General features: G+C 69.1%; 98 protein-coding genes, 2 tRNA genes and 2 pseudogenes. 63 read left to right on the top strand and 39 right to left on the bottom strand.

Annotated elements, in window-relative coordinates; all coding sequences use genetic code 11:
* Positions 1-286: 286 nt before the first annotated feature.
* Positions 287-817, bottom strand: coding sequence for a hypothetical protein (locus tag ACFYRH_RS40235; protein ID WP_387786086.1), 531 nt, complete (start codon positions 815-817; stop codon positions 287-289).
* Between the two features lie 129 nt (positions 818-946).
* Complete coding sequence (gene pepN / locus ACFYRH_RS40230) at positions 947-3520, bottom strand: aminopeptidase N (protein WP_387786083.1); 2574 nt, start codon at positions 3518-3520, stop codon at positions 947-949.
* A gap of 111 nt (positions 3521-3631) precedes the next feature.
* Here pepN and ACFYRH_RS40225 point away from each other — a divergent pair, with 111 nt between their 5' ends.
* The 12 genes from ACFYRH_RS40225 to ACFYRH_RS40170 all read left to right on the top strand — a co-directional run bounded on the left by ACFYRH_RS40225 (position 3632) and on the right by ACFYRH_RS40170 (position 13109).
* Positions 3632-4246 (top strand): DsbA family protein, encoded by a 615-nt coding sequence (locus ACFYRH_RS40225; protein WP_387786082.1) that lies wholly within the window; start codon positions 3632-3634, stop codon positions 4244-4246.
* 66 nt (positions 4247-4312) lie between these two features.
* Positions 4313-5368 carry a hypothetical protein gene (locus ACFYRH_RS40220; RefSeq protein ID WP_387786079.1) on the top strand — a complete coding sequence of 352 codons (1056 nt, stop codon included), beginning with the start codon at positions 4313-4315 and terminating at the stop codon, positions 5366-5368.
* A gap of 10 nt (positions 5369-5378) precedes the next feature.
* Entirely contained in the window at positions 5379-5846 is a 468-nt protein-coding gene (locus tag ACFYRH_RS40215; RefSeq protein ID WP_387786077.1) for a ribose-5-phosphate isomerase, read from the top strand.
* A gap of 186 nt (positions 5847-6032) precedes the next feature.
* Positions 6033-6860 carry an Fpg/Nei family DNA glycosylase gene (locus ACFYRH_RS40210; protein WP_387786076.1) on the top strand — a complete coding sequence of 276 codons (828 nt, stop codon included), beginning with the start codon at positions 6033-6035 and terminating at the stop codon, positions 6858-6860.
* 63 nt (positions 6861-6923) lie between these two features.
* On the top strand, positions 6924-8024 hold the full coding sequence (locus tag ACFYRH_RS40205) for a PP2C family protein-serine/threonine phosphatase (protein WP_387786074.1): 1101 nt from the start codon (positions 6924-6926) through the stop codon (positions 8022-8024).
* Positions 8025-8130: 106 nt separating this feature from the next.
* Complete coding sequence (locus ACFYRH_RS40200) at positions 8131-9171, top strand: hypothetical protein (protein ID WP_387786071.1); 1041 nt, start codon at positions 8131-8133, stop codon at positions 9169-9171.
* Complete coding sequence (locus ACFYRH_RS40195; protein WP_387786070.1) at positions 9168-9881, top strand: sortase domain-bontaining protein; 714 nt, start codon at positions 9168-9170, stop codon at positions 9879-9881. The genes ACFYRH_RS40200 and ACFYRH_RS40195 overlap by 4 nt, the downstream gene beginning before the upstream one ends.
* An 11-nt stretch (positions 9882-9892) precedes the next feature.
* Positions 9893-10354: a hypothetical protein gene (locus ACFYRH_RS40190; protein ID WP_387786068.1), complete on the top strand. Its 462-nt coding sequence runs from the start codon at positions 9893-9895 to the stop codon at positions 10352-10354.
* 47 nt (positions 10355-10401) lie between these two features.
* Positions 10402-10836 (top strand): SRPBCC domain-containing protein, encoded by a 435-nt coding sequence (locus ACFYRH_RS40185; RefSeq protein WP_387786066.1) that lies wholly within the window; start codon positions 10402-10404, stop codon positions 10834-10836.
* A 60-nt stretch (positions 10837-10896) separates the two neighbouring features.
* Complete coding sequence (locus ACFYRH_RS40180; RefSeq protein WP_387786065.1) at positions 10897-11337, top strand: nitroreductase family deazaflavin-dependent oxidoreductase; 441 nt, start codon at positions 10897-10899, stop codon at positions 11335-11337.
* Between the two features lie 189 nt (positions 11338-11526).
* Positions 11527-12258, top strand: coding sequence for a CDP-alcohol phosphatidyltransferase family protein (locus tag ACFYRH_RS40175; protein ID WP_387786063.1), 732 nt, complete (start codon positions 11527-11529; stop codon positions 12256-12258).
* Positions 12258-13109, top strand: coding sequence for a hypothetical protein (locus ACFYRH_RS40170; RefSeq protein WP_387786061.1), 852 nt, complete (start codon positions 12258-12260; stop codon positions 13107-13109). Before ACFYRH_RS40175 ends, ACFYRH_RS40170 begins: the two co-directional genes overlap by 1 nt.
* Before the next feature lie 49 nt (positions 13110-13158).
* On the opposite strand, the gene ACFYRH_RS40165 is transcribed toward ACFYRH_RS40170, so the two are convergent.
* Positions 13159-14310, bottom strand: a complete 1152-nt coding sequence (locus ACFYRH_RS40165) for an AAA family ATPase (RefSeq protein WP_387786058.1) — start codon at positions 14308-14310, stop codon at positions 13159-13161.
* Positions 14311-14455: 145 nt separating this feature from the next.
* Between ACFYRH_RS40165 and ACFYRH_RS40160 the strand changes: the two genes are divergently transcribed.
* Both ACFYRH_RS40160 and ACFYRH_RS40155 read left to right on the top strand, forming a co-directional pair.
* Complete coding sequence (locus tag ACFYRH_RS40160; RefSeq protein WP_387786056.1) at positions 14456-15400, top strand: NAD-dependent epimerase/dehydratase family protein; 945 nt, start codon at positions 14456-14458, stop codon at positions 15398-15400.
* Positions 15400-16326 (top strand): RNA polymerase sigma-70 factor, encoded by a 927-nt coding sequence (locus ACFYRH_RS40155; protein ID WP_387786054.1) that lies wholly within the window; start codon positions 15400-15402, stop codon positions 16324-16326. The genes ACFYRH_RS40160 and ACFYRH_RS40155 overlap by 1 nt, the downstream gene beginning before the upstream one ends.
* 65 nt (positions 16327-16391) lie before the next feature.
* Here ACFYRH_RS40155 and ACFYRH_RS40150 read toward each other — a convergent pair whose 3' ends face one another.
* The 5 genes from ACFYRH_RS40150 to ACFYRH_RS40130 all read right to left on the bottom strand — a co-directional run bounded on the left by ACFYRH_RS40150 (position 16392) and on the right by ACFYRH_RS40130 (position 24384).
* Entirely contained in the window at positions 16392-18284 is a 1893-nt protein-coding gene (locus ACFYRH_RS40150; RefSeq protein ID WP_387786051.1) for an ABC transporter ATP-binding protein, read from the bottom strand.
* Positions 18281-19945 carry an ABC transporter ATP-binding protein gene (locus ACFYRH_RS40145; RefSeq protein WP_387786049.1) on the bottom strand — a complete coding sequence of 555 codons (1665 nt, stop codon included), beginning with the start codon at positions 19943-19945 and terminating at the stop codon, positions 18281-18283. The genes ACFYRH_RS40150 and ACFYRH_RS40145 overlap by 4 nt, the downstream gene beginning before the upstream one ends.
* A gap of 336 nt (positions 19946-20281) precedes the next feature.
* Positions 20282-21499, bottom strand: coding sequence for an MFS transporter (locus tag ACFYRH_RS40140; RefSeq protein WP_387786046.1), 1218 nt, complete (start codon positions 21497-21499; stop codon positions 20282-20284).
* Between the two features lie 64 nt (positions 21500-21563).
* Positions 21564-23330 (bottom strand): hypothetical protein, encoded by a 1767-nt coding sequence (locus ACFYRH_RS40135; RefSeq protein WP_387786044.1) that lies wholly within the window; start codon positions 23328-23330, stop codon positions 21564-21566.
* A complete protein-coding gene (locus tag ACFYRH_RS40130) occupies positions 23323-24384 on the bottom strand; it encodes an AAA family ATPase (RefSeq protein ID WP_387786043.1) in 1062 nt (353 codons plus the stop codon). The genes ACFYRH_RS40135 and ACFYRH_RS40130 overlap by 8 nt, the downstream gene beginning before the upstream one ends.
* Before the next feature lie 250 nt (positions 24385-24634).
* Here ACFYRH_RS40130 and ACFYRH_RS40125 point away from each other — a divergent pair, with 250 nt between their 5' ends.
* A complete protein-coding gene (locus ACFYRH_RS40125) occupies positions 24635-26392 on the top strand; it encodes a hypothetical protein (RefSeq protein ID WP_387786041.1) in 1758 nt (585 codons plus the stop codon).
* A gap of 12 nt (positions 26393-26404) precedes the next feature.
* Here ACFYRH_RS40125 and ACFYRH_RS40120 read toward each other — a convergent pair whose 3' ends face one another.
* On the bottom strand, positions 26405-27157 hold the full coding sequence (locus ACFYRH_RS40120; protein ID WP_387786038.1) for a phosphotransferase family protein: 753 nt from the start codon (positions 27155-27157) through the stop codon (positions 26405-26407).
* Between the two features lie 187 nt (positions 27158-27344).
* On the opposite strand from ACFYRH_RS40120, the gene ACFYRH_RS40115 reads away from it, so the two are divergent.
* Complete coding sequence (locus ACFYRH_RS40115) at positions 27345-27728, top strand: VOC family protein (RefSeq protein ID WP_387786037.1); 384 nt, start codon at positions 27345-27347, stop codon at positions 27726-27728.
* Between the two features lie 37 nt (positions 27729-27765).
* On the opposite strand, the gene ACFYRH_RS40110 is transcribed toward ACFYRH_RS40115, so the two are convergent.
* The 4 genes and pseudogenes from ACFYRH_RS40110 to ACFYRH_RS40095 all read right to left on the bottom strand — a co-directional run bounded on the left by ACFYRH_RS40110 (position 27766) and on the right by ACFYRH_RS40095 (position 28891).
* Positions 27766-28023, bottom strand: a complete 258-nt coding sequence (locus ACFYRH_RS40110) for a cupin domain-containing protein (protein WP_387786035.1) — start codon at positions 28021-28023, stop codon at positions 27766-27768.
* A 150-nt stretch (positions 28024-28173) separates the two neighbouring features.
* Positions 28174-28530, bottom strand: a complete 357-nt coding sequence (locus ACFYRH_RS40105; RefSeq protein ID WP_387786034.1) for a hypothetical protein — start codon at positions 28528-28530, stop codon at positions 28174-28176.
* A 116-nt stretch (positions 28531-28646) separates the two neighbouring features.
* Positions 28647-28781 (bottom strand): annotated as a pseudogene (locus ACFYRH_RS40100) (GntR family transcriptional regulator); the annotation flags it as partial.
* Between the two features lie 36 nt (positions 28782-28817).
* A tRNA-Gly gene (locus tag ACFYRH_RS40095) sits at positions 28818-28891 on the bottom strand.
* A gap of 107 nt (positions 28892-28998) precedes the next feature.
* On the opposite strand from ACFYRH_RS40095, the gene ACFYRH_RS40090 reads away from it, so the two are divergent.
* From ACFYRH_RS40090 to ACFYRH_RS40065, 6 genes are all read left to right on the top strand, one after another.
* Positions 28999-29071: transfer RNA gene (locus ACFYRH_RS40090), tRNA-Pro, on the top strand.
* A gap of 76 nt (positions 29072-29147) precedes the next feature.
* The gene (gene tig, locus ACFYRH_RS40085; protein WP_387786032.1) at positions 29148-30539 is read left to right on the top strand and encodes a trigger factor; all 1392 of its coding nucleotides are present in this window, start codon (positions 29148-29150) and stop codon (positions 30537-30539) included.
* 358 nt (positions 30540-30897) lie between these two features.
* Positions 30898-31521: a ClpP family protease gene (locus ACFYRH_RS40080; RefSeq protein WP_387786030.1), complete on the top strand. Its 624-nt coding sequence runs from the start codon at positions 30898-30900 to the stop codon at positions 31519-31521.
* Between the two features lie 29 nt (positions 31522-31550).
* A complete protein-coding gene (locus ACFYRH_RS40075; protein WP_387786028.1) occupies positions 31551-32162 on the top strand; it encodes an ATP-dependent Clp protease proteolytic subunit in 612 nt (203 codons plus the stop codon).
* Between the two features lie 209 nt (positions 32163-32371).
* Positions 32372-33670, top strand: a complete 1299-nt coding sequence (gene clpX / locus ACFYRH_RS40070) for an ATP-dependent Clp protease ATP-binding subunit ClpX (protein ID WP_387786025.1) — start codon at positions 32372-32374, stop codon at positions 33668-33670.
* 105 nt (positions 33671-33775) lie between these two features.
* Positions 33776-35374 carry an alpha/beta hydrolase gene (locus tag ACFYRH_RS40065; protein WP_387786023.1) on the top strand — a complete coding sequence of 533 codons (1599 nt, stop codon included), beginning with the start codon at positions 33776-33778 and terminating at the stop codon, positions 35372-35374.
* Here ACFYRH_RS40065 and ACFYRH_RS40060 read toward each other — a convergent pair.
* The 7 genes from ACFYRH_RS40060 to ACFYRH_RS40030 all read right to left on the bottom strand — a co-directional run bounded on the left by ACFYRH_RS40060 (position 35337) and on the right by ACFYRH_RS40030 (position 44134).
* Complete coding sequence (locus ACFYRH_RS40060; RefSeq protein ID WP_387786021.1) at positions 35337-36638, bottom strand: aspartate aminotransferase family protein; 1302 nt, start codon at positions 36636-36638, stop codon at positions 35337-35339. The two genes, ACFYRH_RS40065 and ACFYRH_RS40060, sit on opposite strands and share 38 nt — an antisense overlap.
* A gap of 17 nt (positions 36639-36655) precedes the next feature.
* On the bottom strand, positions 36656-38023 hold the full coding sequence (locus ACFYRH_RS40055) for a hypothetical protein (protein ID WP_387786020.1): 1368 nt from the start codon (positions 38021-38023) through the stop codon (positions 36656-36658).
* Entirely contained in the window at positions 38016-38816 is an 801-nt protein-coding gene (locus tag ACFYRH_RS40050) for an amidohydrolase family protein (protein WP_387786018.1), read from the bottom strand. The genes ACFYRH_RS40055 and ACFYRH_RS40050 overlap by 8 nt, the downstream gene beginning before the upstream one ends.
* The gene (locus tag ACFYRH_RS40045) at positions 38813-39586 is read right to left on the bottom strand and encodes an amidohydrolase family protein (protein ID WP_387786015.1); all 774 of its coding nucleotides are present in this window, start codon (positions 39584-39586) and stop codon (positions 38813-38815) included. The genes ACFYRH_RS40050 and ACFYRH_RS40045 overlap by 4 nt, the downstream gene beginning before the upstream one ends.
* Positions 39579-41696, bottom strand: coding sequence for a heparinase II/III family protein (locus ACFYRH_RS40040; RefSeq protein ID WP_387786013.1), 2118 nt, complete (start codon positions 41694-41696; stop codon positions 39579-39581). The genes ACFYRH_RS40045 and ACFYRH_RS40040 overlap by 8 nt, the downstream gene beginning before the upstream one ends.
* 76 nt (positions 41697-41772) lie before the next feature.
* Positions 41773-42828, bottom strand: a complete 1056-nt coding sequence (locus ACFYRH_RS40035) for a Gfo/Idh/MocA family protein (protein WP_387786011.1) — start codon at positions 42826-42828, stop codon at positions 41773-41775.
* Between the two features lies 1 nt (position 42829).
* Positions 42830-44134: an ABC transporter substrate-binding protein gene (locus ACFYRH_RS40030; RefSeq protein ID WP_387786008.1), complete on the bottom strand. Its 1305-nt coding sequence runs from the start codon at positions 44132-44134 to the stop codon at positions 42830-42832.
* A gap of 189 nt (positions 44135-44323) precedes the next feature.
* Here ACFYRH_RS40030 and ACFYRH_RS40025 point away from each other — a divergent pair, with 189 nt between their 5' ends.
* Genes ACFYRH_RS40025 through ACFYRH_RS40005 form a run of 5 tightly spaced genes read left to right on the top strand, consistent with a single transcriptional unit; the run spans position 44324 to position 49161 of the window.
* Entirely contained in the window at positions 44324-45205 is an 882-nt protein-coding gene (locus tag ACFYRH_RS40025) for a carbohydrate ABC transporter permease (RefSeq protein WP_387786006.1), read from the top strand.
* Entirely contained in the window at positions 45205-46053 is an 849-nt protein-coding gene (locus ACFYRH_RS40020; protein WP_387786005.1) for a carbohydrate ABC transporter permease, read from the top strand. The genes ACFYRH_RS40025 and ACFYRH_RS40020 overlap by 1 nt, the downstream gene beginning before the upstream one ends.
* A gap of 29 nt (positions 46054-46082) precedes the next feature.
* Complete coding sequence (locus ACFYRH_RS40015) at positions 46083-47597, top strand: hypothetical protein (protein ID WP_387786002.1); 1515 nt, start codon at positions 46083-46085, stop codon at positions 47595-47597.
* The gene (locus ACFYRH_RS40010) at positions 47594-48418 is read left to right on the top strand and encodes a fumarylacetoacetate hydrolase family protein (RefSeq protein WP_387786000.1); all 825 of its coding nucleotides are present in this window, start codon (positions 47594-47596) and stop codon (positions 48416-48418) included. Before ACFYRH_RS40015 ends, ACFYRH_RS40010 begins: the two co-directional genes overlap by 4 nt.
* The gene (locus ACFYRH_RS40005; protein ID WP_387785997.1) at positions 48418-49161 is read left to right on the top strand and encodes a sugar isomerase domain-containing protein; all 744 of its coding nucleotides are present in this window, start codon (positions 48418-48420) and stop codon (positions 49159-49161) included. The genes ACFYRH_RS40010 and ACFYRH_RS40005 overlap by 1 nt, the downstream gene beginning before the upstream one ends.
* Here ACFYRH_RS40005 and ACFYRH_RS40000 read toward each other — a convergent pair.
* Entirely contained in the window at positions 49158-50009 is an 852-nt protein-coding gene (locus ACFYRH_RS40000) for an SDR family oxidoreductase (RefSeq protein WP_387785995.1), read from the bottom strand. The two genes, ACFYRH_RS40005 and ACFYRH_RS40000, sit on opposite strands and share 4 nt — an antisense overlap.
* Positions 50010-50130: 121 nt before the next feature.
* Here ACFYRH_RS40000 and ACFYRH_RS39995 point away from each other — a divergent pair, with 121 nt between their 5' ends.
* Entirely contained in the window at positions 50131-51030 is a 900-nt protein-coding gene (locus ACFYRH_RS39995; protein WP_387785993.1) for an AraC family transcriptional regulator, read from the top strand.
* On the opposite strand, the gene ACFYRH_RS39990 is transcribed toward ACFYRH_RS39995, so the two are convergent.
* Positions 51003-52079 carry a LuxR C-terminal-related transcriptional regulator gene (locus ACFYRH_RS39990; protein WP_387785990.1) on the bottom strand — a complete coding sequence of 359 codons (1077 nt, stop codon included), beginning with the start codon at positions 52077-52079 and terminating at the stop codon, positions 51003-51005. The two genes, ACFYRH_RS39995 and ACFYRH_RS39990, sit on opposite strands and share 28 nt — an antisense overlap.
* A 121-nt stretch (positions 52080-52200) precedes the next feature.
* On the opposite strand from ACFYRH_RS39990, the gene ACFYRH_RS39985 reads away from it, so the two are divergent.
* From ACFYRH_RS39985 to ACFYRH_RS39970, 4 genes are all read left to right on the top strand, one after another.
* Positions 52201-52638, top strand: coding sequence for a cupin domain-containing protein (locus tag ACFYRH_RS39985; protein ID WP_387785988.1), 438 nt, complete (start codon positions 52201-52203; stop codon positions 52636-52638).
* Entirely contained in the window at positions 52635-53006 is a 372-nt protein-coding gene (locus ACFYRH_RS39980; protein ID WP_387785985.1) for a DUF1304 family protein, read from the top strand. Before ACFYRH_RS39985 ends, ACFYRH_RS39980 begins: the two co-directional genes overlap by 4 nt.
* A gap of 126 nt (positions 53007-53132) precedes the next feature.
* The gene (locus tag ACFYRH_RS39975) at positions 53133-54674 is read left to right on the top strand and encodes an alkaline phosphatase D family protein (protein ID WP_387785983.1); all 1542 of its coding nucleotides are present in this window, start codon (positions 53133-53135) and stop codon (positions 54672-54674) included.
* A gap of 2 nt (positions 54675-54676) precedes the next feature.
* Complete coding sequence (locus ACFYRH_RS39970) at positions 54677-55930, top strand: hypothetical protein (RefSeq protein ID WP_387785981.1); 1254 nt, start codon at positions 54677-54679, stop codon at positions 55928-55930.
* Between the two features lie 22 nt (positions 55931-55952).
* Here ACFYRH_RS39970 and ACFYRH_RS39965 read toward each other — a convergent pair whose 3' ends face one another.
* The gene (locus ACFYRH_RS39965) at positions 55953-56993 is read right to left on the bottom strand and encodes an SDR family oxidoreductase (protein ID WP_387785979.1); all 1041 of its coding nucleotides are present in this window, start codon (positions 56991-56993) and stop codon (positions 55953-55955) included.
* 84 nt (positions 56994-57077) lie between these two features.
* On the opposite strand from ACFYRH_RS39965, the gene ACFYRH_RS39960 reads away from it, so the two are divergent.
* Both ACFYRH_RS39960 and ACFYRH_RS39955 read left to right on the top strand, forming a co-directional pair.
* The gene (locus ACFYRH_RS39960; protein WP_387785978.1) at positions 57078-57605 is read left to right on the top strand and encodes a TetR/AcrR family transcriptional regulator; all 528 of its coding nucleotides are present in this window, start codon (positions 57078-57080) and stop codon (positions 57603-57605) included.
* 179 nt (positions 57606-57784) lie between these two features.
* Positions 57785-58297 carry a hypothetical protein gene (locus tag ACFYRH_RS39955; protein ID WP_387785976.1) on the top strand — a complete coding sequence of 171 codons (513 nt, stop codon included), beginning with the start codon at positions 57785-57787 and terminating at the stop codon, positions 58295-58297.
* Here ACFYRH_RS39955 and ACFYRH_RS39950 read toward each other — a convergent pair.
* From ACFYRH_RS39950 to ACFYRH_RS39935, 4 genes and pseudogenes are all read right to left on the bottom strand, one after another.
* Positions 58291-58821: a YbhB/YbcL family Raf kinase inhibitor-like protein gene (locus ACFYRH_RS39950; protein WP_387785973.1), complete on the bottom strand. Its 531-nt coding sequence runs from the start codon at positions 58819-58821 to the stop codon at positions 58291-58293. The two genes, ACFYRH_RS39955 and ACFYRH_RS39950, sit on opposite strands and share 7 nt — an antisense overlap.
* A gap of 25 nt (positions 58822-58846) precedes the next feature.
* Positions 58847-60139, bottom strand: a complete 1293-nt coding sequence (locus ACFYRH_RS39945; protein WP_387785971.1) for a phosphodiester glycosidase family protein — start codon at positions 60137-60139, stop codon at positions 58847-58849.
* Positions 60140-60215: 76 nt separating this feature from the next.
* Positions 60216-60338 carry a nitroreductase/quinone reductase family protein gene (locus tag ACFYRH_RS39940; RefSeq protein WP_387785968.1) on the bottom strand — a complete coding sequence of 41 codons (123 nt, stop codon included), beginning with the start codon at positions 60336-60338 and terminating at the stop codon, positions 60216-60218.
* A gap of 94 nt (positions 60339-60432) precedes the next feature.
* Positions 60433-60561, bottom strand: a pseudogene (locus ACFYRH_RS39935) (nitroreductase/quinone reductase family protein); the annotation flags it as partial.
* 143 nt (positions 60562-60704) lie between these two features.
* Between ACFYRH_RS39935 and ACFYRH_RS39930 the strand changes: the two are divergent.
* Together ACFYRH_RS39930 and ACFYRH_RS39925 are read left to right on the top strand one after the other, a co-directional pair.
* Positions 60705-60878 carry a hypothetical protein gene (locus ACFYRH_RS39930; protein WP_387785966.1) on the top strand — a complete coding sequence of 58 codons (174 nt, stop codon included), beginning with the start codon at positions 60705-60707 and terminating at the stop codon, positions 60876-60878.
* A gap of 69 nt (positions 60879-60947) precedes the next feature.
* Complete coding sequence (locus tag ACFYRH_RS39925; protein ID WP_387785964.1) at positions 60948-61874, top strand: AEC family transporter; 927 nt, start codon at positions 60948-60950, stop codon at positions 61872-61874.
* A gap of 119 nt (positions 61875-61993) precedes the next feature.
* Here the strand turns inward: ACFYRH_RS39925 and ACFYRH_RS39920 are convergent, their stop codons facing one another.
* Entirely contained in the window at positions 61994-62773 is a 780-nt protein-coding gene (locus tag ACFYRH_RS39920) for a hypothetical protein (protein ID WP_387785961.1), read from the bottom strand.
* Positions 62774-62949: 176 nt separating this feature from the next.
* The gene (gene valS, locus ACFYRH_RS39915; RefSeq protein WP_387785959.1) at positions 62950-65490 is read right to left on the bottom strand and encodes a valine--tRNA ligase; all 2541 of its coding nucleotides are present in this window, start codon (positions 65488-65490) and stop codon (positions 62950-62952) included.
* A 74-nt stretch (positions 65491-65564) separates the two neighbouring features.
* On the opposite strand from valS, the gene ACFYRH_RS39910 reads away from it, so the two are divergent.
* The 10 genes from ACFYRH_RS39910 to ACFYRH_RS39865 all read left to right on the top strand — a co-directional run bounded on the left by ACFYRH_RS39910 (position 65565) and on the right by ACFYRH_RS39865 (position 75159).
* Positions 65565-66941, top strand: a complete 1377-nt coding sequence (locus ACFYRH_RS39910; RefSeq protein WP_387785956.1) for a bifunctional folylpolyglutamate synthase/dihydrofolate synthase — start codon at positions 65565-65567, stop codon at positions 66939-66941.
* A complete protein-coding gene (locus ACFYRH_RS39905; protein WP_387785955.1) occupies positions 66938-67300 on the top strand; it encodes a DUF4233 domain-containing protein in 363 nt (120 codons plus the stop codon). Before ACFYRH_RS39910 ends, ACFYRH_RS39905 begins: the two co-directional genes overlap by 4 nt.
* 3 nt (positions 67301-67303) lie before the next feature.
* Positions 67304-67714, top strand: coding sequence for a nucleoside-diphosphate kinase (ndk, locus tag ACFYRH_RS39900; RefSeq protein ID WP_387785952.1), 411 nt, complete (start codon positions 67304-67306; stop codon positions 67712-67714).
* Between the two features lie 38 nt (positions 67715-67752).
* Positions 67753-68355: a CatB-related O-acetyltransferase gene (locus ACFYRH_RS39895; protein WP_387786090.1), complete on the top strand. Its 603-nt coding sequence runs from the start codon at positions 67753-67755 to the stop codon at positions 68353-68355.
* 228 nt (positions 68356-68583) lie between these two features.
* Complete coding sequence (locus tag ACFYRH_RS39890; protein WP_167219028.1) at positions 68584-69600, top strand: rod shape-determining protein; 1017 nt, start codon at positions 68584-68586, stop codon at positions 69598-69600.
* A gap of 9 nt (positions 69601-69609) precedes the next feature.
* Entirely contained in the window at positions 69610-70548 is a 939-nt protein-coding gene (mreC, locus tag ACFYRH_RS39885; protein WP_387785950.1) for a rod shape-determining protein MreC, read from the top strand.
* A gap of 1 nt (position 70549) precedes the next feature.
* Positions 70550-71083, top strand: a complete 534-nt coding sequence (mreD, locus tag ACFYRH_RS39880; protein WP_387785948.1) for a rod shape-determining protein MreD — start codon at positions 70550-70552, stop codon at positions 71081-71083.
* A gap of 25 nt (positions 71084-71108) precedes the next feature.
* Positions 71109-73163 (top strand): penicillin-binding protein 2, encoded by a 2055-nt coding sequence (gene mrdA / locus ACFYRH_RS39875; RefSeq protein WP_387785946.1) that lies wholly within the window; start codon positions 71109-71111, stop codon positions 73161-73163.
* A 22-nt stretch (positions 73164-73185) separates the two neighbouring features.
* Complete coding sequence (gene rodA, locus ACFYRH_RS39870) at positions 73186-74352, top strand: rod shape-determining protein RodA (protein WP_387785943.1); 1167 nt, start codon at positions 73186-73188, stop codon at positions 74350-74352.
* A gap of 81 nt (positions 74353-74433) precedes the next feature.
* Positions 74434-75159, top strand: coding sequence for a hypothetical protein (locus tag ACFYRH_RS39865; RefSeq protein WP_387785940.1), 726 nt, complete (start codon positions 74434-74436; stop codon positions 75157-75159).
* Between the two features lie 141 nt (positions 75160-75300).
* Here ACFYRH_RS39865 and ACFYRH_RS39860 read toward each other — a convergent pair whose 3' ends face one another.
* On the bottom strand, positions 75301-75711 hold the full coding sequence (locus ACFYRH_RS39860; protein WP_387785937.1) for a DUF2000 domain-containing protein: 411 nt from the start codon (positions 75709-75711) through the stop codon (positions 75301-75303).
* 79 nt (positions 75712-75790) lie between these two features.
* Between ACFYRH_RS39860 and ACFYRH_RS39855 the strand changes: the two genes are divergently transcribed.
* From ACFYRH_RS39855 to ACFYRH_RS39835, 5 genes are all read left to right on the top strand, one after another.
* Positions 75791-76246, top strand: coding sequence for an Lrp/AsnC family transcriptional regulator (locus ACFYRH_RS39855; protein ID WP_387785935.1), 456 nt, complete (start codon positions 75791-75793; stop codon positions 76244-76246).
* A gap of 10 nt (positions 76247-76256) precedes the next feature.
* The gene (locus ACFYRH_RS39850; RefSeq protein WP_387785934.1) at positions 76257-77000 is read left to right on the top strand and encodes an alpha/beta fold hydrolase; all 744 of its coding nucleotides are present in this window, start codon (positions 76257-76259) and stop codon (positions 76998-77000) included.
* 154 nt (positions 77001-77154) lie between these two features.
* Complete coding sequence (locus ACFYRH_RS39845; RefSeq protein WP_387785932.1) at positions 77155-77790, top strand: hypothetical protein; 636 nt, start codon at positions 77155-77157, stop codon at positions 77788-77790.
* Complete coding sequence (locus ACFYRH_RS39840) at positions 77787-78227, top strand: hypothetical protein (protein ID WP_387785930.1); 441 nt, start codon at positions 77787-77789, stop codon at positions 78225-78227. The genes ACFYRH_RS39845 and ACFYRH_RS39840 overlap by 4 nt, the downstream gene beginning before the upstream one ends.
* A gap of 36 nt (positions 78228-78263) precedes the next feature.
* Positions 78264-80195, top strand: coding sequence for a TIGR03960 family B12-binding radical SAM protein (locus tag ACFYRH_RS39835; RefSeq protein WP_387785928.1), 1932 nt, complete (start codon positions 78264-78266; stop codon positions 80193-80195).
* 79 nt (positions 80196-80274) lie between these two features.
* Here the strand turns inward: ACFYRH_RS39835 and ACFYRH_RS39830 are convergent, their stop codons facing one another.
* The 7 genes from ACFYRH_RS39830 to ACFYRH_RS39800 form a co-directional block, all read right to left on the bottom strand.
* Entirely contained in the window at positions 80275-80643 is a 369-nt protein-coding gene (locus ACFYRH_RS39830) for a hypothetical protein (protein ID WP_387785926.1), read from the bottom strand.
* A 46-nt stretch (positions 80644-80689) separates the two neighbouring features.
* The gene (locus ACFYRH_RS39825) at positions 80690-82024 is read right to left on the bottom strand and encodes an HAD-IA family hydrolase (protein WP_387785925.1); all 1335 of its coding nucleotides are present in this window, start codon (positions 82022-82024) and stop codon (positions 80690-80692) included.
* A gap of 5 nt (positions 82025-82029) precedes the next feature.
* Positions 82030-83355 carry a M20/M25/M40 family metallo-hydrolase gene (locus ACFYRH_RS39820; RefSeq protein ID WP_387785923.1) on the bottom strand — a complete coding sequence of 442 codons (1326 nt, stop codon included), beginning with the start codon at positions 83353-83355 and terminating at the stop codon, positions 82030-82032.
* On the bottom strand, positions 83352-83603 hold the full coding sequence (locus ACFYRH_RS39815) for a hypothetical protein (protein ID WP_387785922.1): 252 nt from the start codon (positions 83601-83603) through the stop codon (positions 83352-83354). Before ACFYRH_RS39815 ends, ACFYRH_RS39820 begins: the two co-directional genes overlap by 4 nt.
* Before the next feature lie 53 nt (positions 83604-83656).
* Positions 83657-86011, bottom strand: coding sequence for a M43 family zinc metalloprotease (locus tag ACFYRH_RS39810; protein ID WP_387785919.1), 2355 nt, complete (start codon positions 86009-86011; stop codon positions 83657-83659).
* A 261-nt stretch (positions 86012-86272) separates the two neighbouring features.
* Positions 86273-87232 (bottom strand): M56 family metallopeptidase, encoded by a 960-nt coding sequence (locus tag ACFYRH_RS39805; RefSeq protein ID WP_387785918.1) that lies wholly within the window; start codon positions 87230-87232, stop codon positions 86273-86275.
* Entirely contained in the window at positions 87229-87600 is a 372-nt protein-coding gene (locus ACFYRH_RS39800; protein WP_387785916.1) for a BlaI/MecI/CopY family transcriptional regulator, read from the bottom strand. Before ACFYRH_RS39800 ends, ACFYRH_RS39805 begins: the two co-directional genes overlap by 4 nt.
* Before the next feature lie 78 nt (positions 87601-87678).
* On the opposite strand from ACFYRH_RS39800, the gene ACFYRH_RS39795 reads away from it, so the two are divergent.
* The 5 genes from ACFYRH_RS39795 to ACFYRH_RS39775 all read left to right on the top strand — a co-directional run bounded on the left by ACFYRH_RS39795 (position 87679) and on the right by ACFYRH_RS39775 (position 90786).
* Entirely contained in the window at positions 87679-88263 is a 585-nt protein-coding gene (locus ACFYRH_RS39795; protein WP_387785914.1) for a phosphatase PAP2 family protein, read from the top strand.
* Positions 88264-88276: 13 nt separating this feature from the next.
* Positions 88277-88894, top strand: coding sequence for a DedA family protein (locus ACFYRH_RS39790; RefSeq protein WP_387785913.1), 618 nt, complete (start codon positions 88277-88279; stop codon positions 88892-88894).
* Positions 88891-89205, top strand: coding sequence for a hypothetical protein (locus tag ACFYRH_RS39785; RefSeq protein WP_387785911.1), 315 nt, complete (start codon positions 88891-88893; stop codon positions 89203-89205). The genes ACFYRH_RS39790 and ACFYRH_RS39785 overlap by 4 nt, the downstream gene beginning before the upstream one ends.
* A gap of 10 nt (positions 89206-89215) precedes the next feature.
* Positions 89216-89740: a hypothetical protein gene (locus ACFYRH_RS39780; RefSeq protein ID WP_387785908.1), complete on the top strand. Its 525-nt coding sequence runs from the start codon at positions 89216-89218 to the stop codon at positions 89738-89740.
* A 116-nt stretch (positions 89741-89856) separates the two neighbouring features.
* Positions 89857-90786 carry a GNAT family N-acetyltransferase gene (locus tag ACFYRH_RS39775; protein ID WP_387785904.1) on the top strand — a complete coding sequence of 310 codons (930 nt, stop codon included), beginning with the start codon at positions 89857-89859 and terminating at the stop codon, positions 90784-90786.
* A 120-nt stretch (positions 90787-90906) separates the two neighbouring features.
* Here the strand turns inward: ACFYRH_RS39775 and ACFYRH_RS39770 are convergent, their stop codons facing one another.
* Both ACFYRH_RS39770 and ACFYRH_RS39765 read right to left on the bottom strand, forming a co-directional pair.
* The gene (locus ACFYRH_RS39770) at positions 90907-91785 is read right to left on the bottom strand and encodes a prephenate dehydratase (protein ID WP_387785902.1); all 879 of its coding nucleotides are present in this window, start codon (positions 91783-91785) and stop codon (positions 90907-90909) included.
* Positions 91786-91824: 39 nt separating this feature from the next.
* Entirely contained in the window at positions 91825-92622 is a 798-nt protein-coding gene (locus tag ACFYRH_RS39765) for a lysophospholipid acyltransferase family protein (protein WP_387785900.1), read from the bottom strand.
* Positions 92623-92773: 151 nt separating this feature from the next.
* On the opposite strand from ACFYRH_RS39765, the gene ACFYRH_RS39760 reads away from it, so the two are divergent.
* The 7 genes from ACFYRH_RS39760 to rpmA all read left to right on the top strand — a co-directional run bounded on the left by ACFYRH_RS39760 (position 92774) and on the right by rpmA (position 102011).
* Positions 92774-95029, top strand: a complete 2256-nt coding sequence (locus ACFYRH_RS39760) for a M64 family metallopeptidase (protein WP_387785897.1) — start codon at positions 92774-92776, stop codon at positions 95027-95029.
* Between the two features lie 101 nt (positions 95030-95130).
* On the top strand, positions 95131-95631 hold the full coding sequence (locus tag ACFYRH_RS39755) for a DUF1772 domain-containing protein (RefSeq protein ID WP_387785894.1): 501 nt from the start codon (positions 95131-95133) through the stop codon (positions 95629-95631).
* A 56-nt stretch (positions 95632-95687) separates the two neighbouring features.
* Entirely contained in the window at positions 95688-96551 is an 864-nt protein-coding gene (locus tag ACFYRH_RS39750; protein WP_387785892.1) for a hypothetical protein, read from the top strand.
* Between the two features lie 91 nt (positions 96552-96642).
* Positions 96643-97470, top strand: coding sequence for a TIGR03936 family radical SAM-associated protein (locus tag ACFYRH_RS39745; protein WP_387785890.1), 828 nt, complete (start codon positions 96643-96645; stop codon positions 97468-97470).
* A 143-nt stretch (positions 97471-97613) separates the two neighbouring features.
* Entirely contained in the window at positions 97614-101276 is a 3663-nt protein-coding gene (locus tag ACFYRH_RS39740) for an Rne/Rng family ribonuclease (protein WP_387785888.1), read from the top strand.
* Positions 101277-101421: 145 nt separating this feature from the next.
* A complete protein-coding gene (rplU, locus tag ACFYRH_RS39735) occupies positions 101422-101739 on the top strand; it encodes a 50S ribosomal protein L21 (protein ID WP_387786088.1) in 318 nt (105 codons plus the stop codon).
* An 11-nt stretch (positions 101740-101750) separates the two neighbouring features.
* On the top strand, positions 101751-102011 hold the full coding sequence (gene rpmA, locus ACFYRH_RS39730; RefSeq protein WP_132152713.1) for a 50S ribosomal protein L27: 261 nt from the start codon (positions 101751-101753) through the stop codon (positions 102009-102011).
* The last annotated feature ends 162 nt before the right edge of the window (positions 102012-102173 follow it).

Below are 102173 nucleotides of genomic sequence, written 5' to 3'. Positions count from 1 at the left end.
CCGGCCAGGCACCCCGGCCAGGCACCCCGGCCAGGCACCCCGGCCAGGCACCCCGGCCAGGCACCCCGGCCAGGCACCCCGGCCAGGCATTCGAGGGGTTCACCCCTGGGGTTGTCCGTGAGCAGTTGGTATGCCGCGTGGGAACGGACCATTTCTGGGGTGAACCACCCAAACGGCGCCACGGCGCCACGGCGCCGCGACGGGGTGTGCAGAGGTGGCTGGGGTCATCGCTGGCGGGGACGGCGAGGGTCTGACAACCCGAAGGTTTCTTGACGCGGCGCCAGCACTAGGTACCCGACGGGATGCCGTCGTATCTCACCTTCGGGCGGGTGTCGAGGGCGTCGTCGAGCCAGGCGTCGATGTCGACGTCGCCGGTGAGGATGTGGGTGACGTAGGCCGCGCGCTCGTGGCTGAGGACCTCCAGTTCCCAGACACCGGGCGCGGCGCCGATCGGGGCCGGGCGGAGGTCGCCGACATCCATGCCGCTGAAGATGCTGAGGCGGGACTGGAAGTCGCGCGCCCAGCTCTGCACCACCAGGTAGAGGCCGTCCTCGCCGAGGTGCAGTACGACGACTCCGAGCCCGACCGCACCCATCGCGTCGTCGAACTCGAGCTGGCGGGTCGCCGTACCGCGGGCGATGTCGACCATGTTGTCGTCCCACTGCCGTCCGCGCGCGGTCACGACGTACGGCTTCACCAGGCGGTTGGGGAACCGCCACGGCATCAGCGGCGTGACGGGGCGGGGTCGGTACGCCTCTGCGAGTCCGGTCAGCGCAACAGCTGCCGCACCAGCCAAGGCGGGATCAGAGGCGGGCACCGACAAAGTCTTACCGCACGAGCAGGTCCAAATGCGACACCGCCGGCCTCAGATGAGACTGGCGGTGCCAGAGACCTTCTCAGAGACCTTCTCAGAGACCTTCTCAGGGCGCTTCTCAGGGCGCCTTTCTCAGGCGACGACGTCCGTCGCCTGCGCGGCGATCGCGCGGGTCAGGTCGGCCTGTGCCTCCGTGACGTACCGGAGCGTCGGAGCGTCGACGGACGACGACTCCGCGTCCAGCCAGCCGGTCAGCGCGTCCAGCGTGGACTGGTCGGCCAGGTGCCGCGGGGACAGGTACACCAGCACGTTCTCGCCCATCGACGAGCCGAGCCGGGTGTACACGTCCTTGGCAGCGCTGAGGTACTTCTCGACGTACGGCCGGAGCAGGTCTTCCTGACCGGGCTGCTGGAAGCCGAGGATGGTCCGGAACTGCGTCTCGTTCGGCGTGTCCTCGGACTCCACCGCGATCCGCCAGGCCTCTTCCTTCGCCTCGACGGTCGGCCGCGCCGCACGGGCCTGGGCGGCCCGCTCCTGCCCGGTGATCGTGGTGTCGCGGGTCAGCTCGTCGTCGATCTCGTCCGCGCCGATCCGGCCGAGCCGCGCCAGCGCGACGATCAGCGTCCAGCGCAGGTCGGTGTCGACGACGAGGCCCTCGGGCAGGTCGCGACCGTCCAGCCAACCGGCGAGCCGGTCGGCTCCTTCAGCGGAGAACACCGCCGAGCTGTAAGCCCGGACGAACGCCAGTTGGTGGTCGCTCCCCGGCTGAGCTTCGGCGACCAGACCGGCCAGCGCCTCCTCGAACCGTGCGCGTAGGGCGGGCCGGTTCTGCGGAGCGGCGTACTGGTTGATCGCGGTGCTCGCCTGGGCGAGCAACGAGCGGACACCGGTCAGGTCGGTCTCGGCCCGGATGCCGCGCAGCACGATGTCGACGTACTGGCTGGTCGGCATCTCGGCGTCGCGGGTCATGTCCCACGCGGAGCCCCAGGCGAGCGCCCTGGGCAGCGACTCGGTGAACTGGTCGATCGACTCCACCAGAGTCGCCCGGGAGCGCTCGTCCATCCGGATCTTCGCGTAGGTGAGGTCGTCGTCGTTCAGCAGCACCAGGTCCGGCTGGGTCGCGCCGGTCAGCTCGGGGAGCTCGGTGCGCGGTCCGTCGATGTCCACCTCGAACCGCTCGGTCCGGACCAGGCCGGCGTCGGTACGGCGGTACAGGCCGACCGCGAGCCGGTGCGGGCGCAGTACCGGGAACTTCTCGGTGGCGGTCTGCTCGATCGCGAACGACGTGAACGCGCCCTGCTCGTCGACGGCGAAGTCGGCGCGCAGCGTGTTCACCCCGGCGGTCCGCAGCCAGCGCTCGGTCCAGTCGTCCAGGTCGCGCCCGGACGCCTTCTCCAGCGGCTTCAGCAGGTCGGTGAGTTCGGTGTTGCCGAACGCGTGGTCGTGGAAGTACTCCTTCAGCGCGGTGATGAAGGTGTCCTCGCCGACGAACGCGACCAGCTGCCGCAGCGTCGACGCGCCCTTGGCGTAGGTGATGCCGTCGAAGTTCACCTCGACGGCGTGGAAGTCGATCATGTCGGCCGCGATCGGGTGCGTCGACGGCAGCTGGTCCTGCCGGTACGCCCAGTTCTTCCGGGCGTTGCAGAACGTCGTCCACGCGTCGGAGTACTTCGTCGTCGCGACCACCTGCGCCCAGTGGCTGGCCCACTCGGCGAACGACTCGTTCAGCCACAGGTCGTCCCACCAGGTCATCGTGACCAGGTCGCCGAACCACATGTGTGCCAGCTCGTGCAGCACGGTGTTGGCGCGGGCTTCCATCTCCGCGTGCGTCGTCCGGCTGCGGAACAGGTACTCGTCCCGCAGCGTGACGCAGCCCGCGTTCTCCATCGCACCCATGTTGTACTCCGGCACGAAGGCCTGGTCGTACTTGTGGAACGGGTACGGCGTACCGAACGCTTCCTCGAACAGCGCGAAGCCCTGCTTGGTGACCTCGAACAGGTCGTCGACGTCCAGCGCACCCTTCAGCGACGGACGGCAGAGCAGCGACAGCGGGTACGTCCCGTGCGGCCCCTCGTACACGTCGGTGACGACGTGGTACGGACCGGCGACCACAGCGGTGATGTACGTCGAGATGCGCTCGGTCGGCGGGAACTCCCAGCGGGCCAGCTCTTCGCCGCTCGCACCCTGGTACGGCGTCGGCTCGGGCGTCGGGGCGTTCGAGATCACGACCCAGCGGGCCGGTGCGGAGACGGTGAAGGTGAAGACGGCCTTGAGGTCGGGCTGCTCGAAGGTGGTGAACACCCGGCGGGCGTCCGGCACCTCGAACTGGGTGTAGAGGTAGGTCTCCTTGTCGGCCGGGTCGACCGAGCGGTGCAGCCCTTCACCGGTCCGCGAGTACAGGCAGTCGGCCACCACGGTCAGCTCGTTGCGCTCGGCCAGCCCGTCGAGCTGGATCCGGGCGCCGTCGTACACGGTGTCCGGGTCGAGGGCGACCCCGTTCAGCGTGACCGCGCGGACCTTGTCCGCGATCAGGTCGGCGAACGTGCTCGCGCCGGCCTCGGCGGCGAACGTGATGGTGGTGACCGACGGGTACGTCGGGGCTCCGGTCGGGGCGTTGGCCAGGTCGAGCTCGATCGCGTAACTCACGTCACTGACCACGCCCGCCCGGGAACGCGCCTCGTCGCGCGTCAGGTTGGTTCCAGGCATGTCGGCATCCTATGCACCTGGCTCACGCCTTGGATGCGGGTTTCCCCCCGACATTGGGTATTGGATACCGAGTCGGTATAACCGTTGTTTCAACTTTGTATGATGGTGAATATGACTGCCTCCGCAGATTTCTGGTTCGACCCGGCCTGCCCCTGGGCCTGGATGACGTCTCGCTGGATGCTCGAGGTCGAGCAGGTCCGGGATGTGAAGACGACCTGGCACGTGATGAGCCTCGCCGTCCTGAACGACGGCCGTGACGAGCTGAACGACGAGTACAAGAGTTTCCTGGCGAACGCCTGGGGTCCGGTCCGCGTGCTGATCGCGGCCGAGCAGGCGCACGGCAACGAGGTCCTGCTGCCGCTCTACACCGCGCTCGGCAACCGGATCCACGTCGGCGGCCGGGGGATCGGCGACGGTAAGGGTGACGTGGTCAAGGAGGCACTCGAAGAGGTCGGGCTGCCGGCGTCGCTGATCGAGGCGGCCGACACCGACCGGTACGACGACGCGCTGAAGAAGTCGCACCACGCCGGGATGGACCAGGTCGGCATGGAGGTCGGTACTCCGGTCATCTCGGTAGAGGGCACCGCGTTCTTCGGTCCGGTCGTGACGCCGGCCCCGAAGGGCGAGGCGGCCGGCAAGCTCTGGGACGGCGTCCGCCTGGTGGCCGGCACCGAGGGCTTCTTCGAGATCAAGCGCACCCGCGACCGCGGTCCGATCTTCGACTGACGATTCAGGGGTTGAACTGGAGCCGCCCGGACGGTGAAAGTTGCTCACTCAGGATTCCGTCCAGTGGTGAGTAGGTTCCAGATGACCTTGCGTGACGAACTGCCAACAGTTGGTGACCTCGTTGTTCCTCCAGGGGTGACCGCCGGTCTCGCGGTCTTCGATCGCCGGACCGGGCAGTTCGTGCAGCAACTGGACGCGGATCGGGCGTTCCGGTCCGCGTCCGTGGTGAAGCTGCTGATCGTCCTCGACTTCCTCTGGGACCGTGGCCCGGACCACGACGTACCGGACGCGGACCGCGAGCGGCTCGAGGTGATGCTGCGCAGCAGTGACGACGACGCGGCGAGCTACTACTGGGAGGAGCTCGGCGGCGCGGCCATCGTGGACCGCATGGCCGAGCGCCTCGGTCTGACCCACACGGCCGGTCCGCCGGCCACGCACCCGGGCTTCTGGGGGTACGTCGCGATCACCGCGGCCGACACGGTGCGGATCTACCGCTACGTGCTGGATCGGGCTCCGCTGCCGGTCCGCGAGTACGTGATGGATCTGCTGCACCGGCCGACCCGCTACGGCACGGACGGCTTCGACCAGTACTTCGGGATCGCGTCGGTGTTCGACGCGGATTTCAGCCTCAAGCAGGGCTGGTCCGGGTTCCACGGGTCCAGCGGCTACCAATCCGATCGCGCGAAGCCGGTCGCCGCGCTGGACCTCGTCAGCGACGCACTGCACACGACTGGAACGGTCGGAGTCGACGACCGGACGATCGTCGCCGTCTTCACGCTGCATCCGAGCGGAACGCAGTACGGGAAGGCGTACACGGACGTGACGCGGTTGACGCGGACGCTGACCGTGCCGGGTGCGGTGCGGAGTGCAGGCAGTTGGGTGATTACCACGGGGGAGGGCGTCCGGGTGCGGACGGCACCTAACACCTCCGGAGGGATCCTTGGGCACCTGCCGTCCGGCGTGGAGGTTCTGGTCAGCGGACAGGCACAGGGCGAGCTGATCGACGTACCGCCGCGGTCCAGCGACTGGTGGGCCTATCTGCCGAAGTACGGCGGCTACGTGACCAACGTGTACGTCGGATCGGGCGCACCCAAGCTCCCGGGCGTCCCGGTGTGTCAGTAGATTGCTCGCCATGCGAGTGCACATCGGCTCCGACCATGCCGGCTTCGAACTCAAGAACCACCTCGTGCAGCACCTGACTGCTGCCGGGCACGACGTCGTGGACCACGGTCCGGCGGTGTACGACGCCGTGGACGACTACCCGCCGTACTGCCTGCGCACCGGACAGGCGGTGGTCGACGAGCCCGGCAGTCTGGGCATCGTGATCGGTGGCTCCGGCAACGGTGAGCAGATCGCCGCCAACAAGGTGAAGGGGGTCCGGGCCGTGCTGGCCTGGAGCACCGACACCGCACGGCTCGGTCGCGAGCACAACAACGCCAACGTGATCAGCGTTGGCGCCCGGATGCACACCGAGGAGGAGGCCGCCGGTTTCGTCGACACGTTCCTGGCGACCGACTACTCCGGCGAGGAGCGGCACACCCGGCGGATCGAGATGCTGACCGACTACGAGTCGACCGGCGAGCTCCCGCCGCTGCCCTGACTTTCCTGAGCGTTCTGCGTGTCCTGGTGGTCGCTGTCCGGTTCGGGGAGAACCGGTCGGCGACCGGCGGGCCGGCGAGGCCGGGAGACGTCGCGAGCCCGCATACTGCGACCGACTCCGACCACAGCCGGCGTGGGCGGCGTGCTCCGCCCCTTGGAACCACCTGTCGTCCCCATATGAGGAATCATGCCTGAAGGTCACACCCTGCACCGGTTGGCGAACGACGTCTGGGACGCGTTCGGCGGCCGGCCGGTCCGGACGTCCAGTCCGCAGGGGCGGTTCGCCGAGGGCGCCGCACTGCTCGACGGCCACCTGCTGCGGCAGACCGAGGCGCACGGCAAACACTTCCTCGCCGACTTCGAGGGCGCGGGCTTCCTGCACATCCACCTCGGACTGATCGGCAAGATGGACATCAAGCCGGCCCCGGTACCCGAACCGGTCGGCCAGGTCCGGCTGCGGTTGCAGAACGCGACGGCGTACGCCGATCTGCGCGGGGCGACCGTGTGTGAGGTGATCACCGGCGAGGAACGCGACCAGTTGCTCGGCCGGCTCGGCCCGGACCCGTTGCGTGCCGACGCCGACCCCGAGCTCGCCTGGAAGCGCATCCACCGCAGCAAGCTGCCGATCGGGCAGCTGCTGATGAATCAGGACGTCCTGAGCGGCGTCGGGAACGTGTACCGGGCCGAGGTGTTGTTCCGGGCCAAGCTGAACCCGATGACGCCCGGCAACGTGGTGAAGAAGCGCGAGTGGCAGGGGATGTGGGACGACCTGCTGGAGCTGATGAAGTACGGCGTGGAGACCGGGCGGATCGACACGGTCGCCGACGACCACACCCCGGAGGCGATGGGCCGTGACCCGCGTCAGGACGACCACGGCGGTGAGGTCTACGTCTACCGGCGGCAAGGGCAGCGATGCTATGTGTGCCAATCGGTGATCCGGACCAAGATCCTGGCCGGCCGAAACCTCTTCTGGTGCCCCAAGTGCCAGCGGACCGGCCTCACTCGCAAGAGCTGACAGCTCTCAGTTGTGTTGCGAATTGATGCGTGGGCCGAGAGGTGCCGTTATCTTCTTCACACCATGAGTAAGAGCGGCGGTGTGGCGCTGGCACGACGCATCGGCCGCCGGGTCGAGGCGCTGGGCCGGCGTGCCCGGAAGTCGCACCGCGTCGCGTTCGTCGCACTGGCCGTGGTGCAGCTGGTCATCGCCATCGCGAGCCATGCGTGGATGACGCTGGTACCGACGTCGTTCCTGATCATCCCGCTGGTGGTCGGCGGCGTCCTGCTGCGGTTCGGCGAGCTGGTCGCGCTCACCGGGATCACCGCGGCCTTGGGCTCGTTCATCGTGCTGTCCCGTGGGCTGACGTCGCCGCGCGTGGGCTTCGTGCTGGTGCTCGTGATCGTCGGCTGGATCATGATCGCGAGTGCCAAGGTGCGCAGCCGGCTCGGTGTGGCCGGCACGCGCAGTGAGTCGATGCTGATGGAGCTGCGGGACACGCTGACAGCACAGGGGGAGCTGCCCAAACTGCCGGCCGGCTGGCGGGTGGAGGTGGCGATCCGGTCCGCCGGTGGGTCGTCGTTCTCCGGGGACTTCGTGGTGTCGACGGTGCACGACGACGTACTCGAGGTCGCGCTGGTCGACGTGTCCGGGAAGGGCATCGACGCCGGGACGCGGGCGCTGCTGCTGTCCGGTGCGTTCGGCGGGCTGCTGGGCGTCGTACCGGAGGAGGATTTCCTGCCGTCGGCGAACCGGTACATCCGGCGCCAGGACTGGGACGACGACTTCGCGACCGTGGTGCATGTCGCGATGGATCTGCGGAGCGGTGAGTTCGACGTACGGACGGCTGGGCATCCGCCGGCGATCCAGTTCGACGCGTGGTCGGGGCGGTGGCAGACGCGGGACGCGGACGGGCCGCTGCTCGGGTTGATGGAGGCGCCGGAGTTCGCACCGAACAGCGGGCAGCTGAAGCCCGGCGACGCACTCTTCCTGTACAGCGACGGCATGGTGGAGACGCCGCGGCGCGACATCGGCCGCGGCACCGACCGCCTCGCGGGACACGCGGAACGCCTGGTGGCACAGGGATTCCAGGGCGGCGCCGCGGAACTCGTCGCCGCCGCCGGCGGCCCGGGCGACGACTCGGCCATCGTCATCATCCACCGGATGGCGCACCCCCTGAGCTGAGCAGCGTCACGATCCGTGCACTCATCGTTACTGAACGACCTTGACTGCTGTGACGGAACCGAAATACTTCTCGAGGACTTTTTCTGCCCAGCGTTCTAGGACGGACATGACCCTCAAGGGTGTTCGCTCCAGGTCTGCGAGCCTCGTTGCCGCGGCCGGAGCTCTTTCACTGCTTCTCGGCGCCACCGCGTTGCTCGTGGCGCCATCGGCGAACGCCGACCAGACGACGGTGGCCGGTGGCCACGGCAACGGTCATGGCAACGGCAACGGTGACCCGGCCGGCAACAACGGCACCATCAAGATCGAAGGCGTGGAGCTGCAGAGCAACCAGCCTGACAACAACCCGCACCAGGGGTGCGCGTTCACCGTCGAGTTCTACAACTACGACAAGAACGACTCCTACAAGGCCACGGTGACGTTCGAGGACCAGAAGCCGACTGCCGACGCAGGTCTGGAGGTCGTGTCCGGCAACCTCACGCCGTTCATCGGCGAGGACGCGGCCGGCGGCGGCACCGACTTGGACGCGCGGGAGCAGTACACCCTGAAGTTCACCGGTCAGCCGCATCCGAAGCAGGGCTACCACGTGAAGCTCACGGTGAACGCGCCCGGCTCGATCGGCAACGACGTCAAGCACAAGGTGTTCTGGGTGGAGGGCTGCGACGCCACGCCGCCCACGCCGCCCACGACGCCGCCGACCACGACGGACACGCCTCCGGCGACCACGGACACGCCACCGGCCACGTCCGACACGCCACCCGCGACGACGGACACGCCTCCGGCCACCACGGACACACCACCGGCCACGACAAACACCCCGCCGGCAACGTCGACCACGTCTCCGGCCACGACATCGGCGAGCACCCCTGGGTACTCGACCGGTACGCCGTCGGACACTCCGGTGGCGACGGCCTCGACGCCGGCGTCCGACGTACCGGGTGAGTCGCAGTCGCCGACGGCCGGTGTGCCGACCGAGGTCGACGCCGGCTTCGGCGGACCCGGTGCCGCCAACTCGGTTGCCGGTAGCAACAGTCCGTTCGGGCTCGCGGGTGGCCTGCTGCTCGCGGCCGGTGGCCTGATGCTCGCGGTGCGGGCGCCGTGGCACTCCGGCGACGTGGGAAGCACAGCGCCTGACGTGGGTCCGGCATGAGCTCTGCTCGACGCCGCGGCCGCGCTGCTCCGTTTCGATGGAGTGGGGCGGTCGCGGTCGTGGGCGTCTGCGTTCTCGTCGCCGGCGCGTACCTGCAGTTCGGCGGCGGCCGTACTCGGCAACCGACGCCCTCCACCTCCCCAGTAGGTGCCCCAATAGGTGCCGCGGTGTCGCCGGGTGCGCGGGTCACCGCGGGCACGCCGAACGCCCGCACCGGTCAGCCGGGGCCGGCATCGGCCCAGTCGACTCCTTCGACCAGCCGTACGGCGGTGCGCGCGGGGCGCCCGACCGGGATCAGCATCCCGCAGTTGGGTGTGACAGCACCGGTGCTCGCGATCAAGGCGGTGCACGCCGCGCTGACTCCGCCGTCGGACCCCTCGACGGTCGGCTGGTGGTCGGCCGGCGCACAGCCCGGCGCCAGACACGGTTCAGCGGTCATCACCGGTCACACCGTCCACAACGGTGGCGGTGCGTTCGACGAGCTCGGCAAACTCGTCCCGGGGTCGGTCGTCCAGGTGACGACGGTGCATGGCCTGCTGCGCTACCGGGTCGGGACAGTGACGACGTACCGGAAGGCGACGCTGGCGAAGCGGGCCGCGCAGGTTTTCGACCAGACCGTCGCCGGGCGGCTCGTGCTGGTCACCTGTGAGGACTGGAACGGCCAGGTGTACCTGAGCAACGTGGTCGTGGTCGCCCTGGCGATGGCGTAACCTGCTCCGTCGTGACGATCGACGGGCTGGGCGACACCTTCGACGCCGAGGCGGATCGGGCGGCTCCGGACGTCTCGTTCGAGGAGCTCGTCGCGATGATGCCGGAGGCGTTGCGGGAGGTGTTCCCGCCGTACCGCTGGCAGCTGGCGAAGCTGTGGGAGCTCGACATCCGGGTCGAGCCGGTCGAGATCGCCGACCTGGTCTGGATGTTCGACCTGCCGCTGTGGCAACTGGAGGGCGAGCGGTTCAAGATCACCCCGCACCAGGTCGCGGAGACGCCGATGAACTTCCGCGCGCACTACCAGCGGGTGATGGACGCGGACCTGGACTTCCCGATCAACCTCGTGGCGTACCGCGGCCGGCTGGTGGTGCTGGACGGCATCCACCGCCTACTGAAGGCGCACTTCCTGCGCCGCCGCTGGATCGAGGCCACGATCGCCACCGCCACCCAACTGAAGTCCTGCGCTCCCTGACCGCGGCAGGTTGGCTCCAAGCGGTGTCGAGTTGGCAGGATGACCGCATGGACAGCGTGGAACGTGAGGTGTACGTCGAGGCTCGGCCGGAGGTGGTGTGGTCCGCGGTCACGCAACCGGATGTGTTCGCCCAGTGGTACGCGTTCGGTGGTGCGGAGATCGACCTGCGTCCCGGCGGACGGCTGGTGACGCGGTGGGACGAGCACGGTGAGTTCCGCGGATTCGTGGAGAAGGTGGAGCCGGGCCGCCGGTTCGCCTATCGTTCCGCCGTCGAGCCGGGCGTCGAACCCGCACCGGGCAACTCCACGGTCGTCGAGTTCACCCTGACCCCCGAGGCCGAGGGCACCCGGCTGCTCGTCGTCGAGTCCGGCTTCGACCGGCTGGACGCCACCCCCGAGCAACAGTCCGCCTACACCACCCGGTCCACCCAGGCCTGGGAAAACGCCCTCGTGGCCCTCACCGCCCTCGCCCCGACCCTCTGACCCGGCCGCGCGACGCGCCGTGGGTAGGGATGGTGATGTGTCACCATTATCATGGGTGATATGACAACCAACAACGACGAGTACGTGCCGAGCACCGCCGACTGGGTCCGGGAGCAGGTCGAGAAGGTCACCGCGGCCGGCACCACCGCCGCCGTGGACATCCAGGGCCTCCGGGTCGTGCTGATGACCATGCGCGGCGCCAAGTCCGGCAAGATCCGCAAGGTGCCGGTGATGCGCGTCGAGCACGACGGCGTGTACGCCGCGGTCGCGTCGCTCGGCGGCGCCCCCAAGAACCCGGTCTGGTACTACAACCTGAAGGCCGACCCGAAGGTCACTCTCCAGGACGGCGAGGTCACCAAGGAGTACGTCGCCCGCGAGGTCGAGGGTGCCGAGTACGACGAGTGGTGGGAGCGGTCGGTCGCCGCGTACCCGTCGTACGCCGAGTACCAGACCAAGACCACCCGGAAGATCCCGCTCTTCGTGCTGGAGCCGGTCAAGTAGGTCCCTGCACCCCAGCCGGCCCGTCCGGCTGGGCTACTAAGTCCGTGCAAAGATCCGGCGTGGATGACGGGCGGTGACCGGCCCGGGACCAGGCTTGTGAGACGCTGGCGACGGCCGGGTTCACCGTGACGCGGCCCGGCGCGTTGCGTCGCTTGAGTTCCGGGAGTTGTCCTGACCACACACGACGCGGTGCGGGAACCGTTCGTCGGGTCGACGCGGCTGCGTCTGGCCGGACTTGCACTGCATGCTTATACCGCGAGCGGAACGGTGCTCGCCTTGCTGATCGTGATCGCGGCGATCGACGGCGACGCCGTCCGGGCGCTCTGGCTCGGGCTGGCGGCCCTGGTGATCGACGGTACCGACGGGATGCTGGCGCGCCGGCTGCGGGTCAAGGAGACCATCCCGTGGTTCGACGGCGCGATGCTCGACAACATCGTCGACTACCTGACCTACGCGTTCGCCCCGATCGTGCTGCTCTGGACCGGCGGCTACCTGCCGTCCGGCACCTGGGGCGCGGTCCTCGGTGCGCTGCCGCTGCTTGCCTCCAGCTACCAGTTCTGCCGGGTCGACGCGAAGACCGAGGACCACTTCTTCCTCGGGTTCCCCAGCTACTGGAACGTGGTTGCGTTCTACATCATCGTGCTCGGCCTCAGCCCGGTCGTCACCGGCGTGCTGCTGGTCGCGTTCTCGGTGCTCGTCTTCATCCCGGTGAAGTACGTGTACCCGTCGCGGACCAAGGCGTTCCGCTCCCTGAACCTGCTGACCACCGCGATCTGGCTGGCGTCGTACGCCGTACTCCTGGCGCAGATGCCGAACCCGAACACGATCGTGGTGGTGATCTCGCTGGCCTACCTGGTGTACTACGGCGGGCTCAGCCTGTTCCTCACCTTCTGGGCGCCGCGCCGCAGGGTCGTCGCGTAGTGGTTCTCGGTCTGGGCGCGGCGCTCGGCGCCGCGGTGCTGTTCGGTGTCGCGGCGATCCTGCAGGCGGTCGGGTCCCGGAAGGTGCCGACGGAGTCGGAGCTCGACCCGCGGCGGCTCGGTGGGTTCGTCGCGGCGCTCCTGAAGCAGCCTGCGTTCCTCGGTGCCCTGGTGCTGAACCTGGCGGGCTTCGGGTTGCACTTCGTCGCGCTGCGGTTGCTGCCGCTGTACCTGGCGCAGGCCGGGATCGCGGTCAGCCTGGTCGTGACGGCGTTGCTCGCGACGCGGTTGATGTCGGACCAGCTCAGCGCTCTGGAGTGGTCCGCGGTCATCGGGGTCGTGGTCGGGCTCGGCCTCCTCGCAGTCTCGGCCGGTGACGCGGGCGACAGCGCACAGCATCACGGTCTGACCGTCGGCGTGATCGTGGGCCTGGTCGTCATCGCGACCCTGGGTGCGATCGCGAGCCGATCCCAGCACGGCGTCTCGACCGCCCTCCTCGGCATGCTCGCCGGTCTGGGGTACGCCGGGGTTGCCATCTCGGCGCGGTTGCTCCAGGACGGGTCGATCAGCGAGGTGCTGCACAGCCCGACCGCGTACACCCTGCCGATCAGCGGAGCGCTCGCGTTCCTCTTGTACTCGCTGGCTCTGCAGCGCGGTTCGGTGACGCTGGCAACCACTCCGATGATCGCCCTGCAAACCATCACTCCGGCCGCCGTCGGTGTCTTCGTCCTCGACGACGCCGTCCGCGCCGGCTGGTGGCCGGCCGCGATCATCGGCTTCCTGCTGTCCGCCGCCGGCTCGGTCATCCTCGTCCGCTTCGAAAGCGTGAAACACGAAACGGTCAGCGGCTAGGGCGTGTCTCCCGATCCCCCGCCTACTGCGCGGGATTGGGAGACACGTCCTAGCGGGACGGCCACTTCCAGGGTGGTTCGTCCAGCGGGCCTTGGCCGGTGATCGTGGTGGCGCCTTGGTCCTTCACCAGTTCGAGGGTGTGGAGGTCGGGGGAGAGCGCCTCCAGGGACGCGATGAAGGGACGGGAGTGGGTCACGACAATGACCTGAGCCTCCTTCGCCGCGGTGACGACCAGGTTGGCCAGTGCGGGGAGTAGCTCCGGGTGGAGGCTGGTCTCGGGCTCGTTGAGGACCAGGAGGTCCGGGGGCCGTGGAGTCAGCAGAGCGGCGACCCAGAGAAGGTATCTGAGGGTGCCGTCGGACAACTCGGCGCCGGAAAGCGGTCGGAGCAGACCGCGCTGGTGGAATGCGACCTCGAAACGGCCGGACGTGCTGACGACCTCGACCCGGCTGCCAGGGAAGGCCAGCTCGACCGCCTCGTCGAGAGCGCCGCGTGGACCCAACTCGCGGACGGTCTGGAGCGCGGCCGCCACGTCGGCGCCGTCGGGGGCGAGGACCGTCGTACGGGTGCCGATCTGGACTCGGCGTGCAGGAGCGTCCGCGTCGGTGCGGAAGTGGTCGTAGAAGCGCCATCCACGCATCCGGTCCCGCACCAGCAACAGCTCCGGCGCCCGCTCGGGATCGGCGAACTCGCTCAGCATGCTGTCGAACGTCTGCAGTTGATGTCCCGCGCGCTCCCACGCACCGCGGGCGGATCGGATCCGCACTTCGCGGTTGTTGCGCTCGACCAGCGCCGCTGCGGGTCGCAGGAACGGGCCGGACCAGAGGGCTTCCCGTTTGATCTCCGGATCGAGGTCGAAGGCGGAACCATGAGCGACCGGCAACCCGAGGTCCATGAGGTAGCCGTAGTCGTCGCCGGCGAAGCCCATCCGCAACGTGACCGGGCCGGTCCGCCGCGTGCCCTGGGCCGGGCGGTCCTTGCGGACGTGCTCCGGCCCGGCCCACAGCGTCGACTGCAGACCGCCCTCTCGTGCCAGCGCCGCCACGGCACCGTTCCGCGAGGCGTCGGCCAGCAACCGGAGTGCACGGTACAGACTCGACTTGCCGGCCCCGTTCGCCCCGGTCACCACGTTCAGCCCGCCGAGCGGCATGACGATCCGCCGGAGGGACCGATAGTTCTCCACCGCCAGCGTCGTCAGCACACGACCAAGCTACAGACGCCTTCAGACAGTACGGCGCCGGCGGACCCGCGCCGCTCACCGTCGATGTCACAGCAGCCGATGTCACAGCAGTCGATGTCACGGCAGGCGACGTCATCTCGTCTCGGGGACGACGAAAGGAACCAAGATGAGCATGCGAGTGTTCGTGGCCGGTGGCAGTGGCGTCCTCGGCCAACGGCTGGTGCCGCAGCTGGTGGCCCGCGGTCATCAGGTGACGGCGACCACGACCAGCAAGGGGAAGCTGAACCTGATCAAGGCGGCCGGTGCCGACGCGGTGGTGATGGACGGCCTGGACGGAGCGTCCGTCGGGGAGGCGGTCGCGCTGGCGAAGCCGGACGTGATCGTGCACCAGATGACCGCGATCTCGATGACGCACGCGGGCAAGCCCGACATCAAGCATCCCGACCGCTGGTTCGCCCAGACGAACCGGCTGCGCACTGAGGGGACCGACCACCTGCTCGCCGCGGCCGAGGCGGTCGGCGTCCCGCACTTCGTCGCGCAGGGCTACGCGAGCTGGAACGGCATCCGCGAAGGCGGCTGGGTGAAGACCGAGGAGGACCCGCTCGACCTGCTCGAGGGAACAGCGGCGTACGTCGGGTTGAAGGCCCTGAGCCGGATCGAGGACCTGGTGCTGAAGATCGGCGGCGCGGTGATGCGGTACGGCGCCTTCTACGGGCCCGGCGCCATCGACGACCAGGTCGAGCTGGTGCGCAAACGCCAGTACCCACTGGTCGGCAAGGGCACTGGTTACAGTTCATGGGTGCACTTGGACGACGCGGCGAGCGCGACCGTGCTGGCCGTCGAGCAGAAGGTCACCGGCGTGTTCAACATCGTCGACGACGACCCGGCGCCCGCCAGCGCCTGGCTGCCGTACCTGGCGGAGTGTGCGGGCGCGAAACCGCCGATGCGGGTCCCGGTGTGGCTGGCGCGGCCGCTGGCGGGCGACCAGGCGGTGGTGATGATGACCGAGGGACGTGGCTTCTCGAACGCCAAGGCGAAGAAGGAGCTCGGCTGGGAGCTGCGGTACCCCTCGTGGCGTCAGGGCTTCAAGGCCGAGTTGGCGGCGTCTTGATGCCGGAGCGCGTCGAGGAGTTCGAGGAGCTGCGACCGTTGCTGTTCTCGATCGCCTACCGCATCCTCGGCAGCGTCAGCGAGGCCGAGGACGCGGTCCAGGACACCTGGCTCCGGTACGCCGCCTCCGGGACTCGTCCCGCGTCCACGAAGGCCTTCCTGTCCGCAGTGGTCACCCGCATCTCCGTCGACGTACTGCGGTCCGCGCGGCACCGGCGGGAGGAGTACGTCGGCCCATGGTTCCCGGAACCGCTGCTCTCCGACCCGTACGACGACCCGGAGCGCGCGGCCGAGCTCGCCGACTCGGTGTCGATGGCGGCGTTGCTCCTGCTCGAACGGCTGTCCCCGTTGGAGCGCGCGGCGTTCGTGCTGCGTGAGGTGTTCGGCTTCGGGTTCGCGGAGGTGGCGTCGGCGCTGGGGCGGTCGGAGGCCGCGTGCCGTCAGCTGGCGACGCGGGCACGGCGGCACATGGACGACGGGCGCCGGAGGTTCGCAGCGGATCGACGTGAACGTGACGAGCTCGCGGTGCGGTTCTTCGACGCCTTCACAGCAGGCGATGTCGGCAACTTGATGCAGTTCCTGGCGGCCGACGTACAACTGGTGGGCGATGCGGGCGGGAAGGCACCGCAGTGGGGTCGGGGCCTGATCATCGGTGCCCGCAACGTGGCCGGCATGCTGTCCGCTCTCGCGGAGCCCTTCGCGCGGATCGGCGGTGTCATCGAGCCGCACGAGGTGAACGGCCAGCCGGGGGCGATCTTCCGCGACTCCGACGGCCGGGTGGTCAACACCTGGGCCCTCGACATCGCCGACGGCCAGATCCAGGCGATCCGCGCGGTCGTCAACCCGGACAAGCTCCAGCACGTCGGCCCGGTCGCCGATGCCTGGTCCGTCGTCCGGGACACGACCGAGGCCCGCCGTACGCCCTAGTGACCACCAGACAGCAGTGCGGGCGCGTGGAAGCTCCACGCGCCCGCACGTTTTGCAGGTAGTACTCAGGCCAGTGATTCCTCCCAGGCCTGGTGCAGTCCGGCGTAGTGGCCGTCGACCGTGATCAGGTGGTCCGGAGAGCCGTCCTCGATGATCTGGCCGTACTCCAGGACCAGCACCCGGTCCGCGGTCTCGACCGTGGACAGCCGGTGGGCGATCACGATCGCCGTCCGGTCCGCCAGGATCGTCTTCAGCGCCCGCTGGATCAGCCGCTCACTGGGGATGTCCAGGCTCGACGTCGCCTCGTCCAGGATCAGTACGGCGGGGTTCGCCAGGAACGCCCGCGCGAACGCGACCAGCTGCCGCTGACCCGCGGACAGCCGCGAGCCGCGCTTCTCGACCGGGGTGTCGTACCCGTTCGGCAGCGCCGAGATGAAGTCGTGCGCGCCGATCACCTTCGCGGCCTCGACGACCTCCTCCATCGTCGCGCTCGGCTTGCCGAACCGGATGTTGTCGGCGACCGAACCGGTGAACAGGAAGTTCTCCTGGGTCACCATCACGACCCGCTCGCGCAGGTCGTCCTCGGACAGGTCACGCAGGTCGACGCCGTCGAGCAGCACGTGCCCGCCGGTCGGGTCGTAGAACCGGGACACGAGTTTGGCGATCGTCGTCTTACCCGCTCCCGTCGTACCGACCAGGGCCAGCGTCTGACCGGCCGGCACGTCCAGTTGCAGGCCGGGCAGCACCGGTACGCCGTCGACGTACTCGAACCGCACGTTCCGCAGCTCCAGGTGACCGCGCGCCGGGCCGGGGGTGGCCTTCTCGATCGGCTCCGGGACGTCCGGGGTCTCGTTGAGCACGCCGGACAGCTTCTCCAGCGCGGCGCTCGCGGACAGGAACGTGTTGTAGAACTGCGAGATGTCCTGCAGCGGCTCGAAGAACTGCCGCAGGTACAGCAGGAACGCGGTCAGCACACCGACGGTGACGTGACCGTGGTACGCCTGGTAACCGCCGTACGCGAGGATCGCGACGATGGTGATGTTGCCGACGCCCTTGATCGACGGCATGAAGATCGCGTTCAGCCGGAACGACTCCAGGTTCGCCTTCCGGTAGCGGTCGTTGACGCCGTGGAAGATCTCCTCGTTGCGCGGCTCCCGGCGGAACGCCTGGACCGCGCGGATGCCGGTCATCGACTCGACGAAGTGCACGATCACGAGCACGACCGCCTCGCGGGTCTGCCGGTACACCGCCGCGGACCGCTTCCGGAACCACGCCGTCAGGATGATCAGCGCCGGGAACGACAGCAGCGCGAGCAGACCGAGTTTGACGTCCAGCGTGAGCAGCAGGATCGCCGTACCGATGAGGGTCAGGAGGGCGGTGACCAGCCCGTCGAACCCGTTCGCCAGCATCTCGTCGATCACCTGGACGTCGGAGGTCATCCGGGAGATCACCCGGCCCGAGGTGAACTTGTCGTGGAAGGCCGGGCTGAGCCGCTGGAAGTGGTCGAACACCCGCTTCCGCAGACCGAGCAGGATGGTCTGACCGAGCCGGCCGGACCGCATCAGGAACAACTGCCGCGCGAACGCCTGCAGCAACGCCGACGCCAGCACGGCGATCACGATCGTGATCAGCTCCCGCGAGCCCTGCCCCGCGAGGATCGGCGGGATGCCGTTGTCGATCCCCAGATGGACCAGGTACGGGACCGCGAGCCGGGCGCCGTTCTCGACGATCACGATCACGACCAGCAGCCAGATCAGCTTCTGGTACGGCCGGAGCAGCTCACCGAGCAGCTTGCGGGAGTCCTCCTTCAGCCGGACGCTGGTCGCCCGCGAGATCTCCCGGTCCGGGTCCTCCTCGAACAACCCCCGCCAGCTCTGCTCTTCCTCCGGCTGAACGGTGTCCTGCTGCTTCTTGGCCGGATCCGAGGCCTCGGGAGGTGTCTGCTGGGTCGTCGTCATGCGTGCACCTCCTCTTCCTCGGCCGCGAGCAGGTGCCGGTACGCCGGTACCGTCGCGAGCAACTCCTGATGGGTTCCGACGTGGGTGATGGTGCCGTTCTGCAGCAATGCGACCTTGTCGGCCAGCATCACCGTCGACGCGCGGTGCGCGACCACGATGCCGGTGGTGTCGGCGAGCACGTTCTGCAGCGCCTCCTCGACCAGCGCCTCGGTGTGTACGTCGAGAGCGGACAGGGTGTCGTCCAGGACCAGGACGGCCGGCTTGGCGAGCACCGCACGCGCCAGTGCGAGCCGCTGCCGCTGACCGCCCGACAGGGACATGCCCTGCTCACCGACGCGGGTCTCCAGACCCCACGGCAGGTCGTTGGCGAACTGCGCCTGGGCGACCTGCAGTGCCTGCTGGACCTCCGCATCCGTCGCGTCCGGACGGCCGAGCGTCAGGTTCTCCCGGACGCTCATCGAGAACAGCGTCGGGTCGTCGAACGCCGAGGCGACCGCGGACCGCAGCGACACCAGGGACAGGTCCCGGATGTCGTGCCCGTCGATGGTGATCCGGCCGGCGGTCACGTCGTACAGCCGGGGGACCAGTGCGGTCAGGGTGGTCTTGCCGGACCCGGTGGCGCCGACCAGTGCGAGTGTCGTCCCCGGGGCCAGGTCGAGGTTGATGTCGTGCAGCACCTCGGTGGAGTCGTCGGAGAACCGGAACCCGACGTTCTCGAACCGCAGGTGGCCGCGGGACCCGGTCAGCTCGTCCGGGCCGGACGTGATCACCGAGTAGGTGTCCAGGATCTCGCTGATCCGGTCCGCCGCGGTCATCGCCTCCTGCGCCATCGCCAGGATCGCGCCGAGCGAGGTGACCGGCCAGACCAGGGACAGCATCAGCGTGATGAACGCGACCAGGGTGCCGAGCGTGATCGCCTCCCGGCCGACCGCGAGCGCGCCGAGCAGCAGCACGATCACCAGGGTCAGGTTCGGGATGACGCCCAGGAAGCTCCAGAACCGGGATGCGAGCCGGACCTTCTCCACCTCGGTCTCGTAGAGCCTGGTCGCCTCGTCGTCGAACTGCTGCTGGACGTACGGCCGGCGGCCGAAGGCCTTGATCACCCGGAAACCGAGTGCGGACTCCTCGATGCTGGTGGCCAGGTCGCCCTGCTGGTCCTGGACCTTGCGGGAGATCCGCAGGTACTTCTTCTCGAACTTCAGCGACACCAGCACGATCGGTACGGCGGCCACCAGGACCACGAGACCGAGCGGCCAGTAGAGCTGGAGCAGCAGGATCGTGACCACGATCAGCTGCAGGATGTTCATCACCAGGAACAGCAGGCCGAAGCCCATGAACCGGCGGATGATGGACAGGTCGGTGGTGACGCGGGAGAGCAGCTGGCCGCTCTGCCAGCGGGTGTGGAACTCCATCGGCAGCGACTGGAGCCGGACATAGAGGTCGTGCCGGAGGGTGGCTTCGAGGTCGCTGACCGTCCGGGACTGCGCCCAGCGGCGCATCCAGACCAGGATCACTTCGGCGAGGCTCAGCCCGAGCGCCAGCAGCGCCAGCGGGACCAGCATGTTCAGCTCGCGGCGGGTGACCGGACCGTCGATGATCGACTTGGTCACCAGTGGGACGGCGAGGCTGACGCCGACGCCCAGCATGGCGGTCACGAACATCACCGTGAGTCGCCAGCGGTGCGGCTTCAAATAGGGTCGGAGCCGCCAGAGGTTGCGGCTACGCTCTGGGGCACGGGTGGTAGGGGCAGCGATCGACGGCGCTTGGACAGGGTGCTCTGAGGGCATCTGGACGGGCGCACTTCCCATCTACTTCGGTACGAGGGGGGAGTTTGAGGCGACCGGAAAACGGCGCACTTTCCAGTATCGCTCAGTAGGTAAGCGCTTGTCCCGCCAATTCCATTCCCCGCCGATGAATTACCACCGGACGCAATAGACGGCCTCGTCCCCAGGCGGGGCAGGCCGGCTGACCTATCGCGTTTCGCAATCAGTCCGACCTCATCGATCGCCTGCCGGTTCCCGATCGGGCACGTCACGGAGCGTGCGGAGCGGTGACAGGACGGCCACCAGCAGACCCGCCAGCATGCCGCCGGTGGCGAGCAGGAGGGTGGGGCGGATCCCGACCGCGGTGGCGACGACACCGGAGGTGGCCGCACCGATGGTCTGGCCGCCGATCACCAGCGTGCGCCAGGACGCGGTGACCTGGCCGAGCAGGTGGGTCGGCGCCAGCGCCTGACGCAGGGTGCGCTGCGGGACGCCGAACAGCGACATACCGAGGCCGGCGCAGACCTGCCCGGCCAGGATCACCGGAGTGCTGCCGGTGGCGAAGGCCACGCCGGACACGGATGCGAGCAGGACGCCGGACAAGTACGAGCGTCCGATCCCGACCCGGCGGCACCAGGCGCCGGCGACCAGCGTGCCGGCCACCGCCGCGGCGCCGAAGGTCGTCAGGCTCAGCCCGACGAACGCCGGTGACTTGTGCAGATCGCGGATCAGGTAGAGCACGGTCAGCGGAGCCTGCATCGCTCCGGTCATGGCCGCAATACCGGCCGAGATGACGAGTGGCTGGAGAACCCGATCGCCGAACAGCACGCGGAGTCCCGCCGAGAGCCGCACCTCGGACCGCTCCGGTGCGGGGGCGCGGGCGGGCTCCCGGATCAGGTACGACGCGATCGCGGACACGACGTACGACGCGGCGTCGATGACGATCGCGAACGGCGCGGTCAGCACCTGGACGAGGAAGCCGGCGACAGACGGGCCGAGCGTGGAAGCGAGATTGATGTTGAGCAGCGCCGCGCTGTTGGCCCGCATCAGGTCGTCGCGTGGCACCAGCACCGGGATCATCGTCTGCGACGCGGTGTCGGACAGCAGAGTGAGGACTCCGGTCAGTACGGCGACGGCGTACAGCTGCTCGATGCGTAGTACCCCCGCGGCCGCTGCGACGGGGACCGAGCCGAGCAGCAGGAGTCGTCCGATGTCGGTTCGGATGAGGACACGGCGCCGGGACCACCTGTCGACCCAGACACCGGCCAGCAGCCCGAACACCAGATGCGGTGCGATCGTCAACGCGGACAGCGCACCCATCTCCACAGCGGACGCCTGCAGGTTCACCACCGCCACCAGCGGCAGCGCGACAGTGGTCACCGCACTGCCGGACGCCGACACCAGCTGTCCGATCCACAGCTTCCGGAACTCGCCCCTCACGATCCACGCCATGACAGTGAACCTGTCACTCAGCAGAGTCACCCGACTACGGCAGTTCGCCCTGAGCAGACGCAGTTCACTCCACGCGAAACACCGAACCCTTCGCGGTGAAGGGAAGTGCGGCCCCGCGAGGAATCAGCCACGCGTGCTCACGGCGTACCCGGACGACATCGCACTGGCCGTCGGTGATCAGCAGGATCGGACCGTCGACCGGGAAGTCGTCAGCGCGCTCGAGCAGGTCCACACCGGGCTGCAGGACGGTGCCACCACGACCACGGACCTGCACACGGCCGGCGATGTCGTCGACCGGTACGTAGCCAGCGTCGTAGGCGGCCGCGTCGCAGTACACGACCCGGGCAGCCGGTACGTCCCGGGCGCGGGAGTACGAGGCGATCGCACCGAGCGCCTTGCCGAGCAGCTCCCGGTTCATCGATCCCGAGGTGTCGAGAACGACGCCGTACGTCGGGAGTCGCGCCAGCTCGACCGGCCGGACCCAGCCCGGGCGCGGGATGTCCGGCGTACCGGATTGGCGCCGGGACGCGCGAGCGTAGGTGCGGGTCTTCTCGACCGCGGGGACGTGCTCCTCGAACCAGCGGGCCAGCTGCGCGTCCCAGGCCAGTGGCGGGTGGTCCAGAGCGCGGATCTCCTCGACCAGTCCGGCCGGCAGGGTGCCGCGACTCGGGTCGTGGTACGCCAGGCCCGTGGTGAGCGCACGACGGTAGATGTCGTCCAGACCGGCCGCGCGGGCGGCTTCACCGCTGTGGGGGAGCGGATGGCCGAGTACGTCGCCCATACCGACACCACGCAGGGTCGCAAGCTTGCGGTAGCGCCGCAGGTCGGTGGTGATGCGGTCGTACACCTCCTCGACCGACATGCCCTTCAGCACCGGGTCGTGCAACACGCCGTCCGGCATGGTGCCGACGCCCATCTCCAGCAGCCAGCCGTTGATCACCAGGTCGGAGGCGACGTTCCACAGGTAGGCGTCACGACCGCCGACCCGCTCGCCATGGCGCAGTGCGGCGTGCAGCATTTCGTGCGCCATCACGAACCGCCACTCGTTCTGCGTCAGGCCGACGAGCGGGTTGACGTAGATCTCGCCGACGGACGCGTTGACCGCCGCCGTGTGGATGCCCCAGGCCCGCGCGAGCTCCACCTCGGCAACGATGGTCATGCTGGACGCGATCGCCCCGAGCAACGGGTACGACGACACGAACCAGCCGAGCGCCAGGTCCCAGTCGTCGCGTCCACCCTTGCCGGACCGGGCGCCTCCCGCGAGGTCAACCGCCGCAGCGGCGGCCGCCGACAGTCCGGCGGCGAAGAGCTCACTCCAGTTCGGCGGCTTACCCCACCCGTTCCACCGAGCCGTCTGTACGTCGGCAGCGTGGCCCGCCACCCCGAGACGCTCGAGGTCCGCTGGTACGCCGGAGCGACGCCAGAGTCGTGCCAGCGCGTCCTCCTCCATCGCTGGGAACTCCGCCGGCAGCTCGACTACCGGCGTACCCAGTTTGAGGGACTTGAGGTAGCGGTTGACGGCTACGTCGTACGCGGCGCTCATGGCGTGGTCGGGTGCGGGCAGGTCGCGCTCGGCGTGGCCGAGTCCGAGGTGGATCAGGAGGTGCGCGAAGACCCACGTCCACTCCTCAGGAGTGGCGCGGCGGGTCCGGTGCGTGTGGATCCGGCCGTTCGAGTCGATGATCGCCCAGGCGTCGGCGGGGCAGGTGTCGTCGCGGACAGGACCGTGCATCCGGTCGGACATCGGCGCGAACAGTGGGTGGTGGCAGATGGTGTTCCAGGCGGACCGGATCGCCTCCAGCGCCGGGTCGCGCTGCTTGCGCTTAGGCACGGGCGGCCACCAGACGCGGCAGGTCGCGGCTGACCTCGACCAGGAACCACGTCGGCAGCACCGGACGGCCGTCGTCGTCGGAGGCGATCACGAGCTGCGCCACCTCGAGCGAGATCTCCGCCAGTTCGACCAGCAACGCCTTGCCACGGTGTGCCAGCTGGCGGGCCGCAGGAGTCGCGGAGGCCTTGTCGGCGGCCAGTTCCTTGATCAGCCGGGCGCGGAAGGTCTCGGCCAGGAAGTACAGCAGGTCGCGGTCCTCCGGGGCGGCCGGCCATCCGGTCTCACCCTTGAGTACGGCGTCCAGACCGAAGGCGTGCCGGACCGTCTTCACATACGCGCGGAACGTGGACGCATGCGGCGCGGACAAGGTGCCGAAGGCAAGGATCCGTAGCGTCTCGTCGGTCACGTCGTCGCCGTACGAGTGCAAGGCGTCGGACAGCATGTGCCAGCTGCGTGGGGTCGAGAACGGCTCCTCGGTCTTCGGCGGAGCGGTCCAGAGGTGGTCGGGGCGGTTGCGCAGGTACTCCAGTACCCACGGGTGGATGCCCGCCGTACCGGCCCACCGCAGCCAGTCGCTCGCCGATGCGCGCAGGTGGATGTGCACGAGCCGGTTGACCAGGGCGCTGGCCATCGGACGGGCCAGTGCGTTGTCCGTGGCCCGGTTACCGGCGCCGATCACCACGGATCCCTCCGGTAGCTCGTACTCACCGATCCGGCGGTCCAGGATCAGCGAGTAGAACGCTTTCTGCACTTCGGCGGAGGAGGCGTTCAGCTCGTCCAGGAACAGGCAGTACGGCTCGTCGCGGGCGATCGCCACGGGCGGAGCGAAGCGGCTACGTCCGTCCACGATCTGCGGTACGCCGATGAGGTCCTCGGGCGCGAGCTGGGTACCCAGGAGCGTCACGCACTCCAGACCGAGCGACTCAGCGAACGCACGCACCAGACTGCTCTTGCCGATTCCCGGTGCGCCCCAGAGGAAGACCGGGCGTACCACTGCGACGTGCAGCAGTACTTCGGGCAGTTCTGCCGCCGATACCGTGATTCCCGCCTGCATCCGTCCCTTTCACTCGTTGACCGGCTTTCCAGGATCCTCTTGTGGTCACGGTGTGTCACCCGGATTTCCCCGCGGCTTCCGTTACCGGTCGTTACTGGCTAGGGTGCGGCGCGATGTCGTCGGAGTGCCTGGGGGGTATCTCGTGTTTCGTCTGCAGGCTGCCGTTCTGTGCGGCGCCCTACTGCTGCCGTTGTCTGCCGCGCCCGTAATGGCGGCCGATCCGCCGACGCATCTGGGTGAGGGTGCCCTGGTGCCTGGGCATTCGGCGACGGCTGTCGGGATGTCCGGGGCGCGCGTAGTGGTGTCGGACCCGGCTGTCGTCTACGAGACGAGTAACAACGGGACGACGTGGACGGCATCTGGTGGCAGTAGTAGTGGCAAGGCGCTGCAGGTTGAGGGCTCCGCACTGCTGACGTTCGACGGTAGTACTGCGAAGGTCGGCGGGCTCACGTTCCCCGCAGCCGACGAGGTCGTGCTGGGGAAGGGCGGGAAGCTCGTCTCACACCGCGCGCCCAGCGCTGCGACTGCTGAGGTGTACGACGTCGCTTCGAAAGCCAAGGTGGCCGACTTCGCGCCTCCGTTCGCTATGTCGGGCGACACGGTGTGGAAGGTGACCGAGCCGGGACATCTGGACGGCAAGAACCTCACCACTGGTGACGTGAAGACAGTCCTGGTCGCCGGCTCGTGCACTGTCGACTCGGACGACGTGAACGGGCGCTGGGCGGTGCTGAGCGGCTGTCAGCAGGTCGTCGACGTCAACGGTCCGCAGGCGCCGCGCAATCTGTCCGTGGCGGCGGATTCCCAGCTGGGCAACGGGTTCGCCGTCCAGGAGTCGGGCTCCGACCTGCTGGTGACCGACCTCAACGACCCGGCTCTGGGGCAGCGTCGCTACGGACCGATCCGCACCACCACTCCCAGCTTCCGTGCGGATGGCTCCGGGCTGGCGAAGATCGTGTACGCCGACGCGGCCGGGAAGCCCCGCGTCATCACTCTGTCGTGGCTGACCGCCGATCCGCAGGAGCACGCCGACACGGTCGCGCCCGTACTGCGGAGCGCCTCCGCCGGTGATCGGGTCCGCGACAACACCAGCCTGTCCTTCGAGTGGGCGTACGACGACCCTCAGGACCCGAATGCGCCCGCTACGGGAGTGGACAGCTACGACCTGCGTATTCAGCAGCGTCCGAACCGGAGTACGCCGTACGGCGCGTGGAACGAGGTACCGGGGTGGCAGGGGCTCAAGACGACTGGGGCGAGTCTCACTGCGGCGGTGGGGACCGATACGTGCTGGCAGGTGCGGGCGCGGGACTATGCGGGCAACGTGAGCGGTTGGAGTACGTCGTACTGCAGTGAGGTCGATGGGACCGCGCCGTCGCTCGTCACGTGGCGCATCGGTGACCGGGTTCAATTGGGCACGTCCGCGACGGTGCGTTGGGCTTATAAGGACGACACCGACATCGCGTCGTACGACGTCGTCTACAAGACCGCCGCGCCGGGTGTTGCGCTGGGCAAGTGGATGTACCCCGCCACGTGGCAGAACACGCGCATCACGTCGATCTCGTGGACGCCGCGGCTCGGGTGGGACGAGTGCTTCATGGTGCGCGCCCGGGACTACCTGGGGAACCTGTCCGCCTGGTCGGCCCCCATCTGCTCCGCGTCCCCCGAAGACGACCGCGCACTCACCGCAGCAGGCACAGTCACCCGCTCCACCAGCACGCTGGCCTTCCAGGGCACGACGACGATCCTGAAAGCCAACGGCGCCTACCTGACCAAGCCAACCGAGGCCGGCCAACGCATCGCCCTCGTAGCCATCCACGGCCCCGGTCAAGGCCGCGTCGACATCTACCACGCCAACATCAAGATCGGCACGGTCTCTTTGGCAGCGACCACCACCAGCCGAGTCCTCACCTACCTCCCCACCACCCCCTTCCGCACCGGCCCCCTGAAGATCGTCTCCACCACCACAGCCCCCGCAACCATCGACGCCGTAGCCCTCCTCCGAGCGACCTAGCCTCGAAAACAGTCAGCCGCGGGCGGCTTCGAAGGCAGTGCGGAGTACGTCGAATTCGCAGCCGGGGGTGTTGGGGTCGAAGCCGTGTTCGGTGAGCCAGCGGGAGGCGGTGAGGCTGCGGAGGGACCACCAGGCGCGGATCACGTCGCGGTCGGCGCCGTCGCCGTACCCTGCGATGACGTCCGCGAGGTGCTCCTCGTGGCCCAGGGTCAGGATCGCGAGGTCGAACATCGCGTCGCCCCGGCTCGCCTCGGACCAGTCGATCACGCCGGTGACCTTGTCGCCGTCGACGAACACGTGGGTGATCTGCAGATCGCCGTGGGTGAAGACCGGCGTCCACGGGCGGAGCGCGATCTCGGCGATCTCCCTGTTGTACCGGATCAGATCGGCGGGGAGGACATCGTTCGTGATGAGCCATTCGCATTCGCGGTCGAGGTCCACCCTGATCTCCTCGACGCTCCTACTGGTCCACGGCGGCAGCGGCGCGTCGTGCAGTTCGCGGATGGCCGCGCCCGCCGCGGCCCACGCGGCCGGCGACGCGGGTGACGGTTCACCGAGGACGCCGAGCGCCGTCCCGGGTACGGCGGCGATCGCGAGCGCGGGCGGCTTTCGCCACAGAACCTCCGGGGTGGGAATCGGCGCCAACCCCATCGCCGCAACCTCGACATCGAGCCGCGACTGATCGGCGTCGACCTTCAGAAACACGTCCCCGACCCGCAGCGTCGTCCGCTCGCTGTGGGCGACAACGACCTCGACCTCATCCATGCCGGCCATTGTCGCGGGCGCAGCCACCCCAGTCACCGGCATTACCTCCCACGTCCACCCACGACCGCGCCAGACCTCGGACCCGCGTTGAGGACCTTGGACAAGCAATACCCTGTCCGAGGACGGCGTCGAGTGTCACAGGTCGAATGTGGTGGCGGCTGAACCTGAGGTCAGGGAGGCTGTGCGCATGGTTTCGGTACTGCAGAACGTCGCGATCGACTGTTCGGACGCCTATCAGCTGGCGCGTTTTTGGAGCGAGGTCACCGGGCGGCCGCTCGACCCGGACTGCGAGCCGGGGGACCACGAGACCGTGGTGATGCTGGCGGAGGGCCCGCTCCTGTACTTCAACCAGGTCCCCGAGCCGAAGACGGTCAAGAACCGCCTCCACCTCTGCCTGCGCCCCGAGTCCACCCGCGACCAGGAGGTGGAACGCCTCCTCGCCCTCGGCGCCACCCTCGTCGCCGACCGCCGCAACCAGGACGGCACCGGCTGGGCAGTCCTGGCCGATCCCGAAGGCAACGAGTTCTGCGTACTCCGCAGCGAAGCCGACCGCGCCGCCCCAAACCCCTGAGCCACGGCCGGGCCCGCCGCGCAACGGCGTACCCGAGTTAGTCGGACTTGACGATGTCGACCGAGATCTCGACGGCCCGGACGTCCCCCTTGTTCTCCAGCCAATGCAGCGTGTTCCGATCCTCGGGCCACCCGAGCCCCGGCCCGTACTCCGTGGTCATGCCGTCACGGTGGTCGGTGATAGTCCCTTCCAGGACGTAGACAGTCCCAGGCCGCCCCGCATGATCATGCAACGGCCCGAACACACCACCAGGCTCGATCGTCACCATCCGCATCCGCAGCTTGTGCCCCTCCATGCCGGCAATCTCAGCCCCCAGATCAACCGTCGCAAGCACCTCAACCGAAACACCCCGAGCCTCCGGGGCAACCTGTTCGTCACCCATCGCACTCCCCTCCCGTGGATTCGCGTGGCGGTTGAGCCGATTGTGCACCCCGGAAGCGATTTGTCAGGGCCGGAGCTGCCCAGTTTGCGGGTCGTAGCAGATCAGGCCGTGCTGCTTGGCGAGGTCAGCGGCAAACGAGCTCGCTTCGTCGGCTCTGCTCCACACCATGGGGAAATACAGGAGCGGGCCGATGGCTTCGCCAATCAGCGGCCCGGACGCCCATGGGCTGGCGTCGCTGTCGTTGTCGGTGATGTCCGGCCAACGTGCGAGAAGCGCCGCGACAAAGGCGGCAATCCGCGGCGAGGGCGGGATCGGTTCCTCGGCCTCGACGTACTTCTCGTACAGAGCTTGGAAGGCGTCTTCCGCGAGTTCGTCGCTAGCGGGGCGGTCGCCTTCCCAAACCGCGAGGTCATACGACATGCCCGAGATCGTGCCACACCCGCGACGTCGATCGTCACCTGCGGCTTCTCGAAGGCGTGATCGAGGCGCGCGCCGAGACCGATCCGCTGTCCGGAGCGGTCGCGCACGTAGACGCCGGTGTCTGCCCGGGACGCGATCAGCCCCTCGTTGCGGAGCAGCTTGAGCGCCTGCTGGACGGTCATCCGAGCGACGCCGTACTCCGTTGCCAGTTGCTGCCGCGAAGGTAGCTTGTCGCGTACGAAAAGCCCCAGGCTGGAAGTTGTCGCCTCTGCCTGGGACTCTCGGTGTGGAGCGGGTGACGAGAATCGAACTCGCGTAGCCAGTTTGGAAGACTGGGGCTCTACCATTGAGCTACACCCGCGGTGCTCGGACATGATTCCACATGGACCCGGGTGGACTCAAAACGGGTTTATCGGGGGCCGGTGGCACGAGCACTGGTTCGGGTCGACTAGACTTCTGCGGTCACTGCGGGGCGTAGCGTAGTGGCTAGCGCGCCTGCTTTGGGAGCAGGAGACCGCAGGTTCGAGTCCTGTCGCCCCGACAAACCCCCTGCAGCACCGCTGTGGCGCGGGCTGTTGCGTGCCGCACTTGTCACCGAATCAAGGAGAACCGCCACCGTGAAGAGCACCGTCGAGTCCTTGAGCCCGACCAAGGTCAAGCTCATCGTCGAGGTGCCGTTCGAGGAACTCAAGCCGAGCCTCGACGCGGCGTACCAGAGCATCGCCTCGCAGATCACCGTGCCCGGGTTCCGGAAGGGCAAGGTGCCGCCGCAGGTGATCGACCAGCGCGTGGGCCGCGGCCCGGTGCTCGAGGAGGCGATCAACGACGCGCTCCCGAAGCTCTACTCGCAGGCGGTCAGCGACAACCAGGTCAAGGCGATCGGCCGGCCCGAGGTCGACGTGACCGACTTCAACGACAAGGAGAGCCTGCAGTTCTCCGCCGAGGTCGAGGTCCGCCCGGAGATCACCCTGCCGGACCTGGAGGGCCTCAAGGCCGAGGTCGAGGACCTCGCGATCTCCGACGACGAGGTGAACGAGCAGATCGAGTCGCTGCGTCAGCGGTTCGGCTCGCTGAACCCGGTCGAGCGCGCGGTCGCCGACAACGACTTCATCACCATCGACCTGTCCGCCAGCAAGGACGGCGAGAAGGTCGAGGAGGCGCAGGCGACCGGCCTGTCGTACCAGGTCGGCAGCGGTCAGCTGCTCGACGGCCTGGACGAGGCCGTCACCGGCCTGAGCGCCGGCGAGAAGAAGACCTTCGTCACCCAGCTGGTCGGCGGCGCGCTGAAGGGCGAGGACGTCGACGTCGAGGTGACCGTGACCGCGGTCAAGGAGCAGGAGCTTCCCGAGTTCGACGACGAGTTCGCGCAGACCGCGTCGGAGTTCGACACCGCCGAGGAGCTGAAGGCCGACGTGCAGGAGCGGCTGCAGCGCGGCAAGCGGCTCGAGCAGGCCGGCGAGGCGCGTGACGCGGTCCTGGAGAAGATCCTCACGCTGGTCGACGTGCCGGTGCCCGAGGGTCTGCTCACCGACGAGCTGGCCGCCCGCAAGGAGAACCTGGAGCAGCAGCTCGGGTACTCCGGGATGACCATGGAGCAGTTCCTCGAGGGTGAGGAGCAGACCCAGGACGAGTTCGACGAGGACCTGAAGAAGCGCTCCGAGGACGCCATCAAGGCGCAGTTCGTGCTCGACCTGGTGGCCGAGCAGCAGGAGCTGAGCGTCAACGACCAGGAGCTCACCGAGCACATCGTCCGGCACGCGCAGCGCTCCGGCGTCAGCCCGGACCAGTTCGCCCAGCACGCCGTCGAGAACAACCTGGTCCCGAGCCTGGTGTCCGAGGTCGTCCGCGGCAAGGCGCTGGCCTACCTGGTGGAGAACGCCGAGGTCACCGACAAGTCCGGCAACACGGTCGAGCTGAAGACCCTGCAGCCCGACGGCACGTACGCCGACCCGGAGGCCGCCGAGGCCACCGAGGAGAGCGCCGCGGAGCCGGAGCCGGCCAAGGCCTGAGCAAGCCCGCCGTCACGGCCCGGGAACCCCACGCGGGGTTCCCGGGCCGTTCGCATTTCGCGAACCAGTTGCAAGGAAACCGTCGGTTGGGCCGCCTACGGTGGACGGTGAAACGATTTCCGGGCGGAGGGGGCGGGTGTGGCCGCGCTGCTGCAGGAGCCAGAGGTGCGACGGGACGCGGACGAGCCGGCCCGTCGCGAAGTACCTGACGAGGCAGCCGTCGAGGAGCCTGGATCGATGGTGCTGTGCGGCTGGTGATTCTTCCCGCTTTAGCTCACAGCAGACGCGCGGTGCGCCGTGAGCGAACACCTACGGCCCAGCCTTAGGTCTGTCGCCCCCGACCAGTAATGTCGGGTTCGTGAACGAGACATTTGCAGCCATCCCCACCGCCGCAGGCGGCAACGGAGCCGGCGGACAAGACGACGACATCTACCGCGAGCTGCGGAAGAACCGGATCATCTTCTTGGGGTCCGAGGTTCGCGACGACAACTCGAACGCGATCATCGCGCAGATGCTCCTGCTGAACGCCCAGGACCCGAGCGCGGACATCTGGCTGTACATCAACTCCCCGGGCGGCTCGGTCGACTCGGGTATGGCGATCTACGACACCATGCAGTGGATCTCCAACGACGTCGCCACCGTCGGGATGGGCCTGGCCGCCTCGATGGGCCAGTTCCTGCTCTGCGCCGGCGCGAAGGGCAAGCGCTACTCGCTGCCGCACGCGCGGATCATGATGCACCAGCCGTCCGGCGGTATGGGCGGTACGGCCTCGGACATCAAGATCCAGGCCGAGCAGTCGCTGCACCTCAAGGCGCTGCTGTTCAGGCTGATCGCCGAGCACACCGGCCAGCCGCTCGAGCAGGTCGAGAACGACGCGGATCGCGACCGCTGGTTCACCGCCGAGGCGGCCAAGGAGTACGGCTTCATCGACCACGTGGTCACCAGCGCGGCCCAGCTCAGCCAGGGCAGCCCGAACTCCTGATCTCCCACTCCGTCAGTTAAGGACGCACCATGAACTACTTCATCCCGCAGTGGGAGGAGCGCACGTCGTACGGCGTGCGTCGTGTCGACCCGTACACCAAGCTGTTCGAGGAGCGCATCATCTTCCTCGGTACGCCGATCTCGGACGAGATCGCGAACGCCGTGATGGCGCAGCTGCTGTGCCTGCAGTCGATGGACACCGACCGCGACATCAGCATCTACATCAACTCGCCGGGGGGCTCGTTCACGGCCCTGACCGCGATCTACGACACCATCCGCTACATCAAGCCGGACGTCTCCACGGTCTGCCTCGGCCAGGCCGCCTCGGCCGCCGCGGTGCTGCTCGCCGCCGGTACGCCGGGCAAGCGGTTCGCGCTCCCGAACAGCCGGATCATCATCCACCAGCCGGCCACCGAGGGCACCTACGGGCAGTCCAGTGACATCGAGATCCAGGCGAACGAGATCCTTCGCCTGCGCTCGCTGCTGGAGAAGATGATCTCCGACGCCAGCGGGAAGTCGCCCGAGGACGTCTCCCGCGACATCGAGCGGGACAAGTTCCTGACCGCCGAGCAGGCCGTCGAGTACGGTCTGATCGACCAGGTGTTCGAGTCCCTGAAGGCCCCGGTTCCGGCCGGAGTCTGACTCCGGTCCCCGGGCCCGGGAACTGTCAAGGGCCTGACGCGTTCGCCACCGGCGTAGTCACAACCCGGTGGCGAGCGCGGTTTTTCGGCCCCGGACGGGGTACCGTCAAAACGCGGCTCGGGGTCTTCATGGCTCGCCATGTTTCCCCGGTCCGTGCGGCCCATGCCCTCCCGGCCCTGTTCGATTGCGCATAGAAGGGATCTGTCCCGGTGGCACGCATTGGTGACGGCGGCGACCTGCTCAAGTGCTCGTTCTGCGGTAAGAGTCAGAAGCAGGTCAAGAAGCTCATCGCCGGTCCCGGCGTCTACATCTGCGACGAATGCATCGATCTCTGTAACGAGATCATCGAGGAGGAGCTGAACGAGGGCTCCGAGGTCGGTCTCACGGAGCTCCCGAAGCCCCGGGAGATCTACGACTTCCTCAATGCGTACGTCGTCGGTCAGGACGTGGCCAAGAAGGCTCTCGCGGTGGCTGTGTACAACCACTACAAGCGAGTTCGCGACGGTCAGGGCACCTCGAGTGCGGGCCGGCACGCGAAGGACGAGGCCGTGGAGCTGGCCAAGTCGAACATCCTGCTGATCGGCCCGACCGGCTGCGGCAAGACGTACCTCGCGCAGACGCTCGCCCGGATGCTGAACGTCCCGTTCGCGATCGCCGACGCGACCGCGCTCACCGAGGCCGGCTATGTCGGTGAGGACGTCGAGAACATCCTGCTGAAGCTGATCCAGGCGGCCGACTACGACGTCAAGAAGGCCGAGACCGGGATCATCTACATCGACGAGGTCGACAAGATCGCCCGCAAGAGCGAGAACCCGTCGATCACCCGGGACGTCTCCGGCGAGGGTGTCCAGCAGGCGCTGCTGAAGATCCTGGAAGGTACGACGGCCAGCGTGCCGCCGCAGGGTGGCCGTAAGCACCCGCACCAGGAGTTCATCCAGATCGACACGACCAACGTGCTGTTCATCGTCGGCGGCGCGTTCGCCGGCCTGGACCACATGGTCGAGCAGCGGGTCGGCAAGAAGACCATCGGCTTCAACACGGCGCCCGAGACGGAGAAGCCGAAGGAGCTCGGTGGGTACGCGGACGTGATGCCGGAAGACCTGCTGAAGTTCGGTCTGATCCCCGAGTTCATCGGCCGGCTCCCGGTGATCACCACGGTGTCCCCGCTGGACCGCGAGGCGCTGATCAAGATCCTGTCGGAGCCGAAGAACGCGCTGGTCAAGCAGTACCGGCGGCTGTTCGAGATCGACAACGTCGAGCTGGAGTTCACCGACGACGCGGTCGAGGCGATCGCGGACCAGGCGCTGCTCCGTGGCACCGGCGCCCGCGGCCTGCGGGCGATCATGGAGGAAGTCCTCCTGAACGTGATGTACGAGGTGCCCAGCCGTGAGGACGTCGCGAAGGTCGTCGTGACCGGCGAGGTGGTGCTGGAGAACGTGAATCCCACGCTGATCCCGCGCGACCAGATCGAGCGCACCAAGCGCGACCGGCGCGAGAAGAGCGCCTGACCGAAAGTCTGCAGTCGAGGAGGCCGGGTCCGCCGCGAGGCGGGGTCCCGGCCTCCTTCTCGTGGTGGACGCGACCGGAGAAGTCACCCGCCTACCGTCGGTGACATGACGCCCAGAAGAATCCTTCGAAGACTGTCTGTCGCCGGCGTGGCCCTGGTGCTGCTCACGCCGATGACTTCCGCCGTTGCGCAGGCAAGAACCGACGTACCGAAGATCGCATGGGGGAGTTGTGGCACCGACCCCAAGCTGAAGCCGTTCCAGTGCGCGAGTGTCGAGGTCCCGGCCGACTACGACCGCCCGCACGACCCGACGACGACGATCGCGCTGACCCGGTTGCCGGCGAGCGACCCGGCGCACAAGGTCGGCACGCTGTTCACGAACCCCGGTGGTCCGGGTGGTTCCGGCGTCGATTTCGTCCAGGCGGCCGCGCAGGCGATCTACACGCCCGAGCTCCGGGCGAGGTTCGACATCCTCGGCTTCGACCCGCGGGGTGTGGGCGGCTCCGACCCGACGACGTGTTACCCGACCGCGGCCGACGAGTCGAAGTCGCTGGCGAACGTCCCGCCGTTCCCGGTGACGGCGAAGGAGAACCGCCAGTTCGTGATCGACGCCGCGAAGGTCGCCGTCAGTTGCCAGACCACGTCACCGGACCGGCTCGCGCACTACTCGACCGCGAACGTCGCCCGGGACATGGACCTGCTGCGCCAGGCGGTCGGCGACGACAAGCTCACGTACGTCGGCTACTCCTACGGCACGTACCTCGGGGCGACGTACGCCAAGCTCTTCCCGGACAAGGTACGGGCGCTCGTCCTGGACGGCACGCTGAGCCCAGAGGCGTACTCCGGCTCGAACGGCGACAAGGATCCGCTCGGTGTCCGGTTGAAGCAGGGCGAGGGCGCGTCGGACACGTACGAACAGTTCCTTGCCGAGTGCAAGAAGGCCGGTGCGGACTGTGTGCTGAACAAGCTCGGCGACCCGAAGACCGTCGTGGAGAACACGCTGGCGCGGCTGAAGACGCAGCCGGTAGACGTCCCGCTGCCGGACGGCTCCACGGTGAAGGTGACGTACGCCGTCGCGGTCGCGATCACGTTCCAGAGCCTCTACGACCCGCACGGCTACCCCGCCCTCGCGGACATGTGGGCGCAACTCGCGGGCACGAACAAGGCCAAGGCAGCGGCCAGGGCGCCGAAGACGGTGATCGAGTGGAACAACCGTAAGGAGGACTACACGACGTCGATCGGCAGCGCGCTGCAGCCGTGTGTCGAGGCGAAGCAGTCCGGTCGCCCGTTGGCCTACCCGGCGTACGCCGCGGCCGCGGACAAGCGAGCGCCGCACTTCGGCGCGTACCGCACCTGGGTCGGCATCCAGTGCGAGTTCCTCGGGATCCGCGACACCGACGCGTTCCGCGGGCCGTGGAAGAACGACGTACAGCAGCCCGTCCTGGTCTTCGGTACCCGGCACGACCCGGCCACGCCGTACGAGTTCACCCGTCCGTACGCGAACCTGTACCCGGATGCGCGGATGGTCACGGTCGAGGGTTGGGGGCACACGACGATCGGGCAGAGCGCGTGTGCCGACCGGATGACCACGGACTACCTGACCGAGCTGAAGGCACCGGCCGATGGAGCGACCTGCACGCAGGACCGCAAGCCGTTCGACCCGCTCCCTACAGGGAAGAAAGCACTGAATCTGCTGCCGCAATAGTCTCGTCGACCTGGTCCGCGGTGTGCTCGGTGGACAGGAACCACAATCCACGCGGGACGATGTTGATCCCGGCAGCGAACAACCCGGCGTGGAACCGAGCCATCGCGGCCCGGTCGCAGGCGGCGAACGACCGGTAGTCCGTCACCGCGTCCTGGTCGGTGATGTACGTCTGGAACACCGGACCAGGTCCGTCGACGAGCAGCGGCACCCCGTGCCGCGCAGCGGCCGCGCGCAGGCCGGCCATCAACCGTTGGCCTGCCGCGGTCAGCGGCGGATAGACCGCGTCGCGGTGCTCGTCGAGATGCGTCAGTACGGCGTCCGCGGCGGCCATCGCGACCGGGTGCGAGTTGAACGTCCCCGCGTGCGCGACCTTCCCGTCCGCGATCGTGTCCATCACCGCCCGCGAGCCGACCAGCGCGGACACCTGCATCCCGCCGGCCATCGCCTTCCCAAAGGCGGCCAGGTCCGGTACGACGCCGAGCAGCTCGCCGGCGCCACCCGGGGCGACCCGGAAGCCAGTGATGATCTCGTCGAAGATCAGCAGCGACCCGTACCGCGCGGTGAGCTCGCGCAGCCCCTCGAGGTAACCGGGCTGCGGCGTGATGCAGCCGGTGTTGCAGAGCAGCGGTTCGAGAATCACCGCGGCGATCTCGTCGCCGCAGTGCTCCAGCACCGCGGTGACGGCCGGAAGATCGTTGTAGGGCAGCACGATCAGGTCGTCGGCGTCGTGGCGCGGCTGGCCCGCCGTACCGCCGACCGCGGTCGGGTGGCGGGCGTCGCCGGCCAGCGCGAGATCGGGGTGCACGCTGTACAGCACCGGGTCCAGCCAGCCGTGGTAATTGCCTTCGAACTTCACGATCTTTGGCCGCCCGGTGTGTCCGCGAGCCAGCCTGATCGCGCCGTGCACGGCCTCCGAGCCGACGCTGTTGAAGCGCACCAGTTCCGCGGCGGGGATCATGCGGCACAGGCGTTCCGCCACCTGTGCCTCCAGCTCGTGCTGGGCCGCGTACGCGACGCCACGACGTACCTGTGCCGATACTGCGTCGGCGACGAGTGGAGCGGCATGACCGAGCAGGTTGGGGCCCTGGCCGAGCACGTAGTCGAGGTATCGGTTGCCGTCGACGTCCCACAGCTCCGCACCGCGGGCGTGGTCGACGAACAGCGGCCGGTCCGCGCGCCGTGCGTCGCTGGAGACCCCACCGGCGATCACCTGCTTGGCTCGCGCGTACAGGCGGTCGGCGTGGTCGTGGACCCTCGTCTGCACAATGTCCTCCAAGACGGTCAGTCGAGCTTCTCGGTGAGTAAGCGGAACTGCTGACGCGGACGGCCACCGGCGGTGGAGCGGGCCGGGGGCAACGGCCAGGCGAGACCTGCCTCCACCAGTTCCTTCAGCATGCGGCGACCGGTCCGTTGGGTGACCTGCATGATGGCCGCGACGCCCTCGACGTCGACGACCACCTGCTGGCCGGTGGTGGAGCTCATGGCCGACGCGATCGAGGTGACGATCTCGAGCGCCCGCTGGTCGATCTGCGGCGCGCTGTCGACCGGAGTGGAGTCCGTCGTCGCCGGCCCCGGCTCGAGGTCCAGACGGTCGCCGCCACCGTCCAGGTACACGGCGACCTTCCCGCCGGCGGCCACCGAGTCCTCGACAGCCATCAGCGCGTTTGCCTCGGCTGCGCGCGCAGTCTGCCCCGTTCCCGCACCTACAGCGACGGGTACGCCGAGTTGCGCGGTCAGTGCACCAAGGAACGGTGCAACCGAGAACTGGTCGGTCAGCCGCACCAGAGCGCCGTACGTCGTCGTCACCAGGAACAACGTGTCGGACCGGCGGCTCACCGACGCGCCGACCTGGCGTGCCTCCGACAGCAGCTTCTGGTGGGTGAGCAACGCCAGCTCCTGCTGCCAGTAGTCACCCGACTCCGCCCGCGATCCACCGGTCGGAATGACCTGTACGGCGATCATCGCCAACTGATGCGCACCCATCCGCGTGCCCTGACCCAGCAGCACCGCGGTCTCCAGCGCGTCCCGCACACTCGACCGGGTCGGCGCGATCCGCAGGACGGGTACGCCGTCCGCGAGCAGCTCACGCTCCACCGAAAGGATCGTGGTCAACGCCACCGTCGTGTGCTGCCGCTCGAACTTCTCCCGGTGGAACGCGGCGAACCGGGCCACCGACTCGGGCCCGTCGTACGGGACGTCGTACACCTCGGCGGTTCGCAGGCCGATCTCGCTGTACGCCTCAGCGACGTCCGCGAGCGACAGCGAGTCGATGCTGACCCGGCTCAGGTCCACGCCGGGGATCGTCAGCGAGGCGCGCAGCAGGGCGGCGTACAACGCCGCGCCGGTCAACGGGAGGTGCGTGGAGGGAACGGTGAGCCAGTGGCCGGTCGTCGCCAGGTCGAACGCCCACGGGCCGGGGAACACGGCCGAGTCGATCCGGTCCCGCAGCCGCAGGTACCGCTCCTCGGCGTCGGCCTGGTCGTCGTACCCGCCGGTCAGGAACCGGACCCCGGGCACCGACCGGTCGGCGACCTCCTGCCCGACCTCCGCCATCGTCTTGACCAGCCGGCGCGGTCCGAACAGACCGACCGTCACCGACGGCAAGCGCTCGCCGGACACCGGCTCCGTTTGCTGCGTCTCGTCACTCATCGCCAACCTCTGGTTCCCCCGGCAGCGGCCGCCACCGGAACAGCTTGCGGGCGTTCCCGCTGAGAACATCTTGGCGTTGGCTCTCGGTCAGTGGTGCACACACCACCCGGCCGAGCGACATCCGCTGATCGATGAACGGGAAGTCCGAGCCGAACAGCACACGGTCGCTGCCCACCTGGTCCACCATCGACCGGATCAGCGGCCCGGTCATCTGTGAGCCGCACACCTCCAACCAGAGTGACCCGTACCGGCCCGCGGCCGCGATCGCCTCGTCGACCCCGGCCGGGGTGATCCCGGCATGCCCGAGGATCACCGGCGCACCGGGAAAGCGCTCCGCGACCGTCTCGAACAGCACCGGGGAGTCGTACGGCGAGTGGTGCTCGGAGTGGCTCAGCACCGGACAACCCGTCGACGCGGCGAACTCCCACACGCCGGCGTACCGCGCGCCGGTGACCGGGTAGCGGTGCAGGCTCGGGTGCACCTTGATCCCGACGAACCGTTCGTCGGCCGCGAGCCGGTCGAGCTCCCGCTCCGGGTCCTGCCACGGGTTGATCACCGCGTACGCCGCGATCCGGCCGGGATGCGCGTCGACGGCGGCGAGCGACTGCGAGTTGCCCAGGTGCGCGTCCTGCTGGATCGCCCGGTTCGCCGCGAGCACCGTGACCTCGGTCCCGGTCCGGTCCATCACCGCGACCATCGTCGCGGCGTCCGGCTCGGGGATGTAGAACAGCGAGTACGGGCCGAGGTGCGCGTGCACGTCGACGATCCCACGGCCCGGTCGCCGCCCGATCACGACCGGCCTCCAGCGGTACGCCGGACGCGGAACAGCCGACCGGCATTCCCGGAACCGACCAGTCGGACCGTCGCGTCGTCGAGTCCGGACCACGCCAGCCGGACGACACTCTCACCGGGGTCGCGCACCCCGAGTCCGGTCGCGAACAGCAGCCGGTCGGCGAGGTCATGGGCGGCCAGCCACTCGACGCCTTGGTGCGCGGCGAAGTCGACGAGGTCGACGTGGATGTTGGCGTGCCCGGACAGCGCGGCCCAGAGCTCGCGCAGCTTGCGGTAGCCGAGGTTCGACACGACCAGCGGGAGCTCTGGGAAGCGGGTCGCGATCGCGGTCAGTTCGGGCCAGGTGATCTCGGCGGCGTCGACACACAGCGGCAGGTGGTGGATCTCCAGGGCGCCGTACAACTCCTCGAGGAGCGCGGGGGAGTAGCCGTGCGACAAGGGGTGGATGCGGAAGGCGGCGACGCCGTCGTCCACCGCACGATCCACCAGCGCCGTGAGCGAGTCGAGTTCGCCGGGTGTCATGGGAACCGCGGTCCAGCAGGGGAGGACGCCGCGGTCGGCGAGACTGTGCGCGACCGCGGACGCCTCCGCGTTGCCGCCGATCGGGTCGTGCAACCAGGACGCCATCGCGCTCACCAGGGCGCCCGACATCGCATGCCGGTCCAGGTGCGCGGCGATCGCGTCACGATCCGTGGGCGGCAGCAGTGAGGCAGGGTGCGCGCCGGTGACGATCCGCGCGTCGAACCAGCCGCTCGTCACGTCGTCACTCATGCCGAATCCCGGCAACGGTCCAGGACCCGGCGTACGGGAGCGTCAGGTGGGTCCAGCCTTCCTCGTGCGCAGCGTCGATCGCCATGTCGTTCAGGCGAATCTCGTCGGCTGCGCGAACCCACAGCCCGCAACGCCCCGCGCAGGTGATCTCGAACCGCATCGCACCGTCGGACACCGCCACGAGTACGTCGACCTCGTCCGTGGCGCGGAGTAGCTCCGGCAGCTCGGTCACCTTCCAACCAGTTGCCCACGACAACTTCCCGTCGACGGTCCGCGTCCACGTGGACTCGCCGACCCGGTCGACCGTCTCGCCGATCGCGACCACCAGTTCACCGCCGAGGTGGTCGACCGAGACCTGGTCCGGTCGGCCGCCGGCGTGCGGCATCAAGACGGTGCGGAAGTCACCTCTCGATCGCCCGAAGGACAGCGTGTACAGCGGTCCGTACTCGGCGGCCTTGCGATCCGGGAACGGTCGTCGCGCGACGCCTTCGCCGCGCTCGACATTCGCCGGTCCGCCGACCTCGATCAGCAGCAATCCCGGTCCGTCATCGGCCGAGGCGTCGTACGTCGACGGCCCGACCTCACGCCACGGATGCACCGCATGCCAGAACGAACGGAACGTGTGCGGCCCCGTGGCCTCGTCCGTCACCACGACGTACGCCGGCTCCTCGCGCACCATCGCGATCGTGCGTGCCTGCGGTACGCCGTTCCCGTGATGCCGACCGGAGAACACCGCGACCACGCCCGTGTCGACCAGGGGATCAACCGCGACCCCACGATCGGTCGACAGTTCGCGACCGTCGATGAGCACTGTGTTGTGCCCCCGCCCCGACTGGAACCACGTCAGGTACTCCGGATCGTCATAGCTCGGCGGCCCACCCGCCTCCCACAGCAAGGGCTGCTGCCATCCGTCCAGCACGAGATCGAGTACTGCGCGGTGCGAGTGCGACTCCAGTTCGTGCTCGATGTGCGGCCCGTGGTTGATCACCGCGCGCAGCTCGTCGCTGCGCAGGATCGTGTACCCGGACTCCGGCAGGACCGTTGCGCGGGGCAACTGAATGCTGGGTGTGCCGGTGGTGTCCCGCACGGGGAACGAGGCCGCCTCGACGGCGAACTCCTCGGGCGACAGCCACTGCGCGGCAAACCCCGCGAGCGCCGGATCGTCCAAAAGGTAGCTCCCACGTACCAACGAAGCCGCCGGCCATTCGATCCCGCTGTCCTGCAGGTGCGGCAGCCACCCGCCCGACGACACCAGCTCGACCATCCAGTGGTGCATGGCTGCGAACCGTGGATGCCCTGCCACCGCAGGATCGATCCGCGCCGCGGTCTGCAGCGCGGTGAGTACCATCCGGTGGTAACCGGGCGACCGCTCGTAGTGCCCACCATCGGGGTAGATGTCCAGCACCAGGTGCTCCTCGATCCGCTGCCGTGCCCGCTCGGCCCACGCCGCCGACTCCACGAGTGACGGCAGTACGGCGCTGAGCTGCAGCAGTTCGGTCGCGCACACGAGCTGCCAGTTCCCGTGCCGGAAGACGTCATGCTCGTCGTACGCCCAGCGTGCACCGCCGACCAGGGTCGCGACCAGTCGGCCCCAGACGCAGTCCGACAGCGGGGACGTGGTCAGGACCTCGAGTGTCGGCAGCAGGCTGCGACAGCGCGCCCACGTCCCGAGCGAATACCAGATGGCGTCGAGGCCCGGCCATTCACCGGTCACCGAGTCGCGGTGCTCGACCCAGTCGTCCAAGTGCCGTTCGAAGGCTTGCAGATACCGTTCGTCACCGGTCAGCAGCCAGGCGTGGACCCCGGGCACCAGCCATCCGAGGTAGTGGAACCCGTACAGCTGCGAGCGTCCACGTCCCAGCCCGGTGACCTCGACACCCTCGAGGAGCGGAGCAGCAGCAGCCAGTACGGCGTCCGCGGCCGGCGTGGACCGGATCGCGTCGACCCACTCGGGCAACGGCCACGCGGGACGCCGCAGCTCACCGGCCACGAAGGCCCGGAGGCCGGCGAGATCGGTGGCCGGTGATCCGAACGCCTTGATCAGGTCGTCCGTCCCGATCCGGTTGATCCGCCCGTCGATGTGCCGCGGCTTCTCAGGCCCCTTGCTCATCCACGTCCTCGCTTCGCTCCGGGCGCGGATGAGACACGATGCACGCTGTCCTTTGTGATGAACTCACTCCGTTCGTTCATGCCAGCCCAGGATCGGCGAGCATCGAGACGTCGACCGGCTGCCGCGTCTCGATCGACCGGTGCGCGGCCTCCAGTACGGCGGTGACGTTGCGGCTGCTCTCGATCGTGATCAGCGGCTGCCGCCCGGTCCGGCTGCAGTCCACCCAGTGCGCGATCGCGTCGGCGTACGCACCGGACGGGATGCCGTGCATGACCCGCTGGAGCATGTTCCGCGGGTAGCTGTACCCGTCCGGCTTCGCCAGTACGACGCTCTCCTTCTGGCGATCCAGCTGGACGACACCGTTGTCGGCGACGACCGACACGTAGGAGTCGACGGTGGTCGGGAACGTGTTCGGGTAGATCCACGCTGATTCGAAGGTCGCCACCGCGCCGCGCGAGTACTCCGCCTGGATCTGGATCGCGTCCGGGGTGTCGATGCCGAGCGACCGGAGCTTTCCCCAGCGGGCGGTCGCGTAGACCCGGCGTACCTGGTCGCGGAGCAGCCAGGAGACCAGGTCGATGTCGTGGCTGGACAGGAACCAGGCGCAGGTCGTGCGGTCGGCCCAGGACAGCATCTCGGTGGGTACGAAGATCGTGTCGTCCTTGCGGGCGTACGCGACCGCGGCGTCACCGAGGTCCGCGAGCAGCTCGTGGGCCTGGGCGTACGCCGGCACCCAGCGGTGGTTGAACAGGCACATCGCGACCACTCCGTGCTCACGGATCGCCTGCACCGCCGCGTCCGCCTCGGCGACCGATGTGGTCATCGGCTTCTCCACCAGGATGTGCTTGCCTGCCTCGGCGGCGAGCACCATCATCTCGCCGTGGACGTCGTCCGGGGTGGTGAGGACGACGGCGTCCACCGTGTCGTCGGACAGCAGCGCCGCCAGATCGGGACGGAGCGTGGGGCGTGGTGCGCCGCGGCCGGCGATCTCGTCGGCCAGTTGCCCGGCCGACGCCGCCGACCTGCTGGTCACCGCGGTGATCTCGGCGTCGGCCCGGCCGGACATCGAGAACGCGTTGCCACGCCCCATGATCCCGGCCCCCACAATCCCGATCCGCAACACGTCCGTCACGTCATTTGCCCTTCGCCAGAGTGTCGTTCCACGCCTTCTCGGCGTCGTCCAGTGCCTGCTTCGCGGACTTCGTGCCGGACATGAACGCGCGGACCTGGTCGTCGAACAGCTGCCGGAGCTGCTCGTCGTTCCCGGAGCCCATCGACGCGTCCACGCTCTGCTTGAAGGTGTCGACCAGGATCTTGCGGGCCTGGTCGGCGGGCGTGTTCCCGGTGATGTCGGTGAAGAACGGGTCTTCGAGCGCCTTCACCGACGACGGGTAGATCGGGACCAGCTTGCAGAGTGCGAGCTGCTGTTCGGGCGCGGCGACGTACTTGAGCCAGGCGGCCGCCGCGGCCTGGTTGTCGGACTTCGCCGGGATGCCCATCACCTGCTGGCCGGGCATGTAGAACTTGCCGTCGGCACCGAGTGCCGGCGGACCGACCACGATCGACGAGTACACCGCGGGCGCGTTCTTCTGCACGTTCAGCAGCGAGCTGGACACGGCGGCCGGGTTGAACGCGATCAGCTTGTTCTCCAGCGACTGCGGCAGGTCGCGCGGGTTCTCGCTGAGCGCGCCGGGAGCGATCGCGCCCGAGGTGAACAGCGGCTTGAACTTCTCCAGCAGCGCAAGCGTCTGCGGGGTGTTGAACGCGGCCTTCTTGCCGTCCTCGGACAACAGCGCGACACCGTCGGCCTGGACGACACTCGAGTACGACATGAAGTTCGTCGCCGACTTGCCGGTGGCGTCGTGGTACTTCTTCGCCAGCGCGAGCGCGTCGTCGTACGTCTTCGGCGGCTTCGCCGGATCGAAGCCGGCCTTGGCCAGCAGATCCTTGTTGTAGAACGACAGCGACGTCCCGCCGTTGTACCAGGGGATCGCGATCCGCTTGCCGTCGACAACCATCGGCTCGGCAAGGTTGGGTAGGTAGGCGGCGACGTCCTGCTGGCTGAACAGCGAGTTCAGGTCCGCCATCGACCCGGCGAACAGGCCGGTCGTCGCCGAGGTGAAGTTGACGACGTCCGGCACCTTCCCGCTGGCCAGCGCCGCCAGCAGTTTGGTGGTGATGTCCGCACCCGGGACGTCGACCCAGTTGATGTGAACCTTCGGGTGTTCCTTCTGGTAGGCGTCGATCCACTTCTGGATGTCCGGCCCGTAGTTCTTCTGCAGGTTGATCGTCCACCACTCGACGTCACCCGAGTAGGCGTCGCTGGACTGCTGTTCGGCGTCGCCGCCGGCCGGGCTGCCGGAGACACAGCCCGCGAGGGCGAGGACGAGCGTGGCGACCACGGTGGTGATGCGGAGTCTGTGCAGGGGACGGGCCATCGTCGGCTCCTCGGAACGGAATGTCCTAAACCTGGCTTACAGACATCAGAGTGTTCGCCATCGAGAAGCACGAGTCAACGGACAAAGCGCCGAAATTTTCCGTAATTACCGCTTCCGGAGTGATCCGATCTGCGTTACGGTTCCCGTCAGCTTGGATCTGAAATCTGGGTTTCAGACACGAGGAGCAGCATGCCGGGTCTCAAAGGTCGCGTGGTCGGCCAGCACTGGTACACGCCGTACGTGTTCATGCTGCCCGGGCTGCTGTTCTACGCCGCGATGTTCGCCTGGCCGGCGGTGATCGCGATCCAGCTGGCGTTCTCCGACTACGACATCGTGCATCCGGTGCGGTTCTCGGGGCTGGACAACTTCGTCCGGCTGGCGCACGACCCGAGGGTCTGGATCGCGTTGCGGAACTCGCTGCTGTTCGTGCTGATGTTCCTGCCGCTGACGGTGATCGCGCCGCTGTTCCTGGCGATGCTGGTGAACCTCAGGCTGCGGGCGATCCAGGCGTTCCGGATGCTCTACTACCTCCCGGTGATCACGTCGATGGTCGCGGTGGCGGTCGCCTGGCGATACGTGTTCAACCGCGAGGGCGTCGTGAACTGGTTGCTCGGCCTGTTCGGCGCCGGGCCGACCGACTTCCTGCTCGACCGGCATTGGGCGCTGCCCACGGTGGTGCTGCTGGAGGCGTGGAAGAACGCCGGTCTGTTCATGATGATCTACCTCGCCGGTCTGCAGGCCGTCCCGTCGGACCAGATCGAGGCCGCGACGATCGACGGTGCCAACGGGTGGCAGCGGCTGATGCACGTCGTCGTACCGTCGCTGCGGCCGACGTTCGCGGTCACGCTGGTGCTCAGCATGCTCGAGGCGATGCGCGCGTTCGAGTCGGTCTACGTGCTGACCCGGGGCGGGCCGCTCGACTCCACCCTCACCCTCGGCTACTACATCTGGTCGAAGGCCTTCGAGGACTACGACATGGGCTACGCGAGCGCGGTCGGCCTGCTGCTGTGGGCGATCATGATCGTCCTGGCCGGCTTCAACCTGTTGGTGACCCGGCGGAGGGATGTCTGATGGCTCGAAGGTTGTACCGCCGTCCGCGGCGGATCCACCTGCGCCGAATCGGTCTCTACGTCCTCCTCGTCGCGGTCGCCCTGCTGTTCATCGGGCCGTTCCTGATCCTGCTCAGCGCCGCGACCAAGCCGGCCAACCAGGACGTGTTCGGCTTCCCGCCGGACCTGATCCCGCGACCGCCGGTCGCCGACTGGTTCCGCGAGGCGTGGACGACGATCCCGTACGCGCGGTTCCTGGTGAACTCGGTCATCTACGTCGGCATCACGATCCCGGTGTACCTCGTGGTGTCCGCGCTGACGGCGTACCCGCTGGCCCGGATCGCGTTCCGGGGCCGCGGTGTGTTCTTCATGCTGTTCCTGTCGATCATGTTCCTGCCCGGCGAGCTGATGCTGATCCCGCGGTTCCTGGTGATGAGCCAGCTCGGGCTGACCGACACGTTCGCGGCGGTGATCCTGCCCGCGATCCTGTCCTCGCTCGGGATCTTCCTGCTCCGCCAGGCGTTCTCGCAGATCCCTGACGAGATCATCGAGGCGGCCCGGGTGGACGGCGCGAACGAGTTCGCGATCTTCTGGCGGATCTGCGTGCCGATCGTCGCCCCGACCCTGGCCGTACTGGCGATCCTCGGGTTCGTCTCGGTCTGGAACAGCTTCATCTGGCCGCTGGTGGTGCTGACCAGCCAGTCGAAATTCCCGATCGCCCTCGGGATCGCCTATCTGAGCGGCGTCTCCGGCACCGACGTCCGCGGTCTCGCGGCCGGCACGGTGATCTCGCTGGTGCCGGTCGTCGTCGTCTTCCTGTTCCTGCAGAAACGCATCCTCAACAGCATGGGTGGCGCCGTCAAAGGCTGACCCCCCGCCCCTACCTTTGTGAGGCATCGATGCAGCTCAGCCGTCGCACACTCCTGCTCGGAACCACCGCCGGCGGGATCGCCGCCTGGACCGGTCTCCCAGCCCTCTCCGCCGCCGCCGACCCACTCGTCTACGACTCACCCGCCGCCTTCGACGCCGCGCAGGCGGGGTACCTGGCCTCGAACCCGCAGGACAACGAGGCCGGGCTCTATGCCTGGGGCGAGTCGTACTTCCTGCTCAGCCTCCTGCGGATGTACGAGGCCTACCAGGACGAGCGCTACCTCAAGACGTTCGAGGACCGCGCCCACCACCTGATGAGGACCACCGACCACGCGCGCAAGGTCACCGACTACAAGGGCCGCTCCGGCAAGGTCTGGCGCACCGCCGGCAACTACACGGCCGGCCACGGCGTGCTGCCCGACGGCACCGGACAACCTGCGGTCCAGTTGCGCTGGGCGGGCACCCGGTCCGCGGAGTCGACGGCCGAGGTCTCGAATGTTGCCGATGGCACCTTCACGCTCGTACTCCGGAACCCGGCCACCACGACCGTCGTGACACTGGCCGGCGTGACGCTTGATCCCGCCTCGCCGTCGTACGTCGTCACTGCGGTGAACAACGCCTACAACGCGGGACTGCGCTGGACCGCGGTCGATCTGCGGGACGCACCGGCCGCGGCACCCGCGAAGGCCGGCACGATCGCCTTCCAGCCGCAGTACTACGTTTTCGCCGTTCACACCGGGATGGTCGCGTTCCCGATGGCGCGGTACGCGCGGATGGTGCTGCAGTCGGCGAAGCTCCGGAAGGGGACGCGCCAGCAGTTCGCGCGGGAGGTGCTCGACGCGGCCACCGAGGCGGTCGCGTTCCACGACGACGAGTGGGTCTCGCGACCGGACGGGACCGGGGACTTCGTCTGGCCGAAGGGCGCACCGATCCCGTTCGACGGGACGATCCAGCCGTACAACCAGAGTCAGGCGATCGGCCAGGTGCTGATCGAGCTGTTCCGGGTCACCGGCAATCCGCAGTACCGGACCCGCGTGCTGCAGATGCTGAAGGCGTACGAGCCCGCGCTGCGGCCCGTCGGGGACGCGTACGTGTGGACCTATTGGCCGCCGTACAGCGAGTTGTACGCCGGTTATCCGAAGACCGCCGGGATCTCGGAGTACACGCCGTCGTACCCGGCGTCGAAGCAGATCGAGGACCTGAGCCACGCGGCGATCAGCACCGAGTTCGTGCATGCGGCGTACGACGCGGGGATCGACGGCGGGCCGGCGACCGACGTCCAGCGGTTCACCAAGACGTTCACGCAGAACCTGGTCCGGTCGGCGACCGAGGTCTGGTACCGCGTCGACGGGACCGGGGACGCGGTACCGGCCAATGCGGTGCAGTGCGCACGCTGGGGTGCGTACGCCGAACAGGACGTGCTGGTCTATCAGCAATCGTTGCGTGTCTACGACGCCGTACAACTCGTGCCGGTGCAAGGCTCGCATGCATTGGGTATCGCGTATCTGAACTGGGCCAAGAACGCTGGTTGGAGGAACAAGTGAAACTGCTCCGGATCCATACCCCGGAGGGACTCCGCGACGCCGTGCTGAACGAGGACGGCGGCGTGCTGCCGCTCTCGGGCCCGTCGGAGCCGTTCGACGCGGACAGGTGGCGCTCGCGAACGCCGACGGGGTTGTCCTTGAACTACGCCGACGTCCGGCCGGCATCACCGCTCGACCCAGGGAAGATCGTGTGTGTCGGACTGAACTACGCCGACCATGCGGCCGAAGGCGGGCAGCAGGCGCCGGCCGAGCCGATCCTGTTCATGAAGGCGCCCGACACGGTGGTCGGTGCGTACGACGACATCGTCATCCCGCGCGGTGCCGAGAAGACCGACTGGGAGGTCGAGCTCGGCGTGGTGATCGGGCGCACCGCGGCGTACCTCACCGACGAGGCGGACGCGATGGCGCACGTCGCCGGCTATGTCCTGGTGAACGACGTGTCCGAGCGGCATTTCCAGCTGGAGCGCGGCGGTGGTCAATGGGACAAGGGCAAGAACGCCGCGACGTTCTGCCCGCTCGGCCCGTGGATCCTGACCGCGGACGCGGTACCCGACCCGCAGGCGCTCAGGCTCGGCCTCGACGTGAACGGTACGGCGATGCAGGACAGCTCGACTGCCGAGATGATCTTCGGCGTCGCCTTCCTCGTGCACTACGTCTCGCAGTTCATGACGCTCTACCCGGGTGACGTGATCAGCACCGGTACGCCGGCCGGCGTCGGCGCGGGCCAGAAGCCGCCGCGGTTCCTGCGCGAGGGCGACGTCCTGCGGGTGTGGGCGGACGGCCTGGGAGAGCAGCGCAACCGGCTCGTCGCGGCGCCCTGATGAGCGCCTACCTGACCGCGATCACAGGCCTGCTCGGGCGGATCGAGGCCGAGGAACAGGACTCGATCGCGACCGCCGCGGGCGTGCTCGCGGACCAGATCGCCGCCGACCGCCTGGTCCACGTGTACGGACCGGGCGGTCACTCGAACCTCGCGGCGCAGGAGATCTTCTTCCGCGCCGGCGGTTTGATGCACGTCTCCGCGATCCTCGACGAGGGCACGCTGCTGTCCAACGGCGCGCTCCGCTCGATGGCGGTCGAGCGTACGCCGGGGTACGGGCGGATCGTGATCGCCAACGCCGGCCTGGGGACGGGCGACGTACTGGTGCTCGTCAACGCCTACGGGATCAACGCGGCGCTGATCGATGCCGCGTCGACCGCGCGGGACTCCGGCGTACGGACCATCGGTGTGAGCTCCCGGCAGCACGCGGAGCAGACCGCCGCGGATCACCCGGCCCGGCATCCGTCGGGTGCGAACCTGCACGACGTGGTCGACGTCGCTGTCGACACGAAGGTGCCGATCGGCGACGCGGTGCTGGAGTTCGACGGGCTGCCGGAGCGGGCCGGGGCGGTCTCGACGTTCGCGAACGCGTTCGCGCTGAACACGATCGTGCTGCGGACGCTGGAGGAGTTGCTGTCCCGGGGCATCTCCCCGCCGGTGTGGCGCAGTGGCAACGCACCCGGCGGGGACGAGGCGAACGCCCAGTTCCTCGACCGCTTCCGGCAGCGGGTCCGCTGGCTCTAGTTCTTCAGGGCAGTCGCGATGGCCTCGGCGATCGGCGTGGTGGGGCGGCCGATCAGCTTGCTGAGGTCGTCGCTGCGGCGGGCCAGGCGGCCGCGCTGGATCGCGTTGTCGACCCCGACGAACAACTGCGCCACCGGCTCCGGGAAGCCGGCGCCGACCAGGACCTGCGCGTGGTCGGCGGGCGAGAGGTTGTTGTAGGCAACGTTCTGTCCGGACTGCTTCGACAGCTCGGCGGCGTACTCCGTCAGCGTCCAGTCGGTGTCACCGTTCAGCTCGTACGCCTTCTGCTCGTGCCCGTCACCGGTCAGGACCGCGGCCGCCGCGGCCGCGTAGTCCCGCCGCGCGGCCGACGCGATCCGGCCGTCACCGGCGCTGCCGAGAACCCCGTTGGCCAGCTGTACGGCGATCTGGTCGGTGTAGACCTCGTTGTACCAGCCGTTGCGCAGGAACGTGTACGGCAGTCCGGAGTCGAGGATCGCCTGCTCGGTCGCGCGGTGATCGGCCGCCAGGTCGAAGTCGGCCTCCGGGCCGCCGAGAACGCTGGTGTAGGCGATCCGGGCGACGCCGGCGTCCTGCGCGGCCGCGACGACGGCCTTGTGCTGGTCCAGCCGGTTCGGCTCCAGACCCGAGATCAGCAAGACGGTGTCGCCGGCGCCGAAGGCCTTGCCCAGCGCGTCCGCGTCGTTGTAGTCGGCGATCCGGACCTCGACGCCGCGCTCGGCGAGCGGGGCGGCCTTCTCGGCGTTCCGCGCGACCGCGACGACCTGGTCGGCCGGGACCCGCTGGAGCAGCTCGTCGACGACGAGAGTGCCCAGGTGTCCGGTAGCGGCGGTGACGACGATGCTCATCAGTACTCCTCGTGATTGACGTTGTGTCACCGACAGTAGACCGGAGTGGTGAGCGGATGTATGTCTATGGAGCGCTCATTTATGTCTCATCGTCTTGACGGATGCGCGTATCATGACAGGCATGGATGTGCTTGCCGATGTCGTCACCGCGATGAAGACCGGCCCCGCCACCTCCGGACGCACCGACGTCCGGGGCCCGTGGGGTCTCGGCTTCGTGCACTCGTTCGGCGCCACCTTCCACCTCGTCCTGCAGGGTACGGCGTGGTTGCTGCCGCTCGACGGTGAGCCGATCCCGCTCGGCCCGGGCGACGCGGTGCTGCTGCCGCGCGGCCTGGACCATTCGCTCGTCGACCACCCGGACTCGCCGGTGGTGCCCTTCGACCCAACCGTCGAGGAGCCGCCGCAAGGTCAGGGCGCCCGTTCGTTGCTGCTGTGCGGGACCTACCTCCTCGACCGCGAGCGGCCGCATCCCGTGTTGAGCCGGTTGCCCGACGTGGTCGTCGTACCGGCGAACCCGGGGAAGCACCGGTCGTTGCATACGGCAATCAGCATCCTGGGTGAGGAGCTCGACGCGCAGCGGCCGGGTGCGGCGGCCGTCGTGCCGGCGCTGGTGGATGCGTTGCTGGTGCTGATTCTGCGGGCCTGGTTCGAGGACAACGACTGCCCGACGGAGCGGGGCTGGGCGCGGGCGCTGACCGATCCCGCGGTGGTGCAGTCGCTGGAGCTCATCCACGAGAGGCCGGGCGCCGCGTGGACTGTGGCCGATCTGGCGGCGGCTGTCGGGTTGTCCCGGGCGGCCTTCGCGCGCCGGTTCACGGACGCGGTGGGCGAGCCGCCGCTCACGTACCTGTCCCGCTGGCGGATGACGACCGCGGCGCGGCTGCTGCGCGACCACGACCAGCCGCTCGCCACGGTGGCGAAGGAGATCGGCTACACGTCGGAGTTCGCGTTCGCGAAGGCGTTCAAGCGCGACTTCGGCGTACCCCCAGGGACCTACCGCAAGCAGCTCACTCCGGCCTGAGCCGGCGTCAGGTCGTCCGGCCGGAGCGTCGCGACCAGCTCGCCGCGGCTGCGGACGCCGACCTTGGCGAACGCGGACTTCAGGTGGTCCTGGATCGTGTGCGGCGAGATCGACAGCCGGTCGGCGATCGCGTTCGTGGTGTGCCCCGAGATGACCTCCAGGCAGATCTCGCGCTCCCGCACGGTCAGGCCGTACGCCGCGAGCAGCATCCCGACCAGGTGCCGGCCGGACGCCGGCTCGATCGTCACCACGACTTGGTCGTCGGTGTCGCCTTCGCCGATCAACCTGCTGCCCTGCAGGACGACCCAGCCGCCGGATGCGGTCTGTACCCGCGCCTGGAACGTCCCGGACGTCGCCGCTCGGGTGCCCGTGTCGACCGCGCGCAGCAGCACGCCGAAGCGTCCGGGTGCGATCTCGTCCAGCTCGTCCTGCCAGGTCCGGGCGGCCGCCGTGATCGCGCGTGGTTCGCCGCTCGGTCCGGTGACGACGATCGACGGGCCCGCGCCGCCGCGGTACCCGTGCGCATCCGTCCGGACCGCGACCCGCGTCGCCGCGCCGATCACCGGCGCCACGGACTGCAGGAACTCGACCTCCCGGTCGCTGAAGTCCGGCCCGCCACGCACGAACCCGGCCGCGCCCCAACAGTCCCCGTCGACCGTGAACGTGGTCCGCACCTCGTGCTCGATCCCGAGCGGCCGCCACACCTCGTTCAACCGACGATGCCCGACCACGTCCCGGTGCGGCAGGTCCGAGAGCCGCGCGACCTGGTGATCACGACGGGCCAGCTCCGCGAAGGAGTTCGGCACCGTCCCGGCGTACTCCGTTTCCGCCAGTCGCGGCTCGTACTCCGCCGGGATCCGCGCGGCGCCGCTGGTCATCGAGCTGATCACCAACGTGGCCGGATCGATCCCGGCCCAGCACGTCAGCTCGCTCCCGATCACCCGCTCGACCACTTCGATCGCGGCCGAATGCAGCGCCGCGACCCCCATCCCCGATGTCGCAAGCGCCGCGATGTCCCGCCGCGCGGTGAGCGCCCGGCCCTCCCACATGAGGCCAGTATGCGCCGCCGCACCCCGGCCTCCTATCCCCGAAATGTGGGGATTCCGGCCGCGTTCGAGACCCAGTTGCGCGGGATGTCGATCGCGCCGCACGCTTCCTACCGTCGCCGGTATGACCGAATCAGTTCACCTCAGCAACGCGGGCAACGGCGCCGAGTATGCCGCCCCGGACGCGACCGTGACCGTGAAGATCGGCGCCGACCACACCGACGGACAGTACGAGGTCTTCGAGATCGACGCGCCCCGCGGTCCCGCGGCGCCGCTGCACAGCGAGTCCTGGAGCAAGGCGTTCTACGTCCTGCAGGGCCGGATCCTCGTGCAGGCAGGCGATCAGGGCTACGACCTCGGTCCGGGGTCGTCGATCAGCATCCCGGCCGGCACCCTCAACACCTTCTCGGTGCTGACGCCGTCGGCGAAGTTCCTGACCATCAGCCAGACTGGCCGGATGGGCGCGTTCTTCGCCGAGTTGTCCGGCGCCGACCCTACCGACTACGTCGCGCTGGGCGAGCTCTCCCGCCGGCACGGCGTCCTCCTGGCAGGGACGACATGAGTACGGCGGCGCAGGTGCTGGCGCTGGTGATCGCCGGGATGCTCGTCGTGGTGTTCGTGATGGAGGCGCTGTTGTACCGGAACCCGCGGCTCTACCCGCTGTTCCTCACCAAGCCGCGGGACTTCGACGCGATCCGGCTGTGGACCGTGAACGTGGGCTGGTACAACCTGACGACCGCGGTCGCGCTGGTCGCGGGCGTCGTACTGGCTGCGACCGATCAGGTGCCGCAGGGCGAGGCGCTGGTGACGTTCACGGCCGCGCAGCACACCTTCCTGGCTGTCGTGCTGGTCGTTTCGGAGCGCCGACTCTGGTTCAACGCCCTGCTGGAAGGGATTCCTGCCGCGGTTTTGCTCATCCTTGTCCTGTAGGAAACTTACGGGTTCTGCGTAATCATGGGCAGCAAGCACCACACACACTCAAGGTTCCCCAATGGTCACCGGCAGTTCGACCGGAGCGGGGGCCTACCGCCCTGAGTACCCGTGAAGGTGAGGCCCATGAGCCCAATCAGTCGCAGGACCCTCGTTCTCGGCGGACTCGCCGCGGCTGGTGCCGGCGCCCTCCCGGCTGCCGCCCAGTCGTCCGTGATCACCGCCACCGCCGCCGTCCCGTACCCGTTCCAGCTGGGTATCGCCTCCGGTGAGCCGGACGCGAACAGCGTCGTGCTCTGGACCCGGCTGGCCCCATCGCCGACCAACGCCGACGGTCAGGGCGGCATGGCGAACGCCGACGTCGCCGTCGACTGGCAGGTGTCGACCACCGACACGTTCAGCACGCTGGTCTCCTCCGGCACCGTGACCGCGCAGTACGCGTCGGCGCACTCGGTGCACGCGATCGCGGGCGGTCTCAGCCCGGACGCCGACTACTTCTACCGGTTCCGGGCCCAGGGCCACATCTCGCCCGTCGGCCGGACCCGCACCACCCCGGCGGTCGGCGCGGCCGGCCGTGACCTGCTGATGGCCTTCACCTCCTGCTCGCACTACGAGGAGGGATATTTCACCGTCTACCGCCGGATGGCCGAGGAGAACCCGGGGGTCATCCTGCACCTGGGCGACTACATCTACGAGTACGGCGCGACCTCGGGCCGCCCACGGCTGCACCTCGGCAGCGAGATCGTGTCGATCGCGGACTACCGCCGCCGGTACGCGCAGTACAAGACGGACCCGGATCTGCAGGCCGCGCACGCTGCCGCGCCGTGGATCGTCGTACCGGACGACCATGAGGTGGAGAACAACTACGCCGGCACGGTGCGGGAGAACAACACCCCGGCGCTCACCGCGGCGCAGTGGACCGCGCGGCGGTCGGCGGCGTACCAGGCGTACTACGAGAACATGCCGCTGCGGCCCGCGCAGGTGAACAGCGGCAACAGCATCCAGCTGTACCGGCGCCTGCGGTGGGGGAGCCTGGCGACCTTCCACATGCTCGACACGCGTCAGTACCGCGACGACCAGGCCTGTGGTGACGGCTGGAAGGATTGTTCGGACGCCGACCTGGCAAGCCGCAGTCTGCCCGGCAACCCGCAGGAGACCTGGCTGCTGGACGGACTGAACCAGCACCTCGGGACCTGGGACATCATCGGCCAGCAGGTGTTCTTCGCCCGCCGGTTCAACTCGACCGGCGCCAGCATGGACTCCTGGGACGGGTACCGCGCCTCGCGGGCCCGGATCCAGCAGGGCTGGGTCGACCGGTCGGTCCGCAACCCCGTCGTACTCACCGGGGACGTGCACCGCGCGTGGGCCAACGACATCAAGGCCGACTACAACAACGCGAACTCGGCGACCATCGGCACCGAGCTCGTCACCAGCTCGGTCACCTCGAGCGGTGACGGCGACGGCTCGACCACCGTTCCGGATGTCGGCACCAACCCGTGGCTGAAGTTCTACAACAACCGCCGCGGCTACGTCCGGGCGACGGTCAGCCCCACCGAGATGCGGGCCGACTTCCGCAACGTCGCGAAGGTGTCCGAGCACGGCGCCGCCGCGGCGACCGTGAAGTCGTTCGTCATCCAAGACGGCCGCCCCGGCCTGCAGGCGGTGTGACGATGAAGAAGACGCTCGCTATCACCGCCATGGCAGCGATTGCGCTGACCTGCACGGCCACCACGGCCGATGCGCACATCGCCGCGCCCACCTGGGTCGCGGCCAACAGCGTCTCCACCGGCGACCAGGACGTACCGTCGGTGGCGATCAACAAGAACGGGTACGTCGCCGTTGTCTGGGAGGACGACCGCGACACCGACAACGCGACCGACAACGTGCACAGCGAGATCTACCTTCGGCTGTTCCGCAACGGGACTGCGGTCTACGAGAAGAAGCTGTCTGCTGGTGGCTCCAGCGGAGTGACCAACTGGCGGCACCTGCATCCGGACGTCGGGCTCGACGACAACGGCAACGCGGTCGTGGTCTGGCAGGACGACCCGGACGGCAACGGGTACTACAACATCCCGTACCGCGTCGTGAACACCGCGGGCACCGTCACCGCGTCCGGAAACGCCAACAGCAGCTCCACCGGCCAGCAGATCAACCCTCGAGTCGCTGTGGACCCGGATGGTGCGCCCTCGGGTGCTGCTGTCGCCTTCACCGCAGTCTGGGAAGACATCCAGACCGGTGCGGCGCCGACGGTCAAGGCAGCCGGCTTCACTGGCCCGACCACACGCGCCTGGGAGGTGACCGCGTCCGCGACGACCGGGCAGAACCACAACCCGGACGTAGGCGTATCGGCCTCGGGTGATGCGGTTGTCGTGTGGGACGACGACAGCGACGGCAACGGGTTCTACCAGGTCGGTCTGGTCCGGCTGGCTCGTTCCAACGGTTCGGCAACGCTGTCCCGTCGGTCCGCGAACGCAACGGCCGACGGTCAACAGCAGCACGCGTCGGTGGCCGCCAACTTCAACGGTGACTTCGCAGTGGCCTGGGAGTCCGACCACACCGGTACGGCGGGCGCCTGGACCCGTAGCTTCACGTCGACCGGCACTGCGCGGTACGCCGACACGCTGGTCGCGAACGGCGGCACTTGGCCGTCGATCGGCATCGACAACGACGCACAGTCCGTTGTCGGGTGGACAGTCCAGGGCACCGACCCCGACGTCTGGGTCCGCGGCTTCGGCACGGACGGTACCGACACGGGCCGCCTGTCATCCCAGCAGCTCAGCTCGGTCACCACAGGCCGCCAGGAGCAGATGGCCGTCGCAGTCTCGCCGTACGCCGAGGTAGCAGTCGCCTACACCGACGACAACGACGGCAACACCTACGACCAGGTCATGCTCGGCACGGGAATCTCCAACAACAGTTGGTGATCTGGAGCGGCGCGCTGTCCTGCTACACGGACAGCGCGCCGTGCGCGAGCAGGCTCTCGGCGGTCTCGGCGATGGTGTCGCCGACCGGGCGGGGCTTCCAGCCGAGGATCCGCTCGGCCTTCGCGCTGGTCGCGTCGAAGTCCTGCCCGAGCTGCGGCCGCAGCGCACGCAATTGCGGGTTGACGATGCCGAGGACGCGCGCGAGGACCACGGGCAGCTCGCGGGTCGGTGCCTTGGCGGCCCGGTCCCCGAGCCGCTCCCGCAGGATGCGGGCGACCTCGACCATCCGCAGGCTGCGGCCGGCCGACGCGAGCCACCGTTCACCGGCCGCCGCCGGGTCGGTCATCGCGCGGAGGTGCAGGTCGGCGACGTCGCGGACGTCGACCCAGCTGGTGCCGAACGGCGGGCAGGCCGGAACGGAGCCCTCTAGCATGCCGCGAATCGTCCGCAACGACGGCGGATCATCCGGTCCGAGCACCGGACCGAGCACAGCGACAGGATGTACGGCGGCGAACTCGAGCCCGTCGCCTTCGTCTCGAATGAACTGCCAGGCGGCGCGTTCAGCCAGCGTCTTCGACTTCTGGTACGGCGCGATGTCCGCGTCCACGTTCGTCCAGTCCTGCTCCGTGTACGGCGCCGACCGTCGCGGATGCCCGTACCCGATCGCACCGAACGCACTGGTCAGCACGACCCGGCGTACCGAGGCGTCGCGGGCGGCCCGCAGAATCCGCAGTACGCCGTCCCGCGCGGCGGCGATCATCGCCTCCTCGCTCTCGGGTGCGTTCCGCAGCGTCGGCGAGGCGACGTGCAGTACGTACGTACATCCGGCGACCGCGTCCGCCCATCCGTCGTCGCTTTGCAGTTCGGCGCGGACGACGGTCAGTCGCGCGTCTTCGAAGTCCGCGTCTTCGAATTCGGCGGCGCCGTGCAGCTGGGCGCGGAGCGTGGGCTCCTTGCGCAGGTCGCGAACCGTCGTGCGGACGGCGTACCCGGCCTGCAGCAGGGTCAGCACGCACCAACTTCCGATGAACCCGGATCCTCCGGTCACCAACACCTTGTCCATGCGAGTGCCATCCCTGGGGTAAATTATCTGGAGAGGTCTCCAGATAAGGTAGTGGAGAGGTCTCCACTTAGCAAGCGAGGTGTGGTGGTTCGTTCAGATGCCCGGGAGAACCGGGAGCGCATCCTCGCGGCCGCGCGCGAGGCGTTCGCGGCCGACGGGTCCACGTCGATGAACCAGATCGCGCAGCGGGCGCGCGTCGGCGCGGGCACGCTGTACCGCAACTTCCCGACCCGCGAGGCGCTGGTGCTCGCGATCTATCAGGAGGAGGTCGAGCGGTTCGTCGGCACCGTTCCGGAGTTGCTGTCCGAGCTGACGCCAGTGGAGGCGCTGCGCAGCTGGACGACCGATCTCGTCGACGCGATGCGCCGCAAGCACGGCCTGGGTGCTGCGCTCGGTCCGAATGCGCAGCAAGCGATCACCGAGCAGACGTACGGGCCGGTGATAGCTGCGATCACGGAGCTTCTCGACGCCGGGAAGAAAGACGGGAGTATCAGGGCGGATGCGGACCCGGGGGACTTCCTGCAGCTCACCGGAGCCCTTTGGCGTGCCGGTGCGGACCGTTCGCCCAGGATGCTCGGGCTGATCCTCGACGGGCTGTCAGCGTGCACGTAGGCGCCGGTCGACAGCGTCTCAGGGCACGTCATGAGCCGGTCACCCCTCTCCAGCGCCGCGCGCAGGGCGTGCAGCGCGTAGACCTCAGGAGTACGTACGACGGCCGCAGACGGTTCAATCCGAAACTTCCTGAACCGCCGGCCCGGATCGCGCGTATCTGCGGGGGAGAGGAGATTCCGATGAAAACCACAATCTTGTTGCTCGGAGCAACCGTAGCCGCGGTCGGTACACTGGCCGCCTGCGGCGGCGGTTCCACGCCGGTCACCGGCGGTGGCGCCCCGGCCGGTGCCGCGATCGCGGTCCACGACGTCAGCGGCGTCGGCCAGACCCTGGTCGACGCCTCCGGGAAGACCTTGTACTTCGCCGACCAGGAAGCCGGCGGAATGATCAAGTGCACCGGAGGCTGCGTGAGCATCTGGGTGCCCGCCACCGGGACCACCGCCGACACCAAGGCGGTCTCCGGCCTGGGCACGCTGAAACGCTCCGACACCGGCGCGGACCAGCTCACCTACCAGGGCAAGCCGCTGTACACCTTCAAATTCGACACCGGGGCCGGCCAGGCCAAGGGCAACAACGTCTCCGACGCCTTCTCCGGGACCAACTTCACCTGGCACGCTGCCACGACCTCAGCGGCCGCACCGACGACGTCGCCCTCCCAGTCCTCGGGCGGAGGTGGCGGCTACGGCTACTGACGCGCGTAGACCGCGGTGAGCCGACCGCGGGCGACAGCCGCACTGTCGATGGCTGCGAGAGCCTTGTCCAGGTCGGCGCCGTTGGGCAGGTCCGTTGTCTTGGACAACGCATAGACCGTGAAGCGGTAGTGGTGAGTGCCTTTGGGCGGGCACGGGGCGAAGTACGCCGGTGTGCCGTGTGAGTTCTTCGCCTGGAGGGCGCCTGACGGCGGGGTGCCTACGGTGAGCGACGTGACCTTCGGGTCGATGTTCAGCAGGACCCAATGGGTGAACGTGCCCTTCGGGGCGTCGGGATCGTCGACCACGATCGCCAGCGACTTCGCCTCCGCCGGTACGCCGGTCCACGCGAGCGGGGGCGACGTACCGGCCCCGTCGCAGGTGTACTTCGCGGGGATCGACGCGCCGTCGCGGAAGGCCGTGCTCGTGACGCTGATGCCGGACGGGGCCGTGGTGGCGGGTTCTTTCGACCCGCCACCACAGCCGGCCGTCAGCAGGACGGCGGTCGTCACAAGGAGCAGACGCACGCCTTCACGGTACTGCGCGAGCCGCTCAGCGGTTCGGGACGAAGACGACCGCGTCGCCGACCGCGCGCTCGGCGCCGCCGGTGTTGCTCGGGTGGTTGACGACGGTGCCGTCCTGCAGCGCCATCGCGGTCGACCCGCCGCCGTCCAGGTTGATCGCGTCGGTCAGGCCGAGGGCCTTGGCGACCGCGGCCGTCTCGGCCATCGTGGTGCCGACGCTGGTGGTCTGCCGGCCGTCGATCGTGGCCAGCACGATCTTCCCGTCCCGCGTCGTCCCGGCGATCGTCCGCGGGTTGCGGTCGAAGAAGCTGCCGGTGCCGCCCGGCACGACGATCTCGCCGTTCTTGGTCAGCTGGTAGCGACCGGTCACGCCGTACAGGCCGTGGCGCAGCGGGACCTTGCGGCCGTTCTCGTCCGACACCGCGAGGTCCGTGCGCAGGCAGCCCTTGGCGGCGACCTTCAGCAGCGCGACGGTGTCCTGGCCGGTGGCCTGCAGTGAGGTCTGGCCGGCGGTGAGGGTGGTGCCGCGAGTTGTCGCCGTACGGACGACGCAGCCGCGGCGGTCGAGCACGACCTCGACACCGGCGCCGGATGGCGTCCCGGCGGCGAACTCCGGCGTGAACCGGACGACGTCACCGGGCACCGTGCACGCGGTCTGGTCGGGCAGGGTGGCGCAGGCGGTCGGCACGACCGGCGGGTGGTTGATGAATTCCAGCGGGAGATCCGCGGTGGTGAACCGGTTGTGGACGCTGCCGGTCCAGCGCAGGTGACCGGTCACCACCTTGTTGCTTTTGGCATCGATCACCAGGTTGGCCTCGGTCGGGTCGGTGAGCGGCTCGCTGAGCAGCTTGCCGTCGGAGATCCCGACCCCGACCGGATCACCCGGGTACGTCGGGTTCGCGGTGAACGTGAAGAACGAGGCATTCACCCCGGCCAGGGCACCTGACGACTTCACCAGGTCCGAGGTCTTCTCCACGCCCGCGAGGTCCGGACCGTAGGTGGTGCGCAGGTGGCCCTCGGCGCGTCGCGGGTCGATCGTCAGCACGTTCACGACCCACGGGCCGCGCGTCGTGGTGTTGATCTGGTCGGCCGGTGCGGGATCGGTACCGCGGACGATCCGGGTCAGCGTGACGCCGCGCGCCACCGCCCGGTCGGTGCGGGTCTCCACCAGACCGGCGTCCCCGATCGGCAGCCCCTGCACCGCCACAGCAGTCTGGTCCCCGCCGGACGTCGCATCGGCGGTTGAGATGCCGGTGGCGAGGACTCCGAACGCCGCGCCCGCGGCCAACGCGGTCTTGAACACTCGAGCGGAAGTAGTCATGTGGACCATCGTCGGAGTTCGCGGTGGAATGTTTCCACTCCAGCGCCTGACCCGGCAGCATCTTCCAGGTGACGGTTCAGGGTCGCGGTACGAGCTTGATCACCGGAAGTTCGCGGTCGGTCTTCTCCTGGTATTCGCCGAACCGGGGTGACGCGGCCACGATCTGCTGCCAGGCCTCGTCCCGCTCGGCACCGTGCAACTGTTCGCCCCGAACGTCCAGGGGTCTGGCCTTCGATGTCGATCTTCACCTTGCCGGGGTTGGCTGCGAGGTTGTAGTACCAGGCCGGGTTGCCCGGCGCGCCGGCCGCGGACGCGACGATCAGCCGGCTGCCGTCGGCGCCCGGGAACCAGCCGTCCGGCGTGAACCGCTCGGCGCCGGACTTGCGCCCGATCGTCCGAAGCACCAGGGCGTCGAAGCCCATCATCTTCTTGGCGGTCCCGCGCCGGATCCGGCGGGAGCTTGCCCAGCTGTTCGGGGTCGAGAAGGCGGCGCTCGCCGGGCTGATGGATCGCATCGAGAAGCGGGCTCGCTGCGCGTTCCGCCGTACCGGGGGATCGGCGGGCGGTGCGGGTGACGCTGACGGACGCGGGACGACAAGCGGCGACCGCCTTCCATGCCGATCTGGGTGCGGCGTTGGGGGAGCTGACCGCGCCGATGCCGGCGGCGGATCTGGAGCTGTTCCAGCGCGCGGTCGAGGGCATCCTGACGAGGTGCCGCACATCACCGTCCAGCGAGTGAGCCACCCGGGGCTCTGGACAGCGCTTTCCCTTACGATCGCGAACGTGCCCAATCCCTTGAGTGCCTGACATGTCCGCCGTCGTCGGTGCCTTCGGAGCGCTGGTCGCAGTGGCCGTGCTCGGGTACGTCGTCGGCGCCTTCGGGGTGCTGCGCTCGGAGGACGAGCTGGTCCTGTCCCGGCTGGCGTTCTTCGTGGCGACTCCGGCGCTGCTGTTCACGACGGTGGCGCGCGCCGACCTGCGGTCGATCTTCTCGGTCGTGCTGATCACCAACCTGGTGAGTCTGTTCGTGGTCCAGGTGATCTTCCTGGTGATCGCGGCGGTGATCTGGCGGCGGACCCGGTCCGAGGCGACGATCGGGGTGCTCGCGTCGTCGTACGTGAACGCGGGAAACCTCGGCGTACCGGTGGCGGCGTACGTCCTCGGAGACGGGGCGCTGGTGGCGCCGATCGTGTTGTTCCAGGTGCTCGTGATGGCGCCGGTGGCGTTCGCCGTACTGGACGGGGATCGGCAGGGGTCCGGGCGGCGGGTGTCGCTGCGGACCATCGTGACGCGGCCGCTGCGCAACCCGCTCACGGTGGCGTCGTTGCTCGGGTTGCTCATGTCGCTGCTCGGAGTACGGCTGCCGGAGATCGTGATGCGCCCGATCGACCTGGTCGCGGCCGCCGCGGTACCGGTCGCGCTGGTCGCGTACGGGTTGAGCCTGAGCAGGGGCACCAAGAACTCGGTCACCTTGCGGCGGGACGTCGTACTCGCGGTCGGCCTGAAGACGTTCGTGCAGCCGCTGGCGGCGTACGGGATCGCGCGCTGGGCCCTCGACTTGCACGGCACCGCCCTGCTGGCGCCCACGCTCCTCGCCGCGCTACCCACCGCCCAGAACGTCTACGTGTACGCCGTTCACTACCGCGCCAGCCGCACCCTCGCGAGAAGCGCCGTACTCCTGAGCACGCTCCTGTCCATCCCGGTAATGATCCTGATCGCCGGCCTGCTCGCCTAGCTGTGATGCCCAGGCAGGTGGTCCAGCTTCGGGGAGGATCTTGCACCCAAATCGGCCAGTAATCCTCCCCAGCCTGCCGCCCGCGAGACCAAATTTGGTTGTCTTAGTCGAATGAGCCGCTAGCGCATGGCCTTGAAGGCCTCTTCGGCTACGGGTTCGACCTGGTCGACGTTGACGCCCTCGTTGGCGGATTGGGCGATGACGGTGAGGGTGTTGCTGCCGCGGTAGCACTGGGTCGGCAGGTTGCCGGTCGACTCCACGCAGGTGGAGCTGCCGACCTTCTTGATCTTGTCCGGGGTCGCGCCGGAGTCCGCGACGGTCTTGTCGATGTCGACCTTGCCGCGCAGCGCGATGATCACGTACATCCGGTCGCCGTCGACCGTGCCGTACGCCTCGACCGTCGCCTGCTTGCCGTCGTTGATCCGGCTCAGCGCCTCGCGCGTCTGGTCGAGCTGCAGCTGGTCGCGGATCTCCTTGTCGGTGATCCGGTCCAGGCCGGCGAGCTTGGCCGGCGGGTTGATGCCACGGCTGGTGTTCAGGCGGTTCAGCGGCCCGAGACCCCAGACGTATCCGAGCAGCGCCAGCACGATCAGGATGACGACCGCCCCACCGACCGTCAGCCAGGCGCCACTCAGCCGCAGCCGCTTCTTCTTCGGCTTCTCGCCCGCGGTCTGCACGTCGGTCTTCAGACCGGCCTTCGCATCGGTCTTCGGATCGGCCTTCGGATCGGCCTTCGGATCGGTCTGCGTGGCCGTGGTGGTGTCCGCGGTGCTGCCCGGATCCGCGGCTGCCTTCGCCGCCCCCGCCGGGACAGCGGCCAGCTCGGCGGTGTCCGCGCCGGCGTCGGTCGCCGGGGCGCCCTGATCCTTCGGATCCGCCGGGGTGGTGGGGTCGCTCATCGGATCGCTCCTCGGGACGTACGGTCGCGGGGGTTCACTCCCGATGCTTCCACATCAGGACAGCTTCATCAGGACAACCGGCTGCATCGGGACAACCGGCTTCGCAGGGTAGCCGGTCGCTGACACGCACAGGTGCCCGCCTCCCCAGGGGGACGCGGGCACCCGGGCACCTGCTCTCAGAGGGTCGCGACGACCTTCACCGTGTCGGAGTCGTCGGCGTTCCAGACGATTTCGCCGGTGATCCGGCCGGCTGCCCGCAGGTCGGGCTCGGCGCGCTCGGCCAGCGCCAGCCGGGCAGCCGGCCCGGTGACCTCGACCTTGGAGACCTCGGTCTTCATCGAGACCTGCGCCTCGGACTTCGCGCCACGGATCCCCGCGAGAACCTCCGCGACCGCGTCCAGCACCGCGGGCTCCTGGTCCGCGATCGACAGATCGACGTCCGGAACCGGCCAGCTGGCGCGGTGGATCGAACCCTCCTGCCACCACGACCAGACCTCTTCGGTCGCGAACGGCAGGTACGGCGCGAGCAGCCGCAGCTGGACCGACAGTGCGACCGCCAGCGCGGCCTTCGCCGAGGCCGCGGCGGCGTCACCCTGACCGCCGTACGCGCGCTCCTTGACGAGCTCGACGTAGTCGTCGCAGAAGGTCCAGAAGAACCGCTCGCTGGTCTCCAGTGCGCCGGTGTAGTCGTACCGCTCGAAGGCCGCGGTGGAATCCGCGACGACGGACCGCAGCCGCTGCAGCATCGCCAGGTCGACCGGCTCGGTGACCGCCGCCGGGTCGACCGTGGTGGCGCCGAAGCCGAGGACGAACTTCGACGCGTTCAGGACCTTGATCGCCAGCCGGCGGCCGACCTTCATCTGCGACTCGTCGAACGGCGAGTCCAGGCCCGGGCGGGCCATCGCCGCACGCCAGCGAACCGCGTCCGAGCCGAACTTCTCCAGGATCTCCGACGGGACGATCGCGTTGCCCTTGGACTTCGACATCTTCTTGCGGTCCGGGTCGACGACGAAACCGGAGATCATCGACCGCGCCCACGGGAGCGTGCCGTTCTCGAAGTGCGCGCGGACGACGCGGGAGAACAGCCAGGTGCGGATGATCTCGTGCGCGTGCGTGTTCAGGTCCATCGGGAAGGTACGGCGGAACAGGTCGTCGTCGCGCTCCCAGCCGCACGCGATGTGGGGTGTCAGCGAGGACGTGGCCCAGGTGTCCATCACGTCGGGGTCGGCCTCGAAACCACCGGGCTTGCCGCGCTGCGCCTCGTCGTACCCACGGGGAGCCTGGGAGGTCGGGTCGATCGGGAGCTCGGCCTCGGACGGCATCAGCGGGTGGTCGTAGTCGACCTCGCCCTCGGCGTCGATCGGGTACCAGACCGGGAACGGGACGCCGAAGAAGCGCTGGCGGGAGATCAGCCAGTCACCGTTCAGCCCCTCGACCCAGTTCAGGTAGCGGTGCCGCATGTGTTCCGGGACCCAGGCCAGCTCGTTGCCGCGCTCGATGAACTCCTGCTTGAGCGCGGCGTCGCGGCCGCCGTTGGTGATGTACCACTGCCGGGTGGAGACGATCTCGAGCGGCTTGTCGCCCTTCTCGTAGAAGTTCGCCATCCGCTCGGTCTTCTTCGGCTCACCGTCCAGGTCGCCGCTCTCGCGGAGCTTCTGGACGATCAGTTCGCGCGCACTGAAGACGGTCTTGCCCGCGAGCTCGCCGTACAGCTCCGAGCCCTCGAGCCAGGCCGGGGTCTCGCGGAGCAGCCGGCCGTCGCGGCCGATGACCGTGCGGACCGGGAGTTGCAGCTCGCGCCACCACTGGATGTCGGTCTGGTCGCCGAAGGTGCAGCACATCGCGATACCGGCACCCTTGTCCATCTCGGCGGCCGGGTGCGCGAGGACGGGGACCTCGACACCGAACAGCGGCGACGTCACCGTCGTACCGAACAGGGGCTTGTAGCGGTCGTCGTCCGGGTGGGCGATCAGCGCGACGCAGGCCGGGATCAGCTCCGGGCGGGTGGTCTCGATGTAGACCGGCCCGTCCGCGCCGTGGAACGCGACCCGGTGGTACGCGCCCGGATACGGCCGCGGCTCGAGCTCGGCCTGGGCGACCGCGGTCTGGAACGTGACGTCCCACATCGTCGGCGCCTCGGACAGGTACGCCTCGCCGCGGGCGAAGTTGCGCAGGAAGGCGCGCTGCGACGTACGCCGGGAGTCCTCGGAGATCGTGGTGTAGAGGTGCTCCCAGTCGACGCTCAGGCCGACCCGGCGCCACATCGCCTCGAACGCCTGCTCGTCGATGTGCGTCAGCTCGCCGCACAGGTCGACGAAGTTCTGCCGGGAGATCGGGACCTGCTTCTTCGGGTCCGGCTTCTCCGGCGGGGTGAACTCCGGGTCGTAGGGCAGCGACGGGTCGCACTTGACGCCGTAGTAGTTCTGCACGCGGCGCTCGGTGGGCAGGCCGTTGTCGTCCCAGCCGATCGGGTAGAACACCTGCTTGCCGCGCATCCGCTGGAAGCGGGCGACCAGGTCGGTGTGGGTGTAGCTGAAGATGTGGCCGACGTGCAGCGACCCCGAGACCGTCGGCGGAGGCGTGTCGATGGAGAACACATCGGCACGCTCGGCGGTGCGGTCGAAGGCGTAGGTCTGCTGCTCCTTCCATACCGCAGCCCACTTCTCCTCGAGTCCGTCGAGTGTGGGCTTGTCTGGAACGCTGGACGTCTGGCTCATGCGCACAATGTTAGTGGTTGTCAAGGGGTGCTCCGACCGCTTTATCCACAGCCCCTCCTAGACTGGGCCTTCTGATGAGCGACCTCTCTTACGCCGAGGTATCGGCACGGCTTCAGCAACGCTGGCCGGAGCACAAGATCGAGCCCACCCTGGAGCGCGTGCAGCGGCTCGTCGAGCTGCTCGGCGACCCGCAGAAGGCGTACCCGGTGGTGCACCTGACCGGCACCAACGGCAAGACGTCCACCGCGCGGATGATCGACACCCTGCTGCGTGAGGCCGGGTTGCGGACCGGCCGGTTCACCAGCCCACACCTGGAGTCGGTCCGGGAGCGGATCACGCTGGACGGCGAGCCGATCAGCGAGCAGCGCTTCGTCGAGGCGTACGAGGAGATCGAGCCGTACCTCGCGGTCGTGGACGCCGAGCAGGAGCACCCGCTGACGTTCTTCGAGGCGATCACCGCGATGGCGTTCGCGGTGTTCGCCGACGCCCCGGTCGACGTCGCCGTGATCGAGGTCGGCCTGGGCGGGACCTGGGACGCCACCAACGTCGCCGACGGCACGGTCTCGGTGATCACCCCGGTCGCGGTCGACCACGCGCACCTGCTGGGCGGCGATCCGGTCACCATCGCCGGTGAGAAGTCCGGCATCATCAAGCCGGGCGGTACGGCGGTGATATCGCAGCAGAGCCTCGAGGTCTTCGAGGTGCTGCTCCGGCGGGCCGCCGAGGTCGGCTCGCAGGTCGCCCGTGAGGGGATCGAGTTCGGCGTCGTCAGCCGCACGCTCGCGGTCGGTGGCCAGGTGATCTCGCTCAAGGGCCTCGGCGGCGAGTACGACGACCTGTTCGTCCCGCTGTACGGCGAGTACCAGGCGCACAACGCCGCGACCGCGGTCGCCGCCGTGGAGGCGCTGCTCGGCGCCAGCCCGGAGACCGAGGGCCGGGTCACCACCGAACTGCTGCAGGCCGGGTTCGAGCAGGTCACCAGCCCGGGCCGGATGGAGGTCGTCCGGAACAGCCCGACGATCGTCGTCGACGCCGCGCACAACCCGCACGGTGCCGAGGCCACCGCGGCCACCGTCTCCGAGGCGTTCCAGTTCGAGCCGCTGATCGGCGTCCTCGGCTGCATGAAGGACAAGGACGTGTACGGCCTGCTCGAGGCGTACGAGCCGATCATGGAGACGGTCGTCTGCACCCGGAACAGTTTCGTCGAGCGCTCGATGCCGGCCGAGGAGCTCGGTGAGCTGGCCGCCGAGGTGTTCGGCGAGGAGCGGGTGCTGGTCCGGCCGCACCTGATCGACGCCATCGACGACGCGATCCGGCTCGCCGAGGAGAACGCGGTCGCGCTGGGCACCGGCGGCGTACTCATCACCGGTTCGGTGATCACCGCCGGGGAGGCGCGGGCGCTGCTGGTCCGGAAACCGAAGGACGGGCAGCTGAAGGACGAGAAGCTGTGAGGTCGCTCGCGTCGATCGTGCTGGCGTTCGAGTCCGTCGTCCTCGCACTCGTCACGCCGGTGATGATCTCGGTTGCCGACGTCCGCCCGGCGGTGGCGGTGCCGGTCTGTCTCGGGCTCTTCGTGCTGGCGCTGGTCGCGGCCGGTCTGCTGCGGTTCCGGGCCGGGTACGTGCTCGGTTCGGTCGTCCAGGTCGGCGCGGTCGGACTGGGCTTCGTCGTACCGGTGATGTTCCTGCTCGGCGCGGCGTTCGCGGGCTTCTGGATCGCCGCGATCGTGCTGGGCCGCCGGATCGAGGAGGCCAAGAAGGCCCACGAGCAGTTAGGCTCAGCCGCCCCGAACACTTCGAGAGAGAGTTGACAGATGTCGCAGCGAACCCTGGTCCTGCTGAAGCCCGACACGGTCCGCCGCGGCCTGGTCGGCGAGGTACTGGGCCGGTTCGAGGCCAAGGGCCTCACGATCGTCGCCATGGACCTGCGCACGATCGACGGTGAGATGGCCGACCAGCACTACGCCGAGCACGTCGAGAAGGCCTTCTACCCGCCGCTGCGGGACTTCGTCACCAGCGGTCCGCTGGTCGCGATGGTCCTCGAGGGTGACGAGGCGATCGAGGTCATCCGCGCACTGAACGGCGCCACCGACGGCCGCAAGGCCGCCCCCGGCACCATCCGCGGCGACCTGTCGCTGTCCAACCGCGAGAACCTCGTGCACGGCTCCGACTCCGAGGAGTCCGCCGCCCGCGAGATCAAGATCTGGTTCCCCGACCTGCCGTGAACCCGTCCGTGCTCCCGGACCCGGCAGCGCTGCACCCGATGCCGGGCCAGTCCAGGGTCGTACTGCTCAAGCCGCTGGTCACCTCACCGCTGATCGAGGCCGGGGAGTTCTCGTACTACGACGACCCGGACGACCCGACCGCGTTCGAGACCCGCAACGTGCTGTACCACTACGGGCCGGAGAAGCTGGTCATCGGGAAGTTCTGCGCACTCGGTGAGGGCGTCCGGTTCGTCATGAACGGCGCCAACCACCGGATGGACGGCCCGTCGACCTTCCCGTTCCCGATCATGGGTGGCTCCTGGTCCGAGCACTTCGACCTGATCACCGGCCTGCCCGGCCGCGGCGACACCGTGGTCGGGAACGACGTCTGGATCGGCTATCAGAGTCTCGTGATGCCCGGCGTACGGATCGGCCATGGAGCCGTCGTGGCCTCCGGCTCGGTCGTGGTCGGCGATGTCCCCGACTACGGCATCGTCGGCGGCAACCCGGCGAAGCTGATCCGGCGCCGCTACGGCGACGAGGACGTCGACCGGCTCCTCGCCATCGCCTGGTGGGACTGGCCTCTCGAACGGATCACCGAACATCTGCCGACGATCATGGCCGGCACCGTCGACGAGCTGGAACGCGCCGCCACCCGGTAGTTCACCCTTCGTGCACCGCTGCGGGGGTGCTGACCGGGCGGGGGATCGCTAACCTGGCGGTACGACCGGCCTAGACCGCGCAGCGGGCGACTGCCCGATGCCGACTGCAGGTGAGTGGGCCGATACGATCTGTCCTGGGCGGACGGGACGTGTCGGTCCACGGGCTGTGCGCGGGCGGCGCTTAGCCTGGTCGGGGACCGAGTGGGAGGTGCCGCGGTGGCGAACAGCATGCTCGGCCGCGACATGGCGGTCGATCTCGGGACGGCGAACACCCTGGTGTACGTGCGAGGTCGTGGCGTCGTGCTGAACGAGCCGTCGGTGGTGGCGACCCGGACCGACGAGCCGCAGGAGGCGGTCGCGTTCGGTCACGAGGCGAAGAAGATGATCGGCCGGACACCCGGCAACATCACCGCGATCCGGCCGCTCAAGGACGGCGTGATCGCCGACTTCGACGCCGCCGAGCAGATGCTGCGGTACTTCATCCAGCGCGTGCACCGCCGGCGCTACTTCGCGAAGCCCCGGATCGTGGTCTGCGTACCCTCCGGGATCACCGCGGTGGAGCAGCGCGCGGTCCGCGACGCCGGGTACATGGCCGGCGCCCGCAAGGTCTACATCATCGAGGAGCCGATGGCCGCCGCGCTCGGCTCGAACCTCGAGGTCCGCGACGCGACCGGCAACATGGTCGTCGACATCGGCGGTGGTACGACGGAGGTCGCGGTCATCTCGTTCGGCGGCATCGTCACCAGCCAGTCGATCCGGGTGGCCGGTGACGCCATCGACAAGGCGATCGTGAACTACTGCAAGAAGGAGTTCTCGCTGCTGCTCGGCGAGGCCACCTCGGAGCAGATCAAGATGACCATCGGATCGGCGTTCCCGACCACCGACGGCCCGGACAGCGAGATCCGCGGCCGGGACATGGTCTCCGGCCTGCCGCGCACCGTGAAGGTGTCCTCGGCCGATATGCGCCAGGCGATCGAGGAGCCGATCACCGCGATCGTCGACGCGGTCAAGGCGACGCTGGACAAGACCCCACCGGAGCTGGCCGGCGACATCGTCGACCGGGGCATCGTGCTGACCGGTGGCGGCGCGCTGCTGAAGGGCATGGACGAGCGGCTCCGGCACGAGACCGGCATCCCGATCCACGTCGCCGAGAACCCGCTGGACGCGGTCGTGCTCGGCGCCGGCAAGTGCGTCGACAACATCGAGACCCTCAACCGCATCCTGGTCACCGACAACCGGCGCTGAGGTCCACCGATGCTCAAAGACCTCGGTACCCCGGCCCGGAGTGCGATCCGTTCCGCGGGTACGCCGCTCCGCTCGGCCGGCATGCCGCGCGGCGTCCGGCGCCGCCGCGCCGTGCTGGCGCTGGTGATCCTGGCGTCGTTCACGCTGATCGTGCTCGACGCGCGGCGGTCGGCGGGTTCGCCGGTCGAGCCGCTGCGGGAGGCGGCGGCCGGGGTGTTCGGCCCGCTGGAGTCGACCGCGACCTCGGCCCGGCAGCCTGTGGACAACCTCCGCGACCGGTTCGCGGAAATGGATAGGTTGAAGGCCGAGAACGAAAAACTGAAGAAGGACAACGAGGCCCTGACCGAGGAGCTGAACACCTCCGACTACGCCCGCAGCCGGGCGCAGGAGCTGGACAGGCTGCTCAAGGTCGCGCCGGCGTACACGATGACGCCGGCCCGGGTGATCGGGATCGGCAGCGCGCAGTCGTTCAGCCACACGGTCACGATCGACGCCGGGACGGCGGACGGCGTGCGCACCGACATGACCGTGCTGAACGGCACCGGTCTGGTCGGCCGGGTGGTGCGCACCACCCAGGCGACCGCGACCGTGCTGCTGATCGGCGACCGCAACTCGACCGTCGGCGGCCGGCTGAACGCCACGATGGCGCTCGGCTTCGTCTCCGGGCGCGGCGACGTGGCCGGGACGCTCGACTACAAGCTGGTCGACCCGAAGGCGCGGCCCAAGGTCGGCGACCGGATCGTCACCTGGGGCTCCAGCGGCAACGCGCCGTACGTGCCGGGTGTCCCGATCGGCGTCGTCACCTCGGTGACGGCCAACGAAGGGGCCCTCGGATCCACCGCGACCATCAAGCCGTACGTCGATCCGACCCGGATCGACACCGTCGGCGTGGTGACCGGGCCACCGGCCCGTCCGCCGCGCGCACAGATCACCGGGAAGGGGAACTGACGTGATAGCACTGCGCATCGGGTTGGCGACCCTGTTCCTGCTGGTCGCCGTGACCGTGCAGACGTCCGTGCTGAGCAACATCGCGGTGGCCGGCGTGACGTGTGACCTGACGCTGATCGTGGTGATCGCGCTGGCGCTCTCCCGCGGGCCGGAGTGGGGTGCGATCGCCGGGTTCGCGGGCGGCCTGCTGCTCGACGTCGTACCGCCGGCCGATCACACGGCCGGCCGGTGGGCGCTGTCCCTGGCCGTCGCGGGGTACGTCGCCGGTCTGATCCGGCGCGAGACCTCCAGCGGCCCGGTCGGACCGCTCGGCGTGGCGCTGACGGTCGTGCTCGGGACGGCGATCTCGTTCTTCCTCTACAGCGCCACCGGTTCGCTGCTGCACGACCCGTCGGTCGACTGGGGCGAGTTCGGCGTCCGCCTCGGCATCGCCGCCGGGTACGACGTGGTCGGCGCGATCGTCGTCATCCCACTGGTCATGTGGATCATGGGCCGCGTCCAACCCGCCCGCGAGCGGCGCCGGGTGCTGCCATGACCCCTCACCTCCTCCGGTCACTTTCATGAGCTGGGACGGATTCGAAGCCCCGCTGAAGGCGCGGTTGCGGTTGTTCGTGATCGGCGTGCTGGTTTTCTCCTTGCTGTGCACGCTGTTCGGCCGGCTCTGGTACATGCAGGTGATGTCGAGCGCCGACTACACGCAGGCGGCGACCGCGCAGCACATCCGCCAGGTCCTGATCCCAGCCCCGCGCGGCACGATCGTCGACTCCCAGGGCCGGACCCTGGTCGGTAACCGGGTCTCGCTGATGATCACCGTCGACCGCTCCGTGCTCGCGAAACTGCCGGACAGTCAGCAGAACGTCGTCCTCGGCCGCCTCGCGAAGGTGCTCAAACAGAAGCCGGCCGATCTCAAGGCACGCACGATGCTGTGCGGTGAGCCCGGCGCGTCCAAACCACCCGCCTGCTGGAACGGGACGCCGTACCAGCCGATCCCGGTGGCGAAGGATGTCAGCGAGCAGGTCGCGATCGAGGTGATGGAGCGCCGTGAGGACTTCCCGGGCGTCACCGCCGACTCGCAGACGCTGCGCGCGTACCCGGCGCCGTACAAGGTGAACGCCGCGCACATCCTCGGGTACCTCTCGCCGATCACCACCGAAGAGCTCGAGGACATGGACAAGGCCGGGCAGGACTCGGTCCCGCACCGTTCGGACCTCGTCGGCCGGGCCGGCGTCGAGCGCTCGTACGACAAGCTCCTGCGCGGCACGCCCGGTGAGAAGGACGTGATCGTCGACGCGGTCGGGTACACCACCGGCGTCAAGAAGCAGACCGCGCCGGTCCCAGGTGCGACGCTGGTCAGCTCGATCGACTCCCGGATCCAGGCCTCGGTCGAGGCCCAGCTGAAGAACGCGATCATGACCGCGCGGAAGCAGACCGACCCGGTCACCCACAAGAAGTACGTCGCCGACTCGGGCGCCGCGGTCGTGATGGACACCAAGACCGGCCGCGTCGTCGCGATGGCCAGCTACCCGACGTACGACCCGGGGGTGTGGGTCGGCGGCATCAGCCAGCGCGAGCTGGACGCGCTGTACTCGGCCAAGTCCGGCACGCCGCTGGTCTCCCGCGCGCTGCAGGCGCAGCTGGCGCCGGGGTCGACGTTCAAGCCGATCACGACGGCTGCCGCGCTGGGCGCCGGGTACAGCCCGAAGACCCGCCTGGACTGCTCGTCGTACTTCGAGGTCGGCAACCGCAGGTTCAAGAACTACGAGTCCGCGTCGTACGGGATGATCGGCTTCGACCAGGCGCTGGCGCTGTCCTGCGACACGTTCTTCTACCGGATCGCGTACGCGCTCTGGCTGAAGGAAGGCGGCAATTCCAGCGACGTCACCACCCGCGACCCGCTCGTCGAAATGGCGCAGAAGTTCGGCCTCGGGACGCCGACCGGCGTCGACCTGCCCGGCGAGGTGAGCGGCCGGATCGCCGACCGCAAGTGGAAGAAGACGTACTACGACTCGCAGAAGAACTACTACTGCAAGATCGCGGACAACCCACCGGCCGGGACGTCGGCGTTCCTCAAGCAGTTCTCGCGCGAGTTCTGCGTCGACGGGTACAAGTACCGTGCGGGTGACGCAGTCAACTTCGCGATCGGCCAGGGCGACACGATCATCACCCCGTTGCAGTTGGCAACCGTCTACTCGGCCCTGTCGAACGGCGGCACGCTGTTCGAGCCGCGGGTGATCCAGTCCTGGGTCGGCGCGAACGGCAAGCCGCACGAGATCAAGCCGACCGTGAAGGCGAAGCTCCCGGTCCCGGCAGCCAACCTGCGCTACATCGACAACGCGCTCAAACAGACCACCCTGACCGGTACGGCGGCGTGGAAGTTCCAGGGCTTCCCGCTGGACAAGATCCCGGTCCGCGCCAAGACCGGTACCGCGGAGGTCTACGGCAAGCAGACCACGTCGTGGCTCGCGTCCTACACCGATCGGTACGCCGTGGTGATGATGATCAGCCAGGCCGGTACGGGTTCGGGTGCCGGCGGTGACGCGGTCCGGAAGATCTACGAGACGCTGTACAACATCAAGCCCGCGCCGCCGCCCGGGCAGGAGAAGCCGAAGCAATGAGGGCCTTCACGAGGAGCGCGCCATGGCGTTGCTGACTCCGATCCGGACGCGGCCGCGGATGGACCGCCGGTCGACCGTGTGGCAGGTCGACTGGGTCCTGGTCTTCGGCGTGGTCGCGCTGTCGTTCCTCGGCGCGCTGCTGATCTGGTCCGCGACCCACAACCGCACGTCGCTGACCGAGGGCAACCCGCACGCGTTCCTGATCCGGCACGCGCTGAACTTCGCGATCGGCCTGGTGCTGGCGATCGGCGCCGCGGTCACCGACCACCGCCGGGTCCGGATCCTCGCCCCGGTGCTGTACGCCGCCTCGATCGTCGGACTGATCCTGGTCCTGGTCCCCGGTGTCGGCTCGACGATCAACGGGTCCCGGTCGTGGATCCAGCTGCCGTTCATGTCGATCCAGCCGAGTGAGTTCGCTAAGCTCGCGGTGATCGTCGGGATGGCGCTGCTGATCGCGGAGAAGAGCGAGACCGACCGCAACGAGAACGCCCGGACCGTCGACGTCGCCCAGGCCGTCGCGGTCGCCGCCGTCCCGGTGGTCCTGGTGATGCTGCAGCCCGACCTCGGCACGGTGATGGTGCTGGGCTCGATCGTGTTCGGGATCATCGCGGTGTCCGGCGTACCGAAACGCTGGATGCTCGGGCTGCTCACGGCCGGGGTGCTGATCGCGGCGATCGCGATCAAGCTGCACATCCTGAAGCAGTACCAGATCTCCCGTTTCATCGCGTTCGCGAACCCGTCGTCGGACCCGCAGGGCATCGGGTACAACGTGAACCAGGCGCGGATCGCGATCGGCAACGGCGGGGTCTTCGGGCAGGGGCTGTTCCACGGCGGCCAGACCCAGAACGCGTTCGTCCCCGAGCAGCACACCGACTTCGTGTTCACGGTCGCGGGGGAGGAGCTCGGGCTGATCGGCGCCGGCGCGATCATCGTGCTGTTCGCGATCATCCTGTTCCGTGGGTTGCGGATCGCCGTCAACGCGCGCGACGCGTTCGGCCGGCTGACCGCGACCGGGATCGTCTGCTGGTTCGCGTTCCAGGCGTTCGAGAACATCGGGATGACACTGGGCATCATGCCGGTCACCGGCCTGCCGCTCCCGTTCGTCTCGTACGGCGGTTCGTCGATGTTCGCCTGTCTGCTCGCGATCGGCCTGCTCCAGAACATCCACCTTCGCTCACACCGGTACTGACCCGGGCCTCCCCGGTGCGAGCTGACCCGTCAGGTACGCTGCTGCCTGCTCGGCCGCCCGCCCAGAGCTTTCGAGAGGCCCATGACCAGGTTCGTGTCGTTCTCGCTCGTTGCCGCCCTGACCTTGTCTCTCGCCGCCTGCGGTGGGGGCGACAAGAAGGAGGCGGCGGCGCCTCCCAGTACGCCGGCGCCGAGCGCGACGCCCAGCTCGGCCACCTCGTCGTCCGGCGTGCCTGTCACCCGGACGACCGCCGAGCTGACCAAGGCGCTGCTCGAGCTCGGTGACCTGCCGAGCGGCTTCTCGCTGGACAAGGACGATCCCGACGACACCGCGAAGCCGTTCTCGTCGCCGAGCAGCCGCTGCAAGACCCTGGTCAAATACCTGAACGCCACCAAGGCGCCGGGGTCGAAGGCCAGTGTGACCCGCACGTTCACCGGCGGCCAGGAGGGTCCGTACATCGACTACGGTCTCGACTCCATGGGTACTTCTGACGAGGTCACCGACCTGCGTGACTCGTACGCCGAGGCCGTCGACTCGTGCACCAAGGTCTCCCTGAAGACCGAGGGCTCGGGCACCACCTCGATGAAGGTCGAGAAGATCACCGCACCGGCGTACGGCGACAAGCCCTTCGCCTTCCGCCTCACCGGCACCAGCGGACCGAAGCGCGGCCTCGAGTACACCGGCCTGGTCACCGGCCTCGACGACGTCATCCTGTCCGTCGGCGTCCTCGCCGGCCAAGGCACCGAACTAGAGCCCGCCACCGAAGCAGCCGTCACCAGAGCGAAGCAGGTCCTCAAGCCCGCATGACCGGGGTCACACCGGCGGTTGTCACGCTGTGACCTGCTGTTGACGCGGCTGTCGGGGTCCGCGGGACGTCACGTGCTGACGCTGGACAGGGACGACGCCCTGATCAGCGCCGTCCGCGTGCCGGCCAACCCGGACAAGCTCTCAGCGATAGAGCGGTAGGGATCCGGTGAGCGAGTCGACGGTGGAGCGGGGTCCGTACAGGGCCAGGCCGAGGTACTGGATGTCCTCGGGTTTGGTGCCGCTCAGCGTGGTGGACATCTGCTCGTAGGTGCGGGCCTGCTGGGCGACCTGATGCATGTCGTGGACGGTGATCTCGGGCCGGGTCGCAGCCTGCGCGCGGAGCGACTGGAGTTGCTCGGCGGAGGCGCGGAGGATCGGGATCGGGTGGGCGCACATGCCGGTGTGGGGTGTACCGGCGGCGTCGGTGGTGTCCGGACCGACGGTACCGTCGTGGTGGTGGCCGAGGCCGACGCCGAGCAGGGCGGCAGTGTTGAGGGCGACGCCGATGGGAGCTTCGGTCGCGATGATCACGACCATCTTGTTCGTCAGCACGAGGGTCAAGCTAGCCCGATGACCGGCAGATTGGCGCCGACTCCGAACATCGTTCGGCCGATCTGGAAAACTGGCCGGCATGGATGAACTTGATACGGCGCTGCTGCGGATGCTGCAGAACGACGCGCGCCGGACAAACCGGGAGATGGCGGCCGAGCTCGGGATCGCGCCGTCCACCTGCCTGGAGCGGATCCGCGGGTTGCGCGACCGCGGGGTGATCAGCGGATACCACGCGGCGGTCGACCTGCAGGCGATCGACCGGTCCACGCAGGCGATCATCTCGATCAAGCTCAGACCCCAGGCGATGGCGGTCGCGACCGCGTTCCAGGCGTACGTGATGGACCTGCCACAGACGCTGGACATGTTCATGGTGTCGGGTGGCTCGGACTTCCTGGCCCACGTGGCGGTGAAGGACACCCAGGCGTTGCGGGATCTGGTCCTCGCGCTCGCCAAACGCCAGGAGATCGCCGACATCCGCAGCTCGGTCGTCTTCGAACACCACCGGCGGACGACGATCATGCCGCTGACTTCGTAGGGTGGGGACCATGCGACTCAACTACGTGGAGACCGGGCCTGGGGACGCACCTGTGGTGCTGCTCGGGTCGTCGTTGGGAGCCGATCACACCATGTGGGCGCCGCAGGTCGACGTCCTCGCGAAGCGCTTCCGGGTGATCGCGTTCGATCATCGCGGCCACGGGGCGTCGGAAGTCCCCGAGGGCCCGTACACGATCGAGGACCTCGGCCAGGACGTCGTCGAGCTCCTGAACACGCTGATGATCGAGCAGGCGTCGTACGTCGGGATCTCGCTCGGCGGCTCGGTGGGGCTCTGGCTGGCGCAGCACGCACCGCAGCGGATCCACCGCCTGGTCGCGATCTGCCCGCCGTCGAACCCGGCCGCGACCGCGCAGACGTGGACCGATCGCGCCGCCCAGGTCCGTGCCGAGGGCACCCAGGCGATCGCCGACGCGACCCTCGGTCGCTGGTTCCTCCCGGAGTTCACCGAAACCGGCCCGGTCAAGCAGATGCTCCTCGACTGCCCCGCCGAGGGCTACGCCGCCTGCTGCGAGGCGCTCAGCACCACCAATCTGCTCCCGGACCTCAAGGACATCACCGCCCCGGTCCTCCTCATCACCGCCGAGTCCGACGCCTCGGTGCCGCCCGAGACCGTCGTACCGCTCGCGTCCCAGATCCCCGGCGCCCACCTCGAGGTCATCGAACACGCCGCCCACCTGGTCACCTATTCACACCCGGACGTCATCAACCCGCTCCTCCTGGCTCACCTCGCCTGATCGCCCCCGGAACGGGGAGAATGGTCCGACCCCGAAAGGAGCATCCGTGAGCGGGCCTGACGAATCGGGACAACAGCCGTACGACCCCATCGACCAGGGACCGACGCAAGGGGGATGGCACTCACCGTACGAGCCGGGGTGGCAACCACCGCCGATGGATGCGCCGCGGGCGCAGGTGATGGCAGAAAGCTTCGCGAGCCCGGCCGACCCCGGGACCTCGCGTCGCGCGCGGGGCAATCTGATCGGTCTTGCCATGGTCGTCGGGCTCTTGGCGTTCTTCCTCGCCGACGGCACGCAGTCCGGCCTCGACCCCGTCGTGACCTTCTTCGTTGCCGCCGGCGCGCTCGTGATGCTCTTCTTCGGCAGTGCGGTGGTCGCGGTTGCCGTTCAGAACAGGCGGACGCTCCGGGGTAGTCGCGAGGTTGCGCCCGGGCCGGACGTCGCCTGGCCGCAGCTTGCCTGGCAGGGGCGAGAACCTGCGAGCGAGGGCCGCGGCTCTCGGCCATGGTTCGCGACGGCCGCGCAGCTCGAGAGCGGGCTCGACGACTTGCTCGCCGTCAGCGGGCAAGTCCCGGCCGCAGAGATCGACCGTGCGCTCACCGACCTCGTGCGTTACCTGACCGTCGAACCTGAACAGCGCCGGCAGGCTCTGACGACGCTGCTGGACGCTCGTCGCCCGACACTGCTCTGGGGTGAATTGATGGCCGTCGCCCGATTGGCCGACCACGCCCCGGAGCCGGTGCGCCGGGCGTTCCGTGACCGTCTCGCTCGAAGGCTGGGAACGCCGTGATCGACGACCTGGGAAAGCTGCTGGACCGGGTGTCGTCGCCGGTGGATCTGGCCGTCGTCCTGCTGAGCGGACCGCTCGCGTTCCTCCTCGACGCCGGGTTCGACCTCGTCCCCTTCCTACCGCCGGGGTACGTCGCCGTAGTCGTCGCCTCGTTCGCGCTCGGGGTACGAAAGGTGGTCGAGGCCCGTCTGACGCCGCTGCGAGAGCAACGCGACGGCGACAAACGCCGGCAACAGGTCCGCGCCCGGGCGGACGCACTCCGGCCACGGGTCGTGACAACGAGGCTCGGGGCGCGCTTGGAGCAGGAAGTGGAGCTGTACGACGCTGGGATCACCACCGAAGAGCAGTTCGCAAAGGCCGTCACCGAGTGTGTCGACGACTACCGGTACGTCCTCCGTACGACGTTCGATTCCGGCGTAGCGGGGCAGCAGCGTTAATCTGGTAGGCGCTCTGATCGCTGACTGGAAGTGGCTATGACTGTCGAATCGCTGTTCCCGCGCCTGGAGGCGTTGCTGCCGAGTGTGCAGAAGCCGATCCAGTACGTCGGAGGTGAGCTGAACTCGGTCAGCAAGGAGTGGGACGCGGCCAGCGTTCGCTGGGCGCTGATGTACCCCGACGCCTACGAGGTCGGCCTGCCGAACCAGGGCGTCCAGATCCTCTACGAGGTGCTGAACGAGCGCGACCACATCCTGGCCGAGCGGACGTACTCCGTCTGGCCGGACATGGAGAAGGTGATGCGGGAGCACCAGATCCCGCAGTTCACCCTGGACAGCCACCGGCCGGTCCGGGCCTTCGACGTCTTCGGACTGTCGTTCTCGACCGAGCTCGGCTACACGAACATGCTGACCGCACTCGATCTGGCTGGGATCCCGCTGCACGCGGTCGACCGGACCGACGAGGACCCGATCGTGCTCGCCGGCGGTCACGCCGCGTTCAACCCGGAGCCGATCGCGGACTTCATCGACGCCGCGGTGCTGGGTGACGGCGAGGAGATCGTGCTGGCGATCTCCGAGGTGATCCGGGAGTGGAAGGACGAGGGCCGCCCGGGCGGTCGCGACGAGGTGCTGCTGCGGCTGGCGAAGTCCGGCGGCGTCTACATCCCGAAGTTCTTCACCGTCGATTACCTCGCCGACGGCCGGATCCAGCGCGTCACGCCGAATCGGCAGGGCGTGCCGTTCCGGACCGCGAAGCACACGGTGATGGACCTGGACGCGTGGCCGTACCCGAAGAAGCCGCTGGTGCCGCTCGCCGAGACCGTGCACGAGCGGTACTCCGTGGAGATCTTCCGCGGCTGTACCCGTGGCTGCCGGTTCTGCCAGGCAGGCATGATCACCCGGCCGGTCCGCGAGCGCAGCATCACCACGATCGGTGACATGGTCGAGAACGGCCTGCAGCAGTCCGGGTTCGAGGAGGTCGGCCTGCTCAGCCTGTCGAGTGCCGACCACAGCGAGATCGCGGACGTCGCGAAGGGCCTGGGGGACCGGTACGAGGGCAGCAACGTGTCGCTGTCGTTGCCGTCGACAAGGGTCGACGCCTTCAACATCACGCTGGCCAACGAGTTCTCCCGCAACGGCCGGCGCAGCGGTCTGACCTTCGCGCCCGAGGGCGGGTCGGACCGGATGCGCAAGGTGATCAACAAGATGGTCACCGAGGAGGACCTGATCCGCACCGTCGCCGCGGCGTACAGCCACGGCTGGCGGCAGGTGAAGCTGTACTTCATGTGTGGTCTGCCGACCGAGACCGACGAGGACGTGCTGGCGATCGCGGACCTGGCGAAGAAGGTGATCGCGACCGGGCGCGAGGTGTCCGGCCGGCGCGACATCCGCTGCACGGTGTCGATCGGCGGGTTCGTGCCGAAGCCGCACACCCCGTTCCAGTGGGCCGCGCAGCTCGGCGCGGAGGAGACCGACGCGCGGCTGTCCAAGCTCGCCGCGGCGATCCGTTCGGAGAAGCAGTACGCGAAGGCGATCGGTTTTCGGTACCACGACGGCAAGCCCGGGATCATCGAGGGCCTGCTGTCCCGCGGCGACCGCCGCGTCGGCCGCGTGATCGAGGCGGTCTGGCGCGACGGCGGCCGGTTCGACGGGTGGAGCGAGCACTTCTCGTACGAGCGCTGGGTCGCCGCCACCGAGAACGCACTCGCCGACCAGCCGGTCGACCTGGCCTGGTACACGACGCGGGAGCGCGAGTACGCCGAAGTACTGCCGTGGGACCACCTGGACTCGGGTCTGGACCGGGACTGGCTGTGGGAGGACTGGCAGGACTCGCTCGAGGAGGACGGCGCGATCGAGGTCGAGGACTGCCGCTGGACCCCGTGCTTCGACTGCGGTGTGTGTCCGCAGATGGGCACGGAGATCCAGATCGGCCCGACCGGGAAGAAGTTGCTTCCGCTCTCAGTCGTCTAGGACATGTCTCCCAATCCCCACCGCACCGAGCACCTGCTCCCTACGGCGGGCGATTGGGAGACACGCGCTAGTTGGTCGGCTAGTTGCAGTAGTACGCCGGAGTCGGCGTCGTCTCGGTCTGGTCCTGCCAGTGCGCGACGCCGACGTAGTACCCGCAGCCGGTGCCTTCGTCGAACCATGCGCCGCCGCCCGAGTACGCGTACGTCTCCGCGACCGTGCTGAACGGACCGCTCGCGGAGGCGCCCTTCTGCAGCTCGACGCGTACTTCGGTGACGCTGTTCGAGCAACCCTCCAGCCCGACGGCGACGTACAGCATCGAGGCCGAGTAACCGACCGACTTCGCCGTCACCAGGTCGCACGCAGCCGTCGACGCGTGCGCCGGCGCGGCGACCGTCAGACCTGCCGCAGCCGCTGCCGTCGCGGCGATCGCACCAAGGAGTTTCCGCATCTGACCACCCTTCAGTTGGAAACCTACAGAGGGTCAGCAGATTAGGTCACTCAGTTACCGACGTCGACCCTTTCGAGCCCGCCGAGACAAGCAGCTCGGTGAGCAAGAGATCGTCAGCGCTGCCCAGAACCAGGTCGGCCGCCGCGACCGCCGCCGGTGGGACGAACGGATTCGGTACGGCGACCGCGTACATCCCGGCGGCCTGTGCCGCGGCCACGCCGTGCGCCGTGTCCTCGACAGCGACCGCCGCCGCGCCCGGCACGCCGAGGCGTCGCAGCGCCAGCTCGTAGATCGCCGGATCCGGTTTGTGCGTCGCCACCTCGTCGCCGGTGACGATCTGATCGAACAGTTCGACCGCACCCACACGCTCCAGATGACCGAGTACCCAGGCGCGCGGCGAACTGCTCGCGATCGCGACCTGCAGCTCCAGCGACCGTGCCGTCGCGATCCAGTCCCGGATGCCCGGCCGGAAGTCGAGCGAGGCGTGCAGACGATCCCGATGGGCAAGCCGGCGCGCGTGGCTCTCGGTCCGGTCGAACCCAGCGCCGACGGCGGCCGCGAGGACGGCGTACCGGTCCTCGGTGACGTCGCCGCCGTGGCCCGGCCAGAAGCTGTTCAGATCGAGTTCGAGACCGTGATGCGCCCACTCGGCCCGCCAGCTCTCGACCATCGTGGTCTCGGTGTCCATCAGCAGACCGTCGAAGTCGAACACGATCGCCTCCGCCCGGACCGGCACGAGCCGCGTCGCGAGCCGATGGATCTCGATGCTGCTCAGGCCGAGCCACGCCAGGTACTCACGGACGCCGCCGAACCGCTCGTCGAGGTGCTCGAGCGAGCCGAGGATCGTCTCCGGGCGGGTCCGCGAGTACTCCGGGCCGTCCTGCAGGCCGAGGTTGACCTCGCTGACGGCGTAGTCCGCCGCGATCCGCTCGCGGGGTACGCCGGCGAGGTCGAGCAGTAGCGCGACGGTCAGACCGGTCCGGTCCTTGCCGGCTTTGCAGTGCACGACGACGGGCCGATCCGCCGGCGCCGCCGCGATCGCGGTGAAGATCCTGCCGATGTGCGGCGCGTTGCGCGTGAGGCTGTTGCGGTAGACATCGACCAGGCGCGGTTCGTTCTCCGGCACCCGCCGCGCCTCGCCGTCCGGGTCGATCCACGGGATCCGCCGGTACGCCGGTGCGCCGTCGAGCGGATGTGGTTGCTTCAGCTCCCACTCCGACCGCAGATCGAGCACGAGCCCGGCCTCGAGCGCCTCGAACTCGGCCCACCCGGCCGGGTCCAGCGCGTCGAGGGAGTCGGTTCGCACGAGAGCCCGAGCGCGCGTGGGTACGCCGTACCCCGTCGGAAGTCCGCCGACATCACGCGCATTCGGGCTCCACATGCCCGTCAGCCTAAGACAACACCGCCTAGATTCTCGAAGTCGTGCCAGGCGCCGTCATATGCCTTGTGGTGCAGGGCGGAGTCGGTGCCGGTCGCGAACACGTCGAGGCGGCCGGGGCCCCAGGAGACGACGGAGCCGGCTGGTTGGGGCCGACGGCGGGCGACTGTGGGCTCCAGCCAGCCGGCGAGGGCCGCGATGTTCATTCGGAGGATCTCCGCCGCCAGCGCCCAGTCGATGAAGTTCAGTGTGTCGTTGGCGGAGTGGATGTGTCCGTTCGCACTGTCCGCGCCCTCGATCGTCAGCACGGCCGGCATTCCGGCGTTGATGAACGGCACGTGGTCGCTGGCGAACGGATTCAGCGAGGTCTCGACCTTCAGCCCCGTGTACGTCGCGGCCGCGGTCGCGAGCGCATCGATCTGACTCGACGACACGGCCGCGCCTTCCAGTAGCACCGTTGGCGTTGCGGTGTTGGTGGTCGCGATCATGTCCATGTTCAGCACCGCGCGGATCCGCGCGCGATCGGCGGCCGGCAGCGCGGCGACGTACTGCTTGCTGCCGAACAGGCCCTCCTCCTCGCCGCCGAAGAGGATCAGCCGGGTGTCGTGCTGCCAGGACCGGGTGGCGAGCAGCCGGCCGAGTTCGAGGACGCCCGCCGAACCGCTCCCGTTGTCGTCGGCGCCGGGAGCGGCGGCTGCCGGACCGCCGGCGATGTTGATGGAGTCCAGGTGCGCGGTGACGACGACGAGTCCGCGATTGGTGCCGACGCCCGCGCGGTCGCCGATCAGGTCCGCCGAACGGCCGCCGCCGACCGTGATCGGCGTCCGGCCCACCTGGTAGCCGAGGGCAACCATCCGGTCGGCGGCGAAATCCATCGCCTGGGTGAACGTCGTACTCAGCGAATGCCTGGTCGGCAGGCTCGCCAGCCAGGTCAGGTCGTTGCGGTACGACGTCATCGACAACGCACCGACCAGGTCCGCGACGTCCGGGTCGGCCCGGGCGGCGGAGACGGCGCGGGTCTCGACGATCGTCGTGTTCGGGCGCAGTGGCTCGATCCGCCAGCACTGGTTGGAACGTTTGCGGGGTTTGTCCGCCGCCGAGATGACCAGATGCCGGCCGTGGTCGAGCAACGGCGTGACGCCGGGATACTCGTCCTGGAAGCTCCGGCCGACCTGCGTGACCAGCAGCAGTCCGGGAACGGTTCGGGAGGCCCGGCCGAGGCGTTGTTCGGCCGGGACCCAGACGATGGTCTGCTCCCCGAATTCCGCCGACCGCGCTCCACCAGCGACCTCCGCCGTCGGTACGACGAGATAGCGCACCGCTCCTGCCCTCATGTCGGCTCCCAGGAGATCTCCAGGCGGTCGTCCGAGACCGCGACGATGTGGCCGGACCCGCCCGGCGCGGGACCGGACGGGGGCATGAACAGGCGGCCGGTGTCGTCCCAGCGGCCGGACGGCGCCGGGGAAGGGGCGTCGCCGCGGCCGATCAGCTGCGGTACGAACGTCCCGTCGGCGTGGAAGTCCACCCCCCGCCGGCCGCGGGCCGGCGGGAAGGCGAAGTCGTCGCGGCGGTAGACGCTCACTCCGTCGTGATCCTCCTCGAAGGAGTGGGTCCAGTGCCCGACCGGTGAGGTGCTCAGATCCGCACCCCCTGCCCGATCGAGGCGGGGGACTCCGGGACCTCGACCCGGAAGTCGCTGATGATCCCGCCGAGTCCCTCGTAGCCGGTGACCGACGGTCCCCAGGCGCTGCCGTCCCACCACTTGTGATAGAGCTGCTTGTCGGTGCCGGTGACGAACACGTCCAGCCGGTTCGCGTCCCAGGAGACCACCCGCGGCTCGTCGGTGCAGATCCCGCCCAGGTACTCGTAGCCGGTGACCGACGGTCCCCAGGCGGAGCCGTCCCACCACTTGTGGTAGAGCGCCGAGTCGGTGCCGAGCAGGAAGACGTCGAGCCGGTCCGAGCCCCACGAGACCACGGTCGGAGGTGTCGTACAGATGCCGCCCATGTACTCCCAGCCGTTCCACGACGAGCCGTCCCACCACTTGTGGTACAGCGCCGAGTCGGTGCCGATGACGAACATGTCGAGCCGGTTCGCACCCCACGCCACCACTCGCGGTGGCGAGGCGCAGACGCCGCCGAGGTACTCGTAGCCGGTGGCCGACGGCCCCCAGTTCGAGCCGTCCCACCACTTGTGGTAGACCGCGTTGTCGGTGCCGAGCACGAAGACGTCCAGCCGATCAGTGCCCCAGGCAACGACTTCGGGCGGACTCAGGCAGATCCCGCCGAGGTACTCGTACCCGTTCCAGGACGAGCCGTCCCACCACTTGTGGTACAGCGCGCGGTCGGTGCCGAGCACGAACGCGTCCAGCCGGTTCGGGCCCCAGGTGGCCAGCCGTGGTGGGCTCATGCAGACACCGCCGAGGTATTCGTAGCCGGTGACGGACGGTCCCCAGTTCGAGCCGTCCCACCATTTGTGGTACAGCGCGTGGTCGGTGCCGAGGACGAACGCGTCCAGCCGGTTCGCGGCCCAGGACGCGACTTCAGGAGCGCTCATGCAGACACCACCCAGGTATTCGTAACCCCCGACGGACGGTCCCCAGGCCGCTCCGTCCCACCACTTGTGATACATCGCCAGATCGGTGCCGAGCACGAACGCGTCCAGCCGGTTCGCCCCCCAGGCGACCACCGAGCCGGCCGGTTCCGGCGTACCTCCGGCGGCACCGAACACCGGCAGCGTCGTGCGGACCGTGTCCAGGCAGGCCTGCATCCGGGCCACCTGGTCGTGGGTGAACATCACCATGCCGCGGTCGTCGGTGTAGTCCATGTAGTCGTAGAACAGGTCGCCGTTCGGCCCGTTGCTACAGGTCACGTGCGGGAACGTCGGTACGCCGAAGTTCGGGCCGGCCGCGTTCGGGGTGTCGGCGCACTCGTCGCTGCCACTGCAGCCGCTGCCGTCGTCGCCCCAGATGTGGAACAGGTTCAGGAAATGGCCGACCTCGTGCGTCGTCGTCCGGCCGAGGTCGAACGGCGCCGTCGCCGTACCGTTGGTGCCGAACCCGCTGTGCAGGATCACCACGCCGTCGGTGTTCGCCGGGCCGCCCGGGAACTGCGCGTAGCCGAGCAGGCCGCCGCCGAGCTGGCAGACCCAGATGTTCAGGTACCGGTCGGTCGGCCAGGGATCGATGCCGCCGGTCGCCGACGACTTCACCTTGTCGTCGGTGCTGAAACTGGTCGAGGTGGTCTGGGTCCGGGTGACACCGGTCGTCGGCTGACCGTTCGGGTCCGTGGTCGCGAGGAAGAACTCGATCCGGGAGTCCTCGATCAGGCCGCTGAAGACCGACGGCACGATGCTGGTGTCCGGGTTGGCCGCGCGGTAGTCACGGTTCAGGACGTCGATCTGGCTGTCGATCTGCGCCTGTGAGATGTTCTGCGCGTTGGTGTTCCAGACGACGTGCACGACACAGGGGATGCGGGCGACGCCGCTGAAGCGCTGCTCGCGGGAGACGTAGGCCATCGTCGCGGTCTCGAGCGCCGACCGCGCCGCGGCGTACTCCGGTGACGTCGACAGCAGCCGCCGGTGCACGTCCATCACCCCGCACTGCCGGCGGCTCGGGAACTCCGTGCGTCCGTCACCGGATCCTGTGGTCGCGCCGCTCATACCGGCACCACCGGCCTGTCCGCCACCCGACATTCCCGCGCCGCCAGGCGATCCGCCGCCACCCATGTCGGCGGCCGGCGATCCGCCGCCGGCCATGTCCGGCGCGGGCGATCCACCGCCACCCATCTCCGGCGCGGGCGATCCGCCGCCGGTCATCGTCGTACTGCCTGCGGCCGGCGCGCCCGTCGTCCCGGGCATCGGCGTCTCGCCCGCAGTGGCCTGTCCGTGCGCGGCATGACCGTTCGCCCCCTGCCCGGGTGCCGGGGCCTCGCCCGGCATCCGGTCGTCGTCGCGATGTTTGTCCGCTCGCCCGTTGGCCTTTCTCGGCATCTCTCCCCCTTCCGCGGGGGCACAGGTGCAGACCGGCGCCACGGCACCGAATCGAGAAGATCACCCCCAGCACGCGCCTCGACCGAAGACGGTCCCTCCCGTCTTCCCCCACCGAGCAGCGGCCCCCATATGCCTGCTCCTGCGTTCAGAATCCCGCCGATCACCGCCCGCGCACAACCTCTCGCGCACCGGTACTCAAGTTCGCGGCAAGGGCCGCGAACGTTGAAGAATTTCCGCTCGGCTGAACGCCGTGGTGAGTGGTCAGGCGTGCTGCGTGGTGTGCTGGCTGGTCTGCTGGGCCGTGTGCTGGGCTGTCTGCTGGGCTTCGGCGTGCTCGAAGAGGCTTTCGCCGGTGTGCTGCACGGCCGCGGCCGGGAGCGCGCCGACGGCGAACACGGCGACCGCCGCGGCGATCACCAGCGGCCGGCGACGCGGCGGCGGTGCGAGCAGCGCGCGGACACGGGTCTCCAGATCACCACCGGTCGCGGCGACCACCATGCCGGGATGTCCGAACCGCGTCTGCAGTTGCGCGACCCGGACCAGTGTCGTGGCCACCAGGCGACGGTCGCCGACGGTGCGGGCGGCGTCCTCGTCGGCCCAGCGTTCGACCGAGGTCGCGGCCGCGCGGGCCGCGGGACGCAGTACCGGATTGACCGCGGCGGTGAGGCCGGCGGCGAGGTTCCACCAGGCGTGGTGGTGCGTCAGGTGCGACTTCTCGTGCGCCAGCAGTACGTCGCGTTCGCGCGGAGCCAGCGCGCGGAGCAGACCGCTGGTGACGATCACGCGGCCGGCGGGCTGCGGCGTACTGAACGCGTCCGGGCGGTCGTCGTCGAGGACCACCAGCTCACCGACCGGTCGCAGCCCGCGGCAGGCGCGATGAACGGCGATGAGCGCGCGCACCTGCCGCAGGCCCGTCACGGCCACCGACACCATGGCGAGCACGACCAGGCAGCCGGCGACCGCCGCGGGCCAGGCCGGCACGGGGCTGTCGGTCCGCAGCGTCACCGGGGACCAGGCGCCGCGCTGCGCGACGAGCGGGAACTGCCCGATCCATGTGAACGCCACGACGGCGAGGATGAAGACTCCGCTGGCGGCCGACAGTACGTTGCCGACCACGAGCAGCACCGTCGCCACGGACGGCGTCAACCGGCGGCAAGCGATCGGCGCCACCAGCGCGTAGCCGATGATCGCGACGAGACCGAGTACGGCGGCCGTGGTCACTGGTCCTCCGCGGCGAGCAGGTCGACGAGCAGTTGCGACTCCTCCGGTGACAGTCCGCGAGCGAACCGGGTCAGCACCGCGGCCCGGTCTCCGCGCGCATCCAGCAGTTTGTGGAGCTGATGCGCGGCGACCTCGGCCGAGTCGACGACCGCGGTGTAGGCGTACGACCGTCCGACCCGCCGGCGGGTGGCCAGGCCCTTCGACGCCATCCGGGCGAGTACCGTCATCACCGTCGTGTACGCCAGCTCACCGCCGAGCGCGTCCCGGACGTCGGCCGTTGTCATCGCACCGCCGCCCGCGGCCAGCGCGGCGAACACCTGCTGCTCCAGATCGCCGCGCGCGCGACTCTGACTCCGCGAAGCCGGCACGGCTCCTCCTTCTCAACTACTACAAACAACGTAGTAGCATCAATCTACTACCTGAATCGTAGTAAACGGGGGGTCAGCGTGAATCACTGGTTGTTCCGGCAGATCAACGCGTTCGCGCGCGCCACCCCGTGGCTGCACGGACCGGCGCAGGTCTTCGCGGCGTACGGCGTGCTGCTGTTCGCCGCACTGCTGCTCGCCGGGTGGTGGGTCGCGCGGCGGTCGGGCCGGATGGTGGGGGTGGCCGCGGCGCTGTGCGCCGGGGGTGCGACGCTTCTGGCTGTGGCCGTCAACCAACCGATCGTGCACGCGGTACACGAAGCACGCCCGTACGCGAGCCTGCGGAACATCGTGGTGCTCGCGAACCGCAGTACCGACCCGTCGTTCCCGTCCGACCATGCGACGATGGCCGGCGCGGTCGCGGCCGGGTTGTGGATCGTCGATCGGCGGCTCGGGATCATCGCCGCCACCGCGGCGGTGCTGATGGCGGGCACCCGGGTCTACGTCGCGGCGCACTATCCGGCTGACGTCGTGGCCGGCCTGTTGCTCGGTGCGATCGTTGCCATCGGCACCTGGTTGCTGCTGCGCCGGAGCCTGACCCGGCTCGTCACCGCGATCGCCGGGACCAGACTGCGACCGGTGCTGGTCCGGGGGCCGCACCAATGATCAGAGGCCGGGCGTGAAAGGACTGACCGACTGGCTGCTCGGGCTGAGCGGTGCCGCCGTGTACGGCATGGTCGGGCTGCTCGTGTTCGCCGAGGACGCTTTGTTCGTGGGGTTCGTGCTGCCGGGGGAGACCGCGGCAGTACTCGGCGGGGTCACCGCGGCGCTCGGTCACACGTCACTCCCGGTGATGTTGGTCGTGGTGATCGCGGCCGCGATTCTCGGCGACACGGTCGGCTACGAGATCGGCCGGCACTTCGGTCCGCGCCTGCTCGGCACCCGGGTCCTGCAGCGGCGCGCCGACCGGCTGGACCGGGCCCGCAGACAGCTCGCCGAGCGCGGCGGTACGGCGGTGTTCCTCGGCCGGTTCGTCGCGTTCTTCCGCGCCACGATGCCTGCGCTCGCGGGCATGTCGGGAATGCGGTACCTGAAGTTCGTCAGCTTCAACGCGGCCGGTGGGATCGTCTGGGGGGCCGCCGCGGTCCTGATCGGTTACCTGGCCGGCAACTCGTACAGCCGGGTGGAGAAGACGTTCGGCCGGGTCGCCGCGCTGGTCGTGGCCGGCATCGTCGTGATCGCGATCGTGGTGTGGCGGGTCCGCCGGCACCGCGCGGAACGTGTGGAGCACCAATGATCGGGTCGCCGAAACTCGCCGCCTGGCTGATCGTGACGATCGGCGCGTTCGTCGCACTGCTCGCATGGATCTTCCCCGACGCGGTCCGGCACCGCGGCCAGATCGATGCCGCCGGCACCGAGGTCGTCGTCTGTACGGCGGGCGCTCAGCAACTGCACGACGGCCGGACCCAGGTCCTGCACCATCTCGCCGACTGCGCCGGCGACAACACCGCCGTACGCAGTGAAATGGGTGACGAGCTGGCCGCGCTGGTCCTGCTCGCGTTTACTGTCGCCGGCACCTGGCAGGTCACGCGGGCGGCACGACACTAGGAGGTTGTGGGTGCGCATACCGTTCACGGCCCGCGGGCACCACGGGGTGATCTCGGTGCGGGTGGAGCCGAACACGGACCCGACAGCCTCCGGCCACGGCCTCGTCGTACCGGAGGTGGACGGTTTCCACGGGTTTCCCATCTGCACCGCGTCGCTGACCTTCGACGGCCGGGGGATCACCGCGATCTTCGGCTGGATCCAGGTCGTCACGAACGGCCCCGACGTGACGGTCGACCTGCTCCCGAACCTCGACCGGACCGACCCGTTCTACACCTACGGCTACCTACCGACGTTCTTCGACGCCCCCGCCAACCCCAACCACCCCGACGGCACCTGGCGCGCCGACACGTTCCTGGTCCTGGTCCCCGACGTAATCCGCTCCCACGCCATCAAACCGGTCGCCGCCTTCACCTGGGGCTACAACCTCACCTCCGGCCACCCAACCCTCCTCCCACCCCACCCCCTCCCACCCACCAACTGGTCCAACCACCGCCCGCTCCTAGAGCAATCCCACCCCACCTGGACCTTCACCTAACCCGCTGCACCTGGGGTAATTCGCCGGTGTTCTGTTGGGTTGGGACGTAGGGTCCGGGGGTGATGATTGTGGAGGTTGACGGGCGGGACCCGGAGGTTTTTCGGCGGTTCTATCGGGTGAAGTTCGATGTGCGGCGGGAGGAGCTGGAGTTTCCGGCGGGGATGGGGGCCGACGAGGCGCGGGTGTTCATGGCCCGGGAGCATGCGGATGTGCGGGCCAACGGGCTGGGGCTCGTGGACGGGGACGACTGGCTCGGGATCGCCTGGCTGGACTGGTGGTTGGTGGGCGACACCAACACCGTCGACGTGGAGCTCGCCGTCGCACCGCAGTACCGGCGGCGTGGTGTCGCGACCCGGCTGCTGGACGAGGCGATCGCGCGCGCCAAGGCGGACGGCCGGACGATCGTCTCGGGGATGAACATGGCAGGCGACCCGGTGACAGGCGAGAGCCCGGGTACGGCGTTCGCGCGGGCCCGGGGCTTCGTGAAGAAGCACGCCGAACTGCATCAGGTGGTCGAGCTGCCGTTGACCGACCTGGTGGATCAGCCGGTCGACGGCTACGAGATCGTCCAGTGGCGCGAGCACACCCCGGACGAGTACCTCGACCAGTTCGTCGAGCTGCAGACCGGGATGAGCGAGGACGTGCCGACCGGCGAGCGCGCCTCCGAGGCGGTGCAGTACACGCGCGAGCTGGTGCGTGACATGGAGGAACGCAGAGTGGCCCAGGGCCGCTTCACCTACACGACCGCCGCGATCCACACCGCCACCGGCGAGCTGGCGGCGTACACCCAGATGGGCGGTACGCCGGAGACGCCCGAGCGCCTGAATCAGTACGACACCTACGTACGCCGCTCGCACCGCGGCAAGCGTCTCGGGATCGCGGTGAAGACCCCCAACCTGCGCGCGCTCCAGGCCGGTGCCGCGGGCAAGGCCGTGTTGCACACCTGGAACGCGCCGGAGAACGCACCGATGATCGCCGTGAACGAGAAGCTGGGCTTCCGCCCCGTCGCCCAACGCACCGCCTGGGAGCGGAGCATCCGCGGCTGAGGTCGGCAGCTCGACAGGAGGTGTCGGCCTGTCGCGCCCGATGCAGTCGGCTGTTGAGCGTGGAAAGTCCGGGCGGCCCCGGATACCTCCTGTCGAGCTGCCGATCCGGCGCCGACTGACCTAGTGGTGCGGGCGGAGGGCCCGGTTCGCGGCCGGTTCGGCGATCGAGGCCCGGAACGGATGCGCCGGGTAGACGCCCAGCAACCTGACCTCCACCGAGAAGAAGGCGAGCTCCTCGAGGGCCAGGGCGACGTTCGGGTCCTCGGGGTGGCCTTCGATGTCGGCGTAGAACTGGGTGGCGAAGAACATCCCGCCGAGCTGGTAGGACTCCAGCTTGGTCATGTTCACGCTGTTCGTGGCGAAGCCGCCGAGGGCCTTGTACAGCGCGGCCGAGACGTTCCGCACGCGGTACACGAAGGACGTGATGATCGGCCCGGAGCCGACCGGCGGCACCTCCGGCTCGCGGGACAGCACCAGGAACCGGGTGGTGTTGTGGTGCTCGTCCTCGACGTCCGAGGCGAGGGTGTCCAGCGTGTACAGCTCGGCGGCCGCCCGCGGCGACAGTGCCGCGACGGTCGGGTCGCCGAGCTCGGACACCTCGCGCGCGGCGCCGGCGGTGTCGTCGGCGACGACGGTCGACCAGCCGTGTTCGCGGATGATCTTGCGGCACTGGCCGAGCGCGTGCACGTGGCTACGGACGGTCCGGATCTGGTCGAGCGTGGTCCCCGGGACACCGAGCAGCTGGAAGTGGATCGGCAGGAAGTACTCGCCGACGATGTGCAGCCCGGACTCCGGGAGCAGGTGGTGGATGTCCGCGACCCGCCCGGCGATCGAGTTGTCGACAGGGATCATCGCGAGCCCGGCGCGGCCGCTGCTGACCGACTCGAGGGCGTCCTCGAACGTCGTACAGGGCAGCTGCTCGCGGTCCGGGAACATGCCGGTGCACGCCATCGCCGAGTTGGCGCCTGGCTCACCCTGATAAGCGATCGGTCCGTCCACGATCTCCCAGCGTAGACCCCCGGGATCTCACCAACCGGATCAGGTGTCCGTCTTACGGACCTTCTCCGGCGCTCCGGTGACCGCGCGGCCCTCCAGGGCCTTGGCCTTGGTGGCGTACATGTCGATGTACTCCTGGCCGGACAGCTCCATGATCTTGTACATGATCTCGTCGGTGACGGCGCGCAGGATCAGCCGGTCGCTCTCCATGCCCTCGTACCGCGAGAAGTCCAGCGGCTCGCCGAACTTGACCGTCGGGGAGGCGAACGACGCGACGATCTTGCCGGGCGGGGCCACCACGTCGGTGCCGATCACGCCGCACGGGATCACCGGCACCTTCGCCTCGAGCGCCAGCCGGGCGACGCCGGTCCGGCCCTTGTACAGCCGGCCGTCGTGCGACCGGGTGCCCTCGGGGTAGATCCCGAACAGCTCGCCACGCTCGAGCACCTTCATCCCGGCCCGCATCGCGCCCTCGGACGCCGAGCCGCCGGAGCGGTCGATCGGCACCTGGCCGGTGCCCTTGAAGAACCCGCGCTGGAAGCGGCCCTTGATCCCGGCGCCGGTGAAGTAGTCGGACTTGGCGACGAAGGTGACCCGGCGGCGCAGCACCAGCGGCATGAAGATCCAGTCGGAGTACGACAGGTGGTTGCTCGCGATGATCGCGGCCCCGGTCTCCGGGATGTTGCCGGCGCCGAGCACGTTCGGCCGGAAGATCCGCTTCACCGGCGGTCCGACCAGCACGTTCTTCAGCACCCAGTAGATGCCCTTGCCGTCGCCGTCACCGGCATCCACGACCGCAGGGTCCGGCTCCCGCCGCGGCGACTGTGCCGGTTCCGTCATCGGTGTCCTTTCCTCACTGGTTCCCCCGAACCCTCATGATGCCGCACGACGGCCCGGATGGCCCGTACGTCGCCACGCGGGAACTCCTCACATCCGCGGCCCGGCCTTCGTAAGCTGCTCACGGCAGTGCCGCCGGGCTGGGGAGGACCGTGTGAGGACCAGACGACTGACCGCGATGCTGTGGGTGGTGGCGGCCGTGGTCGCGGCCGTGATCGCCGGCCTGCCGGTGACGGCCGCCGCGCGAGCTTCGGCCGGCCCGGAGGCGACCGTGGTGCCGATCCAGGTGACCGGGCCGGCCTCGTCGCGGTTCAACCTGGTGGTGATGGGCGACGGGTACACCGCGGCCGAGCTGCCGAAGTTCCGCGAGCAGCTCGACAAGCACCTGAACATCCTGTGGAGCATCGAGCCGTTCAAGTCGTACCGGAACTACGTGAACGTGTACGCCGTCGAGATCGCCTCGCCGGAGTCGGGCGTCGACTGCGATCCGGACCTCGCCTCGCCGAAGCGCGACACGCCACTGCAAATGGGCTTCTGGGGCGGCTGCAACGCGAACAGCGTCCAGCGGCTGCTGACGGTCAGTTCGGCCGCGGCGACGCAGTACGCCGACCTCGTCCCGGGCACCACGTCCGCGAACCGCCAGATTCTTGCCATCGGCAACAGCGACACGTACGGCGGCGCGGGTGGGACTTACGCCACGGCCTCGGGCGGGAACGCGCTCTCGGCGCTGATCACGCCGCACGAGCTCGGTCACTCGCTCGGCGGGCTGCAGGACGAGTACGACCACTACGCCCGCGGCGAGCGCGGAGCGCCGTACCAGGGTGCCGAGCCGTCCTCGATCCACCACACTCTGCTGACCGAGCAACAGATGCTGGCGCAGCACCAGAAGTGGTGGCGCTGGGTGGGGGAGCCGTCGGAGTCGGGCGGCACGATCGGGCGCTACGAGGGCGGGATGTACGCCGGTTCGGGCGTCTGGCGCCCCAGCGCGCACTCGATGATGAAGGCGCTCGGGTACGCGTTCGACCAGGTCTCGCGCGAGCGGATGACGCAGCGGCTGTCGGCCAAGGCGAGCCTCTTCCAGGCGGGCACGCCCGCCGGTCGAGTGAGCCCTGACCAGGTCGTCTGGCTGCAGACGCTGCATCCGGCGGACCACGAGCTCGACGTGACCTGGTCGCTCGACGGTACGGCGCTGCCGACCGCGAACGCCCGCGCCGTCGACCTCGGCTCGCTCGACCTCGGACCCGGCCCGCACACGCTGTCCGCGACGATCGTCGACCCGACCGGCTTCATCCGAGACCCCGCGGTCCGGCCGACCGCGACGCGTTCCTGGACGATCGACAGCTCCCTGACCGCGCAGACATCGACCGAGCCGCCGACGTTCACCGGCTCGACGCCGACCGGGCACCCGGTCAGCGCCGACGAGGTCGTGTACGCCGAGACGGCGCAGTCCGCGGGCGCGATCAGCTGGCAGGTGGACGGGAAACCGGTCGCCAACCCCGGGAACGACCGGGACTTCGACCTCGCACCGCTGAACCTGACCGGGCGGCACACGCTTACCGCTCGGGTCGGCGCCGAGCAGTTGACCTGGGACGTCGACGGGACCGGCCCGGCCGTGACGCCGACGCTGTCGAAACCGCTGCTCAGCGTGCAGAAGGCGAGCGGCCCGGAGTACATCTACAACGACACGTTCACGATGGGGCTCGCCGCGACGGACGACAGCCCGGGGTACGTCGTACCGGAGTTCCGTGTCGACGGAGACGGTTGGTACAACTACTTCGGCTGGCCGACCGACGCGTCCGCGCCGTTCCGGTTCACCGCCGAAGGGACCGAGATCGACCAGCTCGTGTACGGGAAGCTGGGCGTGCCGCGGGTGGTGCCGTGGGACGACGTACCGCCTGGTTACGGGCGTCACCAGGTCGAGTACCGCGCCATCGATGCCACCGGCAACATCGGGGACGCGCGCCGGTTCGCGGTCACGCTGCTGCGACCCGCGCCGGCCTGTACGACGACCCTCACCGGCACCCACGGTTCGCTGTATCTGCGCTCCGGTGTCACCTGCCTGACCAATGCGACCGTCAACGGCTCGGTCCTGGTCGGTTCCGGCGCTTCGGTCGTCGCCATCGACTCGCGTGTCAACGGCCCGGTTCGCGCTGATCAGGCGGCAGATCTGCAGCTTCTCCGTTCGACTGTCACCGGCCCGGTCGCGGCCGACGGAGTGACGCGCTCCGTGGTCGCGGTCGGCAGCACGGTCCAGGGGCCGGTGGCGATCACGAACAGCAGTGCGGTGTCGGTCGCGGGGAACACCGTGAACGGTCCGCTCAGATGCTCGGGCAACGCCCCGGCGCCGGCGAATCTGGAGGCGCCGAACCGAGTCTCCGGGCCGCGTTCAGGGCAGTGCGCGAAGCTCTGAGTCGCAGGGACATGGAGGTGAGTTCCGGCGACATGTCCGGGGCGCTCGCGGGCCTCTAACTTTTTCGGTGCGGGGAGTTCCCGCCGTACCGAAGGAGAGAGATGAACGGACTGCGGGTGGCCTCGTTGATGGTGGCCACGATGACGACGGGACTGGTCGCCGGGGTGTACGCGATCTACGCGAACGCGTTCATGCCGGGGCTGGCGAAGACCGACGACAAGACCTTCGTCAGCGCGTTCCAGGCCGTCGACCGGGCGATCGTGAACCCGCTGTTCCTCGGCCTGGGATTCGTCGGCGCGCTGCTGTTCACGCTGCTCGCGGGCCTGGCCAGCCTGCAGGAGAAGGCGCTGCCGTGGATCGTGATCGCGTTCGTCCTCTACCTGATCTCGATGATCGTCACGGTGGCGGTGAACGTGCCGCTGAACGATGCCCTCAAGGCGGCCGGTGACCCGGGAACGATCGACGTCGCGGCGGCCCGGGCGGCGTTCGACGAGGGCAAGTGGGTGACCTGCAACCTGGTCCGCACGCTCCTCGCGACGGTGTCGTTCGGGCTGCTGGGCTGGGCGCTGTACCTGACCGGAAGGTCCGCGATCCAGCCCTGAGGATATTTGCAGTATTTGCAGGTACCGTTCGATCCGATTCGGACCTGGGGGTGCTGATGAAGGACTGGTGGGACGACCGGCCGGTGTTCTCGGCGGCCGACAAGGGGGCGCGGATCACCGGACTCGCTCACGGCGAGTCACCCGGCCACGTGACGACCCACCTGGCGATTCTCGGCGCCCTGTGCTTCGCGGCCTGGGGCGCTGCGAGTCTGCTCGGTACGTCGTGGCTGTGCAACGCGTCGGCGCCGGCCGAGACGTGCGCGGTCGACTTCCCGAGCGGCGTACGGCTGCTCTGGCGGATCCTCGCCACAATCATCGGGGCGTACGTCCTGTTGCACTTCTCGCTCGTCTTCGGTGAGAAGGCACGGCAGCGACTCGGTCAGAGCCGGGCGGCAGGGCTGCTCGTCGGGTCGGCACTGCTTGCCGGCGTCGCCGTCGGTGCCGGCTTTTCGGTCGTGACCGGCTTCTCGGTGGACCCGTCCGGGACGCTTCGCCGGACCCTCGACTTCCGGATCGGCACCGAGGCGTACGCGATCTCCACCGTACTCACGCTGGTCGCTGTGCTCTGGTGGATCCTGGTGGTCGGGCGGCTGCCGTCGGCCCTGGCCGAGGCGCGGGAACGGCAGGCGACGATCGAGCGACTCCGCCGCGACGGCCACCGGTACGCCGGAACCGTGAAGCTCGGCCGGATCGTGTTCTGGCTCGGGCAGAGCCCGGAGCTCGAGGTCACGATCGCGTACGACTCGCCCGCCGGCGCGCACGAGATCAAGGCCCGGATGCGGACCACGCCCGACCGGGTCCCCGCGGACGGCAGCAAGGTCGTGGTCTTCGACGACCTCCGCGGCGACGTCCACGTGGAACTCGACCCCGACGCCGACCCGTCCTTCGAGTCTTCGGAGCGCTACACCGCCTCGGAGTGAGCCCGGTACCGGGTTGTTTCACCGCTGACGCGTTGCAGGGCGTCACCGGCCCTACAACCCGCCAGCGGTGCGGTGCTGCGACACTGGGGGCGTGCCACCAGTACAAGCTCCGCCGTCGCAGCAGCTGCCCGCCGTCCAGAAACTGCGGGTGCGGTTCGCCAAGCGGGGGCGGCTGCGATTCACCTCACACCGCGACTTCCAGCGGGCCTTCGAGCGTGCCGTCCGGCGGGCCGGCCTGCCGGTGGCGTTCTCGCACGGATTCAGCCCGCACCCGAAGATCTCGTACGCCGGTGCCGCGCCGACCGGAGCCGCCTCGGAGGCGGAGTACCTGGAGATATCGCTCACACACGAGCGGGACGCCGAACAGGTCCGGGCCGCGCTCGACGAGGCGCTCCCACCCGGGCTCGACGTCCTCGAGGTCGTGGTCGCGGGACCCGGTGGGCTGGCCGAGCGGCTGGAGGCCAGCGAGTGGCGGATCGCGTTGCCGGGGACGGATCCCGAGGCAGCCGCCGGCGCGGTCGAGGCGTTCCTCGGCCGGGAGGAAATTCTGGTCGAGCGCATGACCAAACGCGGGCTTCGATCGTTCGACTGTCGGGCTGCCGTTCTCCGACTCACCGTCGCGAGTGAACCGGGGTCGGTTGCGACGTGTGCGATACTGCAAGTGGTGTTACGGCACGGAACCCCGGCCGTGAGACCCGACGACGTTCTCGCCGGCGTGCTAGAGGTAGCGACGCTCCCGGTGACGGGCCCGGCTCTTTTGACCAGGCTCGCCCAGGGCCCGCTCATCGCGGCAACCGGCACGGTGGACGACCCGCTCGCTCGTGACCGCGACGCCAACCAGGCGACCGCGACCGGCCAGGCAGGTCCCCACCAGACGCAACCAGCGGAGGGCGACGCCGCCGCTCCCTCTGTGCCCTGAGCGCGGGCGGAGCGGATCCAGCAGGCTTCCGCTACGCCGCGGCACTGGTGCCAGGTGTGGCGAACCGTGACCGCCTTACGGCAGGCGCCGGGCTCGTGACAGGAGCCGGGATGCGCCGGAAGGCTTGAGGAGACCCGCACTACATGCTCGACAACGAGCCGACCACCGACGCAGCCGACTCGGCTGCCACCGCCCCGCCCGCCGCCTCGACGCGCAAGAGCGCGAAGAAGGCCGCGACCGCGAAGAAGACCACCACGACGCGCAAGCGCACGGTGAAGAAGACCGCTGAGGCGGTCCCGACCCAGTCCGACGACCTGGCTGCCGACCCGGAGCCGGCGCCGGTGAAGAAGGCCGCCGCCAAGAAGGCCGCCGCGAAGAAGACCACGGCCAAGACGGCCGCGGCGAAGACCACCGCCGCGAAGAAGACCGCGAAGCGCCCGGCCAAGAAGGCGGCCGCGCAGGACATCTTCCCGGAGTTCACCGAGGACGCGCCGGCCGCCGAGACGTCGATGGCGGACGCCGGTCCGGTGGTGGAGAACGCCCCGGCGAAGAAGACCACCCGCAAGCGCACCACCAAGAAGGCCGCCGACGCCGAGCTGGTGACCCCGGACTCCGTCGTCACCGACGGTCCGGTCGCCGACGCGTCCGCCCCGGCCGAGACCACCGCCCCGGCGGAGACCACCGCCCCGGCGGAGACCACCGCCCCGGCGGAGACCACCGCCCCGGCGGAGACCACCGCCCCGGCCACCAAGCGCACCTCCCGCCGCCGGAGCACCAAGTCCACCGAGCCGAGCGCCCCCGCCGACGCCCCGGCAACCAGCGCCGACTCCGCCGACACCGCGGGCTCCGCGACCGGCGCCGGTTCCGCGCGAGGCGCGGGCTCTGCGGCTGCTGACAGCGGCGCGGCCGGCTCCGCTGACGTCGCCGCTGAGGCGCCGAGCACGCGGCGTAGCCGCCGTCGCCCCGCCCCGGCCGCGGTCCTGTTCCAGGCCCCGACCGAGACCCCGCAGGCGGCGAGCAGCACCGCTGACGCCGACGACACCGCCACGGGCGCCGACGCGCCCGAGGCCCGCACCACCGAGGCCCGCACGTCCGGCAGCCGCCGTTCGCGCACCCGCTCGTCCGGCTCCGGCGCGACCGCTGACGCCGCTGCGGACACCACGGCGGACGCCGCGGCTGACACCGCGTCGGCTGACGCGAGTGACGCCCGTACGTCGGGCAGCCGCCGTTCGCGGACCCGCTCGTCGGGCTCCGGCGCGACCGCTGAAGCACCCGCTGCGGACACTGCGTCGGACACTGCGTCGACTGACGCGAGTGACGCCCGTACGTCGGGCAACCGCCGTACCCGGACCCGCTCGTCCGACGTGGCGGTCGCGAACGACGAGGCGACCGACGTCGCCGCTGCCGCGGAGCCGGGTGCTGATGAGCAGCCGACCGGTACGCGGCGTCGGCGGAGCCGGCGTGGGCGTGACGTGGAGGCCCACGACGCCGTCGAGGCCGTCGAGGAGACCGAGGCGCGGCCGCAGGCCGTGAGTGCCGACTCCGAGACCGCCGACGACCAGACCGATACCCAGGCCGACGCGCAGGGTGAGGACGAGGAAGGCGGCGAGGGCACTCGTCGTCGCCGGCGTCGTCGCGGTGGCCGCCGTCGTCGCAAGTCGGGCGACGCGGACGGTGCGGACGACAGCGCCGACGAGCACTCTGACGACGAGCGCGACGAGCACGACGCGCAGGACGACCACGAGGCCGACGCCGCCGAGGACGACTCGGACTCCGACGAGGACGGCGAGTCGGGCGGCAGTTCGTCGCGCCGGCGCCGTCGCCGTCGCCGCCGCAAGGGCGAGGACAGCGGCGCCTCCGCGGACGACCCCGACGAGACCGTCGTACGGGTCCGGGAACCGCGCAGCAAGAACACCGCGAACGAGATCACCGCGGTCGAGGGCTCGACCCGCCTGGAGGCGAAGAAGCAGCGCCGCCGCGAGGGCCGCGCCGCGGGCCGCCGCCGGGCGCCGATCGTGACCGAGGCCGAGTTCCTGGCCCGCCGCGAGTCGGTCGACCGGACGATGGTGATCCGGTCCCGCGAGGACGTGACCCAGATCGCGGTGTCCGAGGACAACGTCCTGGTCGAGCACTACGTGACCACCGCCGAGCAGACCTCCCTGATCGGCAACGTGTACCTCGGCCGCGTGCAGAACGTGCTGCCCAGCATGGAAGCGGCGTTCATCGACATCGGCAAGGGCCGCAACGCGGTCCTGTACGCCGGTGAGGTCGACTGGGCCACCCTCGGTGGCTCGAACGGCCCGCGGAAGATCGAGCAGGTGCTGAAGTCCGGCCAGTCGGTCCTGGTGCAGGTCACCAAGGACCCGATCGGCCACAAGGGCGCCCGCCTCACGAACCAGATCAGCCTGCCCGGCCGGTACGTCGTGTACGTCCCGCGCGGCGGCAACGGCGGTATCAGCCGCAAGCTGCCCGACACCGAGCGGAACCGGCTGAAGACGATCCTCAAGGACATCGTCCCCGACGAGGCCGGCGTGATCGTCCGGACCGCCGCGGAAGGTGCGTCGGAGGAGGAGCTGACCGCGGATGTCAGCCGTCTGCAGTCCGCCTGGGAGGAGATCGACAAGAAGTCCAAGAACGGCCAGGCCCCGCAGCTGCTGTACGGCGAGCCGGATCTGCTGATCCGGGTCGTCCGGGACCTGTTCACCGAGGACTTCGGCAAGCTGGTGATCTCCGGCGACCGGGCCTACGACCAGGTCCGCGAGTACGTCGCGGGCGTCGCGCCGCACCTGGCCGACCGGGTCGAGAAGTGGACCGGCGACGGCGACGTGTTCGCCAACTACCGGATCGACGAGCAGATCAAGAAGGCGCTGGACCGCAAGGTGTGGCTGCCGTCGGGTGGCTCGCTGATCATCGACCGCACCGAGGCGATGACCGTCGTCGACGTGAACACCGGCAAGTTCACCGGCTCCGGGGGCAACCTCGAGGAGACCGTCACCAAGAACAACCTGGAGGCGGCCGAGGAGATCGTCCGGCAGCTCCGGCTCCGCGACATCGGCGGCATCATCGTCATCGACTTCATCGACATGGTGCTCGAGTCGAACCGCGATCTGGTACTGCGCCGGCTCGTCGAGTGCCTGGGCCGGGACCGGACCAAGCACCAGGTCGCCGAGGTCACCTCGCTCGGCCTGGTCCAGATGACCCGGAAGCGGATCGGCACCGGCCTGCTCGAGGCGTTCAGCGAGAACTGCGACCACTGCGGTGGCCGCGGGCTGATCCTGCACGACGAGCCGAAGGAGTCCCGCCGCCGCAACGGCCAGAACGGCCAGAGTGGTCAGCAGAACGGGAACGGTCACGACCACGGCAAGTCCCAGCAGCCGGAGGAGGGCGGCCGGAAGAGCTCGCGCCGCCGCCGCGGCAAGGGGCGTGGTGACGACGAGCAGCAGCACGCCGAGCCCGAGCCGCAGCACAACGGTGACGCGGCCCAGAAGCTCGCGCAGATCGCCGCCGCTTCGGTGAAGAAGGACGAGGACGGTACGCCGGAGCCCACCGGCTACCCGGTCGTCGCCGGCGCCGAGGAGCACGTCAGCCCGGAGGCCACCGGCTTCCCGGTTCCTGCGACCGAGGCCTCCACCGAGGCGGCCGTCACCGAGGTCGCTGCGGACACCGAGTCGGTCGACGCGGGCGATGCGGCGCAGAACGGCTCTCCGAAGACCCCCCGGCGCCGGCGCAGCAGCCGGAGCCGGAGCAAGACCGCTACCGAGGGTGAAGGATCCGACGCGTCGGAGCTCGTCACCACCGGAAGCTGACCGATTTCGAGTTTGTGAGCTCGGGGTTGTAAGCTAAGGGTTCGGTGCGCCGAGTGCGCACCGAACCCATGCCTGACTGTGAATGTGTGAGGTTCACACGTTTCACACTGTAAGTTTTCCGATCCAGCAGAGAGTGAGATCCACGGTGTACGCGATCGTGCGCAGTGGCGGCACCCAGCAGAAGGTCGCCGTCGGCGATGTCATCGAGATCGACAGCCTGACCGAGAAGGTGGGCGACACCGTCGCGTTGCCGGCGGTCCTCGTCGTCGATGGCGACACCGTGACGGCCGACGCTGCGGCGCTGGCCAACGTGGCCGTGTCGGCCGAGGTCCTGGGCCGTACCAAGGGCCCGAAGATCAACATCCTCCGGTACAAGAACAAGACCGGTTACCGCAAGCGCCAGGGTCACCGCCAGCACTACACCCAGGTCAAGGTCACCGCGATCGACGCGAAGAAGAAGTGAGCTGATCACCAATGGCACACAAAAAGGGAGCGGCCTCGACCCGCAACGGTCGTGACTCCAACGCCCAGCGCCTCGGCGTGAAGCGGTACGGCGGTCAGCTCGTCAACGCCGGCGAGATCATCGTCCGGCAGCGTGGCACGCACTTCCACCCGGGCAACCTGGTCGGCCGTGGCGGCGACGACACGCTGTTCGCGCTGGCCGAGGGCACCGTGGAGTTCGGCACCCGGCGCGGTCGTCGCGTCGTCAACATCGTCCCGGCCCCGGCGGAGTAACACCGCCACCCGGACGTTTCAAAGCTCTGTCGAAGGGCGGGGGGCGGGAATTCCCGCCCCCCCCCGCGCGGTTGTCCCCCCCACACCCCCCCCCCCCCCCCCCCCCCCCCGGGCCGCCCCCCCCCCCCCCCCCCCCCCCCCCCCCCCCCCCCCCCCCCCCCC

This window comes from Kribbella sp. NPDC004875 (genome assembly GCF_042873375.1).
Taxonomy (GTDB): Bacteria; Actinomycetota; Actinomycetes; order Propionibacteriales; family Kribbellaceae; genus Kribbella.
Note: the sequence above shows the minus strand (reverse complement) of the source record. Positions and strands in the feature narration are given on the sequence as shown.

Coding starts and splice junctions, on each gene's coding strand:
- pepN (WP_387786083.1), bottom strand. CDS start 3,520: ATGCCTGGAACCAACCTGACGCGCGACGAGGCGCGTTCCCGGGCGGGC.
- ACFYRH_RS40225 (WP_387786082.1), top strand. CDS start 3,632: ATGACTGCCTCCGCAGATTTCTGGTTCGACCCGGCCTGCCCCTGGGCC.
- ACFYRH_RS40215 (WP_387786077.1), top strand. CDS start 5,379: ATGCGAGTGCACATCGGCTCCGACCATGCCGGCTTCGAACTCAAGAAC.
- ACFYRH_RS40210 (WP_387786076.1), top strand. CDS start 6,033: ATGCCTGAAGGTCACACCCTGCACCGGTTGGCGAACGACGTCTGGGAC.
- ACFYRH_RS40205 (WP_387786074.1), top strand. CDS start 6,924: ATGAGTAAGAGCGGCGGTGTGGCGCTGGCACGACGCATCGGCCGCCGG.
- ACFYRH_RS40200 (WP_387786071.1), top strand. CDS start 8,131: ATGACCCTCAAGGGTGTTCGCTCCAGGTCTGCGAGCCTCGTTGCCGCG.
- ACFYRH_RS40195 (WP_387786070.1), top strand. CDS start 9,168: ATGAGCTCTGCTCGACGCCGCGGCCGCGCTGCTCCGTTTCGATGGAGT.
- ACFYRH_RS40185 (WP_387786066.1), top strand. CDS start 10,402: ATGGACAGCGTGGAACGTGAGGTGTACGTCGAGGCTCGGCCGGAGGTG.
- ACFYRH_RS40180 (WP_387786065.1), top strand. CDS start 10,897: ATGACAACCAACAACGACGAGTACGTGCCGAGCACCGCCGACTGGGTC.
- ACFYRH_RS40160 (WP_387786056.1), top strand. CDS start 14,456: ATGAGCATGCGAGTGTTCGTGGCCGGTGGCAGTGGCGTCCTCGGCCAA.
- ACFYRH_RS40155 (WP_387786054.1), top strand. CDS start 15,400: ATGCCGGAGCGCGTCGAGGAGTTCGAGGAGCTGCGACCGTTGCTGTTC.
- ACFYRH_RS40150 (WP_387786051.1), bottom strand. CDS start 18,284: ATGACGACGACCCAGCAGACACCTCCCGAGGCCTCGGATCCGGCCAAG.
- ACFYRH_RS40145 (WP_387786049.1), bottom strand. CDS start 19,945: ATGTTCGTGACCGCCATGCTGGGCGTCGGCGTCAGCCTCGCCGTCCCA.
- ACFYRH_RS40140 (WP_387786046.1), bottom strand. CDS start 21,499: ATGGCGTGGATCGTGAGGGGCGAGTTCCGGAAGCTGTGGATCGGACAG.
- ACFYRH_RS40130 (WP_387786043.1), bottom strand. CDS start 24,384: ATGCAGGCGGGAATCACGGTATCGGCGGCAGAACTGCCCGAAGTACTG.
- ACFYRH_RS40120 (WP_387786038.1), bottom strand. CDS start 27,157: ATGGATGAGGTCGAGGTCGTTGTCGCCCACAGCGAGCGGACGACGCTG.
- ACFYRH_RS40115 (WP_387786037.1), top strand. CDS start 27,345: ATGGTTTCGGTACTGCAGAACGTCGCGATCGACTGTTCGGACGCCTAT.
- ACFYRH_RS40110 (WP_387786035.1), bottom strand. CDS start 28,023: ATGGAGGGGCACAAGCTGCGGATGCGGATGGTGACGATCGAGCCTGGT.
- ACFYRH_RS40105 (WP_387786034.1), bottom strand. CDS start 28,530: ATGTCGTATGACCTCGCGGTTTGGGAAGGCGACCGCCCCGCTAGCGAC.
- ACFYRH_RS40075 (WP_387786028.1), top strand. CDS start 31,551: ATGAACTACTTCATCCCGCAGTGGGAGGAGCGCACGTCGTACGGCGTG.
- ACFYRH_RS40065 (WP_387786023.1), top strand. CDS start 33,776: ATGACGCCCAGAAGAATCCTTCGAAGACTGTCTGTCGCCGGCGTGGCC.
- ACFYRH_RS40055 (WP_387786020.1), bottom strand. CDS start 38,023: ATGAGTGACGAGACGCAGCAAACGGAGCCGGTGTCCGGCGAGCGCTTG.
- ACFYRH_RS40045 (WP_387786015.1), bottom strand. CDS start 39,586: ATGAGTGACGACGTGACGAGCGGCTGGTTCGACGCGCGGATCGTCACC.
- ACFYRH_RS40040 (WP_387786013.1), bottom strand. CDS start 41,696: ATGAGCAAGGGGCCTGAGAAGCCGCGGCACATCGACGGGCGGATCAAC.
- ACFYRH_RS40030 (WP_387786008.1), bottom strand. CDS start 44,134: ATGGCCCGTCCCCTGCACAGACTCCGCATCACCACCGTGGTCGCCACG.
- ACFYRH_RS40025 (WP_387786006.1), top strand. CDS start 44,324: ATGCCGGGTCTCAAAGGTCGCGTGGTCGGCCAGCACTGGTACACGCCG.
- ACFYRH_RS40020 (WP_387786005.1), top strand. CDS start 45,205: ATGGCTCGAAGGTTGTACCGCCGTCCGCGGCGGATCCACCTGCGCCGA.
- ACFYRH_RS40015 (WP_387786002.1), top strand. CDS start 46,083: ATGCAGCTCAGCCGTCGCACACTCCTGCTCGGAACCACCGCCGGCGGG.
- ACFYRH_RS40005 (WP_387785997.1), top strand. CDS start 48,418: ATGAGCGCCTACCTGACCGCGATCACAGGCCTGCTCGGGCGGATCGAG.
- ACFYRH_RS40000 (WP_387785995.1), bottom strand. CDS start 50,009: ATGAGCATCGTCGTCACCGCCGCTACCGGACACCTGGGCACTCTCGTC.
- ACFYRH_RS39995 (WP_387785993.1), top strand. CDS start 50,131: ATGGATGTGCTTGCCGATGTCGTCACCGCGATGAAGACCGGCCCCGCC.
- ACFYRH_RS39990 (WP_387785990.1), bottom strand. CDS start 52,079: ATGTGGGAGGGCCGGGCGCTCACCGCGCGGCGGGACATCGCGGCGCTT.
- ACFYRH_RS39985 (WP_387785988.1), top strand. CDS start 52,201: ATGACCGAATCAGTTCACCTCAGCAACGCGGGCAACGGCGCCGAGTAT.
- ACFYRH_RS39980 (WP_387785985.1), top strand. CDS start 52,635: ATGAGTACGGCGGCGCAGGTGCTGGCGCTGGTGATCGCCGGGATGCTC.
- ACFYRH_RS39975 (WP_387785983.1), top strand. CDS start 53,133: ATGAGCCCAATCAGTCGCAGGACCCTCGTTCTCGGCGGACTCGCCGCG.
- ACFYRH_RS39970 (WP_387785981.1), top strand. CDS start 54,677: ATGAAGAAGACGCTCGCTATCACCGCCATGGCAGCGATTGCGCTGACC.
- ACFYRH_RS39965 (WP_387785979.1), bottom strand. CDS start 56,993: ATGGACAAGGTGTTGGTGACCGGAGGATCCGGGTTCATCGGAAGTTGG.
- ACFYRH_RS39955 (WP_387785976.1), top strand. CDS start 57,785: ATGAAAACCACAATCTTGTTGCTCGGAGCAACCGTAGCCGCGGTCGGT.
- ACFYRH_RS39945 (WP_387785971.1), bottom strand. CDS start 60,139: ATGACTACTTCCGCTCGAGTGTTCAAGACCGCGTTGGCCGCGGGCGCG.
- ACFYRH_RS39925 (WP_387785964.1), top strand. CDS start 60,948: ATGTCCGCCGTCGTCGGTGCCTTCGGAGCGCTGGTCGCAGTGGCCGTG.
- ACFYRH_RS39920 (WP_387785961.1), bottom strand. CDS start 62,773: ATGAGCGACCCCACCACCCCGGCGGATCCGAAGGATCAGGGCGCCCCG.
- valS (WP_387785959.1), bottom strand. CDS start 65,490: ATGAGCCAGACGTCCAGCGTTCCAGACAAGCCCACACTCGACGGACTC.
- ACFYRH_RS39910 (WP_387785956.1), top strand. CDS start 65,565: ATGAGCGACCTCTCTTACGCCGAGGTATCGGCACGGCTTCAGCAACGC.
- ndk (WP_387785952.1), top strand. CDS start 67,304: ATGTCGCAGCGAACCCTGGTCCTGCTGAAGCCCGACACGGTCCGCCGC.
- ACFYRH_RS39895 (WP_387786090.1), top strand. CDS start 67,753: ATGCCGGGCCAGTCCAGGGTCGTACTGCTCAAGCCGCTGGTCACCTCA.
- ACFYRH_RS39890 (WP_167219028.1), top strand. CDS start 68,584: ATGCTCGGCCGCGACATGGCGGTCGATCTCGGGACGGCGAACACCCTG.
- mreC (WP_387785950.1), top strand. CDS start 69,610: ATGCTCAAAGACCTCGGTACCCCGGCCCGGAGTGCGATCCGTTCCGCG.
- mrdA (WP_387785946.1), top strand. CDS start 71,109: ATGAGCTGGGACGGATTCGAAGCCCCGCTGAAGGCGCGGTTGCGGTTG.
- rodA (WP_387785943.1), top strand. CDS start 73,186: ATGGCGTTGCTGACTCCGATCCGGACGCGGCCGCGGATGGACCGCCGG.
- ACFYRH_RS39865 (WP_387785940.1), top strand. CDS start 74,434: ATGACCAGGTTCGTGTCGTTCTCGCTCGTTGCCGCCCTGACCTTGTCT.
- ACFYRH_RS39855 (WP_387785935.1), top strand. CDS start 75,791: ATGGATGAACTTGATACGGCGCTGCTGCGGATGCTGCAGAACGACGCG.
- ACFYRH_RS39850 (WP_387785934.1), top strand. CDS start 76,257: ATGCGACTCAACTACGTGGAGACCGGGCCTGGGGACGCACCTGTGGTG.
- ACFYRH_RS39845 (WP_387785932.1), top strand. CDS start 77,155: ATGGATGCGCCGCGGGCGCAGGTGATGGCAGAAAGCTTCGCGAGCCCG.
- ACFYRH_RS39835 (WP_387785928.1), top strand. CDS start 78,264: ATGACTGTCGAATCGCTGTTCCCGCGCCTGGAGGCGTTGCTGCCGAGT.
- ACFYRH_RS39830 (WP_387785926.1), bottom strand. CDS start 80,643: ATGCGGAAACTCCTTGGTGCGATCGCCGCGACGGCAGCGGCTGCGGCA.
- ACFYRH_RS39825 (WP_387785925.1), bottom strand. CDS start 82,024: ATGTGGAGCCCGAATGCGCGTGATGTCGGCGGACTTCCGACGGGGTAC.
- ACFYRH_RS39820 (WP_387785923.1), bottom strand. CDS start 83,355: ATGAGGGCAGGAGCGGTGCGCTATCTCGTCGTACCGACGGCGGAGGTC.
- ACFYRH_RS39810 (WP_387785919.1), bottom strand. CDS start 86,011: ATGCCGAGAAAGGCCAACGGGCGAGCGGACAAACATCGCGACGACGAC.
- ACFYRH_RS39785 (WP_387785911.1), top strand. CDS start 88,891: ATGATCGGGTCGCCGAAACTCGCCGCCTGGCTGATCGTGACGATCGGC.
- ACFYRH_RS39765 (WP_387785900.1), bottom strand. CDS start 92,622: ATGACGGAACCGGCACAGTCGCCGCGGCGGGAGCCGGACCCTGCGGTC.
- ACFYRH_RS39755 (WP_387785894.1), top strand. CDS start 95,131: ATGAACGGACTGCGGGTGGCCTCGTTGATGGTGGCCACGATGACGACG.
- ACFYRH_RS39750 (WP_387785892.1), top strand. CDS start 95,688: ATGAAGGACTGGTGGGACGACCGGCCGGTGTTCTCGGCGGCCGACAAG.
- ACFYRH_RS39740 (WP_387785888.1), top strand. CDS start 97,614: ATGCTCGACAACGAGCCGACCACCGACGCAGCCGACTCGGCTGCCACC.
- rpmA (WP_132152713.1), top strand. CDS start 101,751: ATGGCACACAAAAAGGGAGCGGCCTCGACCCGCAACGGTCGTGACTCC.